Source organism: Streptomyces sp. NPDC012637, from assembly GCF_042954805.1.
GTDB lineage: Bacteria > Actinomycetota > Actinomycetes > Streptomycetales > Streptomycetaceae > Streptomyces.
Window position 1 is genome coordinate 615713 of sequence record NZ_JBIBDS010000002.1, and the last position, 112571, is coordinate 728283.

Below are 112571 nucleotides of genomic sequence, written 5' to 3' on the forward strand. Positions count from 1 at the left end.
GCTCGGCGCCGGCACCCGCGAAGGAGTCGAGGCCGGCCTCGTGGATGCGGGTGATGGCCTCCTCGACGGAGACGCCGGAGATGCGGGCCATGTGCTCGACCTCGGACGCGCCGAGGGAGTGGATGACCAGCTGCGGGAACTCCTGCTTGATGGCCGAGAAGTGCTTCTCGTAGTACTCGACCCCGTAGTCCGGGTGGTGGCCGCCCTGGAACATGATCTGGGTGCCGCCGAGCTCCACGGTCTCCGCGCAGCGGCGCAGGATGTCGTCGAGGTCGCGGGTCCAGCCCTTCTTGGTGTCCTTCGGGGCGGCGTAGAAGGCGCAGAACTTGCACGCCGTCACACAGACGTTCGTGTAGTTGATGTTGCGCTCGATGATGTACGTCGCGATGTGCTCGGTCCCCGCGTACCGCCGGCGGCGCACCGCGTCGGCGGCGGCGCCCAGCGCGTGCAGCGGCGCCGAGCGGTAGAGGTCGAGCGCCTCCTCGGGAGTGATCCGGCCACCCGCGGCGGCGCGGTCGAGAACAGACTGGAGTTCGGCCTTCTCGGTCACCGGGTGTGTCCCTTTCGGAGGCGTGCGTACGCGAACCGGTGCGTACTGAACGGACCGAACCAGCCTACGCCAGGGCCTTGGCGCGGATTGGTGCCGGTCCCGAGCCAACCGATCGGCCGCCCGGCCCCTCTCCTTCTCCGGAATCCTCCATAACCTCCGTATCGCCCGAATCGCACCCGGAGCACGTCATGAAACGTCGCCGCCGCCCGACCCGGATCCTCGCGGCCGCCCTCGCCCTCGGCACCACGCTCGGTCTGGTCACGGGCTGCTCCGACGAGGGCGATCCGGTCTCCTTCGACACGCCGCGGAGCGAGCGGTCGGCCCAGCAGCAGGCCGTGCAGCAGCACAAGCCGGGAACCAGGGCGCCGAAGACCGTCTTCCCCACCGGCCCCAAGGCGTCCTTCACCGTGCACCGCACCCTCGACGACGGCACCAAGATCGGCGTCACCGAGCTGCACGGGCAGAAGTCGGGATTCACCGGCCGGGTCTGGGTATGGGCGCCGAAACAGTATTTCGACCCGGCCTACGCCGACAGCGGCTTCCCCGTCCTCATCACCCTGCCGGGCGGAAAGGGCTTCCCCACGAATTACTGGACGGGCAAGGGCATCGACCTCCAGGGGAACATCAGCCGCTGGGCGGAGGAAGGGAAGAGCCAACCGTTCATCGTCGTGATGCCCGTTCTCAACCCGAGCGCCGAGTTCTACCACGACGGGAGTGATATACCCGGGCAGCCGAAAATGGGCACCTGGCTGACCGAGGACGTTCCGGATTTCGTACGGGCCAATTTCCGCACGTTCGGCTCCCGGGACGGCTGGGCCTTCATGGGCTCGTCCTCGGGCGGCTTCGCCGGACTGAAGTCCGTGCTGCAGAAGCCGGACAAGTTCAAGGCCGTCATCGCCTCCGGCCCGGACACCGTCCCGGACTCCCCGCTGTGGAAGGGGCACGAGGCCGAACGGCAGGCCAACAACCCGGAGAAGCTGGCCGCCGCCCTCGGCCGGAAGCCCGACACGCCGGCGTACGAGACCTACGTGGCCTTCCAGATCGGCACCAAGGAGTCGGGCCTGGCCAGGATCAGGGCCTTCATGCGCACGTACACGAAGGGCCCGCTCAAGACCCGTCTCCAGGTCATCCAGGACGGCGAGCACAACGCCCGCTCCTACATGCGGGGCATGAACGACGGGTCGATGGCCTGGATCAGCAGGCACATCCAGGGACCGGTCCCGTCCGAGCCCACCGCCGGGTAGGAGCGGGCCGCCCGGCGGGCCGACCGGCTAGCGGGAGCCCAGCAGCTCGACCCGTACGTCCGCGGGAAAACCGGTCGTCGGGCCGGTCCTGCGGGCGAACTCCCGCACGCCGGCGAGCTGCTCGGGCCCGAAGCGGAAGTCGAGCGTACGGAAGTACCGCTCGAGCAGCTCCGCGTCGAAGGACTCCCAGCGCGCCGCCTGCTCGGCCACCTTGGTGACCTCCTCCAGCGACAGGTCACGCGAGGCCAGGAAGGCCCGGTGAACGTCGTGGACCGTCTCCGGCTCGCGCGCCAGGAAGTCCTTGCGGACCGCCCACACGGCGAAGACGAACGGAAGACCCGTCCACTCCTTCCACATCAGCCCCAGGTCGTGGACCTGCAGCCCGAGCCGCGGCGCGTCGTGCAGCGAGGCCCGCAGCGCGGCGTCGCCGATCAGCACCGCCGCCTCGGCCTCCTGCATCATCAGACCGAGGTCGGGCGGACACGTGTAGTAGTCGGGCGTCACCCCGTACGACTCGGCGAGCAGCAGCTGCGCCAGGCGCACCGAGGTGCGGGAGGTGGAGCCGAGCGCCACCCGGGCACCGTCCAGCTCGCCCAGCGGCAGCTGGGAGACGATCACGCACGACATGACGGGCCCGTCGCAGCCGACGGCGATGTCCGGCAGCGCGACGAGCTCGTCGGCGTGGCGGAGGTATTCGACCAGCGTGATGGGGCCGATATCCAGGTCGCCGCGCACCAGCCGCTCGCTCAGCTTCTCCGGGGTGTCCTTCGTCAGCTCCAGGTCGAGGAGCGTTCCGGTCCGGGCGAGGCCCCAATAAAGGGGCAGGCAGTTCAGGAACTGGATGTGTCCCACGCGGGGCCGGCTGCGCCGCTGCTCATCGGCCGCGGCATCGGTTGCATTGTCCACATCGCGAGGCTAGACCCGTCTCGCCAGGCGGACATCGCCGGGGGCGTACGAGCGGCTCCCCGTCGTGGTCACGTCAGCGCGTCGGAGTCCCGCCAAACATTCGGGTGACGTGATCTTTCCCTCTACCGCTCCGCGCACGCTGCGTGCTACGCTCAACGCAAGTTGCAGTTTGGTTTCCCTTGCAGTACAGAGCCTGCGGAGCATGTGACCCGCAGGCTTTTGTAGTTTTCAGACTTGGTTGCAGGTTCTGGAGCAGGGCGACCCTTTGGCCCATAGGAGGGCTCATGGCTACCGGAACCGTGAAGTGGTTCAACGCTGAAAAGGGCTTCGGCTTCATTGCCCAGGAAGGCGGCGGCCCGGATGTCTTCGTCCACTACTCCGCGATCAACGCCTCTGGCTTCCGCTCCCTCGAGGAGAACCAGCAGGTGAACTTCGACGTCACGCAGGGCCCGAAGGGCCCGCAGGCGGAGAACGTCACCCCGGTCTAAGTGACCCCGGGGTCGACGATCGCGATCCTCTAGAGCTGTACCCAAGGAGCCCCGCTCCGTGCGCGAAGCGCACGAGCGGGGCTCCTGCCGTTTCCACCCCCGTGAGGAAAAGGCCCGGCCGCGGCCGTCTCCCCGGTCGTACGCTGAACACATGACCGAACGCAAACCGCCCGGCGTCAGCTTCGAGTCATTCGTGGACAAGCAGATCCGCGAGGCGACCGAGCGCGGCGAGTTCTCCCGGCTCGAGGGCTTCGGCAAGCCGCTCGACGACGACGCCGCGCCGTACGACGAGCTGTGGTGGGTCAAGCGGAAGATGCACCGCGAGGGCCTGTCGGCGCTCCCGCCGTCGCTGGCCCTGCGCAAGGACGCCGAGGACGCGGCGCGCGCCGCGCGGGAAGCGGTGTCGGAGGCCCAGCTCCGCCGCGTCCTCGGCGACATCAACACCAAGATCGCCGAAGCCCTCGCCCGCCCGCCGGCCGGTCCGCCGCTGCACCTGACCCTGTTCGACGTGGAGGCGGAAGCGGCGGAGTGGCGCAAGGCCCACCCCGGGCGGTAGGGCCCGTCCGGCGCGGGGTCGTCGGGGAACCGGCATGTCCCCCTCAGGAGTCCTCATCTACCCTGATGCGCGTTCGACTTGACCATGCATCAGGGGCGACCAGGGGGACCACACCGGCATGAGCGGCGAGAAGGACGAACGCCCGGGGAAGGGCAGCGGCACGGGCGGCGGCAGCGGCATGGAACCGCTCGGCGCCGGCGACCCGCGCGCGATCGGGCCGTACCGGCTGCTCGGCCGGCTCGGCTCCGGCGGCATGGGGCGCGTCTATCTGGCCCGCTCCGCCGGCGGACGGACGGTCGCGGTCAAGGTCGTGCACGAGGAGCACGCACGGGAGCCGCAGTTCCGGGCCCGCTTCCGCCGGGAGATCGACGCCGTACGGAAGGTCGGCGAGCACTACACCGCGCCCGTCCTGGACGCCGACGCCGAGGCCGACCGGCCCTGGGTGGCCACCGGCTTCGTGCCCGGGCCCTCGCTCGAACAGGTCGTACGGGAGCACGGGCCGCTGCCCGCCGACTCGATCCTGGCCCTCGCGCTCGGCCTGCTGCGGGCCCTCCAGGGCATCCACGGCGCCGGGATCCTGCACCGGGACCTCAAACCGTCCAACGTGATGCTCACCGTCGAGGGCCCCCGGGTGATCGACTTCGGCATCGCGCGGGCCCTGGAGCCCTCCGTCGAGTCGCTGCTCACCAGCACCGGCATGGTCGTCGGCTCCCCCGGCTTCATGGCCCCCGAGCAGGTCCGCGGCGAGTCCCTCGGCCCGGCCGCCGACGTCTTCGCGCTCGGCTGCGTCCTCATGTACGCGGCGACCGGGCGGCTGCCGTTCGGACACGGCGCCAGCAACCAGCACGCGATCATGTTCCGGATCGTGGAGGCCGAGCCCGAGCTCGACCGGGTCGAGTCCGAGGAGCTGCGCGGCTTCATCGCCCGCTGCCTCACCAAGGACCCCGAACAGCGGCCCACCATCGCCACGCTGCTCGCCGACCCGGCCCTCCCGGGCGAGGAGTCCGGCCGCGGCCCCGCCGCGGGCGGGGCATGGCTGCCGCCCGAGCTGGTGGCCCGCCTCGCCCGGCAGGCGGCCCGGCTGCTCGACGCGGAAGCCCTGTCGGAGGAGCTGGAACGGGAGGCGGCGGCCACGGAGGCCGCGAAGGCCGCACAGCCCTCCGACACGGGCACGGTCGGACCGCCGCCGAAGGAGCCCGGCACCGCCGGCACCGCCGACGCGGTCGCCGCCACACCCGCCGCCGTGCGCCCCGAGCCGCGCCGCGCCTCCCGCGTCTGGGCGGTCGTCGCCGCCGTCTTCGTGGTCCTCGGCATCAGCGGCACGGTCGTGAAGCTCATCGACGACGGCGCCCGGGAGCGGGACCTCGGCGGCGCGCCCGGTGCGTCCAGCACCCCGCCGCCCGCGACGACCACCACCGGCCCCTCCGCCGCTCCCCCGCCCGGCACGGCCACCACGCCGCCGGGCGGGAACCCGACGGCCGCCCCGCCGCCCGCGGACGCGGCGGCCGCGGGCGGCGGCGGTACGGTCGGCGGTCTGCCCGCCAGCGGCGGAGGCACGGCCTCGGGAGGCGCTTCCGGAGGTTCCGGATCCGGCTCCGGAGGCGGTTCCACGACGACCACCGGCGGCTCGTCGTCCGGCGGCGGTACGACGACCAGGCCGCCGGCGACCACCCAGGCCCCGCCCCCGGCCACGGACGGCCGGGTCCCGTCGGCCTTCGTCGGCACCTGGAAGTACACGGCCCAGTACAACATCGGGCAGCCGGAGACGGTCTACATCTACCGGGTGGCCCCCGGCCAGATCGCCGCCAGGATGATCACCGACGTCAACGGGGCCCACTGCGAGTACGTGGCCAAGCTGGTCTCGATCACCGACGGGGGCAAGCGCATCAACCTGGGCACCACCACCGTCGACCAGGCCAAGTCCGGCGGGTACCCCTACTGCACGAACGGCGACACGTCGGCGTTCAAGCTCGCCGTCCCGAGCGGCATCCTCCACGACGTGGGCCCCTCCCACGGCGAGGGCTACCACTACCACCGGGTCTGACCGCGTACCGTGACGCCATGAAGAGCGCGGAGCTTCTCCTTGACGCCTTCGGCCGGATCCAGGAGGCCGTGCACGAGGCCGTCGAAGGCCTGTCCGACGACGAGCTGACCGCACGGGTCGATCCCGACGCCAACTCGATCGCCTGGCTGGTCTGGCACCTGACCCGGATCCAGGACGACCACGTCGCCGACGCCTTCGGGACCGAGCAGGTGTGGACGGCCGAGGGCTGGTCCGGCCGCTTCGGCCTGCCGTTCCCCGAGGACGCCACCGGCTTCGGCCACAGCAGCAAGCAGGTCGCGGCCGTCCGCGCGCCCGCCGACCTCCTCCTCGGCTACTACGACGCCGTCCACGCCCGCACCCTCGACCACGTCGGCTCGGTCACCGACGCCGACCTGGACCGGGTCGTCGACACCCGCTGGACCCCGCACGTCACCCTGGGCGTCCGCCTGGTCAGCGTGGTCGCCGAGGACAACCAGCACGCGGGCCAGGCGGCGTACGTCCGGGGCGTGGTCGAGCGCCGCGGCTGAGCCCCGGCCGCACCACGGGGCCGCCGAGGTGACGTCGGGTCGGCCGAACGTCGCAGGCGGACGCGTGTCGGGGCCGTACCCCCGGGGCTTCGCGCGATGCTCGTGGCCGGGGGCCACGACACCACCGGAGGACACGCTCCATGCGATTCCCACGCCCTGGCAGGCCACAGCCCGGCAGCCCACGCCGGAGGACCCGCGGACGCGCCGCGGCCGTCTGCGCCGCCGTACTCATGGCGAGCAGCGGCCTCGCCGCACAGGCCGCGCCCGCTGACGGCGAACGGGCCGCCGCCATCCTCCCCGGCCGCGTGCTGGGCTGGGGCGCCAACAACACCGGCCAGCTCGGCAACGGCAACACGACCGACAGCACCACTCCCGTCCGCACCCTGCACAGCCGCCGGACCATCGGCATCGACGCCGGCGTCAACCACAGCGTGTCCCTCCGCACCGACGGCACGGTGTGGACCTGGGGCCTCAACACCGCGGGCCAGCTGGGCGACGGCACGAACACCGCCAGCAACCGGCCCGTCCAGGTGTGCGCACCGGGCGAGACCGCCCCCTGCGCCGAACCCCTCGGCAACGTGGTCGCCGTCGCCGCCGGCGCACACCACAGCCTGGCCCTGCGGTCCGACGGCAGCGTCGTCGCCTGGGGCGACAACGAGTACGGCCAGCTCGGCGACGGCACCACCGTCGACCGCAACACGCCCGTCCAGGTGTGCGCGCGGGCCCAGAGCGCGCCCTGCAGCGGCTTCCTCAGCGACGTCACCAGCCTCGACGCCGGCTCCTGGCACAGCCTGGCCGTGCATCTCGACGGCACCGTCAGCAGCTGGGGGCTGAACTCGTCCGGCCAGCTCGGCGACGGCAGCGACGTGTTCCAGCGGGCGACGCCCGTCCAGGTCGCCCTCACCGGCCAGGCCGGGAGCGTGGCGGGAGGAGGCTCGCACAGCCTCGCCCTCATGAGGGACAGCACGGTGCGCGGCTGGGGCCACAACTTCTTCGGCCAGGTCGGCGACGGCACGACCACCACCACGTACAACCAGCCCCGACAGGTGTGCGCGCCGGGCCAGACGGCGCCCTGCTCGGACTTCCTCGACGAGGTGAACGAGATCTCGGCGGGCGGCTCCCACAGCGTCGCGTGGCGCTTCGACCAGACGGCCGTCGGCTGGGGCGACAACCGCTTCGGGCAGCTCGGCGACGGCACCTTCGACCACCAGCAGAACCCGGTCCCCGTCCGGGTGTGCGCGCCGGGGCAGACCGCACCCTGCACCGGCTTCCTCGGCCCGGTGTACAAGATCACCGCGGGCGGGGACAGTACCCTCGCGGTGCTCGGGGACCTCACGGCGGTGGGCTGGGGATCCAACAGCGTCGGCCAGCTCGGCGACGGTACGACGGCCGACCGGAGCACACCGGTCCGGGTCTGTTCGGGCCGGCGACCCGCCCCCTGCGCGGACCCGCTGACCGACGTGATCACCGTCGCGGCGGGCACGGCACACACCCTGGCCACCCAGAGCTGACGGAGGGCGGCCGCCTGGGCAGGGGCTCGGGGCGGAGCACTGGGCCGGTCGGATCGCGTCGGGCAAGGAAACGGGATCAAACCGGTCCGGCCAACGGATCCGGCCAACGGGATCGGGGTGGGGCGGGCGCGGGAGGGCGCGTGGGGCGGTTCGTGCGCCTCTCCCTCTCCCGCGTCACACTGCGTGACCGGTGAGGGAGAGGAGTCGTTCCCCGGGCATGAACCTCACCACCGCCTCCCGTGCCCTCGTCACCGCCGTCGCCCTGGCCGGCGGCGTCCTCGGCTTCGCCGCCACCGCCCAGGCCGCTCCCGCCACCGCCACCGCCGTGGCCGCCCACGAGGACGGGCCGGAGCCCGTCGAGCTGAACGAGCTCGGCCAGCCGGACCTGCTGGAGGACTGACCGCGCGGGACGCGAAACGAGACGGCCGGACACCACGAGGGCGGTGTCCGGCCGTTCGGCGTTGGGTGTGGGGTGCTGGGGTTGGGGGTCGGAGCTAGAGGGTTGGGGCTAGGGGGTTGGCCGAGCCTTGTGCCTAGTCGTCGTCCGGCGCGTGTACGGCGCCGACCAGGGTCTGGAGCGCGTCGACCGCGCTGCCGTCGTGGTCGCTGCCGGCCGTGCCGCTGCTGCCGTACTGGACGTTGGCCGCCCGGTCGACCTCCAGGACCGAGTCCGCGTGCGAGTTGTCGATCACGGTGACCAGGCTCCCGCCGGCCGCCGCGGGCGCCGCCCCGGCGGCGGCCAGCAGGACCGCGCCGAGCACCGGCAGCGCGGCCCTGCCCACCCGGCCCGTCTGACCTGCCTGACCCGTCCGGCCGGTCTGGGCGGTCTGGCCGGTCTGGGCGGTCTGGCCGGTCTGGGCTCTGCGCGGCCGGGGAATCGACGCCCTCACGCGCCCACCCGCACTGCCCGCTTGCGCGACGTGGTGTCGTGGTGCCGGGCGATGTTCCGCTCCAGGAGCCGGGTCGAGGCGGCCACGCCGACCCCGCTCTCCGGGTCGAAGGACGGCAGCCGCCCGTCGGCGGCCTTCAGCTCGGCCAGCGCCGAGTCCATCGCCGCGTGCGCGGCGAAGAGGCACGGCGTGCTGTAGATCGCCACGTCCACGCCGAGCTCCGACAGTTCGGAGAGCGAGAGCCGCGGCGACTTGCCGCCCGCGATCTGGTTGAACAGCAACGGCTTCCCGTCCACGACCTCGCGGATCCGCCGGATCCACTCCACGCTCCGTACGCCGTCCACCAGGACCACGTCCGCCTCGGTCGCCGCCAGGCGCTGCGCGCGGTGCAGGATGTCGTCCTCGTCCGTCGCGTCCGTACGGGCCACGACGACCAGGTCCCGACGGGTCTGGAGCACCATCTCCAGCTTGGCCAGGTACTCGTCGAGCGGCAGCACCTGCTTCCCGTCCGCGTGCCCGCAGCGCCGCGGCCGCTTCTGGTCCTCCAGGATCACGCCGGAGGCCCCGATCCGCTCCAGGCCCTCGACGACGTGACAGGCCACCTCGGGGTCGACGTAGCCGTCGTCGATGTCGACGAGCAGGTGGTGCCGCGGGAAGGCGCCGCGCAGCCGCTGCACGAACGCCACCATGTCCGGCCACGCGATGAAGCCGATGTCCGGCAGCCCGTAGTGCGAGGCGGCGAAGCCGAAACCGGAGACGAACATGCCGTCGTAGTGCTCGGCGGCGACGGACGCCGAGTACATGTCGTAGACGCCGATCAGGGGCGTGGTGCCGGGTGCGGCGATCCGCGCCCGGAGGTCGTTGCCGTAGCTGAAGTGGTTCACAGACTGACTCCTCATCAACACGCTGGCACTTTGCCAAAACAAGATGATTTCTGGAGACAAGCGCGAATCTTGGCTTACGGGCGCTTTACTCACTCTCCAGGAGGACCGGTTTCACCACAGAAACGTCACTGGGCGTGACATCGGACGAGAAGCGGTGCCGCCGTGAGGCCGTCGGAGCCGCGGCGGCAGCCCGACGGCCATGAGCCCCACACCCGGGCCGCGCTCAGGAGCTAGCCTCTGGCGCGTGACCAGTAAGAACTTCGTACTCTTCGACGTCGACGGCACCCTCATGGACGCCGTCGAGAACCAGCGGCGCGTCTGGCACGCCTGGGCCGCCCACCACGGGCTCGACGGCGACGAGGTGTACGCCGTCGCGCTCCGGACGCGGCCCGTCGAGACGTTCGCCGCCGTCGTGCCCGGGGCGGATCCGGCCGCGTGCCTCGCGCTGCTGCACGAGCTGGAGGACGAGGACGTACGGACGGGCACGTACGCGGCCTTCGACGGCGCCGCCGAGCTGCTGGATGCGCTGCCCGCCGACCGCTGGGCGCTGGTCACGTCGAACTACGAGCACCGGGTGTGCGGACGATTCGAGCGGACCGGGCTGCCGGTGCCCGGGCTGATCGTGGACGCGGCTTCCGTGAGCGAGGGCAAGCCGTCGCCCGTGCCGTACCTCCTGGCCGCCGAGAAACTGGGCGCGGATCCCGCCGACTGTCTGGTGATCGAGGACGCGCCGTCGGGCGTACGGTCGGGCCGCGCGGCCGGCATGACGGTCTGGACCGTCAACACGCCGTCTCCGGCGGAGGGTTCGCACCGCCACTTCGCGACCTTGGCGGAGGCGGCGCCTGAGATCCTGGCGTGGGTGTGAGCTTCGGCCCCGGCCCCGGCCCCGGCTGCTAGAAGGTTTGTAGGGGTGGGCGTTGCGTGTGGGCTTCTGGTGCGGCCGCCCTCTTTCCGAGTGTGGCTCCCTCCGCCACCGCGTCAAGGGCGCTCCCTTCGGTCGCGTCGCTTCGCGATTCCGCTTCGCTCCACCCTTGACCCGGTGGCTCCGGGAGCCTTTTCACACTCGGAGGGCGGCCGGGGGGCCCGGCCACGCGGATCGGCCCGGGTAGTCCGCCGCGCCGTGGGCGGGAGGCGGGCCGGTGGTGGGTGGGGCCCGGGTATCGCTCCGGTGGGCTTGCGGTGGCGCGGGCCGGTGGGTGGGGGCTGGGTTTGTGGTCGGGCCGGGTGGGACTGCTTACCTCGGTTTGGGGTGCGCGGAAGTGGAATGGGGTGCCCAGTCCCGGCTCGGCGTCTGTCGGCCGTCGTTCGGTGGGGATTCATGCCCCGCTGGTGGCGGCCGGTGGGTGGAGGAGCCGGCCCGGTGGGTGGAGGTGCGAGCAAAGTGCGTGCTTCCGGGGTGGGGCAGCCGTGGGACCGCCTCTGGCGTCACACGAGTTCCCATCTGTCGCAGGCAGGGCTCGGGGGATCCGACTTTGCACGCCGGGGCGGACCCAGCCCGGCGGGGAAGGGATCGGTGGTGCCTCTGGAGTCACACAAGTCGCTCTTGGCCCCAGTGAAGGCCAATGGGCGGGCTGCATATGGCGGTTGGGGTCGTCGGTGCGAGCAAACCGGGACGGAGACGGGCCAAGGTCGTCTCCCTCGTCACATCCGTTCTCTTGCGTCACATATCGGTTCGGGATCTGCGAGTTCGCTCGCGCACCGACCCCCTCCACCCACCGGGCCGGCCCCCTCCACTCACCGGGAGTGACCAGCGGGGCATGAATCCCCATCGGAAGACGGGAGTTGGCCGCTGAGCCGGCCCGGGCCGCCCCATTCCACGTCCGCGCACCCCAAACCGAGACAAGCAATCCCACCCGCCCCGGCCACAAACCGAGCCCCCACCCACCGGGAAGCACATCGCCCACGGCGCGGAGCGATACCCGGCCCCACCCACCACCGGCCCGCCTCCCGCCCACGGCGCGGCGGACTACCCGGGCCGATCCGCGTGGCCGGGCCCCCGGCCGCCCTCCGAGTGTGAAAAGGCTCCCGGAGCCACCGGGTCAAGGGTGGCCGCAGGCCATCGCGAAGCGACGCGACCAAAGGGAGCGCCCTTGAGGCGGTGGCGGAGGGAGCCACACTCGGAAAGAGGGCGGCCGCACCAGAAGCCCACACGCCCCCAGCCCACCGCCACCTCAGAAACCCGCCACCCCAGCCACCTCGTCTACCTCAGCGACCTCGCCGCCCCTCGCACCCTCGCCGCTCCTCGCACCCTCCCCGCCCCTCGCAGCCGCGCCGTTCCCCGCCGCCTCGCCGCCCCCCGCAGCCTCCCCGACCCCTGCGACCCGCGCCCCTCGTGCCCCATTGGCCGCCTTCGCCGTCTCGATGAACTCGTCCAGCACCTCCCTGGAGCGGACCAGGTCCACGATCAGCCGGTCGATGCGCTCGCGTTCCGCCTCCAGGTCGGTGACCAGTTGGACGGTGGTACGTTCGGTCGGGCCGGCGTCCACGTCGCGCATGCAGGGCAGGAGCCGAGCGATCTTCTTGCTGTTGAGGCCCGCCGCGTACAGCGACTGGATGCGGACGACGCGGTCGACCGCCCAGTCCCCGTAGTCACGGTGACCGCCCGGGGTGCGCTCGGACTGCAGCAGGCCCTGCTTCTCGTAATAGCGCAGGGAACGCTCGCTCACGCCGCTCCGGGTCGCCAGTTCGCCGATCCGCATCTTCCCCCACCTCGCTGCTTGAACCTGACACTCGTGTCAACTTCTACGGTACCGACATGACGACGAAGACGCCGAAGACCGAGACACCGAAGACACCGAAGACGCCGAACCAGAAGCCGAACGCGACCCTCCGACTCCCCTCTCGCTCAACCCTCTTCGAGCCCACCCACCTCGGTCCCCTCCTCCTCCCCAACCGTCTCGTCATGGCCCCGCTGACCCGTAACCGCGCCGCCGCCGACGGCGTCCCCACGCCGATCATGGCCACCCACTACGCGGACCGTGCCACCGCCGGCCTGATCATCGCGGAGGCGACGACGCCGAACGCCGTCGGGCAGACGTACCCGAACATCCCCGGCCTCCACACCCCGGCCCAGGCCGACGGGTGGCGTACGGTCACCGACGCCGTCCGTGCCGCCGACGGGCGGATGTTCGTGCAGCTGCAGCACGGCGGGCGGGTCGGGCATCCCGACAACAGCGGGTTCACGCCCGTCGCGCCCTCCGCCGTCGCGCTGCCCGAGGAGATCCACACCCCCGCCGGGCGGGTGCCCTCCGTGGTCCCGCGCGAGATGACGCACGACGACATCCGCTCGACCGCCGCCGACTTCGCCGCCGCCGCGCGGCGGGCGGTCGAGGCGGGCTTCGAGGGCGTCGAGGTGCACTCGGCCAACGGGCACCTGCTGCACCAGTTCCTGGCGAAGAACACCAACCTGCGGACGGACGAGTACGGCGGCTCCGTCGAGAACCGGATCCGCTTCACGGTGGAGGTGGTCCGGGCCGTCGCCGAGGCGATCGGGCCCGAGCGGGTCGGCGTCCGCGTGTCGCCGGGAGTCACCGTCAACGGCATCGAGGAGGGCGACACCGAGGCCGTCTACCCGGCGCTCGTCGCCGCCCTGGCCGAGGTGACCGGCGTGGCCGGCGAGTCCCGCGAGACGAGCAAGGCCGGCACGCCCGGCGAGACCGGTGGGACCGATGCGGGCGGCGAAGCCCGCGAGCACCTCGCCTATCTCCACGTCATCTTCGCGGACCCGGACCAGCCCCTCTTCCACGAGATCCGCAAGGCCTGGCCCAGCACGCTGATCGCCAACCCGAACCTCGGCTGGGGCGTGCCCCTGCCCGCCGACGGCGGCCGGGCGGCCGGTGAGCGGCTGCTCGCCGCCGGGGCCGACCTGATCTCCTTCGGCCGCGGCTTCCTCGCCAACCCCGACCTGGTCGAGCGGCTGCGGACGGGAGCGCCGCTGAATCCCGTTCGGGACCGGTACCTGATGTACACGGGCGGGGAGACGGGCTACAACGACTATCCCGCCCTGGGTCCCCAGGACGTCGTCCCCGCCGCGTGAGCACCGGACGCACGGGACGCGCCGGACGTGCCCGACGCACCCGGCCTGTCCAGTCCGTCCACACCGTGCAGGCCGTCCAGCACGTCGTCGAGCGTCGTGGCCGCCATGATGAGCGACAGGTGCGTGAACGCCTGCGGGAAGTTGCCCAGTTGCTCGCCGCTCGGGCCGATCTCCTCGGCGAACAGGCCGACGTGGTTGGCGTACGTGAGCATCTTCTCGAACGTGAACCGGGCCTGCCGCACGCGCCCCGCCCGGGCCAGGGCGTCCACGTAGAGGAAGGTGCACAGGCTGAACGTGCCCTCGGCGCCGCGCAGTCCGTCCGGCGAGGCGCCGGGGTCGTAGCGGTGGACCAGGCTGTCGTGGACGAGGTGGCGTTCGATGGCGTCGAGGGTGGAGAGCCAGGCCGGGTCGGTGGGGCTGAGCAGGCCGGATCTGGGTACGAGGAGCAGCGCGGCGTCGAGGACCTCCCCGCCGTAGGACTGGACGAGGGCCCGGCGCCGCTCGCTCCAGCCCCGGTGCATGACCTGGGCGTAGATCTCGTCGCGGGCGGCCCGCCAGGTGTCGAGGGCGGCGGGCCGGCCGAACTCCTCGGCGAGGCGCAGTCCGCGGTCGAAGGCCACCCAGGACATCACCCGGCTGAAGGTGAAGTCCTGCCGGCCGCCGCGGGTTTCCCAGATGCCTTCGTCGGGGCCGTCCCAGGACTTCGCCAGCCAGTCGAGCATCGCGGACACGGCCTGCCAGCCCTCGTGGGTGGGCTGGGTGTCGAGACCGGGGCCGGGACCGCGGCCGCGGCCCTGGGCGAGGGCGTAGAGGGCCTCGCCGTAGATGTCGAGCTGGAGCTGGTCGGCGGCGGCGTTGCCGACGCGTACGGGCGCGGAGCCGCGGTAGCCCTCGAAGTCGGTGAGGATCTCCTCGGGCAGCCACGGGTCGCCGTCGACGCGGTACATGATCTGGAGCGGGCGGGCTCCGGTGACGGAGGAGCGTTCGGAGGCGCGGTCGGTGACGCGGTCGGTGAGCCAGCCGGTGAACGCGGCGGCCTCGTCGACGAATCCGAGGTCGAGGAGGGCGCGGACGGCGAGGGAGCCGTCGCGGATCCAGGTGTAGCGGTAGTCCCAGTTGCGCTCGCCGCCGACGAGTTCGGGCAGGCCGAGGGTGGCGGCGGCGATCGGGGCGCCGGTGGGCAGGTAGGTGAGCAGCTTCAGGGTGATGGCGGCGCGGTGCACCATGTCGGGCCAGCGGCCCCGGTAGTGGGCGGTGCGCACCCAGCCCTGCCAGAAGTCGACGGCGTCCCACAGGGCGGTCTCGGCCTCTCCGGTCCGCGGCAGCGGCGGCGGCTTCGCATCCGGCCCCTCGACGGTGAAGGAGGCGCCGGCGACGCCGCCTTCGTGGAGGGTGAGGCGGCCGTGGACGTCGTAGGGACCGTCCTGCTCCAGCGGGATGTTGGACTGGAGGAAGGCGCTGACGCCGGGGGCGCGGAAGGCGGCGGTGCGGCCGTCGACGTGCGTCTCGTGCGGGTTGCTGCCGAAGCCGAAGCGCGGCCGGCACTCCAGGGTGAAGGTGACGGTGCCGCGGGTGCAGCGCAGTACGCGCAGGATGGCGTGCCGGTCGGTGGCGCGGCCGGTGCGGTCGGGGGGCATCCAGTCGATGAGTTCGCCCACGCCGTCGGCCGACATGAAGCGGGTGACGAGGAGGGCGGTGTCGGGGTAGTAGAGCTGTTTCGTCGTCACCTCGGCGCCCGTCTCCGTGTCCGGCGCCTCCAGGGAGAGGCGGAAGTAGCCGCCTCGGTCGTGGTCGAGGAGCGCCGAGAAGATGCCGGGCGAGTCGAAGCGCGGCGCCGCGAACCAGTCGACGACGCCCTCGTCCGAGATGAGTGCGCAGGTCTGCAGGTCGCCCACGAGGCCGTGATCGGCGATGAGCGGATAGCGCTTCACGGTTCCACTATCCGGGAGGGCGGCCGATCCGGCCCGCCGACGGGTCGGGGGCGGCGGCTTCGAGATGACGAGTCCGCCCCGGACGCCAAGAATTGTCTTACGCAGTGACGCTCGGGGATTCCCTATCCGCACGCGGCGGCACCATGAACAAGCGCAGTACGGTGAAAACCCCCGTGAAGACCCCGGTGGGAAAGGGCCTGCTCTACCGCATCGGGCACTGGTGTGCCCGGCATTTCCTCGTCGTCATCGTGCTGTGGCTGGCGGCGGTGGCCGGTCTGCAGGTCACGGACCGGGCGGTGGGCGGCGCGTTCTCGGACAACTTCGCGTTGCCCGGTGTGCAGTCGGCGGAGGGCCTGGACGTCCTGCAGGCGCATGATCCCGCGGCCGGCGGATACGCCGCACAGATCGTCCTGAACCGGCCTTCCGGGCCGCTCACCCAGGACGCCTCGACGGTGAACTCGGCCGTCGCGGCGCTGGAGAAGCTGCCCGACGTGCTGAGCGTGCAGAATCCGCTGCCGCCGCCGGGTACTCCCCCGCCGACGACCTCGTCCACGGCGCCGAACACCGGGCCGCTGTCGACGGACGGCAAGACCGCGTACATCACGATGCGGTTCAGCGTGCCGCCGTCGACGCTCGGCGATGACTACCTGAACGGCGTCGACGCCGCCGTACAGCCGCTGCGGGCCGCGGACGTGACCGTCGAGTACGGCGGGCCGCTCGGCGAGCTGGCCCGGCCGGCGGCCGACGACCGCACGAGCGAGGGGATCGGCTTCGCCGTGGCGATCGTGGTGCTCCTGATCGGCTTCGGCAGTGTGATCGCGGCCGTGCTTCCGCTGGTCACGGCGCTGATCGGGGCGATCTGCGGGCTCGCGCTGCTGGGTCTGACGGCGGCGGCGTTCACCTTCGGCACGGTGTCGCCGACGCTGGCCACGATGATCGGTCTGGGCGTCGGCATCGACTACGCCCTGTTCCTGATCACACGGCACCGCCAGAACCTCATGAACGGCCACGATCCCGCCGACTCGGCGGCCCTCGCCACGACGACGAGCGGCCGGGCGGTCCTCGTGTCGGGCTGCACGGTGATCATCGCGCTGTCCGGGCTGTGGGTCTCGGGCGTCACGTTCATCGGCAAGCTGGGGCTGGCGGCGGCGTTCACGGTCGTGACCGCCGTGCTGGCGGCGCTGACGCTGGTCCCGGCGATGCTGGGGCTCGTGGGGCGTCGTATCGACCGCTACCACGTGCGCAAACCGGTCGCCGAGACGAACGTGGAGGCAGAGGCGGGAGCGGCTGGTGAGGCTCAGGGCACCGGCACCTGGCACCGCTACGCGCAGCGCGTGGAGCGGCGGCCGTGGTGGTTCCTGGTGGCCGGGGTCGTGACGCTGCTGATCCTGGCGTTCCCGCTGCTCTTCATCCAGCTCGGGCACATCGGCGACGGCGCGGATCCGAAGTCGTTCACGGACCGGAGGGCGTACGACCTGATCTCGACGGCGTTCGGGCCGGGTGCGAACGGGCCGCTGACGCTGGTCGTGGACCAGACGGCGGTGCCCTCCGGGGACCGGGCGGCGCTCGCGAGCAAGCTGCAGCAGTCGCTGACGAACGTGCCGGACGCGGCGTCGATCACCCCGCTGCAGGCGACGCCGGACGGTGACGTGCTGGTCGGCACCGCGTACTCGGTCGCCTCCCCGCAGGACGAGCGGACCACCGAGCTCACGAACCACCTGGTGGACGACGTGCTGCCGCAGGCGGTGGCCGGGACGGACGCGCAGACGTACGTGACGGGGACGACGGCCTCGCAGGTCGACTTCCTCGACATCGTGTCGAGCCGTCTGCCGCTGATCATCGCGGTGGTCGTCGCGCTGGCCTTCCTCGTCATCCTGATCGTGTTCCGCGGCCTGCTGGTGGCGGTGAAGGCGGCGGTCCTGAACGTGCTGTCGATCGCGGCGTCGTACGGGGTCGTCGTGGCCGTCTTCCAGTGGGGCTGGGGCGGTCCCGCGCTCGGGGTCTCCGGGAAGGTGCCAATCGAGAGCTACGTGCCGATGATGATGTTCGCGATCGTCTTCGGCCTGAGCATGGACTACGAGATCTTCCTGCTGTCGCGGGTGCGCGAGGCGTGGCTGCGCACCGGGGATCCGAAGGCGAGCGTGGCGCACGCGCTGGAGATCACGGCGCGGGTGATCACGTGTGCGGCGCTGATCATGGTGAGCGTGTTCGCGGCGTTCATCGTGTCGGACAACATCGTGGTGAAGATGCTGGGCCTGGGCCTGGCGGCGAGCGTCCTCATCGACGCGACGATCGTCCGCCTGCTCCTGGTCCCCGCGGTGATGACCCTGCTGGGCCGCCACGCCTGGTGGACCCCCCGCTGGCTCGACCGGATACTGCCCCACCTCGACACGGAGGGCGAGGGCGCTCTGGAGGAGAAACCGGTGGTGGGAGCGGGGCGGCGGTAGGCGCGGGCCGCACGTCAGGTGGTGCGCGTCCGGTCCGTGAGGCCGGGTTCGCGGGTCGGTCCGTGGGGCCGGGTTCGCGGGTCGGTCCGTGGGGCCGGGTTCGCGGGTCGGTCCGTGGGGCCGGGTTCGCGGGTCGGTCCGTGGGGCCGGGTTCGCGGGTCGGTCCGTGGGGTCGGGTTCGGGGGTCGGTCCGTGGGGTCCGCGGTCAAGGGTCTGCAGCCCCTCGACGGCGGGCCGGACGCCCTGTTCGGCGGTCGCCCGGTCCGGCGGATGCCCGGTCCGGCGGTCGCCCGTTCCGGCGGATGCCCGGTCCGGCGGGTTCCGGTACGGGCGAGTGCCGGTGGGCGCCGGGCGCGGGCTCAGCTCAGCCGGGTGTCCGCGTAGACAGCCATCGCAGCGCCCTGATACTCCGCAAGGCCGACAGCGATCCGGTCGAAGTTCTCCCGAAAGCGGGGGTCCTCGGCGTACGTCGCCGCCAGGCCCTTGTACGCCTCGGCCGTCGGGGTCCAGAAACGGCAGACGGTGCCGTAGTGGGCGTCCACCTCCTCCTGGACGGCCGGGGCGTCGACGGGCGTGCCGGCGGCCATGTGCTCCGCGAAGCGGATCATCTGGGCGGTGGCCTCGCGCTGCCACTGCTCGGTGGTCTCGGGCGTCATGCCCTCGGCCGCCTGCCGTGACTCCTCGTACGCCACCGGCCACCGCTCGCGGGCCTCGGCCTCCATCTCCGGGTCGGGCTGGAAGCCCTCGAAGAGGTTCTCCGGCCGGTTGATCCTCACCATGTCCTCGTCCTCGCCTTCCTGACGTTCCTCGAGGTCGGCGATGGTGCGGGCGACCGTCCTCGCCAGCGTCCCGAGCCTGTTCCGCTCCTCGACCAGCCGCGCGTGGTGTTCGCGCAGGACGGCCACGCGGTCGGCCCGGCTGTCCAGGACGGCCTGGATCTCGCGCAGACCCACGTCCAGCTCCCGCATGAGCAGGATCTGCTGGAGGCGCAGCAGCTGGGGCTCCTCGTAGTAGCGGTGCCCGCTGCCCGCGGTCCACGCGGGCGGCAGCAGGCCGATCTCGTCGTAGTGCCGAAGGGTCCGGGAGGTCACCCCGGACATCCGGGCCACGTCCGCGATCGACCAGGCCATGACGGTTCCTTCCATCGCCGGGGGCCGGTCGTTCCGGCCCCGTACGAAGACCGTAGGAGTTGACGCTGCGGAAACCGCAAGTCGACCCGTGGGACCGTCCCGGACCGCCTCCCGCCGTCCCGTACCGGTCTCCCGGACCCGACCGTTCCGGGCACGGATCGTCGGGTCCTGGGAGGGTGGTGGTTCCTACGGTGAAGGCACAGAGGAAAACACCAGGCAGGAAGGGTGGACGGGAGTGCTGGAAGGGCTGAACCGGGCGCTGGACCATGTGGAGCGCCATCTCGACCGCGAGGTGGACGTCGCCGAGGCCGCGCGGATCGCGACGACCTCGGAGTACCACTTCCGGCGGCTGTTCTCGGCGCTCGCCGGCATGCCGCTCTCCGTGTACGTGCGGCGCCGCCGCATGACGCTCGCCGGGGCCGAGGTCCTGGCCGGGGAGCAGACGCTGCTCGACATCGCCGTGCGCTACGGCTACGGCTCGGGCGAGGCGTTCGCCCGGGCGTTCCGGTCCGTGCACGGCATCGGCCCGGGCGAGGCCCGGCGCGCCGGTGCGGCGCTCGTCTCGCAGCCCCGGATGTCCTTCCGTGTCGTCATCGAAGGGAGTACGACCATGCGGTACCGGATCGTCGAGAAGGACGCCTTCCGGGTCGTCGGCAGCAAGGCCCGGGTCCCGCTCGTGCACGAGGGGGTCAACGCGGCCGCCGCGGCGCACGTGGAGAGCCTGGACGAGCAGGCGATCGTGCGGATGAAGGAGCTGGCCGAGGGGGAGCCGGAAGGCGTCCTGTCGGCGGTGGTGCATCTGACCGACAGCCGGGAGGAGGGCGCCGAGGTGGACTACTGGATCGGCGTGACGACCGGCCCGGGTGCGCCGGCCGAGGACCTGGGCGTCCTCGACGCCCTCGACGTGCCGGCCGGCACCTGGGCAGTCTTCGACAACCACGGGCCCTACCCGGCGGCGCTCCAGGAGCTGTGGCGCGACGTGTTCACCCAGTGGTTCCCGTCCAACCCGTACGTGAGCCGGCCGGGTCCCGAGCTGCTCCGGACCCAGCCGGTGGAGATCGGCGCGGAGACGGATTCCCAGCTGTGGATCCCGGTCGAGCGGGTCAGCGGGAGCGCCGGGGCCTGAACACCGGGACCTGGAACTCGCCCTGCTCGCCCTCCGGGCGGAAGGTGAGTTCCAGGTCCATCCCGATGCGCAGTGCGGACTCGGGGCAGTCCACGATCTCCGTCATCATCCGCGGGCCCTCCGCCAGGTCGACGACCGCCGCCACGTAGGGGACGCGGTCGCCGAAGGGCGGGAGGTCGTTGCGGTGGACGACGGACCACGTGTAGAGCACCGCCCGGCCTTCGGCCTGCCGCCACTCGACGTCCTCGCTCCAGCAGTGCGGGCAGAACTCGCGGGGGTAGTGGTGGGGCCGGTCGCAGGCGGTGCAGTGGCGCAGCAGGAGGCGGCCGTCTGCGGCGGCGTCCCAGTAGGCGCGGGTGAAGGCGTCGGCTTCCGGGAGGCTCGCGGGGGTGGCCTTCGGGGAGTCGGCCGTCGCGGGGGCCGCCTTCAGGGAATCGGCCGTCGCGGGGGTGGCCTTCGCGGGAGTGGCCGTCATCAGAAGAGTCCGATCGCGTGGTCGAGCGACCAGGTCTGCCAGGACATGGCGAAGAGGGCGACGAGCGAGATCAGCGCCATCATCGCGTTCTGCCCCTGCTCGGCCCAGTCGTGGATCATCAGGGTGAGGTAGAGGAGGTTGAGCAGGAGCCCGCCGACGAGGGCGACGGGGGTGAGGAAGCCGCTGATCAGGCCGAGGCCGAGGGCGAGTTCCGCGTAGACGACGACGTACGCCATGAGCCGGGGGCGGGGGGCGACGATCGTGTCGAAGCCGTTCTTCACCGCCGCCCACTTGTGCCTGCCGGCGACGTCGGCGGCCCAGGCGATGCCCGTGCCGCGTTCGAACCAGCCCTTCTTGTCCTTGTGGCGCCAGCTCTCCAGCCACCACAGGCCGAGGCCGATGCGGAGGACGGCGAGCCATTCGGCGCCGGTGAGCCAGATCGTCTGCATGTGCGGTGCCCGCCTCCCGTACGTGAAATCTGACGGGTCATCAGTTCATCGGATGCGCCCGCTTCTCCGCAAGACCCGTGCACCCGTGATCGATTCGCAACCCAACCCCCTCTTGACCGAGACCCACGGCGTGTACGCGTCATTACGCTCAGCATTCATGACCGTCACCCCCCAGCCCCACCCCGTCTACGTCATCGGCGGCGGCCCCGGCGGACTGGCCGTCGCCGCCGCGCTGCGCGCGCGGGGCGTACGGGCCGTCGTCGTGGAGAAGGCCGACGCCGTCGGCAACTCCTGGCGCCACCACTACGACCGGCTGCGGCTGCACACCACCCGCCGGCTCTCCGCGCTGCCCGGCCTGAAGATGCCGCGCTCCTTCGGGCGCTGGGTCGCCCGCGCGGACGTGGTGCGGTACCTGGAGACGTACGCCGAGTTCCACGACCTGGAGGTCGTGACGGGCGTCGAGGTCTTCCGCGTCGAACGGGACGGCGCGGACTGGACGCTGCACGCGACCGGCGGCCGCCGGCTGGTCGGCAGCGCCGTCGTGGTCGCGACCGGCTACAACCACACCCCGCGGCTGCCCGCGTGGCCCGGACTCGGCACGTACGAGCGCGAGCCCGGCCGCGAGCTCGTCCACGCGAGCGCGTACCGCAACCCGAAGCCGTACGAGGGCAAGGACGTGCTCGTCGTCGGCGTCGGCAACACCGGCGCCGAGATCGCCGCCGACCTGGCGGAGGGCGGCGCCGCGCGGGTCCGGCTCGCGGTGCGGACGCCTCCGTACATCGTCCGCCGCGCCACGCTCGGCTGGCCGAGCCAGCGCTCCGGCATCCTGGTGCGGCGGCTTCCGGTGGCGCTCGTGGACCGGCTGACCGGGCTGCTCGCGCGGTTCGTGACCGCCGACCTCTCGGCGCACGGGGTGCCCAGGGCGGAGGGCGGCCTGTACTCGCGGGTGCGGTCCGGGGCGATTCCGGTGCAGGACGTGGGCCTGGTCGCGGCCGTACGGGCCGGGAAGGTCGAGCCGGTGGCGGCGGTGGAGTCCTTCGACGGCGGCGAGGTGGTCCTCGCGGACGGCTCACGCATCGCCCCGGACGCGGTGATCGCGGCGACCGGCTACCAGCGCGCCCTGGAGCCGCTGCTCGGCCACCTCGGCGTCCTGGACGAACGCGGCCGCCCGGCGGTGACGGGCGCGCGCTGCCCGCGCGAGGCGCCGGGGCTGTACTTCACCGGCTTCACCAATCCGATCAGCGGCATGTTCCGGGAGATGGCGCTGGACGCGGAGCGGATCGCCCGCCGGATCGCGAAACACCGGCGGTAGCGGGCCGGTCGCGCCTCGGCCGGGGGCCGGCCGCCGTAGGTTGCGGTGCAACTGCCCGTACGGGAAGCGGCGTCACGTCTCACGACGACCGACGACTCACGTCACACCCGTATCAAGGAAGGCACCGATCATGCGCCCCACCCGTCGCACGATGCTCACCGCCGGCGCCGGGGCGGCCCTCGCGGCCGCCCTGCCCCTGACCTCCGCCCACGCCACACCCGCCCACGTCTCCTCCGGCCGTGCCCGGCAGCGGTTACGCGCGCTGGAGCGGGAGCACGACGCCCGGCTCGGCGCGTACGCGTACGACACCGGGAGCGGTCGCCTCGTGACGTACCGCGCCGACGAGCGCTTCCCGATGTGTTCCCTGTTCAAGACCCTCGGCGCGGCGGCGGTCCTGCGGGACCTGGACCGCGACGGCGAGTTCCTCGCGCGGCGCGTGCACTACACGCAGGAGTACGTGAAGCGCTCGGGCTGGTCGCCGATCACGAAGGACCACGTCGCCGACGGCATGACGATCGCCGAGCTGTGCGAGTACTCCATCACCCACAGCGACAACACGGCCGCCAACCTGCTGCTGCAGGAACTGGGCGGCCCGACGGCGATCACCCGCTTCGCCCGCTCCATCGGCGACGACGTGACCCGGCTGGACCGCTGGGAGCCGGAGCTCAACTCGGCCGAGCCGTGGCGCGAGACGGACACGACGACTCCGCGCGCGATCGCCCGTTCGTACGCCCGGCTCGTCCTGGGCGGGGCGCTCGCGCCCGACGACCGGAGCCGGCTGACCGGCTGGATGCTGGCCAACACGACCAGCAGCGAGCGCTTCCGCAAGGGCCTGCCGGCCGACTGGGTCCTGGCCGACAAGACCGGCGGCGGCCGGTACGGCGGCAACAACGACGCCGGCGTGGCCTGGCCCCCCGGCCGCCCGCCGGTCGTCCTGGCCGTCATGACGACCAGGCCGGAGGAGGACGCGACGGCGGACAACGCGCTGGTGGCGGGCGCGGCCGAGGTGCTCGCGGCCGAGGTGAGCACCCGGTAGTCGCCGGCGGCCCCGGTGGGGGCGCACCGCTCCCACCGGACGCTTCCGCACGCCCTATTCCTGACTGACCGTCAGTTGAGTAATCTGACTAAGCGTCAGATCAAGCCAAGCCAGGGACGGCAAGGGACGGCTCCGGTCTTCGGGATCGGGATGGGCGGTGCGGAACGATGCTGGGATCGACTCACGGGACCTTCACCACCGACCTCCGCGCCCGCGTGGACGCCTGCGGGGAACGCCACGCCGGCCGGGTGGTCGTGCACGACGTCGCCGCCGTCGAGGGCGACACCGACGTCAGCGGGCGCCCGCTGCACGCGCCCGTGCCCGAGCTCGACCGGTTCTTCCGGCCCGAGGTCGTCGCGGTCGTCGGGGCGTCCGACGCCGAAGGACGGCCCAACACCGGGATCACCCGGCAGCTGATCGACTGGGCCGGCCGGGTCGGCGCCCGGGTCGTGCCCGTGCATCCGACCCGTACCGCCGTCTTCGGGATCGACTGCGTGCCCTCGGTGGACGAGCTCGACGAGTCCGTCGACCTCGCGGTCCTCCTCGTCGCCGATCCGCTGCCCGTCATCGAGCAACTCGCCGCGTCCAAGGTGAAGTTCGCCGTCGCCTTCGCGTCCGGGTTCGCCGAGACCGGCGAGGAGGGCGCCCGCGCCCAGGAGCGGCTCGCCGCCGCCGTCGGCCGGTCCGGGCTGCGGCTGCTCGGGCCCAACACCAACCTCAACGCCTTCGAGCGCTTCCGGGACGACCTGGACGGTCCGGCCATCGCGCTCATCACCCAGTCCGGTCACCAGGGACGGCCGGTCTTCACCCTCCAGGAGCTGGGCGTCCGGCTCTCGCACTGGGCGCCCACCGGCAACGAGGCCGACCTGGAGACCGCCGACTTCATCTCGTACTTCGCGCACCGGCCCGAGGTCGGCGCCATCGCCTGCTACGTGGAGGGGCTGAAGGACGGCCGCTCCTTCCTGCTCGCCGCCGACCAGGCCGCCCGCCGCCAGGTGCCCGTCGTCGCCGTGAAGGTCGGCCGCACCGAGGCCGGAGCCCGGATGGCCGCCTCGCACACCGGCAAGCTCACCGGCGCCGACCAGGTCGTCGACGCGGCCATGCGGCAGTTCGGGGTGATCCGGGTCGACGGGCTCGACCAGCTCCAGGACACCGCGGCACTGCTCGCGCGCGCCCGCAGGCCGGTCGCCGACGGGGTCGTCGTCTACTCCATCTCCGGCGGCACCGGCGCCCACTTCTCGGACCTGGCCACCGCGGCGGGCCTCACCCTCCCCACCCTCTCGCAGGCCAGGCAGGACGAGCTGCACCAGTGGATACCGGAGTACCTGAGCGTGGCCAACCCCGTCGACAACGGCGGGCACCCGGTGGGCGACTGGCGCGGCCGGAAGATCATCGACGCGATCCTCGCCGACCCGGAGGTGGGGGTGCTGATCTGTCCCATCACCGGGCCCTTCCCGCCCATGAGCGACAAGCTCGCGCAGGACCTCGTCGAGGCCGCGGAGGAGACGGACAAGCTGATCTGCGTGGTGTGGGGGTCGCCCGTCGGGACCGAGGAGGCCTACCGTACGACCCTGCTCGGCTCCTCGCGCGTCGCCACCTTCCGCACCTTCGGCAACTGCATCGGCGCGGTCAAGTCCTACCTCGACCACCACCGCTTCACCACCGGCTACCGCTCGCCCTTCGACGGGGCCCCGCGCACCCCGTCCCCCTCCTTCCGCAAGGCGCAGGCCCTGATGCGGCCCGGCCACCGGCTGAGCGAGCACGCGGCGAAGCAGCTGCTGCGGGCGTACGGGATACGGGTGCCGCGCGAGCAGCTGGTGACGAGCGCGGCGGCTGCCGTGCGGGCGGCGGGCCTCGTCGGCTACCCGGTGGTGATGAAGGCCTCGGGCGCGCAGCTGGCGCACAAGACGGAACTGGGCCTCGTGAAGGTCGGCCTGACGTCGGCGAGCCAGATCCGCGACGCCTACCGCGAGTTGACCGACATCGCCCGCTACGAGGGCATCGACCTGGACGGCGTCCTGGTGTGCCAGATGGTCGGGCGCGGGGTCGAGATGGTGGTGGGCGTGACCCACGACTCGCTGTTCGGGCCGACGGTCACGGTCGGGCTCGGCGGCGTCCTGGTGGAGGTCCTGAACGACGCGGCCGTGCGCGTGCCGCCGTTCGGGGAGCGGGAGGCCCGCGACATGCTGGGCGAACTGCGCGGGCGGGCGCTGCTCGACGGGGTGCGGGGAGCGCCGCCGGCGGACGTGGACGCGCTGGTGGAGGTGGTGCTGCGGGTGCAGCGCATGGCTCTCGAACTGGACGGGGAGCTGGCCGAACTGGACATCAATCCGCTGATGGTGCTGCCGCGCGGGCAGGGCGCGGTGGCCCTGGACGCGCTCGCGGTGTGCCGATAGGGCCGACGAGGCCGATAGGGAGCCCCTCATGTCCGATGTGCTGCACGTCGTCGAGAACGGCGTCTCGTGGATCACGCTCAACCGGCCCGAGGCGATGAACGCGGTCACCTGGGACCAGCGGGAGCGGATCATCTCCCTGCTCGCGGGGGCCTCGGCGGATCCGGCGGTACGCGCGGTGGTCGTGACGGCGACGGGACGGGGCTTCTGCGCGGGCGCGGACCTGCGGGGCGGGCCGTCGGCGTCCGCCGGGGACCGGGTCGCCGGTGACGTGGCGCGGATGATCCGGCGGGGCGCGCAGCGCTTCGTCGGGGCCGTGCTGGACTGCGAGAAACCGGTGATCGCGGCGGTGAACGGGACGGCGGCCGGGATCGGGGCGCACCTGGCGTTCGCGTGCGACCTGGTGCTCGCGGCGGAGTCGGCGAAGTTCGTGGAGGTGTTCGTCCGGCGCGGGATCGTGCCGGACGGGGGCGGCGCGTACCTGCTGCCGCGGCTCGTCGGGCCGCAGCGGGCGAAGGAGCTGATGTTCTTCGGCGACGCGCTGCCGGCGGCGGAGGCGCGGGCGATGGGCCTGGTCAACCGGGTGGTCCCGGCGGAGGACCTGGAGAAGACGGCCCGCGAGTGGGCCGAACGCCTCGCCCAGGGCCCCACTCGCGCGCTCGCCCTCACCAAGCAACTGGTCAACGCGTCCCTGGACGCCGACCGCACGACCGCCTTCGCGGCGGAGGCCATGGCCCAGGAGCTGTGCATGACGACGCGGGACGCGCAGGAGGGCGTGACGGCGTTCGTGGAACGGCGGACGCCGTCGTACGAGGGCCGGTAGCGCGGGAGGCGGGTACGGGGCGAGCGGGGACCGCGGGTTCGGGCGGGGGCCGCGGCTGGGGCCGGGGGCCGCGGCTGGGGCCCGGGGCGGCGGCTCGGGCGGGGGCCGTGGCGGGCCGGGGGCCGCGGCTGGGGCCGGGTCCGGCTCAGAGCGGGTCCGGGAGGGCGCCGAGGTGGGTGGCCACGCGCTCGCGCAGGAGCAGGTACTCCGCCCAGCGGCGGGGCAGCGGGCCCGGCGGGCGCTCGACGACCCGTGCGGCGGTGACGGCCTGCCCGTCCTGGAACTGCTCGCGGGTCAGGTCGAGCTCGACGCCGCTCGGGAGCCGGTTCCACCAGTGGTACCCGCGCTGGGCACCGTCCAGATACACCTCGCCGACCACGAGGTCGCCGCCGAAGAGGTCGTTCACGACGAGCGCGGTGACGTCGCAGTGCCCCCAGGCGGGGTTGTCCGCCCGCCACTCGTCCTGGTCGTCGGGCGAGGAGGTGTCGGCGGCCCAGGAGGCCCGGAGGGCAGCGTCGACGTCGAGCAGGCTCCAGGTGGCGGGAGCCGCGTTCGAGGTCGCGGCCGTGTCGGTGTCGGCGTCCGCACCCGTGTCCGAGCCCCTGTCCGGGTCGGCGCCCGTGTCCGGGTCGACGCCCGTGCCCGGGCCGGCGCCCGCGTCGGTGGCTGTGCCCGCGTCGGCGCCCGCGTCGGTGGCTGTGCCCGCGTCCGTGGCCGCCGTGTTCGTGTCCGTGGTCATGGAGCCAGCCTCGCAGCCGGCACTGACAGCGCGAGGGTTCCCATCTGACGGGCCGTCAGCTTCAATGGCGCCATGATGGGACACGCGGGGATGGCGGCCACCGCCGTCCGATACCTGAGGTCGGCCGGGGCGCCCACGGCCGTGGAAGCACTGCCGCGGCCGGCGCTGCGCGCGGTGCGGGACGACGAGCGGATGCCCGTCGATCCGGGCGAGTTCCGGCGGGTGCTCGGGCACTTCGCGAGCGGCGTCACGATCGTCACGGCGCTGGACGAGGACGGGCCGACGGGCTTCGCCTGCCAGTCCTTCGCCTCGCTGTCGCTCGACCCGCCGCTGATCGCCTTCATGGTCGCCCGCACGTCGACGACCTGGCCCAGGATCGCCCGCGCGGGACGCTTCTGCGTGAACGTCCTGGGCGCGGAGCAGGGCGATCTGTGCCGGGCGTTCGCGGTGAGCGGCGCGGACAAGTTCGCGGGCGTGACCTGGACCCCGGCCCCTTCGACGGGCTCACCGCGCCTCCCGGACGCGCCCGCGTGGATCGACTGCGAGATCGCCGCGGTCCACACGGGCGGCGACCACCTGATCGTGGTGGGCCGGGTGGAGGCCCTGGGCGCGGCCGACTCCGGCGACCCCCTCCTCTTCCACCGGGGCCGGTTCGGACGCTTCGCGGGGTAGGCGGCACCCGCTCGACCCCCGCTCCCTGCTCCCCGGGCCCCGCCTCCGCGGCGTCAGCCGCCGAGCACGCCCGTGTACAGCCCGATGCCGCCGAGTCCGAACACGGCCAGCACCGTGAGGGTGCCCCACAGGAGCACCGAGACGAACAAGCCCCTCCGGGCGCGACGGGTGACCACGGCCGCCACGGCCAGGACGACCGCGCCCACGAGCCAGCCGCGCCATCCGGCGAGCGGCCACAGGAGGGCGCCTGCGACGGTCGTGAGGAGCAGCTGCCACGCGAGCGGCCGGCCCTCGATCCGGCGGGCCAGGTCCTCGCCGAGGAGCACCGCCGGCAGCACGAGGACCGCGGACACCACGGCAGCGGCCAGCACGGCGAGCACCGAGAGGAACGGGAGCGCCAGCAGCGTCAGTGCGCTGACCCACTCCTCACCCGGCTCCGGCTCCCTGGTCTCGCCGAAGACCAGCCCCAGGACCAGCGCGAGCGCCGCCTCCAGGAAGAGCACCAGCATCGAGACCCGCAGCATCCGGGCCGCCGACCGTTCCTCCGAGACCGCCATGCGTCCCACCCCCCGGACGTCATCATGCTCCTGCCGCCGCCCCCGCTCCCGCCCGGGGTCGCCTGATCACCAGCGCCATCAGGGCCGCCGCCGCGCACAGGGCACCCGAGGCGTACCAGACGACGTCGTAGGAGCCGAAGACGTCGCGGGCCACGCCGCCCGCGAAGGCGATGGCGGCGGCGCCCACCTGGTGGGAGGCGAGGACCCAGCCGAAGACGATCGCGCTGTCCTCGCCGTAGTGCTCGCGGCACAGCGCGATCGTCGGCGGGACCGTGGCGACCCAGTCGAGGCCGTAGAAGACGATGAAGAACAGCATCGGCGGGTGCACCGCCGGAGCCAGCAGCATCGGCAGGAAGAGCAGCGAGATCCCGCGCAGCGCGTAGTAGACGGCGAGGAGGCGGCGTGCCTCGAAGCGGTCGGTGAACCAGCCGGAGGCGATCGTGCCGACGACGTCGAAGACGCCGATCACCGCGAGGAGTCCGGCCGCCGCCTGGATCGGCATGCCGTGGTCGTGGGCGGCGGGCACGAAGTGGGTCTTGACCAGGCCGTTCGTCGAGGCGCCGCAGATCGCGAAGGTGCCGGCGAGCAGCCAGAACGGGCCTGTGCGGGCCGCCTTGAACAGCACGGTGACGGCGCGGCGCGCGGCGCCCGTGACGGGCGCGGGCTTCTCGGCGTAGTCGCCGCCGTACGGGGCGAGCCGCACGTCCGCCGGATGGTCGCGCAGCAGCAGCCACACGAAGGGGACGACAGCGAGCGCGGACAGCGCCACGGTGACGGCGGCCGGGCGCCAGCCGTGGTTCTCGACCAGCCAGGAGAGGAGGGGCAGGAAGACCAGCTGCCCGGACGCGCCGGCCGCGGTCAGGATGCCGGTCACCAGGCCGCGCCTCGCCACGAACCACCGGTTGGTGACGGTCGCGGCGAAGGCCAGCGCCATCGAGCCGCTGCCGAGGCCGACGAGGATGCCCCAGTAGAGGACCAGCTGCCAGGGCTCGGTCATCCACACGGTGAGCAGCGAGCCGAGCGCGATCACGCTCAGCGCCACCGCCACGACCCGGCGGATGCCGAAGCGGTCCATCAGCGCCGCCGCGAACGGCGCCGTCAGGCCGTAGAGCGCGAGGTTCACCGACACCGCGAACCCGATCGTGCCGCGCGACCAGTGGAACTCTCCGTGCAGCGGCTCGATGAGCAGCCCGGGCAGGGAGGCGAAGGCCGCCGCACCGATGATCGTGACGAAGGTGACGGCGGCGACGAACCACGCACGGTGGACCCGGGGCTCACGGACCGGAGCAGGGGTGGGGACGGGGACCGGGACCGGATCGGGCGTACGGGCGGAGGCGGGGGTCTCGCTTGTCTGGGTCACGTCACCCAGCATCCCGAGCGGCCCCCGGCGCCACCATTGGCCCGAATGCCAGCTTTCCAAAGGATCGAGCCATGCCCGCCCCCGTACGGCTACGCCCGCGGCAGCGTCCTGACCGGGCGTACCACCAGCAGCGCCGTCACCACGAGCACCGCGAGGCCCGAGCCCGCGAGCAGCACCTCCTCCGTGCCGACCACCGCCGCCACCGGGCCCGACAGCGCCCGGCCGACGCCCATCATCAGCAGCGATCCGGCCACGTCGTACGCGTGCAGCCGGTTCAGCGCGTCCTGTGGCACGTGCGTCTGCACCGAGGTCGACCACATCACCAGCCAGAAGGCGAAGGCCGCGCCCGCGAGGAACGCGCCCGCGTACAGCGCCGGCACCGGCGCGCCCGTCCCGAGCAGCAGCAGGTTCACCGGCAGGCCCAGCAGCGCGACCGCGCCCGCCGCCAGCGGGCGGACCGGCCGCAGGCGCATCGCGAGCAGGCCACCGACGGCGCTGCCCGCGCCGTTGACCGCCATCAGCACGCCGTAGGTGGCCGCCCCGTGCTCCTCGGTCACCAGACTCGCGGTGAGCGGCACCATCGGCCCGGCGACCGTCAGGCCGTACACCGTCCAGATCGCGATGACTCCCCAAAGCCAGCTCCGGGCCCGGAACTCCCGCCACCCCAGCGCCATCTCGGACAGCAGCGAGCCACGCCTGACGACGTCGGCCGGGGCCGGCGGGATCCGCATCAGGACGAAGCAGACGGCACTGACGGCGAATGTCGCGGCGTTGACGGTGAACGCCGCCGCCGTGCTCCACACGGCGACGAGCACACCGGCGAGCGCCGGCCCCGCCATCGTCGTCAGCGCCTCGACGACGCGCAGGACGGCGTTGGCGCGCTGCACGTCGGACGCGATGCGCGGGATGGTGGAGGCGACGCCGGGCTGGAAGAGCGCGGCACCGACGCCGCTCACGGCGGACAGCACGTACACGGCCCACAGCGGCGGGCTGCCGAGCGCGAACGTGACGGCGAGCAGCAGCGCGCCGGGCAGCCGCAGCACATCGGCGGTGATCATCATCCGGCGGGCGGTGAAACGGTCGGCGAGGACGCCGCCCACGAGGACGAAGAGCGCGAAGGCGGCAGTCCAGAGACCGAGCGCATAGCCGACGGAGGCACCGGAATGACCGGCGCCGAGGAGTCCGGCCGCGAAGGCGACCGGGATCATGCCCTCGCCCAGGACGGCGACGGCGCGGGCGACGAAGAAGAGCCGGAAGTTGCGGTTCCAGAGGCTGTCCGGCGCGAGCGGGGCGGCCGCCGCCGGTGCGGCTCCCCGCGCGAGCGGTGCGGCCGTGGATGCGACTCCCTGCGCGAGCGGCTCGGCCCCCGGCGCGAGCGGCTCGGCCGGAGCCGTCCCCGCCCGCGTCCCCGCCCGCGTCCCCGCCCGCGTCCCCGGTGCGGGCGCTCTCGCGGGCTGACCGTCCTCCGCGGGGTCCGGTGCGGGAATCCGGTCGGCGGGCTCAGACTTGTACGTGGTGTCCTTGTACGTGTTGTCCGTCACGAGCAGCACACGTACCAGCACGGTGGTCTGGACCACCACTCTTTTACGGAGGGAAACACTGTGCGGGCCCATCGCGTCGCCGTCCTCGCCCTGCCCGGCCTCCTCCCCTTCGAACTGGGCATCCCCCACCGGATCTTCGGCCGGGCCAAGGACCCCGGGGGCCGCCCGCTCTACGAGATCGTGACCTGCGCGACCGCTCCCGGTCCCGTCCGGACCGACGCCGACTTCGCCGTGCACGTCGAGCACGGGCCGGAGGTCCTGGCCACCGCCGACACGGTCGTCGTCCCCGCCTCGTACGAGCTGGGGCCGGTGTTCGAGGAGGGCCGGCTCACCGGCGAACTCGCCGCCGCCCTCGCGTACGTCCGGCCCGGTACCCGGCTCGTCTCCATCTGCACCGGCGGTTACGTGCTCGCCGCAGCCGGCTACCTCGACGGGCGCCCGGCGACCACCCACTGGGCCTCCGCCGAGCACTTCCAGCGGCTGTTCCCGAAGGTCAGGGTCGACGCGGACGTGCTCTTCGTGGACGACGGCGACGTGCTCACCTCCGCCGGCGTGGCCGCCGGGATCGACCTGTGCCTGCACATCGTCCGCCGCGACCACGGCACCGCCGTCGCCAACGAGGTGGCCCGGCGCACCGTCGTGCCGCCGCACCGGGACGGCGGGCAGGCCCAGTACATCGCGCGGCCGCTGCCCGATCCGGGCGCGTCGACCACGACCGCCGCGCGCGCCTGGGCGCTGGCCCACCTCCACGAGCCGATCCAGCTACGGGACCTGGCGGTGCGGGAGGCGATGAGCGTACGGACCTTCACGCGCCGCTTCCGGGAGGAGGTGGGCGTCAGCCCGGGGCAGTGGCTCACCCGGCAGCGCGTGGAGCGGGCCCGGCACCTGCTCGAGTCCACGGACCTGCCGGTCGACCAGATAGCCCACGACGCCGGCTTCGGCACCGCCCAGTCGCTGCGTACGCACCTGCAGGCGACGATCGGCGTGACGCCGACGGCCTACCGCCGCACCTTCCGCGCCGCGTCGGGGCCGGCGTCGGTCGCCGCGACCTGAGTCTCCCCGCCGCCCTCGCGCGGCGGGATCCGGCGCTCGCCCCACACGCCGAGCGCGGTCAGGAACACGGTCAGGCCCACCCCGCACAGGATCGCCGTCGACGGCGCGACGACGTTCAGCAGTCCGCCCGCGAGCGTGCCGCTCGCCGCGTAACCGGCGCCGACGGCCGCGTACATCACCGAGTACCCGGCGGCGAGGGCCCCGGGCGGCAGGACCTGCCGCAGGGCGAGGTTGCGGGTCAGACCGGCGGGCGCCTGGAGCAGCCCCGCCGCGGCCAGCGCGACGGCGATGCCGACGGTCGACGGCAGCACGGCCGTCAGGGCGACGCCGGCCGTGACGCCCGCGAGCAGCACGGCCGACTGGACCGGCAGCCGGCCGGGCCACGAGCCGCGGAGTCCGTACGCGAAGGCGCCCACGGCCGAACCGACGGAGAACCCGGCGAGCAGCGGCCCCGCCCAGCCGATGGCGATGGCCCGCTGTTCGAGCAGGGCCGGCAGGATGAGTTCGGCGAGCGCGAGCAGGGTGAGTCCGGCGGCGCCCGTGACGTACACGGGCCAGGCGCGGAGCAGCACCCGCCGCATGGACACCCCCTCCTCCGGCTTCTCCGCCGCCCAGCCGTACGGCAGCAGCCACAGCCCGGCCACGGAGAGCGCCATGAGCGCGGCCTGCAGCAGCAGCGGCACGACGGGGTCGACGCCGAGGGCCAGACCGGTCGTCAGCGCGGGCGCGGCTGCCCAGATCCCGAAGGTCAGGACGGACTCCATGCTCATCGCCTGGGTGACGGCCCGCTCCGGGACCAGGCTGGTCAGCAGGGCGCGCATGCCGCCGGGTGCGGCGGACGGGCCCGCGCCGGCGAGGAAGGCGAGGGCGCCGAGCAGGACGGGGTGGGCGGCGCCGCCGGCGGCCCCGAGCCCGGCGAACGCGGCAGCACCCGCCGCGAGGCCGACCGCGATCTGCGGCCGGGCCCGCTCGGCGTTCATCCGTACGCCGAGCACGGGCGCCGCGACGATCTCCCCGACGACGTACGCGGCGGCGAGCACCGCGCCGAGCGTGTAGCCGCCGGGCTGCTCCCGTACGAGGAAGACCAGCGCGAGCGGCGCCATCGCGACGGGCAGCCGGGCCGCCACGGCGACGGCCGACCAGGCGAGTACGGGGCGGGTGGCGAGCTCACGGTAGGACATGGTCAGGACCGTAACGGCGAAGGCTCCCCGTGCCCACCGCGTTTCCCGGCGGGGGCGTCGACTCCCTGCGTCGGCATCAACTCGGTCTGTGCGTGCGGCCGTTCAGACCCTTCCGCCCGATGCCCGGCTACCTGACGCGTCACCACCGGCCTCGCCACCGGACACCTCGCCACCGGACGCCTCGCCACCCGACGCCCCGCTACCGAACGCCTCGCCACCCGACGCCTCGCCACCGGACGCCCGGTCGCGGTCCCTCTCGATGCCGTCGAGGACCCGGTCCAGGCCCCACGCGTACTGCTCGTCCGAGACGAACGCCGCGATCACGTCCACGGCCTGCGCCGTGCGCGGGTAGTGGTCGGCGGGCACGGCCCGGAGCTGCTCGCGGCGCGCCGCGACGCGTTCGGCGGTGGGCGGGGCCGGTGCGGGTGAGGGGAGTTCGGCGGCCTCCAGGGCGATCGACCCGAGCACCTGGACGATCAGGAGGTAGGAGGCGCGGGCGGCCCTTGTCGGGTCGAGGCCGGCGTCCCCGAGGACGGCGAGGAGGGCCTCGCCCAGGGCGAGCGCGTTCGGGCCGTCCATCGGGCCGGACAGCAGCAGCTGGACCGCCCCGGGGTGGTCGAGCAGCCGTCGTCGCAGGTCGGCGGCGAGTGCGTGGATCCGGTCCCGCCAGGGCGTGTCGCGGGCTTCGAGGGCCGCGAGGTCGGTCCCGCCGAGCAGGTGCTCGACCACGGCGCCGACGACGGCGGCGCGGTCCGGGAAGTAGGTGTAGACGGCGTTCGGCGCGAGTCCGAGCTCGGCGGCGATGCCGCGGATGCTCACCGCGTCGGCGCCGCGGGCGCCGAGCAGCCGGATGGCCGCCGCGACCACCTCGTGCTCGCCGACCGCCCGCTTCCTGCCCCGCTTAACCGGCGGCTTGTCCTGCGCCATCCGTGTGCCTCCTCGCCCGCCCGTACGGCCCGTCCTCACGCGACCGCTTGACGGGTCATTTTTGCACGGCGTACATTAATTGGACAGCGTACAGAAATTGGAGGTGGTCCCATGCGCCCAGCACGGCGTGCCTGGATCCGGTGGACGGCCGGCTTCCTGGCGTTCCCGATCGCCGGCCTGGCCGGCCGCGCGGCCGCCGGTCCGGTCGACGACGCGACGAGTGCCCTGGTGGGCGGGGTCGTGACGGGGGCGGTCATCGGCGCCGGTCAGGCACTGGCCTCGTCCGGACGCCTGCGGTGGCCGCGCTGGTCCGCGGCGACCGCGGCGGGCGCCGGCCTCGGCCTCCTGCTCGGCTCCACCCTGGTCGGCCATCGCACCGACCTCGCGTCACTGGCCCTCATGGGAGCCGTCGAGGGCGTGCTGCTCGGCGCGGCCCAGGCCTGGGCCCTGCCCCGCGGCGCCGCCCGGCGTCCCTGGCTCTGGGCCGTGGCGATGCCGGCCCTGTGGGCGGCAGGCTGGACGGTGACCACCCTCGCCGGCGTCGGCGTGGACGCGCGGTTCACCGTCTTCGGCGCCACCGGCGCGCTCACCTTCTCGGCCCTCTCGGGCGTCCTGCTCGACGGGATCCTTCCCGCCACCGCCACCACTCCCGCCACCACCCCCAGCGAGGTCGACGCATGAACCGCACCACCACCGCCCGTCACGTGGTCTTCGGCTCCGGCGCCGTGGGCACGGCCGTCGCCGAGGCCCTCGTACGCCGAGGGGAGTCCGTCCGCGTCGTCAACCGGTCCGGCCGCGCGGACGTCCCGGACGGCGTCGAGGTGGTCGCGGGCGACGCCGCCGACCCCGCGTTCACCACCGCCGTCGCGGCCGGCGCGGCCGTCGTCTACCAGGCGCTCAACCCGCCGTACCACCGCTGGCAGCAGGAGTTCCCCGCGCTCCAGGCAGGCGTGCTCGCCGCCGCCGCGGCGGTCGGCGCCCGCATGGTCTCGATGGACAACGTGTACGGCTACGGTCCGCCCGGCGGCCGCCCGTTCACCGAGGAGAGCCCCGACGCCGCGACCACCCGCAAGGGCCGGCTCCGGGCCCGGATGGCGCAGGACCTGCTCGCCGCGCACCAGGCGGGCCGCGTGGAGGTGGCGATCGGCCGCGCCTCCGACTACTTCGGACCGCGCGGCGGCGCCCAGTCCAACCTCGGCGACCTGGTCTTCCCCGCCCTCCTCGCCGGCCGAACCGCCACCGTCCTCGGGGATCCGGACCAGCCCCACACGTACACCTTCATCCCCGACATCGGGGAGGCGCTCGCCCTCCTCGGCCTGCACCCCCAGGCCGCCGGCCGTATCTGGCACCTCCCCAACGACCCGCACACCCGCACCACCCGCGAGCTCGTCGACCTGGCCCACCGCGCCACCGGCCGCCCGGGCGCCGCCAGGCTGCGCCGGATGCCGACGTCCGTCCTGTACGCGATGGGAGCGGTGAACCGTACGGTGCGCGAACTCATCGAGATGCGGTACGAGTTCGCGGAGCCGTTCGTCGTCGACTCGACCCTCATCCGGGAACGGCTCGGCGCCGTGGCCACCCCGGTCGAGGAGGCGCTGGCCCGCACGGTCGACGCCTACCGCGCGCGAGGAAAGTGACCCCTCCGGGAGCCACGAAGCCCCGAAGGCCTCGAAGGCCTCGAAGGCCTCCGAGACCTCCAGGCCTCGAAAGCCTCGGGAGGCCTCGGAAGGCTTCAGCCTGCCTCGGGACTCCTCAGAAGGTGAGCACGCCCCGGGCCACCTTCCCCTGCTCCATGTCCTCGACCGCCCGCGCGAAGTCCTCCACCGGGTAGGTGGTGGTGACGAGTTCGTCGAGGAGGAGCCGGCCCGAGCGGTACAGCTCGGCGTAGAGGGCGATGTCCTTCTGGGGGCGGGAGGAGCCGTAACGGCAGCCCAGGATCGACTTGTCGAGGAACATCGCGGCGGGCAGGAAGCTCGCCTCGGCCTTCGGCGCCGTCATGCCCAGCAGGACCGCCTGGCCGTGCCGGTCGAGCAGGTCGACGGCGGCGCGGACGAGCGCGGTGTGCCCGACGCACTCGAAGACGTGGTCGGCGCCGGTGGGCAGGACGTCCCGCACGGCGTCGGTGGACGTCAGGAAGTGCGTGGCACCGAACCGCCGGGCGGGGTCCTCCTTGGCCGGGTTGGTGTCGACGGCGACGATCGTCGTCGCGCCGGCGATCCGGGCGCCCTGGAGGACGTTGAGGCCGATGCCGCCGGTGCCGATCACGACGACGGTCTCGCCGCGGTCCACCTTGGCGCGGTTGAGGACGGCGCCGACGCCGGTGAGGACGCCGCAGCCCATGAGGGCGGCGGACGTGAGCGGGATGTCGGCGGGGATCTTCACGGCCTGGACGGCCTTGACGACGGTCCGCTCGGCGAAGGAGGAGTTGGAGGCGAACTGGAAGAGCGGCGTGCCCGCGCGGGAGAAGGGCTGCCCGGGCATGCCGATCGCCTTGCGGCACATGGTGGGGCGGCCCCGGTCGCAGTCGGCGCAGGTGCCGCAGTTCGCGAGCGTGGACAGGGCCACGTGGTCGCCGGGGGCGACATGGGTGACGCCGGGCCCGACGGCCTCGACGACACCGGCGCCCTCGTGTCCGAGGACGACGGGCGGGGGGAAGGGGATCGTGCCCTCGACGACCGAGAGGTCGCTGTGGCACAGCCCGGCGGCGGCGATGGCGACGAGCACCTCGCCGGGGCCGGGCTCGCGCACCTCCAGGTCGTCGACGACCCGGACCTGCTTCCCGTCGAAGACGACGCCCCTCATGACGCGTTTCCCTTCCGGGAGTTCGGGCGGTCGCCGGCGGCCGCCGCGCGGGCCATCTCCTCGAGCTGCCGAAGCATCGGCATCGGGTCCGTCCCGACCGTCCCCGGCAGGAAGTCGGCGATGCGTTCCGGCGTCCACGCCCCGCCCTCCGCGTAGCCGGCCCGCAGCTCCCGCGGCTGGGCCCAGACGGCGATCTTGGGACCGGCGATCGTGTAGACCTGGCCGGTGATCCGTTCCGCCTTCGCGCGGTCGGAGAGCAGGTAGACGACGAGGGCGGCGACGTCCTCGGGTTCGCCGATCTCCTTGAGCTCCATGGGGACGTTGGCGGACATCCGGGTGCGGGCCACCGGGGCGACCGCGTTCGCCGTCACGCCGTACTTGTGGAGCCCGAGGGCCGCGCTGCGGACGAGGGAGATGATGCCGCCCTTGGCCGCCGAGTAGTTGGCCTGGGCCACGGAGCCCTGGTGGTTGCCGCTGGTGAAGCCGATGAGCGTGCCGGCGCCCTGGCGGCGCATCACGGCGGACGCGGCCCGGAAGACGGTGAAGGTGCCCTTGAGGTGGGTGGCGAGGACGGGGTCCCACTCCTCCTCGGACATGTTGAAGAGCATGCGCTCGCGCAGGATGCCGGCCACGCACACGACGCCGTCGATCCGCCCGTACTCGGCGAGCGCCACGTCCACCACGCGCTGCCCGCCCGCCATCGTCGAGATGTCGTCGGCGACGGCGACGGCCGCGCCGCCCGCCGCCTCGATCTCCTTCACCACCGACTCGGCGACCTCGCTCGTGGGCTCGCCGCCCTCGATGGAGACGCCGTAGTCGTTGACGACGACCCTGGCGCCCTCGGCCGCACAGGCGAGGGCGACCGCACGGCCGATCCCCCGGCCCGCCCCCGTCACGGCGACGACCTTCCCTGCCAAGAAGTTCCCCACGCCCGGCCCCTTCCCGCGGTTTCTGACGGTCCGTTAGATTCGTTCGTCGGCAGGATTCTACGGCCCGTCAGATACCGGAAAACAAGACCTCGGAGGCGCCCGATGTCACTTCCCGTCGAGTTCCACGACATCGCCAAGCGCGTCAACAACTGGGGGCGCTGGGGCCGGGACGACGAGATCGGCACCCTCAACCTGATCACCGACGAGGTGGTGCGGGAGGCCGCCGCGACCGTCCGCACCGGCCGGCGCGTCCCGCTCGCCCTCGATCTGAAGCAGGACGGCGTGCAGACCGGCATGATCCCCGGCCGGGTCAACCCGCTCCACGTCATGGTCCAGATCAACCAGGAGCTCTTCGGCGCCGGCACCGTCGCCACCAGCGACGACGCCGTGACCATGGGCCTCCAGGCCGGCACCCACTGGGACGCACTCACCCACGTCTCGCACTCGGGCCGGATCTACAACGGCCGCCCCGCCGCCACCGTCACCCCCCACGGCCGCTCCGAGTTCAGCGGCATCCACACCGCCCGGCACGTCGTCTCGCGCGGCGTCCTGCTCGACGTAGCGGCGGCCAGGGGCGTGGACCGGCTGCCCGGCGACCACGCCGTCACGCCGGAAGACCTGGACGAGGCGGCGGAGTTCGGCGGGGTCACCGTACGGTCCGGGGACGTCGTGCTCGTCCGCACCGGGCAGATCCAGTCGTACCTGGCCGGCGACCGGCACGGCTACGCCTTCCCGTCACCCGGGCTCTCCGTCCGCACGCCCGAGTGGTTCCACGCCCGTGACGTGGCAGCGGTCGCCAACGACACGCTCACCTTCGAGATCTTCCCGCCGGAGATCGAGAACCTGTGGCTGCCCGTGCACGCCCTCGACCTGGTCGAGATGGGGATGCTCCAGGGGCAGAACTGGAATCTGGAAGAGTTGTCCACAGCCTGTGCACAAGAACGGCGTTACGCGTTCCTGCTGTCCGCCATGCCCGAACCGTTCGTGGGCGGCACGGGGACACCGGTGGCGCCGGTGGCGGTGCTGTAGGGGAATTCCGCGGGTGGCGGCGCACTCGCGCGCGCCCCGAGCACGGCACGGCAGCCGCCACCCGTCACGACCCGCGCTCGTCGAGGGGCACGACCCCTCGACTCCCCTCGCAGAACGAATCGCTCACCCAAGGGTGATCAATTCACCACGAACCGTCAACAGGGCACCCAAGAGGGTGACACACCGGCACCCTGACCGGGCCCGGCACCCGGCCCGGCGACCGGAGCCCGGTCGACCTCGCACCAGATGCTCTTGCCCGTGCCCTCGCGCTGCCAGCCCCACCGGTCGGCGAGGCCGTCCACCAGCTCGAGGCCGCGGCCGTTGGTGTCGTCGCCCTCCGCGTGCCGTGGCCGCGGCGGGCGGTCGCTCGTGTCGGCGACCTCGACCCGCACCCCGGCCCCGCCGAACAGCATCCGCAGCACGGCCGGGCAGCCCGTGTGCACCACGGCGTTGGTCACGAGCTCGGAGATGAGCAGCACCAGCGTCTCCGCCAGCGGCTCGTCGTCCCCTATGCCGGACCCGGCCAGCCGCGAACGCGCCCACCGCCGGGCTCGCCCCACCTCCGCCGGGTCGGGCCCGACCTCCAACTGCACCTGAAGCACCTGCACCGTTCACACCATCCGAACCGGCGGACACACCTTTACGGAACGTGATTCCCTTGTGAGACAGCATGGTTGACGTACAGTCACCGCAACAAGCGCTTCGGGCATATTCCAGCGCGAAGGAGTACGCATGGTCCATACTGTGCGACGCATGCCGCGAGGAGTCGAACGCGGGGCGCGAGCGGCGGGCATTCCCGGGCCCGGCGCCGCCGCATCGGCGGCACCGGCGCGATCCGGGCCCACAAGCACTCGCATCCCACGGAGCGTACCGGAGCCGGGGGCCGACTCCGGCGCGTGACGACCCGCGCGAAGGACACAAGACGATATCGACGCTGCGTGACGTGGGCACTACACCTCTCTCCCGCTCCGGTACTACAGCCGGGCCGCCACAAGCTCCTCCGCCGCCGCGCCCGACAGGCCGCGCTCGGCCCGCACCCAGGCCCGTTTCAGATGCAGGTGGACGTCGGCCTCCCAGGTGAAACCCATGCCGCCGTGCACCTGGAGGCAGTCGCGCGCACCGTCGACGGCGGCCTCGTCGGCGAGCAGCCGGGCCCCGGCGATCTCGACGGGATCCGCGGTCACGGCGGCGGCGTAGACGGCGGCGCGGGCGAGCTCCGTCCGTACGAGCATCCGCGCGCACAGGTGCTTCACCGCCTGGAAGGCGCCGATCGGCTGCCCGAACTGCTCCCGGGTACGGGCGTACGAGACGGCGAGCTCGGTGGTGCGGCCCGCGCTGCCCAGCTGTTCGGCGGCGGTGAGCAGCGACGCCTCGGCGCCGACGGGAGGGGCGGCCGGCAGCCGGTGCAGGGGAGTCAGGGGGTCGACGGACCGGATCCGTACGGCGCCCTCGGCGGGGCCGAGGACCACGTCCGCCTCGTCCAGCCACTCCACGAGCTCCCCGTCGGCGCTGGTGACGACGGTCTCGCCCTCCGCCGCCCCGGGCACCTCGCCCGCGGCCAGGTGCGTGGCGATCAGCGGTCCGGGCAGGAGCGCCCGGCCGGCCTCCTCGAAGGCGAGCACGGCCTCGGGCAGGCCGAGCCCGACCCCGCCCGCCTCCTCGGGGAGCCGGAGCGCGAAGAACCCGGCCGCGCCGAGCTCGCGCCACAGGGCGCGGTCGAGGACCCCTCCCCCGTCCACGGCCGCCCGCAGCGCCTCGCGCCCGAAGCGCCGGTCGAGCAGTTCCCGCACGCCCCGCCTGAGCGCCTGCTGGTCCTCGGTCAGTCGGAAGTCCACGTCGGTCTCACCGGCCCTTCGGCAGGCCGAGGATGCGCTCGGCGACGATGTTCCGCTGGATCTGCGAGGTGCCCGCGGCGATCGTGTACGAGAGGGAGGACAGCCGGTCCGGGTTCCACTCGCGTCCGAGGTCGAGCGCGTCGGGGCCGAGGACGGCGGCGGCCGTGTCGTACAGCTCCTGGCGGGCGTGCGAGTAGCGCAGCTTGAAGACGGAGCCGCCGACGCCGGGCACCCCGCCGGTGGCCTGGGCCTCGCTGACGTTCCACTGGGTGAGCCGCCACAGGGCCTGGAACTCGGCGCCGAGGCGCCCGAGGCGACGGCGCAGCACGGGGTCGTCCCAGCGGCCGTTCTTCCGTGCCGTGCGGGCGAGTTCGCCGAGGACGCGGCGGCACGCGACGACCTCGCCGACGAAGGCGGTGCCGCGCTCGAAGGAGAGGGTCACCATGGTGACCCTCCAGCCGTCGTTCTCCTCGCCCACCCGGTTGGCCACCGGCACCCGCACCTCGTCGAGGAACACCTCGGCGAACTCGGTGGAACCGGCGAGGGTGCGCAGCGGCCGGACCGTGATGCCGGGCGCGTCCATGGGCATCGCGAGCCAGGTGATGCCGCGGTGCTTCGGGGCCTCCGGGTCGGTCCGTACGAGCAGTTCGCACCAGTCGGCCGCCTCGGCGTGCGAGGTCCAGATCTTCTGGCCGGTGACGACGTACGCGTCGCCGTCGCGCACCGCCCTGGTCCGCAGCGAGGCGAGGTCGGATCCGGCCTCGGGCTCGCTGAAGCCCTGGCACCACACCTCGTCGCCGCGGAGCACGGGCTCCAGCCAGCGCCCGCGCTGTTCGGGCGTGCCCTCGGCGGCGATCGTCGGGCCCGCGTGGAGGAGGCCGACGAAGTTGGCACCGACGTAGGGCGCCCCGGCGCGTTCGGTCTCCTCCAGGAAGATGAGCCGCTGGGTCGGTGAGGCGTCCCAGTGGACGTGCCCGTACCCGGCGTCGTAGAGGCGTCGCTGCCAGCCGCAGTCGTAGGCGCGCCGGCCCGGCCAGTCGAGCGGGTCCGGTTTCGCCGGCAGGGTGGGCAGCTCGGCGGCCAGCCATTCCCGCAGCCGGCCACGGAACTCCTCCTCTTCCTCCGTGTACGCCAGCTCCATCAGACGATTCCGAGGCCGAGCATGCGGATGGCGTTGCCGCGCATCAGCTTGTAGACCGTCTCGTCGTCGAGGCCCTTCACGTGGTCGAGGGCGACTTCCTTGGTGTGCGGGAAGGTGGAGTCGACGTGCGGGTAGTCGGTCTCGAAGGTGGCGTTGTCCCGCCCGACGACGTCCAGGGACGCGATGCCGTGCTTGTCGCGGAAGAAGCAGCAGAAGATCTGCCGGTAGTAGTACGTGGACGGGGGTTCGGGGATCAGGTCGCGGACGCCGCCCCAGGCGCGGTGCTCCTCCCACACGTCGTCGGCGCGCTCCAGGGCGTACGGGATCCAGCCCATCTGGCCCTCGCTGTACGCCAGCTTCAGCAGCGGGAACTTCACGAGCACCCCGCTGAAGAGGAAGTCCATCATCGAGGCCATCGCGTTGTTGAAGCTGAGCGAGGCCTGGACGGCGGGCGGGGCGTCGGGTGAGGCGGCGGGCATCTGGCTGCTGGAGCCGATGTGCATGTTGACCACCGTGCCGGTCTCCTGGCAGACGGCGAAGAAGGGGTCCCAGTAGCCGGAGTGGATGGACGGCAGGCCGAGGTGGGTGGGGATCTCGGAGAAGGTGACGGCCTTGACGCCGCGGGCGGCGTTGCGCCGGATCTCCGCCACGGCCAGGTCGATGTCCCAGAGCGGGATGATGCACAGCGGGATGAGCCGGCCGCCGCTGTCGCCGCACCACTCCTCGACCATCCAGTCGTTGTAGGCGCGGACGCAGGCGAGGGCGACCTCCTTGTCGTGGGCCTCGGCGAAGGTCTGGCCGCAGAAGCGCGGGAAGGTGGGGAAGCAGAGGGAGGCCTCGACGTGGTTGAGGTCCATGTCGGCGAGGCGCGCCGTGGGGTCCCAGCAGCCGCGGCGCATCTCCTCCCGCGTGATCCCCTCCAGGGTCATGTCGTCGCGGTCGAAGCCGACGGCGGCGATGTTCCGCTTGTACGGGAACCTGAGGTCCTCGTAGATCCACCAGTCGGTGGGCGGCCCGTCGGGATCCATCGTGATCTGGTACTTGCCGCCGACGTACGCGAGCTCGCCGATGCCCGCGGTGAGGGGCTTGGGTCCCCGGTCGCGGTACTTGGCCGGCAGCCAGGTCTCGAAGAGGTGCGCGGGCTCGATCACGTGGTCGTCGACGCTGATGATGCGGGGCAGTTCCGTCATGACCCCTCCATTTTCTGATGACCCGTCAGATACAGGCTCGGCATCAGGCTAGCCCCGCCCCCCTGGACCGACAAGGACCGGCCCTCTACGCTCTCCAGGCAATCTGACGGTTAGTCAGTTAAGGGAGTCGCCGTGACCGAAACCGCACAGGCCCTGGGCGCGTCCCGCACCCTCTGGGAGCTCGTCGAGCGCCGCGCCTCGCTCACCCCCGACCGGCCCGTCCTGCTCCAGGGCGACCGCACCCTCACCTTCGGCGAGCTCCGCGACCGGGCCGAACGCTGCGCCGCCGGCCTCTACGGCATGGGCGTGCGCCCCGGCACCGTCGTCGCCTGGCAGCTGCCCACCCGCATCGAGACCGCGGTGCTGTCCTTCGCGCTCGCCCGCATCGGCGCCGTACAGTCCCCCGTCATCCCGTTCTACCGGGACAAGGAGGTCGGCTTCGCGCTGCGCGAGTCCGGCGCGGAGTTCTTCGCCGTCCCCGGCGTCTGGCGCGGCTTCGACCACACGGAGATGGCCCGGCGGCTCGGCGCGCGCGGGATCTTCGAGGCGTACGACGGCCTCCCCGACGGCGACCCGGGCGTCCTCCCCGCCCCGCCCGCCTCCGGCACCGACGTCCGCTGGATCTACTGGACCTCGGGCACGACCTCCGACCCCAAGGGCGTGCTGCACACCGACCGCTCGCTCCTCGCCGGCGGTTCCTGCCTCGCGCACGCCCTGCACCTGAGCGCCGAGGACGTCGGCTCGATGGCCTTCCCGTACGCGCACATCGCCGGTCCCGACTACACGGTCATGCTGCTCCTGTACGGGTTCCCCGCCGTCATGTTCGAGCATTTCGCGCTGCCGGACGCGCTCGACGAGTACCGCAGGCACGGCGTCACGGTGGCCGGTGGGTCCACCGCCTTCTACTCGATGTTCCTCGCCGAGCAGCGCAAGCAGCCGGGCGAGCCGATCATCCCGACGCTGCGGCTCCTCGCGGGCGGCGGCGCCCCGAAGCCGCCGGAGATCTACCACGCGGTGGTACGGGAGCTGGGCTGTCAGCTGACCCACGGCTACGGCATGACCGAGGTCCCCATGATCACCATGGGCGATCCCGGCGACACCCCGGAGAACCTGGCCACGACCGAGGGACGGCCGCCCGCCGGGATGGAGATACGCATCGCGGAGGGCGGCGAGGTCCGGCTGCGCGGCGAGGCGGTCTGCCGCGGCTACCTCGACCCGGCGCAGACCGCCGCCGCCTTCGACGAGGAGGGCTTCCTGATCACGGGCGACGTCGGCCGGCTCACCGGGAGCGGTCATCTCGTCCTCACGGGCCGGCTCAAGGACGTCATCATCCGCAAGGGCGAGAACATCTCGGCCAAGGAGATCGAGGACCTCCTCCACGAGCACCCCGGCGTCGGCGACGCGGCGGTCGTCGGACTCCCGGACCCCGAGCGCGGCGAGCGCGTCTGCGCGGTGGTCGAACAGCCCCCGGGCGCCGAGCCGCTCACCCTGGAGACGGTCACGGCGTTCCTGCGCGAGGCCGGGCTCTCGGTCTTCAAGCTGCCGGAACAGCTGGAGGTGGTGGACGCGCTGCCGAGGAACGAGACGCTGCGGAAGGTGCTCAAGTACAAACTGCGCGAGCGGTACGCGTAGGTCGTCGTCGCGCGCCGAAGCCGCTGCGGGGCTGGAGGCCTTGGGCCTGAGGGCCTTGAGCCTGAGGCCCCGGGCCGCCTGTCGGCCGCGGGCTGCGGGGCTCAGGCCGACAGGGGTTCCGTCGTCTCGTCGAGCGCGGCGGGGACGTCCTCGTACACCTCGAAGAGGCGGCGGACACCGAGCGCGGCGAGCACCCGGTTGACGTGCGCGCCGTCCTCGGCGCCGCGGGCGGGCAGGATCAGCCGGAGCCGGCCGCCGCAGGACCGCATCAGCCGGCGCGCGGCGACGAGCACGCCGACACCGCTGGAGTCGCAGAAGCGGACCGCCGAGAGGTCGAGGACCACGTCGTGGCGGCCGCCCGCGACGGCCGCGTGGAGGCGCCTGCGGATCAGCGGGGAGGTGACCAGGTCCAGCTCCCCGCTGATCCGCAGCACGGTCCACGGTTCCTGCTCGTTCTCGTCGACCCGGATCGTCACGAGCGGCGCCTTTCAGACATCGGGACATGGGAACGAGCCAAACGGAGCCCGCCCTTCCTGTCCCCTCCCGCTGCCCGCTCGCGCCGCTCCGAAACCCCTGGACGGCGGCTTGGCGCTTTCCTTACCATCCGGCGAACCGTCAAGGGCTCACTTGCCGCAAAGAGGAGTGCGCCGGGTCCGGGCGCATTACTTTGGAGGGGAATTCGGGTCGGAGAGGTCATCGGGCAGGCCGTCGGGGAGTCGTCGGGAGGGTGTCGCATGGCGACGAAGGACACACCGCCACGCTGGGACCGCAGGATGCAGCAGCGGCTGGCGCGCGGTGAGGCCGCAGCGCTCGGCGAGCTCTACGACAGGTTCGCCTCGCTCGTGCACAGCCTGGCCCACCGGGTGCTCGACGACGACGAGGCCGCCGACCAGGTCACCCGCGAGGTCTTCGGCTACATCTGGGAGAACCCCGACGCCTACGACCCGAAGCAGGGCAACATGCGTTCCTGGGTCGCCCGGCTCACCCAGCGGCAGGCCGTGCACCGGCTGCGGCAGGCGGAGTCGGTGGCGTTCGCGGAGCGCGGCGAGGGCACGGCGGAGGAACTGGAGCAGAAGGTGCGCCGGGCCTCGGTCGCGGCCCGTGCCGACTACATCGTGACGTCCATGCCGACGCCGCTGCGGCAGGCCCTGGAACTGGCCTACTTCCAGCGCCGGGACTACCGGCAGACGGCCGCGGACCTCGGCGTGACCGAGGACGAGGCACGGCGCCGGCTGCGGCTCGGACTCCAGCTGCTGTCGACGGCCAACACCCGCCCGCTGGAGGGCTCCTCGCCGCCCGGTACCGGCGGCTACGGACGGTCGCTGTGACCGGGGCGAACGACGATCCCGAGGAGGTCGCACGCGCTCCGCGGATACCGGGCCCGCGCCCGGCTGCCGACGACCACGCGGACCTGACCTCGCCGCCGGACCCGTCGCCCTTCGCCGCGTCCTCCCCCTTCGCCGACGACGTGTACGGGGACGGCCCGCTCGCGGAGGCACCGGAGCCGGAGACCGCCCCTGACCTCCCGGCCGCCCCCGAAGCACGGGAGGCGCCGGAACTCCTCGACCTGCCCCACCGGACCCTGAAGTCGCTCCTCGGCGCGTGGGCCCTCTCCGCCTGCTCGCCGGCGGAGACGCGGACCGTCGAGGCCCACCTCACCGAGTGCGCCCCGTGCGCGGACGAGGCGCTGCGGCTGCGCGACGCGGTCGGGCTGCTGCACGCCGAGCGCGATCTGGACCTGGACCCGCTGCTGCGCTCCCGGGTCCTGGAGAACTGTCTGGGCCGCCGCCCGGCCCGTATCCCGGTGCCCGCGTGGGCCTCGCCGTACGACGCGGAGACCGCCCGGCTCGACGCGCTGCTGCGCGACATCGGCGAGGCGGAGTGGCACGCGCCGGTGCGGCTGCGGTGGTTCGAGGGCGAGCGTGCCGTGAACCGGAAGACCACGGTGGCCGGCGTGATCGGGCATCTGCTGGCCGTGGACGGCCTGGTGGCGGCTTCGCTCGGTCTGGACGACCCGCTCGGCGCGGGCACCGGGGAGCTGTCACCGGCCGAGCGGACGGAGGCGTACTGGAAAGCCTCCGCCCGGCCGCCGACCCGCACGATCCGCGAGCCGTGGCGGGACCAGAGCCACACGCTGATCCGTACGGTGTCCTTCGCCGGGCGCGGGGTGGCGGACCTGACCGTCACCTACGGGGACTTCGCGCTGCCGCTGCGGGACTCGCTCCTGGAGCGGGCCTTCGAGTGCTGGGTGCACGCGGACGACATCGCGAACGCGGTGGCCTATCCGTACGACCCGCCGAGCGGCAGCCATCTGCACGGCATGATCGACCTGGCCGCCCGGCTCCTCCCGGCGGCCCTCGCCGACCGCCGCCGGCTGGGCCTCGCGGCCCCGCCCCGGGAACTCGTCACGGCCGGCTCGCCCGGCCGCTCGCTCCACCTGGAGATCGAGGGTGCGGGCGGCGGCCACTGGTACACCGCCCTGGACTCGCCCGCCGCCCTCGGCTCCCCGGACCACGCGGTGGCGCAGGTCGCGATGGACGGCGTCGAGTTCTGCCAGCTCGTCGCGGGTCACGTGCCGCCGCAGGACGCGGCGGCGGGCCAGGACGGCGACCGCGAGGCGATCCGCGACGTGCTCTTCGCGGCGGCGTCGCTGAGCCGGCTCTAGGTCCGGTAGGGGCTCCGGCCGGCGGGAGGCCGCGGGCCGCTCGGGGCGGGGCTCCGGCCCGGTGTCACGCGAAGACGACCGTGCGGCGCCCGTTCAGGAGGATCCGGCGCTCCGCGTGCCACTTCACCGCGCGGGCCAGGGCCTGGCACTCGACGTCCCGGCCGATGGCGACGAGCTGGTCGGGAGTGACCTCGTGGCCGACGCGCTCGACCTCCTGCTCGATGATCGGGCCCTCGTCGAGGTCGGCCGTCACGTAGTGGGCCGTGGCGCCGATCAGCTTCACGCCGCGGGCGTGGGCCTGGTGGTAGGGCTTGGCGCCCTTGAAGCTCGGCAGGAAGGAGTGGTGGATGTTGATGATCCGGCCCGAGAGCTGCTTGCACAGGTCGTCGGAGAGCACCTGCATGTAGCGGGCGAGCACGACCAGCTCGACGTCCTGCTCGCGGACCAGGTCCAGCAGCTCCGCCTCCGCCTGGGGCTTGTTGTCCTTGGTGACCGGGATGTGCCGGAAGGGGATGTCGTACGAGGCGACCAGCTCGGCGAAGTCGGTGTGGTTGGAGACGACCGCGACGATCTCGACCGGCAGCGCGCCGATCCGCGAGCGGAACAGCAGGTCGTTCAGGCAGTGACCGAACTTCGACACCATCAGCACGACGCGCATCCGCTCGTCGGCCCGGTGGATCTGCCAGTCCATCGCGAAGGAGTCGCCCACCGCGGCGAAGCTCGCGCGCAGCTTGTCCACGGTGACGGGGGACTCGGCCGAGAAGTGGACCCGCATGAAGAAGAGACCCGTGTCACGGTCTCCGAACTGCTGACTGTCCTCGATGTTGCAACCCGTGATGAAGAGGTAGCTCGACACGGCGTGCACGATGCCCTGCTTGTCGGGGCAGGAGAGGGTGAGGACGTACTGGTCGGTCATTCGCCTAGCCTGCCACACCCGGGGGACGGGAAAGCCGCCTCGTCCGGCACGCGGACATCGGGTGGACACCACACGGACGTCGGCCTGGGTCAGGCGGACCGGGTCATGATCCGGAGGACCTCGAGCGAGCGCGGCGGGACGTCCGGGTCCTCGCCGTCCGCCGTCGCCATGCGGACGTGCGCCTCGCGGGCGGCCCGCACGGCCTCGGGCCAGCCGTGGTGCTCCAGGTACGCGGAGACCGGGGCGTCCGCGCCGACCTGGTGCATGATGCGCAGCACCCGCAGCACGGCCACGTCGACGAGGGCGGCCTCGCCGGAGTCGCGGAAGATCGTCCCCACGTACTTCTCGGCGGACCAGCTGTCCAGCCAGGTGTCCTCCACCAGGCGGTAGACGGCGTCGGTGACGTCGCCGAACCCCTCCTGGCCGGCCAGCCAGGTCGTCTCGTGGAACTCCGGGTCCGAGAGCATGTGCAGCGCGGAGCGCACGTTGGCGCGCCAGCGCCACCACGGCATGTCGTTGAGCGGCATGCCGCCCATGGTGGAGGAGCGGCGGGCGCGACGGGAAGAGTTCATCGAAGGGGAGGTGCTAGCGGACACCGTTCGATCGTACGTTCCGCCACCGACAGCGCCGGGTCCGGCCCCGTCCGACCCCCGTAATTCACCTCCACGTCACCCCGCGTTGATTCTCGCTCACTGTCGCGTTACCCGTGGGGCGGAATTGTGCATGCCCATGACCGGTAGGCGACTTTCCTCACTCCTCGCGTACGTCACGACAGCGGCGACCGGAGCGTCGCTGCTCACCGGCTGCGGCGTACTCCCTGGGGCCACGGGGGGCTCCAGGGAGCCCGTCACCGTCATGACCTGGGCGCCCGACCAGACCCGCGCCACCAACATGCCCGGAATGCCCGCGATGGCCCAGGCCTACGCCCGCTGGGTCAACGCCAACGGCGGCATCGACGGCCACGAACTCCGTGTCCTCACCTGCAACGAACAGAACACCAACGCCGGCGCCTCCGCCTGTGCCCGCCGCGCCGTCCACGAGGGCGCGGTCGCGGTGGTCGGCTCCTACAGCCAGTTCGGCCGCGCCTTCATGGCGCCGCTGGAGGCCGCCGGCATCCCGTACATCGGCGGCTACGGCATCTCCGAGGACGAGTTCACCAGCTCCCTCTCGTATCCCGTGAACGGCGGCCAGGCCTCCCTCATCGCCGGCCACGGCATGCAGCTCGCCGCGAACTGCCGCAAGGTCTCCCTCGTCCGTCCCGACACCATCGCCGGCGACAAGCTGCCGGACCTGCTCAACTCCGGCCTCCGCAAGGCCAGCCACAGCGGCGCGATCGACATCCCCGCGGTCGAGGACGCCGCCGAGTACACCGCCTCGGCGGACAAGGCCCGCACCAAGGCCGGGGCCGAGGAAGGCTGCGTCACGGCCGTGCTCGGCGAGCGCACCCAGACCTTCTTCGACTCCTTCCGCCGGCTGCCCGGCGAGCGGAACGGGTCCGACGGGAAGTCCGGCGACGGCGACACCGTCCGGATCTCGTCCGTCCTCGGCAGCGTCGGCCAGCCGCTCATCGACCGCTCGGGCGGCGCCCACAGCCCCTTCGAGGGCGCCTTCGTCACCGGCTGGTACCCGGACGCCGACAACAAGGCCTGGGAGCCGATGAAGCAGGTGATCAAGGAGCACGCCTTCGTGGACAACCGGGTCGACCCGGCGGACGCGGGCGTCCAGACCACGTGGATCGCGTACACCGTCCTCAAGCAGGTCATCGAGTCGCTCGACAGCGACTCGGTCTCCTCGCTGCGGATCAGCCACGCCCTCGACCAGGGCACGAAGATCGACACCGGCGGCCTCACGCCGCCGCTGCGCTGGCGCTACGACGACCTGCTGGGGGCGCGCGACTTCCCGCGGATCGTCAACCACGACGTGACGTTCCAGGTGGTGCGCCAGGGCAAGCTGGTGGCGCAGAAGCCGGGCTTCGTCGACGTGGGCGAGACGGTCCTGACCTCGCCGTGACGGCCAGGACCCCGGCCACGCGGCCGGCCGTCTACAGCTGGGTGTAGGTGCGCTTCGTCAGTCCGTACTTCCCGGCGGTCGGGTTCCACAGCCCGGCCGCCTGCTTCTTGGCGGTCGTCGCCTCCTGGCTCTTCTTGTCGCCCTCGTTGGTGTGGCTGGTGTTCCGGGCGCGGCCGTCCTTGCACACCTTCTTGTTGCTCTTCGCCTGGTCCGCCCAGGCCGCGTAGTGGTCGTCGGCGGCGGCCGAGGCCTGCCAGGCCTTGACCAGGGCGGCGGACAGGGCCGCGTTGTCCGGCACCTTGTCCACGCTCAGCGCCTGGAGGCGGGTGACCAGCTCGCGCCGCTGCTTGGCCGCGCCGCGCAGATCGCTCGCCGCCTGGTCGAGGTTGTCGCACTGCCGGATCGACGAGACGGCGCGGATCACCGCGTCCCGGCTGTCGTTGCTGTCCGCGAGGAGCTTGTCGAGCTCCTCGGCCTGCTCCTTGGCCGGGTCGGCCGTCTGCTCGGACGCCTGGGAGGACGGCGCGGCCGAACTGGCGGCCACGTTCTGCCCCTTGCCGCCGGACGTGTCCGTCTTGTCGTCATCGCCGCCGCTGAGCAGCGCGCCCGCGCCGAGACCGACCACGGCGCACCCGGCGACGACGGCCGCGATCAGCGCGACCGGCGACTTGCGGCGGGGCGGCTCGGGCTCCTCGTAGTACGCGTCCTGGTAGCCGTACTGCTGCTGGGGCGGCTGCGGCGGCTGGTAGTGCTGCTGCGGCCCGACAGCAGGTGCGTGCGGCGCCTGGTGCTGCGGCGTCTGGTGCTGCGGCGTCTCGCTGCGGAACAGGTTGTCGAAGTCCGCGAGCGGCGGCCGCTCCGGCTGCGCGTGCTGCGGCGGTACGGGCGCCATGTACTGGGTCGCCTGGGCGTCCGGACCACCCGCGACGGGCCCCGCGACCGGCGGGAGGTACTGCGTCTGCGCCTCGCCGGGCGGGGCCACGGGCGCGATGTACTGGGTCGCCTGGGAGTCCGGCCCCTGCGGCACGGGCGCCTGCGGCGGCACCGCCCCGAGGTACTGCGTCGCCTGCGCGTCCGGCTGCGGGTAGCCGTATCCCGGCTGCGGGGCGGCGGGCTGCGGGGCGGCGGGCGGCGGGTAGCCGTAGCCCGGCTGGGGGGCCGCGGGCTGCGGGGCGGCGGGCGGCGGGTAGCCGTATCCCGGCTGCGGACCCGCCGCCGCGGCCGGCGACTGCGGCGGGACCGGCGGCAGGTACTGCGTCGCCTGGGCGTCCGAGGAGCCACCAGGGGTCACCTCAGGGGGGAGGGGCTGAGCGGCCGGATACTGCTGCTCCGGCCCCTGTCCGCTGTGCGTCACCGGGACTCCTACTGATGGACCTACGGAATCGTCGGCTCACGCTACCGGGTGCGCCCTGCGGCCCGCACACACGTGTGACACAGGTGTGACGTTCACCGCTGCGCCGCGTTCCCCACGCCGCGCACGGCCTCTTCCCGGCGGGCGGCCTCACGCCGCGTGCAGGTCGAGACGCGCCCCGAACTCCCGTACCACCGGCTCCCCCGCGTACGGCTCCAGGCGCTCCTTCAGGTCGCCCAGGTACTCGGAGCCCCGCGAGGACCGCAGCGTCGAGAGCAGTTCGAGTGCGCGGGTGCCGGTCTGGCAGGCCTGCTCCACCTCGCGCTGCTGCACCTGCGCCGCGGCGAGCAGCGCGAGGCCGATCGCCCGCCGCCGGGCCCGGCCCTCCGGGTGCCCGGCGAGGGAGCGCTCGGCCGCCCGGGCCGCCTCCCGCGCCTGCCCGAGGTCCCGGTGGCAGTGGGCCAGCTCGTCCGACAGGTACGCCTCGTCGAAGTGGGCGATCCAGGTCGGGTCGTCGCCCGACTCGGGCTCGGCCGCGCCCAGGGCGTCCTCGGCGAGCCCCGCGACCCGGCCGAAGGTGTGGGCGTCGCCGAGCAGCGCGTGGCCGCGGGCCTCCGCCGCGAGGAACATCGCCTCCGCGCGCGGCGGCACCTGGCCGCGGGCGCCCTCCTGCGCGGCCCGAGCGAGCTGCGCGATCTCCCGCGGGTTGCCGAGCTGCGCGGCGAGGTGGCTCATGGACGCGGCGAGCACGTATCCGCCGTACGCCCGGTCGCCGGCGGCCTGCGCGAGCCGCAGCGCCTGGATGTAGTAGCGCTGGGCGAGCCCCGGCTGGCCGGTGTCGACGGCCATGTACCCGGCGAGCTCGGTGAGCCGCGCGGCCGCCGCGAACAGCTCGCGCCCGACCGCCTCCCGGTAGGAGCCGGAGAGCATGCCCGACACCACGCTGTTGAGGTAGTGGACGACGACCGGCCGGACGTGGCCGCTGCCGAACTGCCGGTCCAGGTCGACCAGGGCGCCCGTCATCGCCCGTACCGCCGCGACGTCCGAGGCGCCGACCCGCGCCCCGGCGGACCGGGCGACCAGCGGGTCCGCGCCGGTGATCAGCCAGTCCCTGCTCGGTTCGACGAGCGCGGACGCGGCGACCGTCGAGCCGGACAGGAAGTCCCGCCGCCCCACGTCGCTGCGCCACAGCTCGCAGACCTGCTCGATCGCGCCGAGCACGGTCGGCGCGAACTGGAGACCCACGCCAGAGGCGAGGTTGCGGCCGTTGGCCATGCCGACCTCGTCGATGGTGACCGTACGGCCGAGCTTGCGGCCCAGCGCCTCGGCGATGATGCCCGGCGCCCGGCCCCGCGGCTGCTGGCCGCGCAGCCAGCGGGCCACCGAGGTCTTGTCGTAGCGCAGGTCGAGGCCGCGCTCCGCGCCGACCATGTTGACCCTGCGGGCGAGGCCGGCGTTGGAGCACCCGGCCTCCTGGATGAGCGCCTGCAGCCGTTCGTTGGGCTGACGGGCGACGAGTGGCCTGGCTGCCATGATGACTACCCCCTGAGGCCGGTGCGGTGATCGACTGGCTGATCACTGCCCGGCGGATATCCGGTCAATGCAGATGTGAACACGCGAAACCGGACACGTCGGTCGCACGGCCGCGAGACGAACAGAGCGGCACAGAGCGAATCGGAGCGGCACAGCGCCGACGCCCCCCGTCCGTGTCTACCCGCCCGCCGCTTCCCGGCCCCACGCGCGCCCCCGCCCGTGCACCCGTGCGCCCCGCATGCAGGATCGATGCGTCACACCGCTCTCCGCGGCGCCCGTAACCCCAGGTGACGGCGGGAGTTGAGTTCGACGTGGAAGAGACCATCGGAGTCACGGAAGCCGCACAGATCCCCAAGCAGCGGGGCGAGCTGCTGCTGGACAACGCCGTGCGGTACGCGGAAGAGCGGCACTGGGACGTGTTCCCCGGGACCTGGCTGGAGGCGGTCGAGGGCAGGGAGCGCTGCTCCTGCGGCGCGGAGGCGTGTCCGTCGCCCGGCGCCCACGCGGCCCGGCCCGACTGGTCGACCCAGGCGACGGGCAGCGCCGTCGGGGCCCGGCGGATGTGGTCGAAGCAGCCGAAGTCGTCGATCCTGCTGCCGACCGGCCGCACCTTCGACGCGATCGAGGTCCCCGAGTCGGCCGGCTTCCTCGCGCTGGCCCGGATGGAGCGGATGGAGCTGACGCTCGGCCCGGTCACCTGCACCCCCGACCGCCGGATGTTCTTCTTCGTGCTGCCCGGTGCGGCGGCCAAGGTGCCGGACCTGGTGCGCAAGCTGGGCTGGGTGCCGTCCTCGATCGACCTCACGACCCGCGGCGAGGGCTTCTACGTGGCGGCGCCGCCCACCCGGGTCGGCGGCTCCGGGGCGGTGCAGTGGGCCCGCAAGCCCACGCCCGCCAACCGCTGGCTGCCGGACGCGGAGGAGCTGATCAGCCCGCTGGCGTACGCGTGCGGCCGGGAGGCGGCGGACGCGCGCTCGCGCCGGGGCTAGGTCCTGTCGTCGAACTCCTGTCGTCGCCCGGAGGGCGGCCCTGCGGCGTCAGGTGCGTGCTCTCGCCGTGACGGGCGCAAGGCCTCGTACGGGACGTGCCCGGGCTTGTGCCCGGTGCGGCGGGAGCGCGTGCACGGCGTCGCAGGGCAGGCAGGAGTTCGACGACGGGGCCTGGGCCGTCCCTCCCGGATCCTGGCCGGGTCCGCGGCCTGTCCGGCCCTGGTCCGGAGGAAACGGCCGGCCGAGGAGACTCCCCTTGGCCATATGGCGTGATCACGCTCAGCCGTAAGGTTGTCCCCGACTACACGGGGACAACCGAAGGGTTGACGCAACATGATGCCTGACCAGGCATTTGACGGAGAGTTCGCGACGGCGGGCGGTGCACCGGGATCCGGTGCGCCGCCCGCCGTGCATGTCGAGGGGCTGTGGAAGCGTTTCGGTCAGCAGATCGCGGTGAACGGGATCGACCTGGTACTGCCGGCGGGCCGGTTCATCGGCCTGGTCGGTCCCAACGGCGCCGGCAAGACCACCACGCTCTCGATGATCACCGGCCTGCTGCGGCCCGACGCCGGCCGCATCCGGGTCGCCGGGCACGACGTGTGGGCCGATCCCGAGTCCGTCGCCCAGGTCAAGGCGCGGATCGGCATCCTGCCCGAGGGACTGCGGCTCTTCGAGCGCCTCTCGGGCCGTGAACTCCTCGCCTACAGCGGCCGGCTGCGCGGGCTGCCCGGCGCCGAGGTCGACAAGCGCGCGGCCCAGCTGCTCGACGTGCTCGACCTGACCGGCTCGCAGAACAAGCTGGTCGTGGACTACTCGACCGGCATGCGCAAGAAGATCGGCCTGGCCGCCGCGCTCCTCCACAACCCCGAAGTGCTCTTCCTTGACGAGCCGTTCGAGGGCGTCGACCCGGTCTCGGCGCAGACCATCCGCGGCGTCCTGGAGCGCTACACCTCCTCCGGCGCCACCGTCGTCTTCTCCAGCCACGTGATGGAGCTCGTGGAGTCGCTGTGCGACTGGGTGGCCGTCATGGCGGCCGGGCAGATCCGCGCGCAGGGCCCGCTGGAGCAGGTGCGGGGCGACGCCCCGTCGCTCCAGGCTGCGTTCCTGGAGCTGGTCGGCGCGAACGGGCGGGACGCCGGGAAGTCCCTGGACTGGCTGGGCGGCGGTTCGGGCCGATGACCACCGCTCCCGCACCCGTGACGGTGGCGGCCGCCGCGCCCGCCCCCTCACTCACCTCCGTCTTCGTACGGCTCAAGCTGTCGCTCCTGAAGAACGGGCTGAAGCAGTCGGGCGGCCGGACCGCCGCCTACGTGGCGTCGATCGTCGTGTCGGTGCTCTTCGCCGTCGGCATGATGCTCGGCTTCCTGCTGCTGCGCGGCCACACCGACGCGGCCACCGTCACGGTGCTGCTCATAGGTGTCATCGCGCTCTCCTGGACGGTCATGCCGCTGTTCGTGCCGAGCGGCGACGAGACGCTCGACCCGTCGCGGCTCGTGATGCTGCCGCTGCGGCCGCGGCCGCTGGTCCGGGCGCTGCTCGTGGCCTCCCTCGTCGGCGTCGGACCGGTCCTCACGCTGTGCCTGGCGGTCGGCGCGGCCCTCGCGCTCGCGCGCGGCGCCGCCGGAGTGGTCGTCGCCGTGCTCGCCGTACCGCTCGTCGTCGTCGTCTGCGTGGCGCTGTCGCGGGCCGTGGCGGCGGCGAACGTACGGCTCCTCACCTCCCGCAAGGGCCGCGACCTGGCCGTGCTGTCCGGCCTGGTGATCGCGGTCGGCATGCAGCTGGTCAACTTCGGCGCCCAGCGGCTCAGCCAGGCCGGCGGGATGTCGTCACTGGGACCGGCCGCCGAGGTGGTGGGCTGGCTGCCGCCGGCGTCCGCGGTCTCCGCGATCGACGCGGCGGGCGACGGCGACCACCTGACCGCCGCGGCCAAGCTGCTGCTCAGCGCGGCAGCGGTGGCCGCCCTCGCCCACTGGTGGCAGCGGTCCCTGGTCCGGCTCATGGTCGAACCCGACGGCTCGACCATCGGCGCCGCCTCGGACGCCGGCGCCAAGGACTCGTCCTCGTCCGGACTGCTCGGCCGGCTGCTGCCGGGCGGGCGGACCGGCACCGTGATGGAGCGCAGCCTGCGCTACATCTGGCGTGACCCGAAGACGAAGGCGGCCTGGGTGACCTCGCTGGCGATCGGCGCGATCGTCCCGCTCTTCAACGCCCTCCAGGGCACGGGCACGATCTACTTCGCCTGCTTCGCCTCGGGCATGCTCGGCATGCTGATGTACAACCAGTTCGGCCAGGACACCTCGGCCTTCTGGATGGTGGCGCAGACCATCTCGACGAAGGCCGACGCCTACGCCGAACTCCGGGCGCGCGCACTGGCGCTGCTGACCGTCACCGTGCCGTACACGGCGCTCGTGACCGCGGTGACGGCCGCGATGCTCGGCCAGTGGGACAGGCTGCCGGAGGCGCTGGGCGTGGCGTACGCGCTGCTCGGCGCGATGATGGCGACGGGCGCGGTGGCCTCGGCCAGGTTCCCGTACTCGATCCCGCAGGACAGCGCCTACAAGAACGTGGCGCCGGGCCAGGGCGGCCTCGCCTGGATCTCCATCTTCGGCGGCATGCTCGCCGCGGCGCTCCTGAGCGCCCCGGTCCTCGGCCTGACCCTGTTCCTCCACCTCGCGGACCACGAGTCCCTGCTGTGGATCCTGCTCCCGTCCGGCATGCTCTACGGCGCGCTGATCACCTGGGCCGGTCTGAAGGCGGCGGCGCCGCGGGTGGCGAAGCGGCTGCCGGAGATCCTGGCAGCGGTGAGCAAGGGGTAATTCTTCTCGTACGCGAAGGGCTGGTTCTTCTCGTACGCGATACGAGGCCGAGGGCCGGGCTCCTGATGGGGCCCGGCCCTTCGGCGTGCGGGGCCCGGCCCTCGCTGCCTTCTGCTTGCCGCTTGCCGCTAGCGTTCGCGTACGGCGGAGACGGCGGCGACCGCCCAGGCGGTTGCCCAGACCGCGCCGACGAGCAGGGCGGCGACCGCGGTGAGCATGTGGGGAGGGGTGGGCCCCAGTCCGGGGGCCAGACCCGCCGCGCGGGCGCCGAAGCCGATCACTCCCGCCGCCACCATCGCGATGCCCGCCCAGGACACGACGAGCAGCGGCCACCGCACGAGCCGGGGCCGCGGCAGGCGGACGAGCAGCAGCGCGACGACGGCCATCAGCAGGCCGAGGCCGGCGTTGGCCAGTTGGGCCGTCTCGACGTCGGCGACGGCGGCGTAGGCGTCGGCGGGCGCGGGGAAGCCCGGCATGCCCAGCTCGCCCGCCCTAGCGAGGTCCACCTTGCTGACGGTGTAGGCGAGGGCGCCGAGGGAGGCGGCGAGGGCGGCGACGAGGCGGGTTCCACGGGTTCCTGACATGCCCTCATCCTGTGGCCGCCGGGCCCGCCCCGCCTCCTGCGCGAGGACGGAGTCCCTCCCCCGTACGGGGGAGGCTTCTGGTCGACCCGGGCCGGACGTGAGTCCTCCAAGTCACAACCAGTTTCGCGTTCGCGCAGGTCAGCCGGTCGTACGGCATTGAACCGCCGATGGTGGCGGCCGGGCCGGAGAGGCGGCGGGGACGCCGGGAGCCTTGTCCCAGCTGCCCGAACGACCAGTCGGTCGGGCCCTTTCGCGCGCACCGGCCGGAAAGCGACGGACGGATGTGCGATCACCCTCCGCGTCGACAAGACTCCGGTGCGCAGCCGATCGGCTCGCATCCCCGTCACCCCCCGAAGGGATTCCCCCGTGCGTTACTTCCGTGCACTCGGCGCCACCGCGTTCGCCACCGCGACCGGTCTCGCCCTCGTCGGCACCGCGTTCACCGGCACCGGCACCGCCGAGGCCGCACCCGCCTCGCCCGCCGGCCTGTACGCGCCGTCGGCGCTGGTCCTGACGATCGGCCAGGGCGCGCGACCCGCGACCGCCACCGTCGTCCGCGCGGTCACCCTGTCCTGTTCCCCCGCCCCGACGGGCACCCACCCCGCGCCGGAGGCGGCCTGTGCGGAACTCGACGCCGCCGACGGCGACTTCGGCCGCCTCACGGTCTTATCGGGCGACCGCCCCTGCACGCGCGAGTGGAACCCGGTCACGGTCACCGGCGACGGCGTGTGGGAGGGCAAGCGGGTGCGCTGGTCGGCGACCTACGGCAACACCTGCGAGCTCCAGGCGCGTACGGCGGAGGGTGCGGTCTTCGCGTTCTGACCGCGACGACCGACCCGCGACGGCTGATCCCGACGGCTGATCCCCCGACAGCCCTCAGGAGCAGAAGTAGCCGCCGACGGACTTGTCCGCCCCCGCGTGGAGGTCCACCGCCCGGACGAGCCACGCCGTGTGGCAGCCGTGGACCCGCGTGGGCGTGAAGGTGAACGAGAAGCCGTGCGCGTCGCCGTAGCCCGGCTGGGCCGAACCGACGTCCGTGCGGGTCCGGTCGGCCGGGTATGGCCCGTAGGTGTCGCCGTCGCTGTACTGGACGTACACCTGCGTGGAAGCGGCGGTGTCCGGATCCAGCGCCCATCCCCACATGCCGACCGAGCCGCCGTCGCCCCGGTGGCCGTCCAGGTGGCCGAAGGGGTCGTGGTTCACGGAGCCGGAGCATCCGAGGCCGGTGTCCGTGCCGTAGCCGGTGTCGACGGCGGGGCGCAGACCTGACCGGTGGCGGTGGGCACGCTGACGAAACCCGAGAACCGGTCCCCCGACCGGTCGGCGTCCAGGGTCGCGACCCATGTGCCGCCCACGGTGATCTTCACCCGGGTCGCCCCCGTCCCGTCCGGGTCGGAGGCCCACCCGGAGACGTTGACGCCTCCGGGGACGCCGGTCACCGAGGTCAGCGTGCCCTCCGGGTCGTAGTCCACCGGCGGGCCCTCGAGGCCGTCGCCGTCGCACCACTTGGGCGGCGTGGGTCCGTCACAGATGCTCTGCGCGTGCGCGGCCGGGGCGGCGGCGAGCACACCCGCCCCGAGCGCCGGCGCGGCGACCGTGGCCGCCGGTCTCTTACGTGTCGTCATCTCTGGTTTTCTCACCGGGAATTCGGCGCTTCGCGTGAGACCTCAGGCTGGCAGCCCGGCCGCCGGCCGCCCATCCCGGAAATCCGGGGTGTTCGCGTCCGGCCACGTCACCGCACGCGGACAGGGGCGGCTTTCCTCACCGATTGGCGAGGCGGTCCAGGTCGGCCTGCGTGCCGTTGAAGACGTCCGCGGTCACCGGGGCCTTCATGGCGTCGTGGAGCGCCGAGGCGGTGTACTGCCACATCAGCCAGGTCGTCGAGCCGTTCGGCAGCGGCGGCTCGGTGATCGACTGGCGGTAGTCCGCGAGCTGGAGCGCGTAACCGGAGAACGCGGTCGTCGAGCCCATGCAGTCGTCCAGGAACGACTTCTGGGTGTAGATGACCGGCTTCCGGCCGAAGGCCGCCTCGACCTTGTCGAGCCAGGCCCGCACGTCGGCGACCGTGCCGTACACCGGGCAGCGGCCGGTGCCGTCGTCCATGCGCTCCAGGTCGAGGACGGGCGGCAGGTCGCCGGCACGCTGTCCCGTGTAGCCGGTGGTGCGCACGGCTGCGATGAAGCGGTCAGCCTGTTCGGATCCGGTCGGGGCGGTCGCGGCGGTGTAGAAGTGGTAAGGCGCGACCGCGAGGCCCGCCGCCCGGGCCGCCGGCAGATCGGTTGCCAGGTGGGCATCGATGACGTTGAGGCCTCGGGTGGCCCTGATCGTCGCGAACTCGACCCCGGAGGTACGCAGGGCCTTCCAGTCGATCGGTGCGCCACCCGGGTGCTGGTACGCCGAGGTGTCGACACCGTCGACGGGGTAGCCCGCCGGGCGGGGCGGGGTGCAGTACGTGTTCCGGCTCGACCAGTCCACGAGCTTGGTCCAGGTGTTCCGCCCGACGATCCCGTCCGCGCCCAGGTTCGCGCAGAGCTGGAACTGGACGACCCGGTTCTCCGTACCGCCGCCGAAGTCACCGTCGATCACCAGCGGCGGGTAGTGGCCCGGCGACATCGCCAGGTTCAGCCGGCACTGGAGCTCCTTCACCTCGGCGCCGTTCGCGCCGCGCCGCAGGTCGGGCCGGGCGTCGGTGTGGCCGCAGACGGTGGCCTGGGCCGTGCCCGCGGTTCCCCGGGGCGCACAGGGCTTGGGCGCGGCGGACCAGGTGTTCAGGGCCTCCCAGGTCAGAGGGCCGAGCACGCCGTCGTCCGCCAGCCCCGCGCATCGCTGGAAGACGCGCACCCGCTCCTCGGTGGCGAGGCCGAAGGTGCCGTCCGCGGCGATGGGGGTGTACGCGCTCGCCTTCGTCGCCAGGTTGAGCCGGCACTGCGCTTCGCGCGTCGGCAGACCGGTGGCTCCGCGCCGGAGCTCCGGCTGGGCGGTGGTGTGGCCGCAGACCGCGGTCGCGGTCGCGGTCACCGTCTGGGTCAGCGCCTGCTGGGTCTGGGTCTCGGCTGCTGGGAGAGCCGCCGCAGTTCCTAAGGACAGCGTGATCAACACTCCGATGAGGGTCAGTCCTTGGTGGAGCCTGCTTCTTGACATCCGTTGCTCCTGAGACTTGTGATGCAGATGTTCCGGACATTCCGTCGCGACATGCAGAGGGTCGTCAAAGGCGCGACTGGCCCAAGCGGCTCTGGCACATTGAGGTTCCGAAACCGCTTTCCGTTTGAGGGGTCGTCATGAAGCGACAGGGGGAGGCCGAGCGGTTCGCGTCTCGGCTGCGCGCGTTACGGGAGAGGTCCGACTACAGCTACGAGGTCCTCGCACAGAAGACCGGCATCAGCCGTTCCAGCCTGCACCGCTACTGCACGGGCTCGTCCGTGCCGCAGGACTACGGCATCGCCCACCGCATCGCCACGGTCTGCGGCGCGTCGCCCGCCGAGCTGCGCGAGCTGCACCGCCTGTGGGCCCTGGCCGACACGGAACGCGCCGAGTCCGGCGCAGGGGAGGGTTCGAGAGAGACGGAGGAGGTGGAGAGGACACGAGAGACGGGAGAGGTCGGCAAGACGGAAGAGATCGGCGAGACCGGAGAGAAGGACGGGACGGGCAGGACGGACGGGACGGGCAGGACGGACGGGACGGCGCATGTGTCCGAGGCAGCCTCGGGCACCCTTGGGACTCCCGTCTCCGAGCCGTCGTTCCCAGCTGCGCCGACGCCGTCGCCGCGGCACCCCCGTGGCCGTCGACGCGTCGCCGTCACAACCTCGCTCGCCGCCCTCGCACTCGCCCTCTCGACCTGGGGAATCACCGCCCTCTCGTCGCCCGATGGCTCGCCCACCGGGCCGGCCGGGGCGACCCAGGACGGCCGGCTGCTGTTCTCGGAGGCCTGCGGGCCCGTGGTGAGCATGGGCCAGCAGGACGCGTGCGTACGCGAGGTGCAGAGCAGGCTCCGCAGCCGCGGCGCCCGTATCGGCGTGGACAGCTCCTTCGGTCCGGAGACCCTGCGCCGGGTGACGGCGTTCCAGGTGCTCTCGGGCATCACCCCGAACGGTGTCGTCGCCGAACCCACGAAGAAGGCCCTCTACGAGTCGACCACACGCATGGAGACCTGGTCGCAGGAGAAGGTCCGCCAACGCATCCGCGAGGTGTTCACGGAGGTGCCGGACGACGCCGTCTCCATCGCCGACTGCCAGTCCTTCCTGGACCCGCTGCACGTCCTGCCGAACACCAACGGCACCAGGAACTGGGGGCTGTTCCAGATCTCCGACGCCCGTCTGCGCGAACTGGGCGGCACGCCGCGCAAGGCACTGGATCCCGAGTGGAACATCCAGGCCGCCCACACCCTGTGGAGCCGGGACCGCGACTTCCACGACTGGCCGCACTGCGCGCGGGCGCTGAAGCGGAGCTGACGGCACCGGCGAGCGGAGTGCCTCACCGCCGCGTGGCGTCGGTGAGGCACTCCGGTCCGGTCAGTAGCCGCCGTTCACACAGGTGAGGCGGGGAGCCTTGTCGGCGAGCCGCTTGAGCGCGGCCTTCGTCCCGTCTCCGGCGATTCCGTCCACGGCGCCCGTGTAGCCCCAGTGCGCCTTCAGCATGCGCTGCAGCGCCTTGATGGTGTCGGTGCCGGGGATGCCGTCGATGCTGTCGGTGTACGACCAGTGCGCGGCCAGGCACTTCTGGAACGCCTTCCAGCTGTTGGTGCCCAGCTGACCGTCGAGGGCTCCGGTGTACCCCCAGGCCTGCAGCCAGTCCTGGACGCGGCCGGCCTGCGCCCCGCTCAGACCGAAGTTGTACGTCGCGAGGGTGCCGAACTCTCCCGCGCTCACCGCGGCCGGCTGCGAGGCCGGTGCGGACGCCGCGAAGCTGGTGCCCGCGGTCGCCAGCGTCCCCGCCGCCAGCCCGACGACAGCGGTGACGCTGACGATCGACCTCGTCAGAATGCTCGGTCGCATGCGCCTTCTCCTTCGTTCGGTGGTGCTGCTGATGTCGAACGAGGAGGACGCTGGCAGGGCCGGACGACGCCCCGCAAGGAAACCCGTCCCGACGGGACGACGGGATGCCGTCACGCCTCTGACCTGCGATTACCGCCGCCCGCTGGGACGGCGGAGGGACGGGCTCATCGCCTGCGCGCGGTCGTGACGTCGACGTAGTCGCGGAGCGCCGCACGGGAGCGGGCCAGGGTCGCCGCGCGTTCGTCGAGGACGCGCAAGCGGTCCTGGAGGAGGTCGACCGCCTCGGGACAGGAGGGCAGTTCGGGGTCGTCGCCCTTGACGCAGGGCAGCAGGTAGGCGATGTCGTCCGTGTTCAGCCCGGCGTCCAGGAGCTTGCGTATCTGGCGAACGGTCAGGACGGCGCCCTCCGGGTAGTCGCGGTAACCACCGGGGCTGCGGTCCGGGGCCAGGAGGCCCTGGGACTCGTAGTAGCGCAGCTGGTGCGGGCGGACGCCGGTCCGCCTGCTCAGTTCTCCGATCAGCAACTCACTGCCTCCCCGACTCGGCTCTTGACCTTCACAACGGTGTGAAGGCCGAGGCTTCTTCCGACAGCGACCGGTTGGAGGGAGCGGACCATGGACAAGCAGGACGGGCGGGACGGGCAGGACAGGCGCGTGACGGTCATCGGCCTGGGGCTGATGGGGCGGGCGCTGGCCGAGGCGTACCTGCGCGCGGGTTACGAAACGACGGTGTGGAACCGTACCGCCGAGAGGGCCGAGCCGCTGGTCGCCCAGGGCGCGCGGCTCGCCGGCTCGGTGCGGGAGGCGGTGGAGGCCGGACCGCTGGTGGTCGTGTGCGTCACGGACTACCCGGCCGCGCGCGGGCTGTTGGACCCGGCGGCGAAGGGGTTCGCCGGCCGGCTCGTGGTGAACCTGACCTCGGGCACGTCCGCCGACGGCCGCGCGACCGCCGCGTGGGTCTCGGAGCAGGGCGGCACCTATCTGGACGGGGCGATCCTGGACCTCCCGTCGGCCATCGGCACCGCGTCGGCCGTCGTGGTGCACAGCGGACCGGCGGACGCCTTCGCCTCCCACGAGGAGGCGCTGCGGGTCCTGGGCGGCGGCACGACGTACCTCGGCGAGGATCCCGGTCTCGCGGCGCTCTACGACACGGCCGTACTGGGTCTCATGTGGAACGTGCTGAACGGCTTCCTGCACGGCGCGGCGCTCCTCGGCGCGGCGGGGGTGGAGGCGCCGGTGTTCGCGGAGTTCGCGCGGGAGTCGGTCGGCACGATGGCCGGCTGGCTGCCCCGCTTCGGGCGGGACGTCGCCGAAGGCGCGTACCCGGCGGTCGACGCCACCCTGGCGACGCACGTCTCGGCGATGGAGCACCTGGTGCACGAGAGCGAGGCGCTCGGCGTCGGCTCCGAGCTGCCCCGCTTCGTCAAGGAACTCGCCGAGCGGGCGGTGGAGGAGGGACACGGGGGCGAGGGGTACGCGGTGCTGTTCGAGCAGTTCCGCGGGTCCGGCGGGGTGCGCGGGTCCGGCGGGCCCGTCAGGACGTGAGGACGCCGTTCAGGAACGGCGACACGGCCTCCCACCAGGCGTCCGCGTGTTCGTAGTGGAGGAGGTGGCCGGCGTCGGGGATCTCCGCGTAGGCGCCGTGCGGGAGGACACGGACCATCTCCTGGGCCTCGGCGCGGCCCAGTTCGCCGTCGAGGCCGCGGACGACGAGGGTGGGGCAGCGGACCTGGGCGAGGGAGTCCCAGTGGGCGTCGTGGACCCAGGTCTCGCGGGAGGTGAGCATCTGGGCCGGGTCGAAGACCGGGCGCCAGCCGTCGGGCTGTTCGGCCATCACCTCGGCGAAGAAGGCGCCGCGGGCGGGCCGGGGGCGCTCCACCCAGGGGTCGTCCTCGCCGAACCACTGGCGGACGGCGTCGAGCGAGGGGAAGGGGACGGGCCAGCGGCGGAACCAGTCCTGCCACTCGCGCTGGGAGGCCGCGCCGAGGGCGGAGGCGCGCATGTCGCAGATGACGAGGGCGCGGACGAGGTCGGGCCGCTCGGCGGCGAGCTGCCAGGCGGTGAGGGCGCCCATGGAGTGGCCGACGAGGGTGACCGGGCCGAGGCCGAGGCCCTCGACGGCGGCGATCGCGTCCGCCACGTACGCCTCGCGCGTGAAGGGGCCGGTCGTGGGCTTCTCGCTGTGGCCGTGGCCGCGCTGGTCGAGCGCGACGGTGCGGTGGCGCGGGGCGAGCCGGCGGGCGGCGGGCTCCCAGTGGGAGGCACGGCCCATCAGTCCGTGGAGCAGTAAGACGCCGGGGCCGGTCTGTGACGCCGTCCGTTCCGTGAAGTCCCAGGCCGCCAGGCGTACGCCGTCGGCTCCCGTGACGTCGAGTCGTCGCACCATGCTGCTCGGCACCCCCTCTTTCCCGTGGAACTGCGCCAGACTATCGAACCCGTATTCGAAAATGCGCTTCTGCCGCTCAACACCCCACGTTCGAGTGACAGCGCTCAAGGATTGACGGCTGCGGCCGAGGGGAGATCTTCATCGGGAGGCGGGCCGCTCGGGGAAAACGGTCCGAGGGGAATGACCCTGGGAGCTCGGGGCTCCGGGTCAGCACAGGGGAGGACGGACCCCGGCGCCGCAAGGCGCCGGGGTTCCTTGTCGTCCTTCTCGTCCCTGTCACAGGGAGGGCGGCCCTCATCCCACCAGCGTGGCACGGGAGGGGCCGCGGGCGTGGCGATTCCGCCGTAAAACGGGCCCGGAGCGGGTCGGAAGCGGATCCGCAGCGGGTCCCGGAACGGTCCGCTAGCGCTTGGCGACGAAGACGTGCGCCGCGACCTCGCTGTCCAGCTCGGCCGCCTCGCCGCTGCTGCCGACCAGGACACCGCCCGGGGACTCCGTCACGGAGACCACGGAACCGGGCTGCACGCCCGCGCGTCGCAGCGTGTACATCAGCTGGGCGTCCGTCTGGATCGGCTCGCCGATGCGGCGGACGATCACCGTCTTGCCCTCGCCGCCGGCCTCCAGGTCGGCGAGCGAGACCATCGAGTCGTCCAGGAACGACTCCGCCTCGGCCTTCTCACCGAGCTCCTCGAGGCCCGGGATCGGGTTGCCGTACGGCGACTCCGTCGGGTGCCGCAGCAGCTCGAGGACGCGGCGCTCCACGGCCTCGCTCATCACGTGCTCCCAGCGGCAGGCCTCGGCGTGGACCTGCTCCCACTCCAGACCGATCACGTCGACGAGCAGGCACTCGGCCAGCCGGTGCTTGCGCATCACCCGGGTGGCCAGGCGGCGGCCCTCCTCCGTGAGCTCCAGGTGGCGGTCGCTGGCGACGGCCACCAGACCGTCGCGCTCCATGCGGGCCACCGTCTGGCTCACGGTCGGACCGCTCTGGTCCAGCCGCTCGGCGATCCGGGCGCGCATGGGGACCACACCTTCCTCCTCGAGCTCAAGGATGGTGCGGAGATACATCTCCGTGGTGTCGATCAGTCCGGACATACGTGCCCCTCGATGAGTCGTGCGCTGGCCCTGCCCCAATTCTTGCGCATCGGGCCGACAACCGGGGCCCGCCGGGGCGAGGCGGTATTGACAGAGCAATGGTCCAGACCGCACCGTGATCCGCGACCACGAGGAGAAGGAGTCGCCGCCATGGGCGAGAGCAAGCTGGCCGGACAGTTCTTCGACGCCGCCATCGGCCTGCTCCAGAAGGTGCGGGACGAGGACGCGGCGGAGATCGCGGCCGCCGGTGCGGCGATCGCCGGGGCCGTCGCCGACGGCAACCGCCTCTTCGCGTTCGGCGCGGGGCACTCCTCGCTCGCCGCGCAGGACGTGGTCTACCGCGCGGGCGGCCTCGCCCTCATGAACCTGCTGGCCGTCCCCGGTGTCGTCGGCGTCGACGTCATGCCCGCCACCCTCGGCTCCGCCCTGGAGCGGGTCGACGGGCTGGCCGGCGCGGTCCTGGACTCGTCGCCCGCCAAGGCCGGCGACGTCCTGATCATCATTTCCCTCTCCGGGCGCAACGCCCTGCCGGTCGAGATGGCGATGAACGCGCGGGCGCTCGGCCTGACCGTGATCGGCGTGACCTCCGTGGCGTACGCGACGGAGACGAAGTCCCGCCACGTCTCGGGCACCTTCCTGAAGGACCACTGCGACGTCGTCCTCGACTCCCGGATCGCCGTCGGCGACGCCGAACTCACCCACGAGGGCATCGAGGCCCCCTTCGCCCCCGCGTCGACCGTCGTCACCAGCGCGCTGATGCAGGCCACGATGGCCGCGGCGGCCGAGGAGCTGGTCCGCCTGGGCATCGAGCCGCCGCTCCTGCGCTCCGGCAACGTGGACGGCGGCCACGAGTGGAACGGCCGGGTGATGACCGAGTACGGCGACCGGATCTTCTTCCGCCACTGAGTCCGGAAAACGACGTGGGGGCCGCGGCGAGAACTCGCCGCGGCCCCCACGTGATGTGTCAGGTCCTAGGAGACGTAGTAACCGGCGACGTCCGCCAGCAGGTCCACGTCCCCCGCGTGGTTGTAGAAACTCACCTTTCCGTTCACCACGGGCACCACGACCAGGTTGGGGATGGTGGTCCCGGCGGTGAAGTTGAGGTTCGACGCGGACGTGCGGACGGTCCCGTCCGGGTAGACGGAGACGAAGCCCGCGGCCGTCGGCGCGACCGCCGTCACGTTCAGGACGACGGCCGTCACCCCGGAGGCCGGAATGCCGGCCGCGCCCGCCACCTGAAGGGTGACGGTCTTCCCGCCCCCGACCTTCGCCTGGGCCACGCCGGTCCCGGAACGGGTGTCCATCAGGCGGCTGGGGGTCATCGGCCGGTACGCCGATCCCGTCGCGTCCATGGTGAAGTAACCGGCCACGTCGGCGATCAGGTCCACCGTGCCGGCGTGGTTGTAGAAGGTCACCTCGCCGTTCGCCCCGACGGGGACGACCACGAGGTTGGGGATCGTCTGCCCGGCGGTGAAGTTCAGGTTCGACGCGGACGTGCGCGGCCTGTCGGCCGGGTGGACCGAGACGAAGCTCGCGGCCGTGGGCGCCGTCGCCGTCACGTTGAGCACCACGGCCGTGACACCGGTGGCGGGAAGCCCGCCGCTGCCCGACACCTTCAGGGTCACCGACTGCTGGGCCCCGACCTTCGCCCTCGGCACGCCGAGCCCGGCCCGGGTGTCCATCACCCTGGACGGCGTCACGGGCTTGTACGTGGCTCCCGAGCCGTCGGTGACGTAGTAGCCGGCCGCGTCGGCGATCAGGTCGACGGAGCCGGCCCGGTTGTAGAAGTTCACCTTGCCGTTGACCACCGGCACGACCACCAGGTTCGGGATGGTCTGCCCCGCCTTGAAGTTGAGGTTCGAGGCGGAGGTGCGCGCGGTCCCGTCCGGGTACACGGAGACGAAGCCGGCGGCGGTGGGGGCGGTCGCGGTGACGTTGAGGACGACCGCGCTGACGCCGGTGGAGGGAATGCCCTTCCGGCCGGTCACCTGGAGGGTGACCGTGCCGCCCGGACCGACCTTCGCCGGTTCCACGCCGATCCCGGTGCGCGTGTCCATCAGGCGGGTGGGGGTGAGCGGTGCGTAACTACCGAGGCCCGAGACCGGCGGTGTCACGGTGAACGTGCCGATCACGTACTCCATGCCCCCCGAGTAGACGCCCCGCGAGTAGACCCGCACGGACCAGTCGCCCGGGGTGGCGACGCTCAGGCCCACCGTCACCGTCAGGGACCGGCCGTCGGGCGAGACCCCGACCGGTGTGGTGCTCAGCGTGGTCTCGCCCTGCTTCAGCACGACCTTGTCCTTCGTGCTCAGCGCGGTGCCGTGCACGGTGAGCGTCGCGAGCGAGCCGCGCGGGGCGGACGACGGGGAGACGGACGAGAAGGACACCGGATCGACGCCGCAGCGTCGCTTGACGCTCCTGCTGCAGTCGACGTCGGCGCGGTAGGACACCTGGGACGCGTCGGAGGGCAGTCCCAGGACCAGGACGGTCGGGGCGGGCACCGCCGGCGTGGTCCCGTCTCCGGGCTTGCAGTGGTAGCCGCCCGCCTCGCGGGTGCAGGTCTCGTTCAGGCCCGCGTTCCACAGCGTGGCGTCGGCCGTGGTCGCCGTCCCTGCGGGGTCCCGGACCCACAGCCAGAGGTCGTCGTCGGAGGCGGTGGCCAGCGAGACGCAGACGGCGGTGTGCTCCTCGTCCAGGGTCCCGCTGATCGGTCCGTAGCCGTCGCGGAGGTTCAGCGCCTTCGCGCACTCGGGAGCCGGGCCCGACGGGGTGGCGATGCGCAGCGCGTCGAGACGGTAGGAGGTCGCCGAGCTGTGCGGGGCGGTGACGACGGCCTTGTACCGCGTGCCGCCGGTGACGGTGCACCCTTCGGAGGTACAGACGGTCCTCCGGCCGGCCTCGTCGAACACGGCGAGGTCTCCCCCTCCATAGGACCGGTAGTCGAGGTACAGCACGTCCCCGGCGTCCTCGGTGGTCACCTGGTGGCAGGTGACCGTGCCCGAGATGCCCAGGGCGCCGCCCTTCGAAGGACCACCGACGGGTACCGCCGGCTGCTCCGCGCAGCCCGCGACCGTGCCGGTCAGGTCGCGGCGTACGACCGAGAACCCGTCCCTCGGCTCGGTGCGGACGAGCACGGTGTGGGCCGCCCCCGGCGCGAGCGCGCAGGTGGAGTCGCAGACCCGCACGCCCTTCGCGTCCAGGACCGAGTGCTCGGCCCAGGAGTATCTGGTGGGATGGCCCTGGTTCGGGCCCGTACTGACCCACTCGCCGTCGAGGGCCTCGGTCCGGACGAACTCGGTCCTCGGCCGGTCGTCGGCGGGAATCGTGAAGCAGTACGCGAAGACGTCCGCCGCGCCCGGGACCGAGGCCCTGGCACTCGACGGCGTGAAGTCACCGGCCGGGACGACCGGGCAGTCGTTGGGCACGTCCGTGCGATAGAGGGCCAGACGGTACTCGCCGACCGGCGCGTAGTCGGAGCCGGTGGAGACCAGCGCCCGATGCGGGGCGGGACCCGTCAGCTCGCACGTGCGGTCGGCCAGACCGCCCGCCGCACAGATCCTCGTGCCGGTTCCGTCCACGACCTCGACCATGTCGTCGGACCCGCGCGGCGTGAGGGCCTCCACGTGCGCCCCTTCGGGCAACGACAGCGTCAGGCAGTCGATGGCACCGGCCGCCTCGATCGCGCCGTTGAGGGCGCCGGGCGCCGCCGGGACACAGCCCTGCTGCGAGGACCGGTCGAGGATCAGTGCCGGGTCGCCGGTGGCCACCCGGTAGGTGTCGCCGGCCGTCAGCCGGCACACGCCCTCGGTGGCGGCGCAGACGGCCGCGCCTGCCGCGTCGTACACCGCGAGGCGGACGCGCCGGCCCTCCGGCTGCTCGACGCCGAACACGTCGTACGGGCCGGTGGTCGGCGCGGTGAACGCCTTGCAGTTCGCGGCCGACGCGGCGGCCGTCGGCGCGGAGCCGTAGTCGTTCACGGGCACGGTCACGCAGTCCGTGAGGTCCGGAACGTCCGCCGCCCGTGCCACTCCCGCCGTCCCGACCGGCAGGATCGGGAGCAGCAGGGACAGCACGAGCGTGAGCGTGGCGAGCAGGGCGGTGTACGGCGCGGATCTCGGCGCCGTAACCGGCGGTTGTTGCATTCCCGGTCCCCCCAGGAGCGGTGTCGTCGCGAGCGTCGTCGCGGAGTTCGCCGCATGATCGCACAGGCGTCCGACGCCGCTCGCGGCGGATGCGGTCCGCCGCGGTCCGCTTCCGCTCGCGGCGGTCCGCTTCCGTCCGCCGCGGTCCGCCTCCGCCCGTTTCAGTTCGCCAGGTCCAGCGCCGCCGCCACCCGGGCCGCGACCGTCTCCGCGTAGACCGCGTCGTCGCGCTCGAAGGCGGGGCGGGAGGGGCTGCGGAGGAAGGTGGTGATGCCGAGGGTGCGGGCGCGGGAGCGGAGCGGGACGCAGAGGGCGTGGGAGGTGTCGGAGGGCCAGAGGCGGTCGGTGGACCAGCGGGGCGCGTCCGGGGCCGCGCTGGCGCGGGTGGGACCCTGACGGCCGAGGGCCTGGAGGGCGGGGTGGGCGGCGGGGTAGCGCAGCGGGATGCCGCCGGTGGTGACGGGTGCGACCGGGCCGGGGGCGCCGGCCGGGGTGGCGAGGGCGCGGACGAGGCCGCCGTCGGCGGTGGCCCGGTCGACGAGGACGTGGTCGGCGAAGCCGGCCAGGGCGAAGTCGAGGAGGACCGCCGCGGCCCGCACCGGGTCCTCGCACTCGGCCGCGGCGGCGCTCGCCCGGTGCAGCTGGCTCCAGCGGAACCGCAGCCGGTCGGCGTCCTGTTCGGCGAGGCGGGCGTCGGTGACGTCCTGGAAGAGCCAGCCGACGCCGAGCGGCACGGGTTCGGGTCCCTCGGCGAACGGCGTGGCGAGGCGCACGAATCCGCACCGCAAGCAGCGCCGGCGTTCGCCGCGGGCGCCGCGCAGGGTCAGCCACACGTCGGCGGGTTCGGCCGGTGGGCCGACGGCGAGGACGTGCTGGAGGGCCGCTTCCAGCTCCTCGACGCCCGGGCCGACGACGTCGCCGAGCGGGCGGCCGAGGAGCGAGCCGCGGGCGACGCCGAGGGCGCGGGCCGCGTGGCCGTTGACGACCGCCGGGCGCAGGTCGACGTCGACGAGGACCACGCCCCACGCGGCGTCCGCGAACAGGGCCTCGCTCAGGGCGATCGAGCGCTCCAGGTCGATCTGGACGTGCACCTCTCCGAAGGCCAGGTAGACGCCCGCCGGCCGGCCGTCGGCGCCGCGCACGCCCGCCGTCTGCGTACGGACGAGGACCCGGCCGCCGTCCTTGCGCAGCAGCGCGAACTCGTGGACCTGGCGGCCCGGCGCGGTCATCGACCGCAGCAGCCCGGCCAGGATGTCCTCGGCGTCGGCGCTGCGGGCGGCCCAGCCGTCGAAGCCGCGCCGCCCGACGGCCTCGCGGGCGCTCCAGCCGAGGATCCGCTCGGCCTCCCTGTTCCAGTGGGTGACGGTCCCGGTGGCGTCGAGCGCGCACAGCGCCGCGTCCATCCCGTCGAGCAGTGCGGCGAGCAGATCGGCCCCGGGAACCCCGGGAACCCTCGCCGTGTCGGCCGTGTCACTCGCAGAGCCACTCATCCGGGCACCCCCCGGCATCATTCAACTCGAACGTGACCCAGGACACACCCCTTTCGCGGAAACCGATACACGGTGGAAACGAGGTGACGGGACGACGAGGCGGTGGGGTGGCGGAGGCTGTGGGGTGGCGGAGGCGGCGACGGCGGTCAGTCGTGGACCCGGACGATGCCGCGCTCCGCGAACGGCGCGTAGTACTCCGTGAAGAGCCTGCCGACCAGTTCGCCGCGGCTGGACACGCCGACCTTCTCGAAGATGCCTTTGATGTAGTCGCGCACGGTGTGCGGCGAGAGGTGGAGCTGCTCGGCGATCTTCCCGGTCGGCAGCCCGCGAGCGATGCACTGGGTCACCTCGGTCTCCCGCTCGGTCAGTTCGAAGGCGTCGACGATCAGCGGCACGATCTCGGAGGTCTTGGCCGGTTCGATCACCACCGCCGACGGGCCGAGCCGGCCGTCGGACTCGCGCAGGCAGGAGGCGTGGCACACCAGCCAGTGGCCGCCCCGGGTGCGCACCCGTACGCGCGCGTGGCCGCGGTCGCGGTCCTGGGAGATGGCGCGGGCCTTGAGGGCGGTGGCCTGGACCCAGGCGGGCACGCGCAGTCCGGCGCTGGAGACGGCCGGGCCCTCGGGCAGGTCGGCGAGGTGGGCGCGGGCGTCGTCGTTGGCGGAGAGCAGCGCGCCGGAGGCGTCGAAGAGGAGCAGGCCGGGGCCGTGGGGCGAGTCCGGCAGGGGCTGCGGCGCGGTGCCGGCGAAGGAGCGGAGCTTACGGGCGAGCGGCGTCACCAGGCTCTCCACCAGCCGGGTCTCGGCGGGGCCGAACGCCGGGCGGCCGTGGGCCCGGAACAGGCTGATGTGGCCGTGCGGGCGGCCGCCGACGCGCAGCACGGCCCGCAACTCGTCCTGGAAGCCACGGGGTTTCATGAAGGAGTGGTAGAGGCTGCTGCGGGCCGGCAGGTCGCCGGTGGCCTCGCGCAGGCCCGCCACCGGCACCTTGGCCTGGGCGAGGTCGCGGAACAGGTTGACGTTCTCCGTGAAGAGCTCGGTCTCCCAGTAGACGGCGCAGCCGTGCTCGTCGAGGTTCTCGGCGCGGATCGGGGCGGCCATCATGCCGGTCTCCGGGTCGGTGACGCGCCAGACGGCGGCGTCGTACGGGACGAGCCGGCGCACGTGGTGCGACGCCTCGGCGAACATGCCGAGGGCGTCGCCGCTCCTGGCCGCCCGCGCGAGGAGTTCCGCGCGGCCGATCTCGGTCCGCTCATTGGTCATCCATCGATCGTGACAGCCGGCGGGCGGAGCGCCAACCCCTCACTTGAGGGGTTCCGGCCAACGGATCGGTCACCGGATCGACAATGGCGGAATTCCGCCCGGATCCCGGATCATTTGACGGACAAATGACGGGCTCAGGACCCGCACCGCAACCCCCTCGAATAGGGGGATGAAACGGAGCGCGCACTCCCGGAGAATTCGCCGGAACACATTCCGGCGGCATCCGGCTTCAGAAGGAACGCGTATGAAGGTGGGCATCATCGGGGCCGGCGCGATGGGCAGGGCGATGGCCCGGCGTGCCGCGCTCGCCGGAGCGGACGTCCTCCTCGCCGACCCCAGCACCGTCCTGGCCCGGCGGGTCGCCCGCGAGGCGACGGCCGGATCGCCCGGGACCGTCGCCGCCGCCACGGCCCGGTCGGCCCTCCGGCCGGGCCTGGTGATCCTCGCCCTCGACCGGGCCGAGACCCTCGCCTTCCTGCGTTCCCAGCGGCGCCCGCTCACCGGGAAGGTGCTCGTGGAGGTGACCGCGCCCCGCCCCTGGCCGTACGGGACCGAGGGGCCGTGCGGCACCGAGGGGCCGTGCGGCACCGGGATGGGCGACCTGACCGCCGCCGCACCGGGTGCCTCGTGGGTGCGGGCGTGCGCCGCCGGGGACGCCGAGTCGATCTACCGGGGACTCATCGACGGACATCCCGTGGACGTCTTCGTCGCCGCCGACGACGAACCGGCCAAGATCCGGGTGATCGAACTCGCCAACCGGTCCGGCCTCCGCGCACTCGACGCCGGACGGCTCGACCGCGCGCGGATCCTCGACGAATTGACATCTCTGGGTAGAGAAATCAGCCATCGGCTGGCAGCCCCGGAAGGCTGGGGAATAAAGTTGCTGCCCAGTTGGTGAGCGGACGACCAGACCATCGCCCAATTCACCGGCATCCGATCTTGGGGGAAGATCCATGACCAGAGAACCGGCTACATTTCTCGCCCTCGGAGCCCTTGTCGTGCACGGCGCGCGCGGCGAGGTGAAGCTCAGCGGAAACCGTCAGCGCATTCTGCTGACGATGCTCTTACTGGAGTGCAACCGGGTGGTCGCCGTCGACCGCCTGATCCGGGCCATCTGGGGCGACTCGCCACCGGCGACCGCCCGCAGCCAGATCCGCATCTGCGTCTCCTCGCTGCGCCGCCAGTTCGACGCCGGGGACGTCGCCGCGACCATCGAGACCCACAAGACCGGCTACCGGCTGCGCACCCCGGACGCCGGCGTCGACCTGCACCGCTTCGGACAGCTGATATCCCGCGCCAGAGCGGGGGCGGCCGAACAGCCCGACCTCGACCTGGCGTTGCTCTACCGAGAGGCCCTCGCCCTGTGGCGGGGGCCTCTCGGCGAAGGGCTCGGCAGCCCGCTGCTCGACACGGTGGCGCTCAAGTACCACGAGGACTACCACTCCGCGCTGGAGGACTGCTACGAGCTGGAGCTGCGGCTCGGCTACCACCGCAGGGTCCTCGGCGAACTCACCCACCACGTCTCCGAGCACCCGTTCCGGGAGACCCTCATCGCCCAGCTGATGATCGCCCTCTACCGGTCGGGGCGCACCGCGGACGCCCTCGCGCTGTTCCGCGACACCCACCGCCGCTTCCGCGACGAGCTGGGCATCGTGCCCGGCGAACGGCTCCAGTCGATCGAGAGCCTGATCCTCGGCGCCACCGACAAGCACGTCGTGCAGCATCCCTGCCCCGACGAGGCCCTGCTCTTCGGGGCCGGGGCCGCCGCCCGGGCCGCGGCCCGGACCACCTCGCCGGCGACCCGCCGCTGACCGGTCCTCCCCCTCAGCTGAGGGGGGAGACCGGCGCGGAGTCCCTCCTCCGCAGGGGATGGAGCGGGCCCGCCGTGACGGCAAGACTCGGCTGCGTTCCCAGGCACCGGCACCGGCACCGGCACCGGCCCCCACACCGGCCGAGGCACGCCGAGGGCCGACCGCGCCGTACGCAGCAGAGAGGGGCCGTCCATGGCTCGCCAGCCGCAGCACTCCGTCATCCCGGACAGCGCCGTGGACCGGCTCGTCGCCGAGGTGAAGGGCGAGGTCTTCCTCCCGGACGACCCGGGTTACGAGGCCGAGCTCGACGGCTTCAACCGGATCGGCCGGCACCACCCGGCTCTCGTCGTCGGCGCCGTGACCGCCGAGGACGTCGCCGCCGCCGTCCGCCTCGGCACCGGACTCGGGCTGCCCGTCGGCGTCCAGGCCACCGGACACGGCATCGCGGCGCCCGCCGGCGACGCCGTCCTCGTCACCACCCACCGGATGAACGCCGTCGCCGTCGACCCGATCGCGCGGATCGCCCGCGCCGAGGCCGGCGCCCGCTGGCACCAGGTCATCGCCACGGCCGCCTACCACGGCCTCGCTCCGCTCAACGGCTCGTCGCACCTCGTCGGCGTCGTCGGCTACACCCTGGGCGGCGGACTCGGCCCGCTCGGCCGGCTGTACGGGTACGCCGCCGACCACGTCACCCGCGTCCACCTCGTCACCGCCGACGGACGGCACCGCACCGTCACCCGCGACTCGGACCCCGAACTGTTCTGGGCGCTGCGCGGCGGCAAGGGCAACTTCGGCATCGTCACCGCCCTCGAGTTCGGCCTCGTCCCCGTCGCCCGGCTGTACGGCGGCGGGCTCTACTTCCCCGGTACCGAGGCCGCCGCCGTGCTCGACACCTGGCGGACGTGGACCGCCGGGCTGCCCGAGACCCTGACGTCCTCCGTCGCGCTGCTCCGGCTGCCCGGGCTCCACCAGGTGCCCGGCCACCCGGCCGGCGAGCTCGCCGTACACGTCAGGATCGCGTTCACCGGCACCCGGGAAGACGGCGAGGAGCTGCTGCGGCCGCTGCGCGCGGCGGGGACGCTGCTCGCCGACACCGTCGCCGAGATGCCGTACAGCGCGGTCGCCGAGATCCACCAGGACCCGACCGAGCCGCTGCCGTACCACGAACGCAACATCGTGCTCCGCGAGTTCGACGAGGGCGCGCTCGCCGCGCTGCTCGCCGCCGCCGGACCGGACAGCGGCTGCACGGACCCCATGGTGGAGGTACGGCACCTGGGCGGGGCCCTGTCCCGGCCGCCCGCCGTCCCCAACGCGGTGGGCCGCGACGGGGCGTTCACCCTGTCCACGCTGTCCCTGCCCGGCTCGTCCGATGCCGTGCTCGGCCCGCTCTCCGGCTGGTCCACCGGGCGCCGCTACCTCAACTTCCTCGCCGGGGCCGACACGGCGCGGTCCGCCGAGGACTGCTTCGACCGGGCGACCTTCGCCCGGCTGCTCCAGGTCAAGAAGCGCCACGACCCGCACAACGTCTTCCGCCTCGGCCACGCCCTGCTGCCCGAACCCTCCTGACGCCCAAGGCCGCGACGACGCCCCCGCCTCGACCGGCCCCCGCCCACTCCCGCGCCACCTCCCCCGGCTCCGGGCGGGCCCGGCTCCTCCCCCGGCCGGGCCCGCCCGGGGGCTCCTTCCCCGCCCGGGGGCCCGGACCACTCCCCGCAGTGCTCTCCCTGTCGACCCGCCGTCTCCGTAGGAGGAGACCCATGACCACCGACCAGGCCGTGTCCACCGTCCCCGGGCAGCCGACCACCGTCCTCAGCGCCCGGTCCGCCGGGCTGCGCTACGGCGCCCTGTTCGGGCCCGCCGTCTTCGGCGTCACCGCCGCCGGAGTCGCCCTGCCCGACGTCGCCAGGGCCCTGAACGCCACGCCGGCCACCGCCGCCTGGGTGCTCACCGCCCACGCCCTCGCCCTCGGCGTCGGCACCGCGCTCTTCGGGCGGCTCGCCGACGCCAAGGGCGTGCGGACCTCGCTGCTCGTCGGCTCGCTCGTGCTCGCCGTCGGCACCGTCGTCTGCCTGCTCGCCCCGAACATCGGCGTCCTCGTCGGCGGCCGCTTCGTGCTCGCCGCCGGATCCGGCGCCATGACCTCCGGCGCCCTCGCCCTGTCCGCGTCCGCTCCCCCGGCCGACCGGCCCAAGGTGCTCGGCGGTTTCGGCGCCACCATGGCCGTGTTCTCCGCCAGCGCCACCCTCGCCGGCGGTGTCCTCACCCAGTGGGTGACCTGGCGGATCGCGCTCGTCCTGCCCGCGCTGTCGCTGCTCGCCGTGCCGCTGTGCCTGCGCGCCGCCGCGGCCCGGGCCGGCAGCGGCCGCCGCCTCGACCTGCCCGGCGCGGTGCTCCTGACCGTCGCCGCAATGTCCTTCCTGCTGCTCATCCAGTCGTACGCGCTCGGCCTCGCCGCCCCGCTCGTGATCGGGCTCGCCGTCGCGCTCGTGGTGTCCCTCGCCGGCCTGGTCGGGCGGGTGCGCACCGTGGAGGGCTCGTTCGTGCCGCGCCGGCTGGTCGCCGACCGCGTCTTCCTGCGCGCCTCGCTCACCGGCGTCGGCGCCTACGCGGGTCTCTTCGCCGCCATGTACCTGGTGCCGCAGATCCTCGTCGGCGGGCACGGCTGGAGCGTCCTCGCCGTCGGCACGTGGCTGCTGCCCGGCGCGGCCGTCGGCGCCGTCCTGTCCCGCTTCGCCGGCAAGTTCGCGGGCGGCAGGGCCGGTTCGGTGATGCTCGGCGTGATCGCGCTCGCCATGGCCGTCGTGCTGGCCCTGTCGGCCGCCGTCACCAACCCGACGCCGTTGCTCGTCGGCGCCTCGCTCGGCTTCGCCGCGTTCGCGGTCACCCAGGTCATCACCACCGCACTGATGTCCGCGCACGTCGAACCCGCCCTGCGCGGCGGTGCGATGGGCCTGCTCAACCTCACGTTCTTCGTCGGCGGCGGCGTCGGCAGCGCCACCGCCGGCGCGCTCGTGAAGTCCATGGAGCTGACCACCGTGCTCGCCGTCGTCGCGGTCTTCCCGCTGGTCGCGGCGGCGGCCGCGCTCACGCTCCGCGCCGGCAAGGACTGAAACGCCATCAATACACCCGCGATAGGCGCCGACCGAAGGATGGGTCCGTCGGCGCCTCTTCGCGTTGAAGGAGACCAGTACCCGCCATGACCGACTCCCCGACGACCCCGGGACACACCGCGCCCACCGCATTCGACCTTCACATACGGAAGTCGATGGCCTGGCACTTCGGTGCCGACACCGGCTCCCCCTTCTGGCTCGCCAAGCGCGACGTCCTCGGCTTCGACCCGCTCACCGACGTCCGCGGCCTTGCCGACCTCACCCGGTTCCCCGACGTCAGCGCCGAACTGCGCACCGTACCCGTGGGCGACCTGATCCCCCGGGGCCTGAAGGACCGCGTGTTCCGCGTGTACGACTCCGGCGGCACCACCGGCCCGCCCAAGCGGATCGTCGACAGCGCCGCCCGCGCCGAACTCCTCGTCTGGGCCCGCGACCGGCTCCTCGCGAGCGGCGTGCCCGCCGAGGGCGACTGGCTCCACCTCGGCCCCAGCGGCCCGCACGTCATCGGCTACGACGTGTCCCGCTACGCGGCCCTCTCCGGCGCCCTCTTCCACACCGTCGACCTCGACCCGCGCTGGGTGAAACGTCTCCTCGCCGACGGCCGCGAGGACGAGGCCGAGCGCTACGTCCAGCACCTGCTCGACCAGGCCGAGACCGTCCTCGCCAGCCAGAAGGTCGCCGTCCTCAGCTCCACCCCGCCGCTCCTGGAGGCCGTCTGCGCCCGGCCCCGCCTCTACGAGCTGGTGCGCGAGCAGGTCCGGGCCGTCATCTGGGCCGGCACCTCGATCAGCGCCGAGAGCCTGCGCATGCTCGACCGCGAGTTCTTCCCCGACGCGGCCGTCGTCGGTGTCTACGGCAACAGCCTCATGGGCGTCGCCCCGCAGCGCCCGGCCGTCGACGGCGACCGCCACCCGTGCGTCTTCGAGCCGTACCCGGCCACCACACGCCTGGAACTCGTCGACGACGAGGGCCGCCCCGTCGCCTACGGCGAGCGCGGCCGCGTCCGGCTGCACCTGGTCGCCGAGGAGATGTTCCTGCCCAACGTCCTGGAACGGGACAGCGCGGTCCGGGTCCCGGCCCGCCCCGGCTCCCCCGTGGACGGCCTCGCCGACGTCCAGACCTACCGCGCCGTCGGCGACGTGCGCGTCATCGAGGGGGTCTACTGATGAGGGACCCACGGGAGCCGGACGCCCCGCCGATCGGCGTCGACCCGCTCGTCTGCGGGCGGCACGTCACCAGCGCCGACCGCGTCCGGGTGCCCGACGTGCGCGGCGGCGACCTCGCCGACGTCGGCGCCGCCCCGCGGCTCATGGCGCTCGCCGCGCTGCGCGAGCTGCGCGAGCACGCCGACGGCGTCCCGCCCGGGCAGGAGCTCTTCGACGAGGCGGCCGGGCTCTTCGAGGAGGCCGAGCTCGAGGGCGAGTCGCCCGAGGAGTACGCGGCGCGCGTCTCGTACGCCACCGGGCTCACCGCGGCCGCCGTGGCCCAGTCCGTCCGCGACCTCGTCGACGAGCTGCGCGAACTGACCCGGACGACCGCCGCCGAGCTGCCCGGGACGGGCTTCGGCTCCGACTCCGGCATCGGCTTCGCCACCCGCTGGGTGCCCCGCGGCCGGGTCTTCGCCGCCGTCATGGCCAGCAACCACCCCACGCCCAACGTCACCTGGGCGCAGGCCCTCTTCCACGGCTACAGCGTCGCCGTGAAGCCGGGCAGCCGCGACCCGTTCACCCCGCTGCGGCTCACCCGGGCGCTGCTCGCCGCCGGACTGCCGCCGGGCAAGCTGGCGTACCTGCCCGCCTCCCACCAGACCGGCGAGTTCCTGCTCAAGGAGGCCGACCGCGGCATCGTCTACGGCGGCGACAGCGCCGTACGCCGCTGGCAGGGCGACGAGACCGTCGCCGTACGCGGCCCCGGCCGCACCAAGGCGCTCCTGGACCGCGACGCGGACGAGGCGATCACCGCGCACCTCGCCCTCTCGGCGTCCTTCGACGGCGGCACCCGCTGCACCAACCTGTCGGCGGTGCTCACCACCCGCCCGGTGGCCGAGGTCGCCGACGCGCTCGCCCGGCGGCTCGCCACGCTGCCGAGCGTGCCCGTCACCACCGCCACCGCCACCCTCCTGGCCGCCGACCGGGAGCGGGCCGAGCGGATCCGCCGCCAGGTCGACGAACTGCGCGGGGCTCCCGGAGTGACCGACCACAGCGCCCGGCACGATCCGGCCGGCACGGAGACCGCCGTCGCCCTCGCCGACGGCTCCCACCTGCTGCGGCCGCTGGTGCTGTCCGTCGACGAGGTCCACCATCCGGCCGTCGGCACCGAGCTGCCCTTCCCGTTCGTGGTCGTCGCCCCCTGGACGCCCGCCGACGGCGTGGCACCGCTGCGCGAGTCGCTCGTCCTCAACCTGCTCACGGACGACGAGGAACTGGTCGACGCCGCCGTGCGCGAGCCGAGCGTCCGCAAGATCACGCGCGGTGCCGTCCTGCCCTGGACGGCGGTGCCGGGCATCCCGCACGACGACAACTACACGCAGTTCCTGCTCGAACCCAAGGGCGTCGTGGCCGTGGCCTGACGCCCCGCCCCTCCCGAGGAAGGAATCCCCCGTGTCCATCAAGCGACGCGACATGGTCAAACTGACCGCGGGCGCGGCCCTCGCCGCCTCCGCGGCCGCGGTCCCGTTCGCCACCGGTGCCGTCGGATCGGACGACACCGCCCCCGCGGCGGCCGACGGCGACCACACCGAGACGTACCAGGGCCGCACCATCCGGGTCGCGTCCGCCGCGGCCGGCGGCGGCGTGTTCATCGACGGGCGCCCGCTGCACCTCATGAAGTTCGCCGACGACGCCTACCTCAGCTCGCTGTGCCACTACGAGATGGCCCCGAGCCCGCTGCACGCCGCCCGTCGCGCCGTCGAGGAGCTCCGCGGCGCCCAGCTGCTCCCGACCGCCCACGGCGCCCACGTCATGGACGCCACGACGCCCGCCTGAAAGGCAGCTCCGCCATGGTGCACGTACGCAAGAACCACCTCGACATGACGGCCGAGGAGAAGCGACGGTTCATCCACGCGGTCAAGGAGATCAAGCGCAGAGGGATCTACGACCGCTTCGTCGACCTGCACATACGCATCAACTCCCAGGACTACCTGGACAAGGTGACCGGCAAGCGGCTCGGCCACATCAACCCGGGCTTCCTGCCCTGGCACCGCCAGTACCTCCTGCGCTTCGAGCGGGAGCTGCAGAAGGTCGACCCGCGCGTCACGCTCCCGTACTGGGACTGGAGCACCGACCACGGCGAGGACTCCCCGCTGTGGGCCGAGAACTTCATGGGCGGCAACGGCCGTCCCGGCGACCGGCGCGTCATGACCGGCCCGTTCGCCCGCGACAACGGCTGGGTCCTCAACGTCAGCGTCATCCCCGTCGGCGACGAGAACCCGGCCCTCAACGGCAACTACACCCACGACGAACGCGACTTCCTGGTCCGCGACATGGGCACGCTCACCGACAAGCTCCCCACCCCGAAGCAGCTCGACGACACCCTCGCCCTGAAGGTGTACGACTCGGCGCCGTTCAACCACACCTCCGGCAGCGAGCCGCCGTACGCGAGCTTCCGCAACCACCTGGAGGGCTACACGAAGTTCGCGTGGGAGGAGGCCGCGGGCAAGCTCCACGCGGCCGGCCACGTGTGGGTCGGCGGCCACATGATGTACATCGGCTCGCCCAACGACCCGGTGTTCTTCCTCAACCACTGCATGATCGACCGCTGTTGGGCCCTCTGGCAGGCCCGCAACCCCGAGGTCCCCCACTACCTCCCCCTGAAGCCGACCACGGACGTCCCCGACATCAACACCCCGCTGGGTCCGTGGCACACGATGACGCCGAAGGACCTGATCGACCACACCAAGTGGTACCGCTACGACAACTAGCACCCGGCAGGCGCCGGACCGCGGTCTCCTCGGAGGCCGGGGTCCGGCGCCTTCGTGTCTTCCCACCCCGAGGAGGTAATCGTGCTCCGAAGACACTCCCCCGCGGCCGTCCTCGCCCTGTGCTGGGCGGCGGTCTTCTTCGACGGCTTCGACGTCATGGTGTACGGCGCGGGCCTGCCGTACATGCTCGACGACCCCGCGTTCGGGCTCGACGCGGCGACCGCCGGCACCATCGGCAGCTGGACCACCTTCGGCATGCTGATCGGCGCCCTCGGCTGCGGCAGCCTCACCGACGGCGTGGGCCGCCGCCCGGTGCTCGTCGGCTGCGTCCTGGCCTTCTCCGCCGGCTCCGGCGTCTGCGCGGCGGCCGGCTCGATCGGCGTGTTCGGCGCCGGACGCTTCCTCACCGGCCTCGGCCTGGGCGGACTCATCCCCGTCTGCCTCGCCGTCGTCGCCGAGTTCACGCCCGAGCGCCGGGTGCCGCTGGCCACCGGCGTCCTCATGTCGGCGTACCACGCGGGCGGCATGGCCGCGACGGGCGTCGGCCTCTCCCTCGCCCCTTCGTACGGCTGGCGCTGGGCCTTCGCCGCGGGCGTCGTGCCCGCGCTCGTCGCCGTACCGCTGCTGCTCCGCTTCCTGCCCGAGTCCCCGACCGTCCTCGCGAACCGGGCACGGTCCGGCCGGAGCGCGACCGGCGAGGGCACGGCCGCCCGGGGCGGGGCCGGCCGGGGCCGCTCCGGGGAGCGGGCGCGGGCCGTGGCCGCGCTCGTCGGCCGCGAGCACCGCGCGGCCACGCTGCTCCTGTGGCTGGCCTCCGGGTGCGGTCTGCTGCTCGTGTACGGCCTGAGCACCTGGCTGCCGCAGCTGATGCGGGTCTCGGGCTACGGGCTCGGTTCCTCGGTCGGCTTCCTGATGGCGGTCAACGCGGGCGGCATCGCCGGCATGCTGCTGGCCGGCTGGGTCGGCTCCCGGTTCGGCGCCGTACCGGTGGCCGGGACCTGGTTCGTGATCACGGCCGGCTCCCTGCTGCTGCTCTCGGTGCGGATGCCGGTGCCGCTGACGTACGTCGTCGTCACGGTGACCGGGATCTGGCTCTACAGCGCCTCGACGATGGTGTACGCGGTGGCCGGCGGCTTCTACCCGGCGGAGCTGCGGGCCCCGGGGCTCGGCTGGGTCGCCGGGGTCGGGCGGCTCGGCGCCGTCCTCAGCCCCTGGCTGGGCGGCTGTCTCTTCTCCCACGGCCACGGCCGGTGGGGCTTCTTCGTCTTCGCCGCGGCCGGCCTGACCGGCGCGGTCGCGGTGTTCCTCAGCCGGGCGGTGCGGCGCCGCCCGGCCGCGCCCGCGGCGGACGTCCGGGCCGGCACGGCCACCGTGTGAGACGCCCCCGGCCGTGCCACCCGCGAGGGGTGGCACGGCCGGGGGGCAACCGCTGGAGGTGGACCTACTTCTCCAGGCAGAACTCGTCGATCGGGTAGCCGACGTGCCGGTCCTCGCTCGGCAGGTAGCCGAGGACGACGTCGCCCGGCTTCAGCTCCGTGCTGTTGAGGACCACGCCGTCGGGGCCGAGGACCCGGACGTGCCAGTCGTCCTGGAGGATCAGGTTCACCCGCTGCCCGTTCGGGGCCTCGGCGTCGATGGAGATCAGCGGACGGGACTCGATCTTCACGCGGCCGACCGTGACGAGCCGCGTGTTGCCCTTCACGTCCACGGCCGTGACCTTGCTGCCGGCCTTGAGCTCGCTGAGGTAGTTGGTGCGCTCGTCCTTGCCCAGCGTGTACGAGTGGATGGCACCGGCGTTGACCCGGAACGGGCGGGTCGGCATGTACGGCAGCGGGTGGGTCTCGCTGACGCACAGGATCATGCCCTTGGAGTGCGAGCCGACCAGGATGCCCTCGTCCTCGCGGAAGTGGGTGCAGGTGTCGACGCAGGCCCGCTCGCCCATGCCGATGTGGGTGGTCTCGACGATCCGCAGCTCGGTGAGGTTGACGTTCGGCACGTCGGCCTCCGCGGCCCGCTTCAGGGCGGCGGTGTCGCCGACCTTCGCCGGCGCCATCATCACGCCGTCGGAGCCGTGCTCCAGGACGCCGAAGATGATCTCGGCCTCCTCGACGTCCTGCGCGACCGTGACGAGCGAGCCGGTGGCGCGGGCCGCGGCGGCGATCACGATCTCCAGCGGGATCTTCGTGGGGTCGCGGAACAGCAGCACGCTCCAGCGCTCGGTGCGCGCGGACTCGCAGGCGTCCTCCAGGGTGGGCGCGTCGACGATCTCCACGAACCGGCCGAACTCCAGGTCCGGGTGGCGCAGGGCGAGTTCGGCCGGGGTGACGCCGTGCCGGGCGGGGTCGACGATGACGACGGTCGCGTCGCCGAAGTCGTCCGGCAGCGGCTTGCCCTGCGGGAAGAGCACCTTGGTCACGGTCGGCGGCAGGTCCTTCAGGTCCGCGGTGTCGTCGGCGACGACCGCCTCCACACGGTGGTGCAGGGCCTCCTGGAGGATCGCCGCGCGGGCCTCGCCGAGGGAGCGGATGTCGAGCCAGCTGATCTTCACGGAACTCTCCTGATCTGTCGGTGTGCTCTGATCTGGTGTTCTTGCCGGTGCGCCGCGGTCGGTGCGCTCTACAGGGCGGCGGCGTGTCGGCCGTGCACGAGGTCGGAAAGCTTGTCGGTGAGGGCGCCCGGGTTCGGGGCCTGGAAGACGTTGCGGCCCATCGCGATGCCGGCGGCGCCGCCGGCGAGGGCCTCCTCGACGTAGGCGAGGGTGGCGGCCTCGTCGTCGTTGCGCGGGCCGCCGGTCACGATGACCGGCACGGCGGCGGTGGCGGTGACGTCGCGCATCGCGGCGACGGAGCCGACGTACGGGCTCTTGACGACGTCGGCGCCGAGGTCGGCGGCGAGCTGGACGGCGTGGGCGACGAGCGCCGGGTCCCGCGGGTCGTGGATCTTGGGGCCGCGCGGGTACATCATCGCGAGCAGCGGAACGTTCCAGCGGTCGCAGGCGTCGCCCACCGCCGCCAGGTCGGCGATCTGCCGCCGCTCCTCGTCGGAGCCCAGGTTGACGTGGACGCTGACCGCGTCGGCACCGAGCCGCAGCGCCTCCTCGACGCTCGCCACCAGGTACTTGGCATTCGGGTCGGGGGCGTGCACGGTGCTGGCGCTCAGGTGCAGGATCAGCGAGGTGTGGGCGAACCACTCGGGGTCGATCCGCCGCAGCGCGCCCTTGTGCAGCACGACGGCGTCGACGTGGTGGCGGGCCAGGTCGCCGACGAGCGCACCGACCCGGCTGCCGCCGGTCACGGGGCCGTCGGTGACGGAGTGGTCGAGCGGAACGACGAGCAGCCGGTCCGGGGCGTGGCGGTGCAGCCTGCGCAGCCGTAAGCGGCGTGCGAAGGACAACTGGTCGGTCGTCATCGGTACTCCCAGAAGGGTGGTCAGGGCGGCCGGGTGCCGGCGGTCAGGTCCGGGTGGCCAGGGTCAGCGGGGTGTCTCCCGGCGAGGCGTCGAGCTCGAACTCGGTGTGCAGGAGCCGGACCGCCCGGTGCGCGTCGGCGCGCGGCACGGTCACCGAGATCCGCAGCTGGGAGGCGGAGAAGGCGCCGGCGGCGATGCCGCGGCCGGACAGCGCGGACAGCATCCGGGCCGCGTACTGGGGGCGGCTGAGCAGGCCCTTGCCGACGATCGACACCTTGGCCACGGAGTCGTCGACGGTGAGCGCGTCGGCCCCGGCGGCGGCGTGCGCGGCGAGGAACTCGCGTACCGCCGCGACCCGGGTGTGCGGCACGGTCAGGCCGATCGTGTGGCCGCCGCCGCGCTCCTCGTGCACGGAGGTCATGTCGGCGGGGACGGCCCGCCGACCCAGCTCGCGGAAGACCGTGAGCGCCGGGTTCTCGGCGGCGCCCGCGGTGCGGACGGTGACCCGTGCCGCGTCCTGGTCGTGTACGACCGCCATGACGGCGGCCTGGGTCTCGAGCATGTCGTCTTCGTCCTTCGCGTGGATACGGGTGCCGGTACCGGAGGCCGCCGAGTGGCCGACGTGGATGTCGAGGCCGCACAGCGCGGCGAGTTCGACCGCGCGGGAGTGCATGACCTTCGCGCCGGCGAAGGCCATTTCGGCCATCACGTCCATGTCGAGCCGCGGCAGCAGCCGGGCCGCGGGCACCAGCCGGGGGTCGGCACTGAGGACGCCGGGCACGTCGGTGTAGATCTCGCAGTGCGTGGCGCCGAGTTCGGCCGCCGCGGCGACGGCCGTGGTGTCCGAGCCGCCGCGGCCGAGCGTGATGATGTCGCCGTGCGCGTCGACGCCCTGGAAGCCGGCGACGACCACGACCCGGCCCGCGTCGAGCAGCCGCTCGGCGCGCTCGGTGTCGATCGCGACGATCACTCCCGCGCCCGGCGGCCCGGAGGCGAGGATGCCGGTCTGGGCGCCGGACAGCGCGGTGGCGGGGGTGCCGAGGCGCTGCAGGGCCATCGCGGTGAGCGCGGCGGAGGCCGCCTCGCCGGTGGCGAGCAGCTGGTCGACCTCGCGGCCGTCGGCTTCGGGGTTGATCTCGCCGGCCGTGCGGATGAGCTGGTCGGTGGTCTTGCCCCGGGCGGAGACGACGACGGCGACGCGCCGGCCGGTGGCGGCGACGCGGGCGACCCGGCGGGCCACCCGGCGCAGGTGCTCGGTGGTGGCCAGCGAACTGCCGCCGAACTTCTGCACCACTGTGCCCATGACTCCTCCGCTCGTCGGTGAACTCGTGCCACCGAGCCAACCCGAGCGCCGTATCGGACCCCGTATCGCACGGGCTATCCGGAGCGCATCGGGGTCGCATCGGAGGGTGACGGCGGGGAGGGGGCGGAGAACAGGGGGCGGAGGGAGCGGAGAGGAGGGTCGTGGAGAGGGCGCGAAAAAAGGGGTTGAACGAGGAGCGGAGGCTTCTTAGTGTGTGGTCACACGCGAAAGGAGGTGATCCGAAAAAATGGTTTCTTTTCGGACTCGTGAGGTGACTGCGGGCTAAGGCCTGCCGTCGCACTCTGTGCACCTCGGCAGGCCTTCTGCCGAACACCAACGCAGTCACCCGACCCGTGGGCCGCCGGTCAGTCCGGCCGGCTCCCGTCCGAACCTAGGCGGACGGGACCAAGGCCCACGGGTCGTCTGCGTTCACCGCGGACATCGCCTCCCGCGGCCCGTCACGGCCCCTCACGGCGACAGGCGCTCGACCTTCCAGGTCTCCCCGTCCCGTACGTAGCGGAGCCGGTCGTGCAGCCGGTTCTCGTGGCCCTGCCAGAACTCCACCGCCTCCGGTACGACGCGGAAGCCGCCCCACTCCGGCGGCACCGGTACCTGCTCGCGCTCCGGGTAGCGGGCGGCCAGCTCCTCGTACCGGGCGAGCAGCTCGGCCCGCGACTCGATCACCGAGGACTGGTGGCTGGCCCACGCGCCCAGCTGCGAGCCGTGCGGCCGGGTGCGGAAGTACGCCACCGTCTCGTCCCGGCCCACGCGGGCGGCGCGGCCGGTGACGACGACCTGGCGGGCCAGCGGGTGCCAGGGGAAGAGCAGCGAGACGTACGGGTTGGCGGCCAGCTCGCGGCCCTTGCGGGAGCCGTAGTTGGTGAAGAAGACGAAACCGGCCTCGTCGTAGTGCTTGAGCAGCACCGTGCGGGAGGACGGGCGGCCGTCGGGGCTGGCGGTGGAGACGACCATCGCGTTCGGCTCGTGGATCGCCGGGCTAGCGGCGGTCTCCTTGAACCAGCGCGCGAACTGTTCGACCGGTTCGGGTGCGAGGTCGGCCACGGTGAGCTCCATGGTCCGGTACTGCTCGCGCATGTCGGCGGGATCGAGAGCGTCGGGATCGAGAGCGTCGGTCACGGGCTCCATCCTGCCGTAGTGGCGCAGTCTGCCCGGCACCGCGTGCCGCTAACCCTTCCTCCCCGGAACGGCGCAGTGTGCCGGATGTCACGCTTCCCCGCATCATCGGAACCGTACAGACTCATGCGCTGGATCCCTGTTGCGTCTTACCAAGACCACCGGTCGAATGATTGATCATCGATCAGCCGTTCCCCACGACTGATCCTCATGCTGGAGGAGCCGCCCCATGTCCGACTTCGTACCCGGGCTCGAAGGAGTCGTCGCGTTCGAGACGGAGATCGCCGAACCCGACAAGGAGGGCGGCGCCCTTCGCTACCGCGGGGTCGACATCGAGGACCTGGTCGGTCACGTCTCCTTCGGCAACGTGTGGGGCCTCCTGGTCGACGGCGCCTTCAACCCCGGCCTGCCGGCGGCCGAGCCGTTCCCGATCCCGGTGCACTCCGGTGACATCCGGGTCGACGTGCAGTCCGCGCTCGCCATGCTCGCGCCGGTCTGGGGCCTCAAACCGCTCCTGGACATCTCCGCCGAGCGGGCCCGCGACGACCTCGCCCGCGCCGCCGTCATGGCGCTGTCCTACGTCGCCCAGTCGGCGCGCGGCCAGGGCCTGCCGATGGTGCCGCAGCGCGAGATCGACAAGGCGCAGTCGGTCGTCGAGCGGTTCATGATCCGCTGGCGCGGCGAGCCGGACCCGAAGCACGTCAAGGCCGTCGACGCGTACTGGACCTCGGCCGCCGAGCACGGCATGAACGCCTCCACGTTCACCGCCCGCGTCATCGCCTCCACCGGCGCGGACGTGGCCGCGGCCCTGTCCGGCGCCGTCGGCGCCATGTCGGGCCCGCTGCACGGCGGCGCGCCGTCCCGGGTCCTCGGCATGATCGAGGAGATCGAGCGGACGGGCGACGCGACGGCGTACGTGAAGCAGGCGCTCGACAACGGCGAGCGGCTGATGGGCTTCGGCCACCGCGTGTACCGCGCCGAGGACCCGCGCGCCCGCGTCCTGCGCCGCACGGCCAAGGAACTCGCCGCGCCGCGCTTCGAGGTCGCCGAGGCGCTGGAGAAGGCGGCCCTGGAGGAGCTGCACAACCGCCGCCCCGACCGCGTCCTCGCCACGAACGTCGAGTTCTGGGCCGCGATCGTGCTCGACTTCGCCGAGGTCCCGGCGCACATGTTCACGTCGATGTTCACCTGCGCCCGTACGGCGGGCTGGTCGGCACACATCCTGGAGCAGAAGCGCACGGGCCGCCTGGTGCGCCCGTCGGCCCGCTACACGGGCCCCGGCCAGCGGGACCCGCGCGAGATCGAGGGTTACTCCGACATCACGGACATCGCCGGCTGACCGTCCTTGACCAGCAGGTCCGCGTGGTGGCGGGCCGCGGCGAGCGGGTGGGCGCGCAGCTTGCCCTTCAGCTCGTTGAAGCCGTACTCGGCGAACAGCGGGTTCGCCGGGTCGGCGGTCACGCCGGGCGCGGAGGCGGCGTGCGGGAACTCCAGCGGGGCGATCCGGGCGTCGAGCCGCGGGTTGTAGAAGAACGGGACGGAGAACCGTTCCGTCGCTCCGGGCGGTGACACCACGCGGTGGTTGGTGGCGACGAGGTAGCCGTTCGTCGCCACCTCCAGGAGCTCGCCCAGGTTCACGACGAACGCGCCCGGCAGCGGCGGCACGTCGTGGAAGACGCCGTCCTCCCGCTCCACCTGGAGCCCGCCCACGTGGTCCTGCAGGAGCAGGGTGAGGAAGCCGTAGTCCTTGTGCGCGCCGACGCCCTGGTCGTCGCCCTCGCCGCTGCTGCCGGGATAGCGGACCAGCTTGAGGTGCGGGTGGGCGCGGGCCCCGAAGACGTCGTCGTAGAAGTCCGGCGCGGCGCCGATGGACGTGAGCAGCTCGTGCAGCAGGCGCTCGGCGACGCCGGACAGCCGCTCGACCCAGTTGAGCGCCGCGAGGCGCAGCTCCGGCAGCACCTCGGGCCACTGGTTGGGCCCCTGCAGCCACCAGTACGGCGGCTCTCCCGGCGCCGGTACGTGCGCGGGACGCTCGGCCCCGATGTCCAGCTGGTCCCGCCAGTCCCGGGCCCCGGCGGTGCGCTCGTCGCCGATCCGGGTGTAGCCGCGGAAGTGCGGCGAGTTCGTGGTGTCGAGCGCGAGCCGGTCGCCCTCGGGCAACGCGAAGAACGCGTGCATCGCGTCGGTCAGCGCCCGCGTCTCGGCCTCGGTCACACCGTGCCCGACGAGCTGGAAGAAGCCCACGTCATGGGCGGCGGAGTGGAGCTGCGCGTGCAGCAGACGACGGGCCTGCGGCCCGCGGTCGGCGGCGGAGAGGTCGACGATGGGAAGCTGCGAGGGGTAACTCATGATGTGCGTCCGCGGTGGGTGTACGGCGCCCGGTGCGACGCGAGGGCGTGCGTCCGTGCCGGGCGGTGGGGTGGGTGTGTCGGGGTCAGCGCCGACCGGGACAGCCCATGCTCGCGACGCGGAGCAGATCCACGTGGCGGCGACGTACGAGCGAAAGCATGCGACCAGCCTACTGCGCCCCCGCCTCCCACGATGTGGCGCGGGTCACTCCGGCGGCAGGTCGGGGCGAGGGCCCCGTCCGGTTCAGCCCAGGGCCCTGTCCAGGAGCTCCGTCCACTGCGCGACGACCCGTTCGCGGCGGGCGCGGTCGTCGGTGAGGAGGGTGGCGAGGCCCAGGCCGCGGGCCATGTCGAGGAGGCCCTGGACGGACTCGCGGACGCCGGGGCGGGACTCGTCGGCGCCGAGGAGCTGGACGGCGATGCGGTGGGACTCGCGGCCCACCCGGGCCTCCAGCTCGGTGACGCGGGGGCGGAGCTGCTCCTCGTTGGAGGCGGCGACCCACAGGTGCAGGGCGGCGCGGAAGAGCGGGCCGGTGTAGAGGTCGACGAGGGCGGCGACGACCGTCTCGCGGTCCTGGGTCGGGATCGTCCGCAGCGCCTGGGAGCGTTCCTCCGCCACGTACTCGACCGCCGCCGTGAACAGGTCCTCCCGGGTCGGGAAGTGGTGCTGGGCGGCGCCCCGGGACACCCCGGCGCGTTCCGCGACCACCGCCACGGTGGAGCCCGCCCAGCCGTGCTCGGCCAGGCAGGCCACCGCCGCCTCCAGGAGCCGCTGCCGGGTGGCGCGGCTCCTGTCCTGCTTCGGGCCGGTCAGAGCCGCCACGTCGGGTCCCGTCGTTCGAGGAAGGCCGTCATCCCTTCGCGCGCCTCGGCCGAGGCGAACAGCGAGGCCGACAACTGCACCAGCTCCTCCGCCTCGCGTTCGAAGGTGTCCAGGACTCTAGCCGTGACCAGCCGCTTCGCCTCGCGCAGCCCCTGCGGGGAGCCCTGCCGCAGCCCGTCGAGGATCCGGTCCCGCTCGGCGAGCGGCGCCGTCACCAGGCCCATCCGCAGCGCCTCCGCCGTGCCGAAGCGCTCGCCCGTCAGGTAGTACCGCGCCGCCGCCCGCGGCTCCAGCCTCGGCAGCAGGGTCAGCGAGATCACCGCGGGCGCCACCCCGATCCGTACCTCGGTGAGCGCGAAGTCCGACTCCTCGGAGGCGAGGACGACGTCGCAGGCGCCGAGGAGTCCCAGGCCGCCGGCCCGGGCATGGCCGTCGACGACCCCGACGACCGGCTTCGGCAGCTCGACGATCTGCCGGAGCAGGTCCACGAAGGCGTACGGCCCGGGCGGGGCCTTCAGGTCGGCGCCGGCGCTGAAGGTCCCGCCCGCGTGGGTGAGGACCACCGCCCGGACCGCCGGGTCCTTTCCGCACGCGGCGAGCGCGTCGGCGAGCTCGGCCACCAGGGGCGCGGAAAGCGCGTTGCGGTTGGCCGGGGAGTCCAGGGTGAGCGTGGTGACGCCCCGGTCGTGCACGGTGCCGACAAGACTCATGTGCGGTCCCTCAGTTCCCGGCGCAGGATCTTGCCCGACGCCGCTCGGGGCACGGTGGCGACGAACTCCACCTGCCGGATCTTCTTGTACGGGGCGACCCGCTCGGCGACGTAGCCGAGGACGTCGTCGGCGGACAGCTCCGCCGCGTGCGGCTGGCGCACGACGAAGGCCTTCGGGACCTCCGCGCCGTCGCCGTCGACGACACCGATGACGGCCGCGTCCGCGATGCCCCGGTGGGTCAGCAGCAGCGCCTCCAGCTCGGCCGGCGGCACCTGGAAGCCCTTGTACTTGATGAGTTCCTTCACCCGGTCGACCACGTACAGCCAGCCGTCCTCGTCGACCCGGCCGACGTCCCCGGTGTGCAGCCAGCCGTCCTCGTCGATCATCGCGGCCGTCGCCTCGGGCCGGCCCAGATAGCCCTTCATGACCTGCGGCCCGCGGATCGCTATCTCGCCCTCCTCACCGGGCGGCACGTCCTTGGCCGGGTCGTCGAGGGAGACCAGCCGCATCTCGGTGCCCGGCAGCAGCTTGCCGACGGTCCCGGGCGGGGGGTTCTCCGTCGCCAGCGGGACCAGGTGGGTGGCCGGTGACAACTCGGTCATGCCGTACGCCTGGAGGACCGGCGGCAGCCCGAGCCGCGCCGAACACGCCTCGGCGAGCGCCGCGTCGAGCGGGGCCGCCGAGCAGACGACGTACCGCAGCGACGACAGGTCGTAGTCCGCGACCGCCGGGTGCTTGGCGAGCGCGAGGACGATCGGCGGCGCCACGTACAGGGCGTTGATGCGGTGCTTCTCGATCGCGGCGAGGAAGCCGTCGAGCTCGAAGCGAGGCAGGACGACGACGGTCGCGCCGCGCCGCAGCGGGGCGTTCATCAGTGCCGTCAGGCCGTACACGTGGAAGAACGGCAGCACGGCGAGGATCCGGTCACCGGGGCCCATCGGCATGAGCGGTTCGAGCTGCGCGAGGTTGGTGGCGATCGAGGTGTGGGTGAGCATCACGCCCTTGGGGATGCCGGTGGTGCCGGAGGAGTACGGCAGGGCGGCGACGTCCGTGTCCGGATCGACGTCCGGCGCCGGCTCGGGCGCGGTGGAGCCGAGGAAGTCCTGGAGGGAGCGGATCCGGGTCCCGTCGGCCTCGGGCTCCCCGGGCGCCTGGTCGCAGACGAGGATCTCCTCGACGCCGCCCGCGAGTTCGGCCGCCGCGCGGGCCACCGCGAGCAGCGGCGAGACGGTCACGATCCAGCGCGCGGCGCAGTCGCGGAGCTGCTTGGCGAACTCCTCGGCCGTGGCGAGCGGGTGCACGGTCGTGACGGACGCGCCGGCGCGGGTCGCCGCGTAGAAGGCGACCGGGAACAGCACGGTGTTGGGGCTGTGCAGGGCGAGCACGTCGCCCTTCCGCACCCCCGCCTCCGCCAGCCCCGCGGCGACCCGCCGGTGGAAGGCGTCCACCTGCCCGTACGTGAGCGTGAGCGCCCCGTCGCCGCCGGTGCCGTCGACCAGCGCGGGCTGCTCGCCGAACTCGGCGGCGCGGCCGAGGACGGCGTCGTGGATGGGGAGGGAGACGGCCGGGACGTCGGCGTACTCGCTGCGAAACACCATGCGTGCGTGCCCCCTGACTCTGGGTGGGTGGTGGCGACAGAATGGCTCGTGCGGGTACGGCTTGGGGAGACCCCGGAAGGTTCTGGCAGGACCTTGGCAGCAGTACGGGAAACAAGCAAGCGCGCATGCATGGTTCTGTGTGGCTGCCCGGCGGGGCGATATGCCTGGCGGGGCCGGGCGGGATGTGGTTACGATCGCCGCGATGACGACTCACTCTGTTCTCAGATTGGGGGTCCCGTCCGCGCAAGGTGAGTGCTGATGGCCACTCACGACGCGTACGGTGCGACCCGTTTCCCTTCCTCTCCCGCTTCGTCCTTCGCTTCTTCCTTCGCTTCTTCCTTCGCTGCGTCTCCCACCTCTTCCGCAGCCTTCTCGCCCTCCTTCTGGCCGCGCGTGCGCGAGTTCGCCGTGCCGGCCTCCGTGATCGGGACCGCGACCGCCCGCCGGCTCGTCGGCGACTGGGCCGGGGCGTGCGCCGCCGCGGGCTTCGACGTCGACCTGGACCTCGCGTCCCTCGCGCGTCGCCGCGGCCGGGACCTGGCGGCCCGGGTCCGGGCGGACCTCCGGCACCTGGCGCCCGACCTGCTGCGCTGGCACATGCCGCGGATCGCTCCCGACGGGCTCCTGCGCCCCGGCCTCACCGTCCGGCTGGCCCGGTACGGCCCGGTGCACCTCGTGGTGCGCACGGCGCCGGCCTGGGCGGACGGCGGTCAGCGGATCAGCCTGGCGCTGTGGGACGGGGACTCCCTGGGGGCCGAGGCCGCCGCCCTGCATCCGCATCCCCGGCCGAGCCGGCGCTTCCGGCTCGACCTGCACCGGCACCTGTGGGACGCCCGCCGGGCCGGTGAGCTTCGGGACCGGGCCGGGGCCTGCGGGCCGCCGCTGCCGGACGCCGAGCGGTGGGCGGCCGAGGCCCGGATCCTGCTCGGCGCCGAAGGGCGGGCCGCCGGCCGCGTCGCCGTACGCGCCGGGGACCGCCGCTTCGTCCTCGACGTCGGGCCGTCCACGGTCGCGGGCGTCGAACCGGGCGGCGCGGGCGGCACGTTGCCCCTGCTGCCCGACGCGGCGACCTGGCTGCCGCCGGACCTGGAGCTGTTGCGGGCCGGCGCGGTCGAGGCCGGCCGGCTGCACCCGCTGGTCGCCGCCGCGCTCGTACCGGAACGCGGCACCCCGGAGCCCGCACCGCCTCCCGACCCGCGCGCGCCCCGCATCGTGGAGTGCCGTGGCGCGCTGCACCGGATCGCCCTGGTCGACGGCGTCCTCGCGCCGCTGGACCACGATCCGGAGGAGCTGCGGCGGGAGGAGCTGCTCGTCGCCCTGTCCGGCACCCCGCTGCCCTGCCTGCGGGTCATCGACGAGGCGCACCGCAGGCCCGACACCCTCGACGACGTGCGGGAACGGCTACGGCACGGTGACACCGCCGGGGCACTGGCCGCCGTCGAGGGCCTGCTCGGCCCCGAGGCCGTGCTGCGCTCCGGCCCGCTCCAGGAGGCCCTGGAGGCCGCCGCCGAACGGCGGCTGGTGCACGGGCTCTACCGGGCGGGACTGGCCCGGCCCGAGAACCACCGGCCGCCCGACCGACCCGTCCATCCGCGGCTGCGCCGGTCCGCCCGCTCCCGCCCCCGGGACGCCGTCCGGCGCTGACCGGCGCCCGCCTGCCCGCCCGACCGCCTGCCCGCGCACCCGCCTGCCCGCCTGCCCGCCTGCCCGCCTGCCTGCCCGACCGCCTGCCCGCGCACCCGCGCACCCGGTCCCGATTCCCGCTGACCTCCGTGGCCTCCCTGGCCTCCCTGGCCGCTCCGGCCTCCCTGATCTTCCGGATCCCCCGGATCCCCCAGAACCCCGGATCCCCCAGAACCCCGGATCCGCCAGATCCCCCGGATCCCCCGGATCTCCCGGATCTCCCGGATCTCCCGGATCTCCTGGGCCTCCCGGCCCTCCTCACACCCTCACACCCTCAGGTGACCCACATGACTGCTTGCGCTCCCGCGTCCACTCCCCCGGCCCAGCTCGACGTCGCCGCCGACCTGCTCGCCCTGCTGCGTGACACCCGCACCGAGCCCCGTCCCGACACCCAGCTTGAGGCCCTGACCCTCGCCGTCGCCGCCGACCTCCCGGTGCTGCTGTGGGGCGAGCCCGGCATCGGCAAGACCGCCGCGCTCACCCGGCTCGCCGAGGAACTCGACCTGCCGCTCACCACGGTGATTGCCAGCGTCCACGAACCGTCCGACTTCTCCGGACTGCCGATCGTCGGCGACGACCCGGCCGAGCAGGGCGTGCCGCTGGCTCCGCCGGACTGGGCCGTGCGCCTGGTACGGGCCGGGCGCGGGCTGCTGTTCCTGGACGAGCTGTCCACCGCCACACCCGCCGTCCAGGCGGCGCTGCTGCGCCTGGTCCTGGAGCGGCGCATCGGCTCGCTCCAGCTGCCGCCCGGCGTACGGATCGTGGCCGCCGCCAACCCGCGTGCCTCGGCCGCCGACGGCTGGGAGCTGAGCCCGCCGCTCGCCAACCGCTTCGTGCACCTGCTGTGGGCCCACGACCACGAGGTGGTGGTGCGCGGGCTCGGTGGCACCTGGCCGCGGGCGACCCTGCCCAAGCTGGACGCCGCCCTGCTGCCGCAGGCCGTGGACCGGGCCCGCCGGGCGGTGTGCGGGCTGCTCGGCAGCCGGCCGGCGCTCGTCCACCGGCTGCCGGGCAACGAGACCCGCAGGGGCGGGGCCTGGCCGTCGCCGCGCAGCTGGGACATGGCGCTGTCCCTGATCGCCTTCGCCACCGCCGCGGGCTCCTCCCGGGACGTGCTCTCGCTGCTCGTGCGCGGCACCGTCGGCGACGGTCCCGGGCTCGAACTCCTCGCATGGCTGGACCGGATGGACCTCCCGGACCCCGAGGTGCTGCTCGCCGATCCCGGGGCGGCCGAGCTGCCGGAGCGCGGCGACCGCCGTCAGGCCACCCTCGAAGGAGTGGTGGAGGCGGTCAGGGCCCGCCCGGCGAAGGCGCGTTGGGACGCGGCCTGGGCCCTGCTCGTACGCGCCCTGGAGACCGGGGCGCCGGACCTGGTGGTGGTGCCGGCGACGACCCTGGCCTCGCTGCGGCAGGAGGACTGGGACGTTCCGGAGGCGATCGAGCGGCTCGCGGGCGTGGTGTCGGTGTCCCGGCGAGCGGACCGCTCGGTGGCGCGCGTGACCGCCGTGGGCGCGGGCCGATGAGCGCGGACACGCGCCCTGCCCCGGGCCTCGACCGGGAGAAGCTGTTCGCCGCGCGCCTGCACGCCGTGCGCGTGCGGCCGTACCTGGCGACCGCGCTCTTCGCCCTGCACGTCGTCGAGTCGCGGCGGGTGCGGACGATGGGTGTCGACCGGTGGTGGCGGTGCTACGCCTCGCCGGAGTTCGTGGCCGCCACCTCCGTCGAGGAGCTCGCCGGCGTGTGGGTGCACGAGGTGTCCCACCTGCTCCGCGACCACCACGGCCGCAGCGACCGGGTGGCCCGCGAGCGCGGGCTCACCGGCGCCTCGGAGCGGCTGCGGATGAACATCGCCGCCGACTTCGAGATCAACGACGACATCTACGGCGAAGGGCTCGTGCGCCCCGAGGGCGCGCTGCTGCCCTCCGACCTGCGGCTCCCGACGGACGGGCTGATGGAGGACTACCTGCGGCAGTTCCAGCTCGGGCCCTGGCTGCCCGACACGGCCGCCTGGCTGGACTGCGGCAGCGGCGCCGACGGCCTGGACCGGGAGTGGGAGCTCGGCCCCGGCGGCGCGGACGGGCTGAGCGAGCAGGAGCGGGACGCCGTCCGCTTCCGGGTGGCCGAGGGCATCACGGGCCGCCCGGGCGGCGTGCCGGCGGGCTGGCAGCGGTGGGCTGAGGAGGCGTTCCATCCGCCGCAGCCCTGGCGGCAGCTCCTCGGCGCCGCGGTGCGCTCGGCCGCCGCGGCGGCCGGCGCGGGCGACGACCACAGCTACGGCCGGCCGTCCCGCCGCTCGGTCTCCCTGCCCGGCATCGTGCTGCCGAGCCTGCGCCGCCGGCCGCCGCGGGTGTCGGTGGTCATCGACACCTCCCTGTCGGTCAGCGACGCCGAGCTGGGCAGCGCGCTCCTGGAGGTCACCGCGATCTCGCGGGCGGTGGGCGGCCGGCGCGAGCTGGTGAACGTCGTCCCGTGCGACGCGGCGGCCCGCGTAGTGCACCCGCTGTGCCGGGCGGAGGGCATCCCGCTGGTCGGGGGCGGCGGCACGGACCTGCGCACGGGCTTCGCCACCGCACTGCGCTCCCGCCCCCGTCCCGACGTCGTGGTCGTCCTCACCGACGGCCAGACGCCCTGGCCGTCGAGCCGCCCGCCGTGCCGCACGGTCGTCGGACTGTTCCCGCGGACCGGCGGCCCGGTGGACGAGGACGACCCCGACTACGTACCGGACTCGCCGCCGGACTGGGCGCACGTGGTCGAGATCGGCTGATCGGCCAGGCGGGACAGGCGAACGGCCCGCCCTCCGGAGAGAGGAAGCGGGCCACGCAAGGCGTGTGGGGAGATGGCTAGATGGAACCGTCCCGCACCGCGTCGACAAGCGCCCCCAGCGCCGTGCATACGAGGGGCCGAGGTTCGACCTCGCCTTCGTGGACTGCCGGCCGGGCAAATTCACCGGTCTGGAGCGCCTCGTGCGACTTCTGCGGCCCGGCGCCCTGTACGTGGGCGACGACCTCAACCCGCAGCCGACCTGGCCGGATGATCACCAAGACCGTGTCGACCGATTCGTCCGCGAACTGCCCCGGCACACGAAGATGCGCTGGACGCTCATGGACTGGGCGTCCGGCCTGGCCGTCGCGGCGCGCCTCGGCGACCCGCCGCACCTCGCGTAGCGCTACCGTTGCCCCATGTCACTCGACGTCATTCGCATCGGCACCCGTTCTTCCCCGATGGCGCTGGCTCAGGTCGAGCGCCTGCGGCGCGAACTTGCCGCTGCACACCCCGCGTTGAGGACCGAGGTCGTCGATTTCACCACCTCCGGAGACCGGTGGTCCGGCGCCCTCTCCGAGCTCGGCGGGAAGGGGGCGTTCACCCGGGAGCTGGACGAGGCGCTGGTGAGCGGGGCGATCGACCTTGCCGTGCACTGCGTGAAGGACGTGCCCGGTGACGTACCGGTCGCGCGGGGGACGGTGTTCGCCGCATACCTGCGGCGGGACAGTCTTCACGACGCCCTGGTGGAGCCGGGCGGGCGCTCGCTCGACCGGCTTCCGACGGGGGCGGTCATCGGGACGTCCTCAGTGCGACGGGTGGCTCAGCTCGCCCGTACGCATCCGCATCTCGTCACAAGGCCGATCCGGGGGAACGCCAACACGCGGCTGGCCAAGCTCGACGCCGGGGAGTACGACGCCCTGATCCTCGCGGTATCGGGGCTTGAGCGCATCGGAGAGGCCGGACGCATCACCGAGGTGCTGCCCCTGGAGACGATGATGCCCGCCGTGGGGTCGGGGACCCTGGTGTTGCAGTCGAGAGAGGACGACGGAGCCCTGCGCGATGTTCTCGCACCGCTCGGTCACCCGGACACTCATCGGGAGACCGAGGCGGAGCGCACACTCCTGCACTGTCTCCAGGGCCACTGCAACTCCCCGATCGCCGCCGTCGCCCGCACCGAACCCGACGGCCGGCTGAGCCTGCGGGCCCGGGTGTTCTCGCCGGACGGGAAGGACGTCGTGGACGCCCACGAGTGGGGGCGCCATGCCCAGGCCCTCGGGACGTCGGTTGCGGCCACGCTCATCAAGGACGGTGCTCTGGAGATCATCCGGGCGATCCCGCACTGACCCCCTGGCGGGGCGCACGTGGTCGAGATCGGCTGATGCCACGGGGTACCAGGAGCCCCCCTCCTTGCCTAGGCTGCCCGACATGGCCTATCTGCTGATTCGTCAGAAGTTCGCCGACTACACCCAGTGGCGGGAGGCGTTCGACTCCCTCGCCGAACAGCGCTCCAGTCTCGGTCTCGAGACCGTCGCCGTGACCCGGAACATGGCCGATCCGGCAGAGGCCGTCGTCCTGTTCCGGTTCGACGACATCGAACAGGTGCGGAAGCACTTCCCGTCACCCGCGCTCGAAGAGGCCTGGCGGCGCGGTGGCGTCATCGAGGGGACCAACCAGACGATCTTCCTCCAGGAGGACGTCACCCCCTGACGCCGCCCCGCCCCTACGGCAAGCCGGGAAGCCGGACCGTGACGACCAGGCCTCCGCCGGGGCGGGCGGCGAGGTCGAGGGTGCCGGCGTGGGCACGGGTGATGCTGTGGACGATCGCGAGGCCGAGGCCGACGCCGGCGTGCTCGTCGGTGCGCGCGCGTTCCGTTCCGCGCTGGAAGGGTTCGGTGAGGGTGGGCAGCAGTTCGGGCGGGAGCGGGGGGCCGGTGTTCTCGACCCGCAGCACGCTCGTGTTGCCCTGCTCCTCGGTGTGGACGGTGACGGTGCCGCCGCCGGGGAGGTTGTGGACGACGGCGTTCTGGACGAGGTTCGTCACCATCCGCAGCAGGAGCTCCGCGGAGCCGTGGGTGCGTGCCGCCGCGCCGGTGACGTCGAGCGTGGTCCCGCGCTGTTCGGCGAGCGGGAGCAGGGTCTCGGCGGCCTCTTCGGCGACGAGGGAGAGGTCGACGTCCTCGCGGGCGAAGGTCCCCCGGTCGCTGCGGCTGAGCAGCAGGAGGGCCTCGGTGAGGCCGATCGCGCGCGTGTTCACGGCCTGGAGGCGGGCGAGGAGTTCGTCCCGGTCCCGCGTGGGGTCCTCGCGGGCGACGTCGAGCAGCGTCTGGGAGACGGCCAGCGGGGTGCGCAGTTCGTGGGAGGCGTTCGCGGCGAACCGCTGCTGCTCGGCGACGTGCGAGTCGAGCCGTTCGAGCATGGTGTCGAACGTGTCGGCGAGTTCACGGAACTCGTCCTGGCGGCCCTCCATGCGGATCCGGTGGGACAGCGATCCGCTCCCGGCGGCCCGCGCCGCCGCCGTGATCCGGTCGAGCGGTGCGAGCATCCGGCCGGCGAGGAACCATCCTCCGACGAGGCCGAACACGAGCAGGAAGCCCATCGCCACGGCCGCGGCGCGACCGAAGATGCGCGAGAGGAGGTACCGGTTGGGTGAGATCCCGAGCAGCCCCTGATCACTGTCGGGTACGTAGCGCAGCAGGAACAGCCACACCACGGCCAGCAGGACGGTGCCTGTCACGAGGACGAGCCCGGCATAGCTGAGGGTGAGCTTCAGGCGGACGCTGAGTCCTGGGCGTCTATTCACGGCCGTCGCCGGTGCCGGGTGCGGTCTCGTGGCCGGTGCCGGGGGCGGTGTCGATGCGGTAGCCCACGCCCGGCACGGTGGCGATGGCCCACGGTTCGCCGAGCCTCTTGCGCAGTGCGGAGACGGTGATGCGGACGGCGTTGGTGAACGGGTCGGCGTTCCCGTCCCAGGCCCGTTCGAGCAGTTCCTCGGCGCTGACGACGCCGCCTTCGGCGGCGACGAGGATTTCGAGCACGGCGAACTGCTTGCGGGTGAGCGCCACGTACCGCCCGTCGCGGAAGACCTCCCGGCGGAACGGGTCGAGGCGCAGGCCCGCGATCTCGCGGACCGGGGGCCGGGCGTACGCGCGCCTGCGGTCGAGGGCCCGCAGCCGCAGGACGAGCTCCCGCAGCTCGAACGGCTTGGTGAGGTAGTCGTCGGCGCCGAGCGCGAACCCGGACGCCTTGTCGTCGATCCGGTCGGCGGCGGTGAGCATGAGGATCGGGATGCCGCTGCCGGAGGCGACGATGCGCCGGGCGACCTCGTCGCCGGAGGGGCCGGGGATGTCGCGGTCGAGGACCGCGAGGTCGTAGGAGTTGACGGCGAGCAGTTCCAGGGCGGAGTCGCCGTCGCCGGCGACGTCGGCGGCGATCGCTTCCAGCCGCAGGCCGTCCCGGACGGCTTCGGCCAGGTAGGGCTCGTCCTCCACGATCAGTACGCGCATGTGGGAAGCCTAGGCAGCCCGGCATATCGCCGACGTATGCGCGGCTTCCGCCGTGCCGCGCCACCAGCGGCGCGACGCCAGCGCGGCGAGACCGGCGCCGGTGGCGTTGACCAGGACGTCGTCCACGGACGACACCCGGTCGAGCTGCAGGACGTACTGGGCGGTCTCGATCAGGACCGAGCAGCCGGCCCCGAGGGCCAGGATCCGCGGCACGGACGCCAGCGCCGCCCATCGCATCGGGGCGAAGAACCCCAGCGCCGCGAGGACCAGCAGGTTGCCGCCGATCCCGAGCGGCCCCATCGTGACCAGGTCCCGCAGCGGCACCAGGCTCACCCGGCCGGGGACGACGCCGGCCCCGGCGCCCGGCATCATGGTCATCCACACCCACGGCACCGTCCCGTGGACCATGCCCACCTCTGCCAGCGACAGCCGCCACGCCGACCCGACGCCGGCGGCCCGCCGTCGCCAGGCCAGGGCCCACACCAGCAGCAGGCTCAACGGCACCGCGACGAGCGTCATGAGCACGACGCCGTTGAACGTGTCGAAGCACCCGTGCCAGCGCCCGGCCGCGCACCGCGGTGCGGCCATCAGGAGCGGCCCGCGCACGACGGACAAGGCGCCCGCCAGGCCGAGGACCGCCAGACCGGCGACCACGGCCCGCCGCGTGCGCGTACGTGTCCGTGTGCGGCCGGGCGGTGCCGGCAGGGTCGGGTCCAGGGTCACGTCGTGGTTCATGGACCCATTGGACACGGAGGACCGTTGCGTCGGCGTATGCGGTTCTCGATACGCCGGCGATACACGAAGAACCCTCCGGCGCCCCGGACGCCGTCAGTACGACTTCGGCAGCCCCAGCGTCTGGTGGGACACGAAGTTGAGGATCATCTCGCGGCTGACCGGGGCGATCCGGGCCACGCGGGCCGCCGTGACCAGCCGGGCGAGGCCGAACTCGCGGGTGAGGCCGTTGCCGCCCAGGGTGTGGACGGACTGGTCGACGGCCTTCACACAGGCCTCGGCGGCGGCGTACTTGGCCATGTTGGCGGCCTCGCCCGCCGCCAGATCGTCGCCCGCGTCGTACAGGGCGGCGGCCTTGCGCATCATCAGGCGGGCCAGTTCGAGCTCGATGTGGGACTGGGCCAGCGGGTGCGCGATGGCCTGGTGGGAGCCGATCGGGGCCTTCCAGACCTGGCGCTCCTTGGCGTACTTCACGGCCTGGGCGAGGGCATAGCGGCCCATGCCGATCGCGAAGGCGGCGGTCATGATCCGCTCGGGGTTGAGGCCGGCGAAGAGCTGGAGGAGGCCCGCGTCCTCGTCGCCGACCAGCGCGTCGGCGGGGAGGTGCACGTCGTCGAGGACGAGCTCGAACTGCTTCTCGTCCGCCGCGAGTTCCATGTCGATCCGGCGGCGCCCGAAGCCGGGCGTGTCGCGCGGGACGACGAAGAGGCAGGCCTTGAGGTTGCCGGTGCGGGCGTCGGAGGTGCGGCCGACGATCAGGGTCGCGTCGGCGATGTCGACGCCGGAGACGAAGACCTTGCGGCCGTTGAGGACCCAGCCGTCCTCGGTGCGGGTGGCCGTGGTCGTGATGCGGTGGGAGTTGGAGCCCGCGTCGGGCTCGGTGATGCCGAAGGCCATGGTGCGCGAGCCGTCGGCGAGGCCGGGCAGCCAGGCCGCCTTCTGCGCGTCCGTGCCGAAGCGGGCGATGACCGTGCCGCAGATCGCGGGCGACACGACCATCATGAGGAGCGGCGCGCCGGCCGCGCCCGCCTCCTCCAGGACGATGGACAGCTCGGCCATGCCACCGCCCCCGCCGCCGTACTCCTCGGGCAGGTTCACCCCGAGGTAGCCGAGCTTGCCGGCCTCCGCCCACAGGGACGCCCGGTCGAAGCCGGGGCCGTGGCGGTGGCCGAGCGCGGAGACGGCGGCGCGGAGGGCGATGTGTTCCGGGGACTCGATGAGGGTGCTCATGCGGAGGCTTCCTCCTGGGCTTCGGTCGGTACGCCGGCCCGGTCTTCGGGCTGTACGACGGCGAGCAGGGCGCCGACCTCGACCTGGCGGCCGGGTGCGGCGTGGAGCGCGGTGAGCGTGCCGGCGGCGGGAGCGGTGACCCGGTGCTCCATCTTCATGGCCTCCAGCCAGAGCAGCGGCTGTCCGGCCGCCACCCGGTCGCCGACGGTCAGCCCGTCGGCGACCCGGACGACGGTGCCGGGCATGGGCGCGAGCAGCGAACCGGGTTCCCGCTGCCCGGTGGGGTCGGTGAAGCGGGGCCGGGCGGTGAGCCGGTGCGGGCCGACGTGGACGGTCCCGTCGTCGTACGCCGTGACCTCGAAGTCCCTGACGACGCCGAGGACTTCGAGGCGGACGGCGCTCGGCGTGACGGAGACGGCACGGATGCCGTCGGGGGCGGTGACGGTGTACCCGGAGCGGCCGTGCCGGTAGCGCACCTCCTGCTCGCCGTACGTCTTCACCTGGTCCTGCGACGGCAGGTTCCGCCAGCCGCCGAACCGCCCGGCGTTGCGGGCCGCGTCGGCGAGGGCGGCGGCCACGGCCGCGGGCGCCGCGCCGTCGCCGGGCCGGGTCAGTGCGTCGAGGTGACGGCCGTAGAAGCCGGTGTCGAGCCGGTCGGGGTCCTGGAAGCCGGGGTGCCGGAGGGACGCGACGAGCAGGTCGCGGTTGGTGACCGGGCCGTGGACCCGGGCCCGCTCCAGGACGTGCGCCAGCCTGCGCACGGCGGCCTCCCGGGTCGGCGCGTGCACGACGACCTTGGCCAGCATGGCGTCGTAGTGCACGGGCACGGAGTCCCCCGAGGCGTATCCGGTGTCGATCCGCACCCCCGGCCCGGCCGGGAACTCCAGGGCGTGCAGCACGCCGGTCTGCGGGGTCCAGCCGGCCGCCGGGTCCTCCGCGTAGACGCGGGCCTCGACCGCGTGGCCCCGGGCGGCCGGGGGCTCCGGGTCCAGCGGCGTGCCCTCCGCGACCGCGATCTGGAGGGCGACCAGGTCGACGCCGTGGATCTCCTCCGTCACCGGGTGCTCGACCTGGAGGCGGGTGTTCATCTCCAGGAAGTGCGCCGTGGGGGTCCCTGCTCGAGCGCAGCCGGGAGCTCGGGCGACGTCCGCGACGAGGAACTCGACCGTGCCCGCGCCGACGTAGCCGACGGCCTTCGCGGCGGCGGCCGAGCGCGCGCACAGCTCGTCGACGAGCGCGGCCGGCAGGCCGGGCGCCGGCGCCTCCTCGATCACCTTCTGGTGGCGGCGCTGGAGCGAGCAGTCGCGGGTGCCGAGGGTCCACACCGTGCCGTGGGCGTCGGCGAGGATCTGCACCTCGACGTGGCGGCCGTTCTCCACGTACGGCTCGACGAACACCTCGCCGTCCCCGAAGGCGCTCAGCGCCTCGGCCGATGCCGCAGACAACTCGCCTTCCAGGGACGCGAGTTCCCGTACCACGCGCATGCCGCGACCGCCACCGCCCGCCGCCGCCTTCACCAGGACCGGCAGGTCCGCCTCGGTGACGTCCGTCAGCGGCGGGATGCCCATCAGCTCCTTGGCGCGCGTCTTCGACGCCATCGCCTCGATCGCCTCCGGCGGCGGTCCGATCCAGACCAGTCCCGCCGCGAGGACCGCCTCCGCGAACTCCTTGTTCTCGGACAGGAATCCGTAGCCGGGGTGGACGGCGTCGGCGCCGGCCGCGAGGGCGGCCTTCACCACCAGGTCGCCGCGCAGGTACGTGTCGGCGGGCGCCGCCCCCGGCAGCCGTACCGCCGCGTCGGCCTCCCGTACGTGCAGGGCGTCCGCGTCCGCGTCGGAGTACACCGCCACCGTCGCGATGCCGAGGTCACGGCAGGTGCGGAACACCCGGCAGGCGATCTCGCCCCGGTTCGCCACAAGAACTGAAGAGATCACCAGAGGCCTCACATTCGGAAGACGCCGAAGCCGCCGCGCGCGCCCTCGACCGGTGCCGTGTGGATCGCGGACAGGCAGAGCCCGAGGACCGTGCGCGTGTCGCGCGGGTCGATGACCCCGTCGTCGTACAGCCGCCCGGACAGGAACATCGGCAGCGACTCGCTCTCGATCTGCGCCTCGACGAACGCCCGCATGCCGGCGTCCTGCTCCTCGTCGTAAGGCTGTCCCTTCGCCTCCGCCGAGGCGCGCGCCACGATGGAGAGCACGCCCGCGAGCTGCTGCGGGCCCATGACGGCGGACTTGGCACTGGGCCAGGCGAAGAGGAACCGCGGGTCGTAGGCCCGGCCGCACATGCCGTAGTGCCCGGCGCCGTACGACGCGCCCATGAGGACGGACAGATGGGGCACGCGGGAGTTCGACACCGCGTTGATCATCATCGCGCCGTGCTTGATGATGCCGCCCTGCTCGTACTCCCTGCCCACCATGTAGCCGGTGGTGTTGTGGAGGAACAGCAGCGGGATGTCCCGCTGGTTGGCGAGCTGGATGAACTGCGCCGCCTTCTGCGACTCGGCGGAGAACAGCACGCCCTGCGCGTTGGCGAGGATGCCGACCGGGTAGCCGTGCAGCTCCGCCCAGCCGGTCACCAGGCTCGTCCCGTACAGCGGCTTGAACTCGTCGAAGTCGGAGCCGTCCACGATCCGGGCGATCACCTCGCGCGGGTCGAACGGCGTCTTGAGGTCGCCGGGGACGATCCCGAGCAGCTCCTCCTCGTCGTACTTCGGAGGCTCGGCGAACGGCGGATCGGCGTGTGCCTTGCGGTGGTTGAGGCGGGCGACGATCCGGCGGGCCTGGCGCAGCGCGTCGGCCTCGTCGACGGCGTAGTGGTCGGCGAGACCGCTGGTCCGCGCGTGCATCCCGGCGCCGCCGAGCGACTCGTCGTCGCTCTCCTCGCCCGTCGCCATCCTCACCAGCGGCGGCCCGCCCAGGAAGACCTTCGACCGCTCCTTGATCATCACGGTGTGGTCGGACATGCCGGGCACGTACGCGCCGCCGGCCGTCGAGTTGCCGAAGACGACCGCGATCGTGGGGATCCCGGCCGCGGAGAGCCGGGTGAGGTCGCGGAAGAGCGCCCCGCCGGGGATGAAGATCTCCTTCTGGGAGGACAGGTCGGCGCCGCCGGACTCGACGAGCGAGATGACCAGGAGCCGGTTGGCGAACGCGACCTCGTTCGCCCGCAGCGCCTTCTTCAGCGTCCACGGGTTGGACGCGCCGCCGCGCACGGTGGGGTCGTTGGCGGTGATCAGGCACTCGACGCCCTCGACCACCCCGATGCCGGTCACCAGCGACGCCCCGACGGGGTAGTCGCTGCCCCAGGCCGCGAGCGGCGACAGCTCGAGGAACGGGGTGTCCGGGTCGACGAGCAGTTCGATCCGCTCGCGTGCGAGGAGCTTGCCGCGCCCACGGTGCCGGGCGGTGTACTTCTCGCCGCCGCCGGCCAGCGCCTTGGCGTGCTCGGCGTCGAGCGCGGCGAGCTTGTCCAGCATGGCGGCGCGGTGGGCCGCGTAGTCGGGTCCGCCGGTGTCGAGGGCGGAGGCGAGGACGGTCATCGGGCTTCCTCCAGGAGGTCCACCGGTACGTCGGTGTGGCGGGAGCGGAGCCATTCGCCGAGGGCCTTGCCCTGCGGGTCGAAGCGGGCCCGGGAGGCCACGCCCTCGCCGAGGAGTCCGGTCACGGTGAAGTTGAGGGCCTTGAGGCCGGGCAGGACGTGCCGGGTTACGGCCAGGTCGCGGGTCTCCGGGAGGAGTTCGCGGAAGTGCTCGACGGTGAGGGCGTGCACGAGCCAGCGCCACGCGCGGTCGGTGCGGACCCAGACGCCGACGTTGGCGTCCCCGCCCTTGTCGCCGCTGCGGGCCCCGGCGACGAGGCCGAGCGGCACCCGGCGGGCCGGCCCGGCCGGGAGCGGCGCCGGAAGGTCCGGTTCGGGTACGGGTGCGAGCTCCCGGGTCACGGCCGGTGCGGGCACGGGGACGCGGGTCCCGTCGGGCAGCACGGCCGTGTGCGCGACCTCGCCCGCCGGCACGTACGCGCTGTCGAAGACGCCGTAGGGGGCGCCCTTGCCGGGAGGGGCCGTGACGTGGAAGCCGGGGTAGCTCGCGAGGGCAAGCTCGATCGCGGCGCCGGTCAGGGCCCGGCCGACCTTGTCCGGGTCCTGGTCGCGGACGACGAGCCGGAGCAGCGCGCTGGCGGTCTCCTCGGTGCCGGCGTCCTCGTGGTCGGTGCGGGCCAGCTCCCAACGGATCTCTGCGGGCGGGGACTTGGCGAGGACGTCGAGGACCTGTTCCTGCACGAGCCGCGCCTTGGCCTCGATGTCGAGGCCGGTGAGCACGAAGACGACCTCGTTGCGGAAGCCGCCGAGCCGGCAGATGCCGGCCTTGAGCGTGGGCGGCGGCGCCTCGCCCCGTACGCCGTCGATCCGCACCCGGCCCGGGCCCTCCTGGGTGAGGCGTACGGAGTCGAGGCGGGCGGTGACGTCGGGCCCCGCGTAGCGGGCTCCGGCCGTCTCGTACAAGAGCTGGGCGGTGACGGTGCCGAGGTCGACGACCCCGCCCGTGCCCGGGTGCTTGGTGACGACCGCGCTGCCGTCCTCGTGGAGCTCGGCGAGCGGGAAGCCGGGGCGGCGCACGTCGTGGCCGGTGAAGAAGGCGTAGTTGCCGCCGGTGGCCTGGGTGCCGCACTCCAGGACGTGTCCGGCGACGACCGCGCCCGCCAGCTCGTCGTACGCCTCCGGGCCCCAGCCGAAGAACCACTGCGCGGGCCCGGTGACGAGCGCGGCGTCCGTCACCCGGCCGGTGACGACGACGTCGGCGCCGGCGCTGAGGCAGGCGGCGATCCCGGCGCCGCCGAGGTAGGCGTTGGCCGCGAGGACGCCGGGCTCGGCGGGCAGCCGGTCGCCCTCGACGTGGGCGATCCGGGCGGGCACGCCGAGCCGCTCGGCGAGGGCCCGCAGGGCGTCGGCGAGACCGGCGGGGTTGAGGCCGCCGGCGTTGGCGACGATCCGCACGCCGCGGTCGTGGGCGAGGCCGAGCCCTTCCTCCATCTGCCGCAGGAAGGTCCTGGCGTATCCGGCGGCGGGGTCCTTGAGCAGGTCGCGGCCGAGGATGAGCATGGTCAGCTCGGCGAGGTAGTCGCCGGTGAGGACGTCGAGTTCACCGCCGGTCAGCATCTCCCGGACCGCGTCGAAGCGGTCGCCGTAGAAGCCGGAGGCGTTGCCGATCCGCAGGATCACGCGCCGTCCTCCCTGGGCGCCCGGCCCCCGCCCGCCGGGCCGGCGAAGGCCTGGGCGACGGTGAGCCAGTGCTCGGCGTCGGCGCCGTGGGCGACGAGCGCGGTGTCGGCCCGGTGGACCCGCTGGGTGACGAGCAGACAGAAGTCGAGCGCGGGCCCGGCGATCACCTGGGGCGCGTCGTCGGGCCCGTACGCCCACCGCTCGCCGTCGGGGCCGGTCAGCTCGACCCGGAACGGCTCGGCGGGCGGCGTGAGCCCGCGCACGAGGTACGCGTAGTCCCGGGCCCGCAGCCCGATCCAGGCCACGTGCCGCAGCCGCGCCGTCGGCCTCCGCACGACGCCGAGCGCGTCGGCCACGTCCTGGCCGTGCGCCCAGGTCTCCATCAGGCGTGCGGTGGCGAGGGACACGGCGCTCATGGCGGGCCCGTACCAGGGAAAACGCGTCCCGGGCGGGGCCTCGCGCAGCACCTGGTGCAGCCGCTCCCGGCCCGCGCACCAGCGTTCGAGCAGCTCGGCGGGCGGCAGGGCGGCGCCCTCCTCCGCGCCGTCGTCGACGAAGCGGTCGGGCGCGGCGAGCGCCTTCTCCGCCTCGGCGGCGAAGGCCTCGGGGTCGGTCGCCGCGAGCAGCGCGGCGGCGTCGGTCCAGGCGAGGTGGGCGATCTGGTGGGCGACCGTCCAGCGCGGCGCGGGCGTGGGCAGGGCCCACTGCTCGTCGGTCAACGCCCTGACCAGAGCCTCGACTTCCTCGCTCTCGGCACGCAGGTCGTCGAGGACGACGGCGGGGTCGGACACGGTGCGCTCCCCTCGGGGGACGGCTGGCCACGGACGTGCGTGAGGAGCATGGCAGCCGGGGGAGAAACAATCAAGCGTGCTTGCTTGAGATTTTGCGGGAGGCCGGCCCGGGCCGCCCGGCCCGGGACTCCGAGGGCGCGGGTTCAGGCCGCGCGGCGGGGCCTGGCGACCAGTTCGCCGCCGCAGTTGGGGCAGACGTCGTCCATGGCGTCCGAGCACGGCACGCAGAAGGTGCACTCGTACGTACAGATCCGGGCGGGTGCGTCGACGGGCAGGGCGGTCGTCTCGCAGCGTTCGCAGCGTTCGCGCATTTCAAGGGCCATGGCGAACATCCTGCGGTCGGACCCGTGACCGCGGAAACCGGCCACGGGTCAGAGATCAACGGGATCGGGCCACCTGGGTCCGTACGGCGCCCATGCTGGCCGCGATGACCAGGGCGATGGCGAGCGCGTCGGCCGGGCCGAGGGCCTGGTGGAGGACGAGGAAGCCGGCGGTGGCGGCGATGGCCGGCTCCAGACTCATGAGGATGGCGAAGGTGGGCGCGGGCAGACGGCGCAGCGCGAGGAGTTCGAGGGTGTAGGGCAGCACGGAGGACATCAGGGCGACACCGAGGCCGAGACCGATCGTCACCGGGTCGAGCAGCTTGTCGCCCGCGGACGCGAGGCCGAAGGGCAGGCTGATGACGGCGCCGACGGCCATCGCGAGGGCGAGGCCGTCGGCCTGCGGGAAGCGGCGGCCGGTACGGGCGCTGAAGACGATGTACGCGGCCCACATGGCGCCCGCGGCGAGGGCGAATCCGGCGCCGGCCGGGTCGAGCCGGTCGAAGCCGCCGCCGTGGGCGCCGCTGAGCAGGACGACGCCGGCGAGGGCGAGCCCGGCCCAGAGGAGGTTCACCAGGCGGCGGGAGGCGATGACGGAGAGGGCGAGCGGGCCGAGGACCTCGAGGGTGACGGCGGCGCCGAGCGGGATCCGGGCGACGGAGAGGTAGAAGAGGATGTTCATGCCGGACATGGCGGCGCCGAAGGCGAGCACGGTCCCCCAGTCGGCGCGGCCGTAGCCGCGGACCTTGGGCCGGCAGGCGATCAGCAGGACGGCGGCGGCGAGCACGAGCCGCAGGGTGACGACGCCGAGGGCGCCGGCGCGGGGCATGAGGAGGACGGCCACGGCCGAGCCGAACTGCACGGAGAGCCCGCCGGCGACGACGAGCGCGACGGGACCGAGGCGGCCGGCCGCACGCGCACCGGCCGCGGGCGCGGGCGCCCCGGCGGGCCGGGCGGCGGCTGGGCCGCCCGGTGCCGCCGGGTTCGTGGCGGTCCGGGCCGCCGGGGTGGCGGACATGTCCTTGACCGGGCTTTCCACCGGGCGCGCTCCTAGCCTTGCCGTCGTACGGAGGTCAGTCCACCACAGTGGACTACAAGGTCCAGCATAGTGGACTGGACCCCTGCGGGCTCGAACCCATTTCCGCACGAGCCCCGAACCGGCCGCCCGTCGAAGCGCCGCCGGACCCCTTGGGGACCGACCGCGACGACGCCGTCCGACCCCGCACGGGCCCCAGACCGGCCCGCCGAAGCGCCACCGGACCCTCCCGGACCGACCCGAGAGCGCCGTCCTGCCCCGCACGGGCCCCAGACCGGCCCGCCGAAGCGCCACCGGACCCTCCCGGACCGACCCGCCGGGCCGCCGGGTCCGGCCCTGGCCCGGAGCTCGCCCCGAACCGAACCTTCCGCTTCACGCTACGACCTCGGGCGCGGCACCGGAAATGCCGATCGCGCTGCGGTTATGCTCCGCACGCATGAGCCGCACCAGCATCGAGCTCCGCCACCTGCGCTGCTTCCTCGCCATCGCGGAGGAGGGCAACCTCACCCGGGCCGCCACCCGGCTGCACCTCACCCAGCCCGCCGTGTCCCGCACGCTCGCCTCCCTGGAGAAACAGCTCGGCGCCCGGCTCGTCGACCGCTCCACGCACCACCTCGCCCTCACTCCCGAAGGCCGCGCCTTCCGCGACCGGGCGGCCGCCGCGGTCGCCGCGTTCGACGCGGCCGTCGACCCCGGCCGGCTCCACCACCGCCCGCTCCGGCTCGGCCACGCGTGGTCGGCCTTCGGCCCGTACACCACGCCCCTCCTGCGCCGCTGGCAGCGGGAACACCCCGGGACCCCGCTCGAACTGCTCCGGATCGACGACCGCACCGCGGGCCTGCTGCGCGGCGAGGTGGACGCGGCGCTGCTGCGCGGCCCGGTGGAGATCCCGGGCCTGGTGACCGAGCAGCTGATCACCGAACACCGCGTGGCCGCCCTGCCGGCCGACAGCCCGCTCGCCGCACGCCCGGAGCTCACGCTGGCGGAGCTGGCGGCCGAGACGGCGGTCCTCAACGCGGTCTCCGGCACCACCACCCTCGACCTCTGGCCTCCCGACGCCCGCCCCCGCGCGACCCGCACCGTCGCCAACACCGACGACTGGCTCGCGGCGATCGCCGCGGGCCGCGGCATCGGCGTCTCCTCCGCCTCGACGGCCGCCCTCCACCCCCACCCCGGCGTCACCTACCGCCCCCTCCTCGACGCCCCGCCCCTCCCGGTCCTCCTGGCCTGGCGCGCCACCGCCCGGCACCCGGCGACGGGCGCGCTGGCGGAGCTGGCGCGGGAGATCGCCCGGGGAGAGTGACGTCACCCGGACGGGTGGTCATATGCCAAGGGCATTCCCGTGTCGCTGTCGCGCCCCTACGTTCGCGGCATGGTCACTTCCACGCACGAGACCTCGCACCGGATCTTCCAGGACCGCCCGGAGTTACTGCCCCCGGTCTTCGAGATCCTCGGCGTACCGCTGCCGATCAAGGCCACGGTCGAGGTCCTCAGCCCGGACGCCACCGAAATCCGCCCCTTGGAGCGCCGTGTCGACAGCGTCCTGCGCGTCAA

Annotated in this window: 103 protein-coding genes and 2 pseudogenes (2 of these 105 running past the window's edge); 49 read left to right on the plus strand and 56 right to left on the minus strand. The window is 73.3% G+C overall.

Translation table 11 applies throughout. The annotated features are described in order from the left end of the window. Positions 1 to 550: the 5' portion of a cyclic dehypoxanthinyl futalosine synthase gene (mqnC, locus tag ACFY8W_RS10930; protein ID WP_391102949.1), read on the minus strand. It extends 650 nt beyond the left edge of the window; 550 of the gene's 1200 nt are visible here — the first part of the coding sequence; its start codon is at positions 548 to 550; its stop codon lies beyond the left edge, outside the window. 188 nt (positions 551 to 738) lie between these two features. Here mqnC and ACFY8W_RS10935 point away from each other — a divergent pair, with 188 nt between their 5' ends. Then, positions 739 to 1794 carry an alpha/beta hydrolase-fold protein gene (locus ACFY8W_RS10935; RefSeq protein WP_391102952.1) on the plus strand — a complete coding sequence of 352 codons (1056 nt, stop codon included), beginning with the start codon at positions 739 to 741 and terminating at the stop codon, positions 1792 to 1794. 27 nt (positions 1795 to 1821) lie between these two features. Here the strand turns inward: ACFY8W_RS10935 and ACFY8W_RS10940 are convergent, their stop codons facing one another. After that, the gene (locus ACFY8W_RS10940; RefSeq protein WP_391102954.1) at positions 1822 to 2700 is read right to left on the minus strand and encodes an MqnA/MqnD/SBP family protein; all 879 of its coding nucleotides are present in this window, start codon (positions 2698 to 2700) and stop codon (positions 1822 to 1824) included. 284 nt (positions 2701 to 2984) lie between these two features. Here ACFY8W_RS10940 and ACFY8W_RS10945 point away from each other — a divergent pair, with 284 nt between their 5' ends. The 6 genes from ACFY8W_RS10945 to ACFY8W_RS10970 all read left to right on the plus strand — a co-directional run bounded on the left by ACFY8W_RS10945 (position 2985) and on the right by ACFY8W_RS10970 (position 8226). Next, the gene (locus ACFY8W_RS10945; RefSeq protein WP_046908818.1) at positions 2985 to 3188 is read left to right on the plus strand and encodes a cold-shock protein; all 204 of its coding nucleotides are present in this window, start codon (positions 2985 to 2987) and stop codon (positions 3186 to 3188) included. Between the two features lie 151 nt (positions 3189 to 3339). After that, entirely contained in the window at positions 3340 to 3744 is a 405-nt protein-coding gene (locus ACFY8W_RS10950; RefSeq protein WP_391102957.1) for a DnaJ family domain-containing protein, read from the plus strand. A gap of 118 nt (positions 3745 to 3862) precedes the next feature. Then, positions 3863 to 5788 carry a protein kinase gene (locus ACFY8W_RS10955; protein WP_391102959.1) on the plus strand — a complete coding sequence of 642 codons (1926 nt, stop codon included), beginning with the start codon at positions 3863 to 3865 and terminating at the stop codon, positions 5786 to 5788. 17 nt (positions 5789 to 5805) lie between these two features. Then, positions 5806 to 6315 carry a DUF664 domain-containing protein gene (locus ACFY8W_RS10960; protein ID WP_391102961.1) on the plus strand — a complete coding sequence of 170 codons (510 nt, stop codon included), beginning with the start codon at positions 5806 to 5808 and terminating at the stop codon, positions 6313 to 6315. 230 nt (positions 6316 to 6545) lie between these two features. After that, entirely contained in the window at positions 6546 to 7826 is a 1281-nt protein-coding gene (locus ACFY8W_RS10965; RefSeq protein WP_391102963.1) for an RCC1-like domain-containing protein, read from the plus strand. A gap of 217 nt (positions 7827 to 8043) precedes the next feature. Then, positions 8044 to 8226, plus strand: a complete 183-nt coding sequence (locus ACFY8W_RS10970) for a hypothetical protein (protein ID WP_391102966.1) — start codon at positions 8044 to 8046, stop codon at positions 8224 to 8226. Positions 8227 to 8359: 133 nt separating this feature from the next. Here ACFY8W_RS10970 and ACFY8W_RS10975 read toward each other — a convergent pair whose 3' ends face one another. Together ACFY8W_RS10975 and ACFY8W_RS10980 are read right to left on the minus strand one after the other, a co-directional pair. After that, on the minus strand, positions 8360 to 8716 hold the full coding sequence (locus tag ACFY8W_RS10975) for a hypothetical protein (protein ID WP_391102968.1): 357 nt from the start codon (positions 8714 to 8716) through the stop codon (positions 8360 to 8362). Next, positions 8713 to 9600: an isocitrate lyase/phosphoenolpyruvate mutase family protein gene (locus ACFY8W_RS10980; RefSeq protein WP_391102971.1), complete on the minus strand. Its 888-nt coding sequence runs from the start codon at positions 9598 to 9600 to the stop codon at positions 8713 to 8715. Before ACFY8W_RS10980 ends, ACFY8W_RS10975 begins: the two co-directional genes overlap by 4 nt. A gap of 244 nt (positions 9601 to 9844) precedes the next feature. Here ACFY8W_RS10980 and ACFY8W_RS10985 point away from each other — a divergent pair, with 244 nt between their 5' ends. Beyond that, positions 9845 to 10465 carry an HAD-IA family hydrolase gene (locus ACFY8W_RS10985; RefSeq protein WP_391102973.1) on the plus strand — a complete coding sequence of 207 codons (621 nt, stop codon included), beginning with the start codon at positions 9845 to 9847 and terminating at the stop codon, positions 10463 to 10465. Between the two features lie 1480 nt (positions 10466 to 11945). On the opposite strand, the pseudogene ACFY8W_RS10990 reads toward ACFY8W_RS10985, so the two are convergent. Continuing rightward, positions 11946 to 12299, minus strand: a pseudogene (locus ACFY8W_RS10990) (MerR family transcriptional regulator); the annotation flags it as partial. A 203-nt stretch (positions 12300 to 12502) separates the two neighbouring features. On the opposite strand from ACFY8W_RS10990, the gene ACFY8W_RS10995 reads away from it, so the two are divergent. Continuing rightward, positions 12503 to 13636 carry an alkene reductase gene (locus tag ACFY8W_RS10995; RefSeq protein ID WP_391103868.1) on the plus strand — a complete coding sequence of 378 codons (1134 nt, stop codon included), beginning with the start codon at positions 12503 to 12505 and terminating at the stop codon, positions 13634 to 13636. On the opposite strand, the gene ACFY8W_RS11000 is transcribed toward ACFY8W_RS10995, so the two are convergent. Further along, a complete protein-coding gene (locus ACFY8W_RS11000) occupies positions 13594 to 15567 on the minus strand; it encodes a glycoside hydrolase family 15 protein (protein WP_391102975.1) in 1974 nt (657 codons plus the stop codon). The genes ACFY8W_RS10995 and ACFY8W_RS11000 overlap by 43 nt on opposite strands. A 173-nt stretch (positions 15568 to 15740) precedes the next feature. Between ACFY8W_RS11000 and ACFY8W_RS11005 the strand changes: the two genes are divergently transcribed. Further along, entirely contained in the window at positions 15741 to 18014 is a 2274-nt protein-coding gene (locus ACFY8W_RS11005) for an MMPL family transporter (RefSeq protein ID WP_391102976.1), read from the plus strand. Positions 18015 to 18373: 359 nt separating this feature from the next. Here the strand turns inward: ACFY8W_RS11005 and ACFY8W_RS11010 are convergent, their stop codons facing one another. Next, the gene (locus tag ACFY8W_RS11010) at positions 18374 to 19144 is read right to left on the minus strand and encodes a TipAS antibiotic-recognition domain-containing protein (RefSeq protein WP_391102978.1); all 771 of its coding nucleotides are present in this window, start codon (positions 19142 to 19144) and stop codon (positions 18374 to 18376) included. Between the two features lie 235 nt (positions 19145 to 19379). Between ACFY8W_RS11010 and ACFY8W_RS11015 the strand changes: the two genes are divergently transcribed. Beyond that, positions 19380 to 20270, plus strand: coding sequence for a GyrI-like domain-containing protein (locus ACFY8W_RS11015; RefSeq protein ID WP_391102980.1), 891 nt, complete (start codon positions 19380 to 19382; stop codon positions 20268 to 20270). On the opposite strand, the gene ACFY8W_RS11020 is transcribed toward ACFY8W_RS11015, so the two are convergent. Together ACFY8W_RS11020 and ACFY8W_RS11025 are read right to left on the minus strand one after the other, a co-directional pair. Next, on the minus strand, positions 20248 to 20745 hold the full coding sequence (locus tag ACFY8W_RS11020; RefSeq protein WP_391102981.1) for an OB-fold domain-containing protein: 498 nt from the start codon (positions 20743 to 20745) through the stop codon (positions 20248 to 20250). The two genes, ACFY8W_RS11015 and ACFY8W_RS11020, sit on opposite strands and share 23 nt — an antisense overlap. Then, entirely contained in the window at positions 20745 to 21194 is a 450-nt protein-coding gene (locus ACFY8W_RS11025) for a DoxX family membrane protein (protein WP_391102984.1), read from the minus strand. Before ACFY8W_RS11025 ends, ACFY8W_RS11020 begins: the two co-directional genes overlap by 1 nt. Positions 21195 to 21351: 157 nt before the next feature. Between ACFY8W_RS11025 and ACFY8W_RS11030 the strand changes: the two genes are divergently transcribed. The 4 genes from ACFY8W_RS11030 (at position 21352) to ACFY8W_RS11045 (ending at position 26758) form a co-directional block, all read left to right on the plus strand. Next, positions 21352 to 22506 carry an NAD(P)-binding domain-containing protein gene (locus ACFY8W_RS11030; RefSeq protein ID WP_391102986.1) on the plus strand — a complete coding sequence of 385 codons (1155 nt, stop codon included), beginning with the start codon at positions 21352 to 21354 and terminating at the stop codon, positions 22504 to 22506. A gap of 130 nt (positions 22507 to 22636) precedes the next feature. Further along, complete coding sequence (gene bla, locus ACFY8W_RS11035) at positions 22637 to 23542, plus strand: class A beta-lactamase (protein ID WP_391102989.1); 906 nt, start codon at positions 22637 to 22639, stop codon at positions 23540 to 23542. A gap of 167 nt (positions 23543 to 23709) precedes the next feature. Next, entirely contained in the window at positions 23710 to 25938 is a 2229-nt protein-coding gene (locus ACFY8W_RS11040; RefSeq protein WP_391102991.1) for an acetate--CoA ligase family protein, read from the plus strand. A gap of 28 nt (positions 25939 to 25966) precedes the next feature. After that, the gene (locus ACFY8W_RS11045) at positions 25967 to 26758 is read left to right on the plus strand and encodes an enoyl-CoA hydratase-related protein (protein WP_391102993.1); all 792 of its coding nucleotides are present in this window, start codon (positions 25967 to 25969) and stop codon (positions 26756 to 26758) included. A 145-nt stretch (positions 26759 to 26903) separates the two neighbouring features. Here ACFY8W_RS11045 and ACFY8W_RS11050 read toward each other — a convergent pair whose 3' ends face one another. Next, positions 26904 to 27287, minus strand: a complete 384-nt coding sequence (locus tag ACFY8W_RS11050; RefSeq protein WP_391103870.1) for a hypothetical protein — start codon at positions 27285 to 27287, stop codon at positions 26904 to 26906. 300 nt (positions 27288 to 27587) lie between these two features. On the opposite strand from ACFY8W_RS11050, the gene ACFY8W_RS11055 reads away from it, so the two are divergent. Then, a complete protein-coding gene (locus ACFY8W_RS11055; protein WP_391103872.1) occupies positions 27588 to 28169 on the plus strand; it encodes a flavin reductase in 582 nt (193 codons plus the stop codon). A 53-nt stretch (positions 28170 to 28222) separates the two neighbouring features. On the opposite strand, the gene ACFY8W_RS11060 is transcribed toward ACFY8W_RS11055, so the two are convergent. From ACFY8W_RS11060 to ACFY8W_RS11070, 3 genes are all read right to left on the minus strand, one after another. Next, a complete protein-coding gene (locus ACFY8W_RS11060) occupies positions 28223 to 28726 on the minus strand; it encodes a hypothetical protein (RefSeq protein WP_391102995.1) in 504 nt (167 codons plus the stop codon). Between the two features lie 22 nt (positions 28727 to 28748). Next, positions 28749 to 30098: an MFS transporter gene (locus tag ACFY8W_RS11065; protein ID WP_391102997.1), complete on the minus strand. Its 1350-nt coding sequence runs from the start codon at positions 30096 to 30098 to the stop codon at positions 28749 to 28751. A gap of 77 nt (positions 30099 to 30175) precedes the next feature. Further along, the gene (locus ACFY8W_RS11070; protein ID WP_391103000.1) at positions 30176 to 31663 is read right to left on the minus strand and encodes an MFS transporter; all 1488 of its coding nucleotides are present in this window, start codon (positions 31661 to 31663) and stop codon (positions 30176 to 30178) included. A gap of 24 nt (positions 31664 to 31687) precedes the next feature. Between ACFY8W_RS11070 and ACFY8W_RS11075 the strand changes: the two genes are divergently transcribed. Beyond that, positions 31688 to 32680: a helix-turn-helix domain-containing protein gene (locus ACFY8W_RS11075; RefSeq protein WP_391103003.1), complete on the plus strand. Its 993-nt coding sequence runs from the start codon at positions 31688 to 31690 to the stop codon at positions 32678 to 32680. Here the strand turns inward: ACFY8W_RS11075 and ACFY8W_RS11080 are convergent. Both ACFY8W_RS11080 and ACFY8W_RS11085 read right to left on the minus strand, forming a co-directional pair. Beyond that, positions 32626 to 33861 (minus strand): MFS transporter, encoded by a 1236-nt coding sequence (locus tag ACFY8W_RS11080; protein ID WP_391103006.1) that lies wholly within the window; start codon positions 33859 to 33861, stop codon positions 32626 to 32628. The genes ACFY8W_RS11075 and ACFY8W_RS11080 overlap by 55 nt on opposite strands. Before the next feature lie 102 nt (positions 33862 to 33963). Beyond that, positions 33964 to 34788: a TetR/AcrR family transcriptional regulator C-terminal domain-containing protein gene (locus ACFY8W_RS11085; RefSeq protein ID WP_391103008.1), complete on the minus strand. Its 825-nt coding sequence runs from the start codon at positions 34786 to 34788 to the stop codon at positions 33964 to 33966. A 111-nt stretch (positions 34789 to 34899) separates the two neighbouring features. Between ACFY8W_RS11085 and ACFY8W_RS11090 the strand changes: the two genes are divergently transcribed. Both ACFY8W_RS11090 and ACFY8W_RS11095 read left to right on the plus strand, forming a co-directional pair. Continuing rightward, positions 34900 to 35469 (plus strand): hypothetical protein, encoded by a 570-nt coding sequence (locus ACFY8W_RS11090; protein ID WP_391103011.1) that lies wholly within the window; start codon positions 34900 to 34902, stop codon positions 35467 to 35469. After that, positions 35466 to 36425 carry an NAD-dependent epimerase/dehydratase family protein gene (locus ACFY8W_RS11095; protein ID WP_391103014.1) on the plus strand — a complete coding sequence of 320 codons (960 nt, stop codon included), beginning with the start codon at positions 35466 to 35468 and terminating at the stop codon, positions 36423 to 36425. Before ACFY8W_RS11090 ends, ACFY8W_RS11095 begins: the two co-directional genes overlap by 4 nt. A 115-nt stretch (positions 36426 to 36540) precedes the next feature. Here the strand turns inward: ACFY8W_RS11095 and ACFY8W_RS11100 are convergent, their stop codons facing one another. Both ACFY8W_RS11100 and ACFY8W_RS11105 read right to left on the minus strand, forming a co-directional pair. Then, positions 36541 to 37590, minus strand: coding sequence for an alcohol dehydrogenase catalytic domain-containing protein (locus tag ACFY8W_RS11100; protein ID WP_391103016.1), 1050 nt, complete (start codon positions 37588 to 37590; stop codon positions 36541 to 36543). Beyond that, positions 37587 to 38519, minus strand: a complete 933-nt coding sequence (locus ACFY8W_RS11105; protein ID WP_391103018.1) for an SDR family oxidoreductase — start codon at positions 38517 to 38519, stop codon at positions 37587 to 37589. Before ACFY8W_RS11105 ends, ACFY8W_RS11100 begins: the two co-directional genes overlap by 4 nt. Positions 38520 to 38621: 102 nt before the next feature. Here ACFY8W_RS11105 and ACFY8W_RS11110 point away from each other — a divergent pair, with 102 nt between their 5' ends. Next, positions 38622 to 39548: a cyclase family protein gene (locus ACFY8W_RS11110; RefSeq protein WP_391103021.1), complete on the plus strand. Its 927-nt coding sequence runs from the start codon at positions 38622 to 38624 to the stop codon at positions 39546 to 39548. A gap of 155 nt (positions 39549 to 39703) precedes the next feature. Here ACFY8W_RS11110 and ACFY8W_RS11115 read toward each other — a convergent pair whose 3' ends face one another. The 4 genes from ACFY8W_RS11115 to ACFY8W_RS11130 form a co-directional block, all read right to left on the minus strand. Continuing rightward, complete coding sequence (locus tag ACFY8W_RS11115; protein WP_391103023.1) at positions 39704 to 40156, minus strand: ATP-binding protein; 453 nt, start codon at positions 40154 to 40156, stop codon at positions 39704 to 39706. Between the two features lie 366 nt (positions 40157 to 40522). Next, positions 40523 to 41383: an acyl-CoA dehydrogenase family protein gene (locus ACFY8W_RS11120; protein ID WP_391103025.1), complete on the minus strand. Its 861-nt coding sequence runs from the start codon at positions 41381 to 41383 to the stop codon at positions 40523 to 40525. A gap of 7 nt (positions 41384 to 41390) precedes the next feature. Then, positions 41391 to 42524: an acyl-CoA dehydrogenase family protein gene (locus tag ACFY8W_RS11125; protein WP_391103027.1), complete on the minus strand. Its 1134-nt coding sequence runs from the start codon at positions 42522 to 42524 to the stop codon at positions 41391 to 41393. Beyond that, positions 42524 to 43714 carry an amidohydrolase family protein gene (locus tag ACFY8W_RS11130; protein ID WP_391103030.1) on the minus strand — a complete coding sequence of 397 codons (1191 nt, stop codon included), beginning with the start codon at positions 43712 to 43714 and terminating at the stop codon, positions 42524 to 42526. The genes ACFY8W_RS11125 and ACFY8W_RS11130 overlap by 1 nt, the downstream gene beginning before the upstream one ends. Positions 43715 to 43846: 132 nt before the next feature. On the opposite strand from ACFY8W_RS11130, the gene ACFY8W_RS11135 reads away from it, so the two are divergent. Beyond that, positions 43847 to 45346: an AMP-binding protein gene (locus ACFY8W_RS11135; RefSeq protein WP_391103032.1), complete on the plus strand. Its 1500-nt coding sequence runs from the start codon at positions 43847 to 43849 to the stop codon at positions 45344 to 45346. Between the two features lie 101 nt (positions 45347 to 45447). On the opposite strand, the gene ACFY8W_RS11140 is transcribed toward ACFY8W_RS11135, so the two are convergent. Beyond that, complete coding sequence (locus ACFY8W_RS11140) at positions 45448 to 45822, minus strand: anti-sigma factor antagonist (protein WP_391103035.1); 375 nt, start codon at positions 45820 to 45822, stop codon at positions 45448 to 45450. Between the two features lie 258 nt (positions 45823 to 46080). Between ACFY8W_RS11140 and ACFY8W_RS11145 the strand changes: the two genes are divergently transcribed. Next, the gene (locus tag ACFY8W_RS11145) at positions 46081 to 46674 is read left to right on the plus strand and encodes a sigma-70 family RNA polymerase sigma factor (protein WP_391103037.1); all 594 of its coding nucleotides are present in this window, start codon (positions 46081 to 46083) and stop codon (positions 46672 to 46674) included. Next, positions 46671 to 48011 (plus strand): maleylpyruvate isomerase N-terminal domain-containing protein, encoded by a 1341-nt coding sequence (locus ACFY8W_RS11150; protein WP_391103040.1) that lies wholly within the window; start codon positions 46671 to 46673, stop codon positions 48009 to 48011. Before ACFY8W_RS11145 ends, ACFY8W_RS11150 begins: the two co-directional genes overlap by 4 nt. 64 nt (positions 48012 to 48075) lie before the next feature. Here the strand turns inward: ACFY8W_RS11150 and purU are convergent, their stop codons facing one another. Both purU and ACFY8W_RS11160 read right to left on the minus strand, forming a co-directional pair. Next, a complete protein-coding gene (gene purU, locus ACFY8W_RS11155) occupies positions 48076 to 48927 on the minus strand; it encodes a formyltetrahydrofolate deformylase (RefSeq protein WP_391103042.1) in 852 nt (283 codons plus the stop codon). A gap of 89 nt (positions 48928 to 49016) precedes the next feature. After that, positions 49017 to 49463 (minus strand): hypothetical protein, encoded by a 447-nt coding sequence (locus tag ACFY8W_RS11160; RefSeq protein WP_384421003.1) that lies wholly within the window; start codon positions 49461 to 49463, stop codon positions 49017 to 49019. 193 nt (positions 49464 to 49656) lie between these two features. On the opposite strand from ACFY8W_RS11160, the gene ACFY8W_RS11165 reads away from it, so the two are divergent. Further along, complete coding sequence (locus tag ACFY8W_RS11165; RefSeq protein WP_391103874.1) at positions 49657 to 50937, plus strand: ABC transporter substrate-binding protein; 1281 nt, start codon at positions 49657 to 49659, stop codon at positions 50935 to 50937. 31 nt (positions 50938 to 50968) lie between these two features. Here ACFY8W_RS11165 and ACFY8W_RS11170 read toward each other — a convergent pair whose 3' ends face one another. Continuing rightward, positions 50969 to 52291, minus strand: coding sequence for a hypothetical protein (locus tag ACFY8W_RS11170; RefSeq protein WP_391103044.1), 1323 nt, complete (start codon positions 52289 to 52291; stop codon positions 50969 to 50971). Between the two features lie 147 nt (positions 52292 to 52438). Then, a complete protein-coding gene (locus tag ACFY8W_RS11175; RefSeq protein WP_391103046.1) occupies positions 52439 to 53821 on the minus strand; it encodes a transcriptional regulator in 1383 nt (460 codons plus the stop codon). Between the two features lie 311 nt (positions 53822 to 54132). On the opposite strand from ACFY8W_RS11175, the gene ACFY8W_RS11180 reads away from it, so the two are divergent. The 3 genes from ACFY8W_RS11180 to ACFY8W_RS11190 all read left to right on the plus strand — a co-directional run bounded on the left by ACFY8W_RS11180 (position 54133) and on the right by ACFY8W_RS11190 (position 57626). Further along, positions 54133 to 54810, plus strand: coding sequence for a bifunctional DNA primase/polymerase (locus ACFY8W_RS11180; RefSeq protein ID WP_391103048.1), 678 nt, complete (start codon positions 54133 to 54135; stop codon positions 54808 to 54810). Positions 54811 to 55146: 336 nt separating this feature from the next. Beyond that, positions 55147 to 55989, plus strand: coding sequence for an ATP-binding cassette domain-containing protein (locus tag ACFY8W_RS11185; RefSeq protein WP_391103876.1), 843 nt, complete (start codon positions 55147 to 55149; stop codon positions 55987 to 55989). Then, positions 55986 to 57626 (plus strand): transporter, encoded by a 1641-nt coding sequence (locus ACFY8W_RS11190; protein ID WP_391103051.1) that lies wholly within the window; start codon positions 55986 to 55988, stop codon positions 57624 to 57626. The genes ACFY8W_RS11185 and ACFY8W_RS11190 overlap by 4 nt, the downstream gene beginning before the upstream one ends. Before the next feature lie 128 nt (positions 57627 to 57754). Here the strand turns inward: ACFY8W_RS11190 and ACFY8W_RS11195 are convergent, their stop codons facing one another. Next, positions 57755 to 58210, minus strand: coding sequence for a hypothetical protein (locus tag ACFY8W_RS11195; protein WP_391103053.1), 456 nt, complete (start codon positions 58208 to 58210; stop codon positions 57755 to 57757). A 366-nt stretch (positions 58211 to 58576) separates the two neighbouring features. Here ACFY8W_RS11195 and ACFY8W_RS11200 point away from each other — a divergent pair, with 366 nt between their 5' ends. Beyond that, positions 58577 to 59032: an SSI family serine proteinase inhibitor gene (locus ACFY8W_RS11200; RefSeq protein ID WP_391103055.1), complete on the plus strand. Its 456-nt coding sequence runs from the start codon at positions 58577 to 58579 to the stop codon at positions 59030 to 59032. Positions 59033 to 59086: 54 nt separating this feature from the next. On the opposite strand, the gene ACFY8W_RS11205 is transcribed toward ACFY8W_RS11200, so the two are convergent. From ACFY8W_RS11205 to ACFY8W_RS11215, 3 genes are all read right to left on the minus strand, one after another. Then, complete coding sequence (locus tag ACFY8W_RS11205; protein WP_391103057.1) at positions 59087 to 59413, minus strand: hypothetical protein; 327 nt, start codon at positions 59411 to 59413, stop codon at positions 59087 to 59089. Beyond that, positions 59410 to 59835, minus strand: coding sequence for a hypothetical protein (locus tag ACFY8W_RS11210; RefSeq protein WP_391103059.1), 426 nt, complete (start codon positions 59833 to 59835; stop codon positions 59410 to 59412). Before ACFY8W_RS11210 ends, ACFY8W_RS11205 begins: the two co-directional genes overlap by 4 nt. Before the next feature lie 136 nt (positions 59836 to 59971). Next, a complete protein-coding gene (locus tag ACFY8W_RS11215; protein WP_391103061.1) occupies positions 59972 to 61351 on the minus strand; it encodes a GH25 family lysozyme in 1380 nt (459 codons plus the stop codon). A 137-nt stretch (positions 61352 to 61488) separates the two neighbouring features. Here ACFY8W_RS11215 and ACFY8W_RS11220 point away from each other — a divergent pair, with 137 nt between their 5' ends. Continuing rightward, positions 61489 to 62658, plus strand: a complete 1170-nt coding sequence (locus ACFY8W_RS11220) for a helix-turn-helix domain-containing protein (protein ID WP_391103064.1) — start codon at positions 61489 to 61491, stop codon at positions 62656 to 62658. A gap of 60 nt (positions 62659 to 62718) precedes the next feature. On the opposite strand, the gene ACFY8W_RS11225 is transcribed toward ACFY8W_RS11220, so the two are convergent. Then, positions 62719 to 63201 carry a peptidoglycan-binding protein gene (locus tag ACFY8W_RS11225; RefSeq protein ID WP_391103066.1) on the minus strand — a complete coding sequence of 161 codons (483 nt, stop codon included), beginning with the start codon at positions 63199 to 63201 and terminating at the stop codon, positions 62719 to 62721. Between the two features lie 164 nt (positions 63202 to 63365). Further along, complete coding sequence (locus tag ACFY8W_RS11230; RefSeq protein ID WP_391103068.1) at positions 63366 to 63725, minus strand: MerR family transcriptional regulator; 360 nt, start codon at positions 63723 to 63725, stop codon at positions 63366 to 63368. 87 nt (positions 63726 to 63812) lie between these two features. On the opposite strand from ACFY8W_RS11230, the pseudogene ACFY8W_RS11235 reads away from it, so the two are divergent. Next, positions 63813 to 64745: pseudogene (locus tag ACFY8W_RS11235) on the plus strand (NAD(P)-dependent oxidoreductase); the annotation flags it as partial. Here the strand turns inward: ACFY8W_RS11235 and ACFY8W_RS11240 are convergent. Both ACFY8W_RS11240 and ACFY8W_RS11245 read right to left on the minus strand, forming a co-directional pair. Continuing rightward, complete coding sequence (locus ACFY8W_RS11240) at positions 64735 to 65586, minus strand: alpha/beta fold hydrolase (protein WP_391103070.1); 852 nt, start codon at positions 65584 to 65586, stop codon at positions 64735 to 64737. The pseudogene ACFY8W_RS11235 and the gene ACFY8W_RS11240 sit on opposite strands and share 11 nt — an antisense overlap. A gap of 402 nt (positions 65587 to 65988) precedes the next feature. Continuing rightward, positions 65989 to 66681: a metal-dependent transcriptional regulator gene (locus ACFY8W_RS11245; protein ID WP_376633043.1), complete on the minus strand. Its 693-nt coding sequence runs from the start codon at positions 66679 to 66681 to the stop codon at positions 65989 to 65991. A 150-nt stretch (positions 66682 to 66831) separates the two neighbouring features. Between ACFY8W_RS11245 and ACFY8W_RS11250 the strand changes: the two genes are divergently transcribed. After that, on the plus strand, positions 66832 to 67587 hold the full coding sequence (locus ACFY8W_RS11250) for a sugar isomerase domain-containing protein (protein ID WP_391103076.1): 756 nt from the start codon (positions 66832 to 66834) through the stop codon (positions 67585 to 67587). Between the two features lie 65 nt (positions 67588 to 67652). Here ACFY8W_RS11250 and ACFY8W_RS11255 read toward each other — a convergent pair whose 3' ends face one another. The 3 genes from ACFY8W_RS11255 to ACFY8W_RS11265 all read right to left on the minus strand — a co-directional run bounded on the left by ACFY8W_RS11255 (position 67653) and on the right by ACFY8W_RS11265 (position 73575). Continuing rightward, positions 67653 to 70823, minus strand: coding sequence for a hypothetical protein (locus ACFY8W_RS11255; RefSeq protein WP_391103078.1), 3171 nt, complete (start codon positions 70821 to 70823; stop codon positions 67653 to 67655). A gap of 161 nt (positions 70824 to 70984) precedes the next feature. Further along, positions 70985 to 72313 (minus strand): PAS domain-containing protein, encoded by a 1329-nt coding sequence (locus tag ACFY8W_RS11260; protein ID WP_391103080.1) that lies wholly within the window; start codon positions 72311 to 72313, stop codon positions 70985 to 70987. Between the two features lie 146 nt (positions 72314 to 72459). Further along, a complete protein-coding gene (locus tag ACFY8W_RS11265; RefSeq protein WP_391103083.1) occupies positions 72460 to 73575 on the minus strand; it encodes a LuxR C-terminal-related transcriptional regulator in 1116 nt (371 codons plus the stop codon). Between the two features lie 169 nt (positions 73576 to 73744). Between ACFY8W_RS11265 and ACFY8W_RS11270 the strand changes: the two genes are divergently transcribed. From ACFY8W_RS11270 to ACFY8W_RS11310, 9 genes are all read left to right on the plus strand, one after another. Further along, a complete protein-coding gene (locus tag ACFY8W_RS11270; RefSeq protein WP_391103086.1) occupies positions 73745 to 74473 on the plus strand; it encodes an NAD(P)-binding domain-containing protein in 729 nt (242 codons plus the stop codon). Positions 74474 to 74528: 55 nt separating this feature from the next. Beyond that, on the plus strand, positions 74529 to 75386 hold the full coding sequence (locus ACFY8W_RS11275; protein ID WP_391103089.1) for a BTAD domain-containing putative transcriptional regulator: 858 nt from the start codon (positions 74529 to 74531) through the stop codon (positions 75384 to 75386). 192 nt (positions 75387 to 75578) lie between these two features. Next, positions 75579 to 76952, plus strand: coding sequence for an FAD-binding protein (locus ACFY8W_RS11280; protein ID WP_391103091.1), 1374 nt, complete (start codon positions 75579 to 75581; stop codon positions 76950 to 76952). A gap of 191 nt (positions 76953 to 77143) precedes the next feature. Then, positions 77144 to 78496 (plus strand): MFS transporter, encoded by a 1353-nt coding sequence (locus tag ACFY8W_RS11285; RefSeq protein WP_391103094.1) that lies wholly within the window; start codon positions 77144 to 77146, stop codon positions 78494 to 78496. Between the two features lie 86 nt (positions 78497 to 78582). Further along, positions 78583 to 79662 (plus strand): phenazine biosynthesis protein, encoded by a 1080-nt coding sequence (locus ACFY8W_RS11290; RefSeq protein WP_391103096.1) that lies wholly within the window; start codon positions 78583 to 78585, stop codon positions 79660 to 79662. Then, positions 79662 to 81065, plus strand: coding sequence for an aldehyde dehydrogenase family protein (locus tag ACFY8W_RS11295; RefSeq protein ID WP_391103099.1), 1404 nt, complete (start codon positions 79662 to 79664; stop codon positions 81063 to 81065). Before ACFY8W_RS11290 ends, ACFY8W_RS11295 begins: the two co-directional genes overlap by 1 nt. A 31-nt stretch (positions 81066 to 81096) precedes the next feature. Continuing rightward, positions 81097 to 81480: a tyrosinase family oxidase copper chaperone gene (locus ACFY8W_RS11300; protein ID WP_391103102.1), complete on the plus strand. Its 384-nt coding sequence runs from the start codon at positions 81097 to 81099 to the stop codon at positions 81478 to 81480. Positions 81481 to 81494: 14 nt separating this feature from the next. Continuing rightward, the gene (gene griF / locus ACFY8W_RS11305; protein ID WP_391103105.1) at positions 81495 to 82415 is read left to right on the plus strand and encodes a grixazone synthase; all 921 of its coding nucleotides are present in this window, start codon (positions 81495 to 81497) and stop codon (positions 82413 to 82415) included. Between the two features lie 81 nt (positions 82416 to 82496). Then, a complete protein-coding gene (locus ACFY8W_RS11310) occupies positions 82497 to 83792 on the plus strand; it encodes an MFS transporter (RefSeq protein ID WP_391103107.1) in 1296 nt (431 codons plus the stop codon). Positions 83793 to 83856: 64 nt separating this feature from the next. On the opposite strand, the gene griH is transcribed toward ACFY8W_RS11310, so the two are convergent. The 4 genes from griH to pdxH all read right to left on the minus strand — a co-directional run bounded on the left by griH (position 83857) and on the right by pdxH (position 88221). Next, positions 83857 to 84963, minus strand: a complete 1107-nt coding sequence (gene griH / locus ACFY8W_RS11315; RefSeq protein WP_391103110.1) for a 3-amino-4-hydroxybenzoic acid synthase — start codon at positions 84961 to 84963, stop codon at positions 83857 to 83859. 68 nt (positions 84964 to 85031) lie between these two features. Further along, positions 85032 to 85823 (minus strand): 2-amino-3,7-dideoxy-D-threo-hept-6-ulosonate synthase, encoded by a 792-nt coding sequence (locus tag ACFY8W_RS11320; protein ID WP_391103112.1) that lies wholly within the window; start codon positions 85821 to 85823, stop codon positions 85032 to 85034. A 43-nt stretch (positions 85824 to 85866) separates the two neighbouring features. Next, positions 85867 to 87126, minus strand: a complete 1260-nt coding sequence (locus ACFY8W_RS11325) for an aspartate kinase (RefSeq protein WP_391103114.1) — start codon at positions 87124 to 87126, stop codon at positions 85867 to 85869. Between the two features lie 468 nt (positions 87127 to 87594). Continuing rightward, on the minus strand, positions 87595 to 88221 hold the full coding sequence (gene pdxH, locus ACFY8W_RS11330) for a pyridoxamine 5'-phosphate oxidase (RefSeq protein WP_391103879.1): 627 nt from the start codon (positions 88219 to 88221) through the stop codon (positions 87595 to 87597). A gap of 268 nt (positions 88222 to 88489) precedes the next feature. On the opposite strand from pdxH, the gene ACFY8W_RS11335 reads away from it, so the two are divergent. Next, a complete protein-coding gene (locus tag ACFY8W_RS11335) occupies positions 88490 to 89599 on the plus strand; it encodes a citrate synthase (protein WP_391103117.1) in 1110 nt (369 codons plus the stop codon). Here the strand turns inward: ACFY8W_RS11335 and ACFY8W_RS11340 are convergent. The 5 genes from ACFY8W_RS11340 to ACFY8W_RS11360 all read right to left on the minus strand — a co-directional run bounded on the left by ACFY8W_RS11340 (position 89569) and on the right by ACFY8W_RS11360 (position 93739). After that, positions 89569 to 90609, minus strand: coding sequence for a 2-oxoglutarate and iron-dependent oxygenase domain-containing protein (locus tag ACFY8W_RS11340; RefSeq protein ID WP_391103119.1), 1041 nt, complete (start codon positions 90607 to 90609; stop codon positions 89569 to 89571). The two genes, ACFY8W_RS11335 and ACFY8W_RS11340, sit on opposite strands and share 31 nt — an antisense overlap. A gap of 85 nt (positions 90610 to 90694) precedes the next feature. Next, positions 90695 to 90769: a putative leader peptide gene (locus tag ACFY8W_RS11345; protein ID WP_391103882.1), complete on the minus strand. Its 75-nt coding sequence runs from the start codon at positions 90767 to 90769 to the stop codon at positions 90695 to 90697. Positions 90770 to 90852: 83 nt separating this feature from the next. After that, positions 90853 to 91431 carry a TetR family transcriptional regulator gene (locus ACFY8W_RS11350; protein ID WP_391103121.1) on the minus strand — a complete coding sequence of 193 codons (579 nt, stop codon included), beginning with the start codon at positions 91429 to 91431 and terminating at the stop codon, positions 90853 to 90855. Continuing rightward, on the minus strand, positions 91419 to 92141 hold the full coding sequence (locus tag ACFY8W_RS11355; protein WP_391103124.1) for an enoyl-CoA hydratase family protein: 723 nt from the start codon (positions 92139 to 92141) through the stop codon (positions 91419 to 91421). Before ACFY8W_RS11355 ends, ACFY8W_RS11350 begins: the two co-directional genes overlap by 13 nt. After that, entirely contained in the window at positions 92138 to 93739 is a 1602-nt protein-coding gene (locus ACFY8W_RS11360; protein WP_391103126.1) for an AMP-binding protein, read from the minus strand. The genes ACFY8W_RS11355 and ACFY8W_RS11360 overlap by 4 nt, the downstream gene beginning before the upstream one ends. A 393-nt stretch (positions 93740 to 94132) precedes the next feature. On the opposite strand from ACFY8W_RS11360, the gene ACFY8W_RS11365 reads away from it, so the two are divergent. The 6 genes from ACFY8W_RS11365 to ACFY8W_RS11390 all read left to right on the plus strand — a co-directional run bounded on the left by ACFY8W_RS11365 (position 94133) and on the right by ACFY8W_RS11390 (position 99892). Beyond that, positions 94133 to 95383: a hypothetical protein gene (locus tag ACFY8W_RS11365; RefSeq protein WP_391103129.1), complete on the plus strand. Its 1251-nt coding sequence runs from the start codon at positions 94133 to 94135 to the stop codon at positions 95381 to 95383. Positions 95384 to 95709: 326 nt separating this feature from the next. Continuing rightward, complete coding sequence (locus tag ACFY8W_RS11370; RefSeq protein WP_391103132.1) at positions 95710 to 96945, plus strand: AAA family ATPase; 1236 nt, start codon at positions 95710 to 95712, stop codon at positions 96943 to 96945. After that, positions 96942 to 98186, plus strand: coding sequence for a VWA-like domain-containing protein (locus tag ACFY8W_RS11375; RefSeq protein ID WP_391103134.1), 1245 nt, complete (start codon positions 96942 to 96944; stop codon positions 98184 to 98186). Before ACFY8W_RS11370 ends, ACFY8W_RS11375 begins: the two co-directional genes overlap by 4 nt. 199 nt (positions 98187 to 98385) lie before the next feature. After that, positions 98386 to 98586 carry a hypothetical protein gene (locus ACFY8W_RS11380; RefSeq protein ID WP_391103136.1) on the plus strand — a complete coding sequence of 67 codons (201 nt, stop codon included), beginning with the start codon at positions 98386 to 98388 and terminating at the stop codon, positions 98584 to 98586. A gap of 15 nt (positions 98587 to 98601) precedes the next feature. Continuing rightward, on the plus strand, positions 98602 to 99528 hold the full coding sequence (hemC, locus tag ACFY8W_RS11385; RefSeq protein ID WP_391103139.1) for a hydroxymethylbilane synthase: 927 nt from the start codon (positions 98602 to 98604) through the stop codon (positions 99526 to 99528). A gap of 82 nt (positions 99529 to 99610) precedes the next feature. Further along, positions 99611 to 99892: a hypothetical protein gene (locus ACFY8W_RS11390; RefSeq protein ID WP_391103141.1), complete on the plus strand. Its 282-nt coding sequence runs from the start codon at positions 99611 to 99613 to the stop codon at positions 99890 to 99892. 13 nt (positions 99893 to 99905) lie between these two features. Here ACFY8W_RS11390 and ACFY8W_RS11395 read toward each other — a convergent pair whose 3' ends face one another. From ACFY8W_RS11395 to ACFY8W_RS11440, 10 genes are all read right to left on the minus strand, one after another. After that, the gene (locus tag ACFY8W_RS11395) at positions 99906 to 100985 is read right to left on the minus strand and encodes an ATP-binding protein (protein WP_391103143.1); all 1080 of its coding nucleotides are present in this window, start codon (positions 100983 to 100985) and stop codon (positions 99906 to 99908) included. Next, on the minus strand, positions 100978 to 101688 hold the full coding sequence (locus ACFY8W_RS11400) for a response regulator (RefSeq protein ID WP_391103145.1): 711 nt from the start codon (positions 101686 to 101688) through the stop codon (positions 100978 to 100980). Before ACFY8W_RS11400 ends, ACFY8W_RS11395 begins: the two co-directional genes overlap by 8 nt. A 9-nt stretch (positions 101689 to 101697) precedes the next feature. Next, positions 101698 to 102423, minus strand: a complete 726-nt coding sequence (locus ACFY8W_RS11405; protein ID WP_391103148.1) for a VanZ family protein — start codon at positions 102421 to 102423, stop codon at positions 101698 to 101700. Positions 102424 to 102516: 93 nt separating this feature from the next. Next, the gene (locus ACFY8W_RS11410) at positions 102517 to 103650 is read right to left on the minus strand and encodes an acyl-CoA dehydrogenase family protein (protein WP_391103150.1); all 1134 of its coding nucleotides are present in this window, start codon (positions 103648 to 103650) and stop codon (positions 102517 to 102519) included. After that, entirely contained in the window at positions 103647 to 105584 is a 1938-nt protein-coding gene (locus tag ACFY8W_RS11415) for a biotin carboxylase N-terminal domain-containing protein (protein WP_391103153.1), read from the minus strand. The genes ACFY8W_RS11410 and ACFY8W_RS11415 overlap by 4 nt, the downstream gene beginning before the upstream one ends. Positions 105585 to 105592: 8 nt before the next feature. After that, a complete protein-coding gene (locus ACFY8W_RS11420) occupies positions 105593 to 107191 on the minus strand; it encodes a carboxyl transferase domain-containing protein (protein ID WP_391103155.1) in 1599 nt (532 codons plus the stop codon). Next, the gene (locus ACFY8W_RS11425; protein ID WP_391103157.1) at positions 107188 to 108870 is read right to left on the minus strand and encodes an acyclic terpene utilization AtuA family protein; all 1683 of its coding nucleotides are present in this window, start codon (positions 108868 to 108870) and stop codon (positions 107188 to 107190) included. The genes ACFY8W_RS11420 and ACFY8W_RS11425 overlap by 4 nt, the downstream gene beginning before the upstream one ends. Further along, entirely contained in the window at positions 108867 to 109661 is a 795-nt protein-coding gene (locus tag ACFY8W_RS11430; protein WP_391103160.1) for a TIGR03084 family metal-binding protein, read from the minus strand. The genes ACFY8W_RS11425 and ACFY8W_RS11430 overlap by 4 nt, the downstream gene beginning before the upstream one ends. 143 nt (positions 109662 to 109804) lie before the next feature. Beyond that, complete coding sequence (locus ACFY8W_RS11435; protein WP_391103162.1) at positions 109805 to 109984, minus strand: DUF1272 domain-containing protein; 180 nt, start codon at positions 109982 to 109984, stop codon at positions 109805 to 109807. Between the two features lie 55 nt (positions 109985 to 110039). Then, positions 110040 to 110999, minus strand: a complete 960-nt coding sequence (locus ACFY8W_RS11440; protein ID WP_391103885.1) for an EamA family transporter — start codon at positions 110997 to 110999, stop codon at positions 110040 to 110042. Positions 111000 to 111420: 421 nt separating this feature from the next. Between ACFY8W_RS11440 and ACFY8W_RS11445 the strand changes: the two genes are divergently transcribed. Next, positions 111421 to 112320 (plus strand): LysR substrate-binding domain-containing protein, encoded by a 900-nt coding sequence (locus ACFY8W_RS11445; protein ID WP_391103165.1) that lies wholly within the window; start codon positions 111421 to 111423, stop codon positions 112318 to 112320. Positions 112321 to 112389: 69 nt separating this feature from the next. Then, positions 112390 to 112571 carry the start of a hypothetical protein gene (locus ACFY8W_RS11450; RefSeq protein ID WP_391103168.1) on the plus strand. The gene runs 721 nt beyond the window's last position, so the window shows 182 of its 903 coding nt (coding positions 1-182); its start codon is at positions 112390 to 112392; the stop codon falls past the right edge of the window.

Bases quoted from the DNA above. Each gene is read 5' to 3' on its own strand.
- ACFY8W_RS10935 (WP_391102952.1), top strand. From the start codon at position 739: ATGAAACGTCGCCGCCGCCCGACCCGGATCCTCGCGGCCGCCCTCGCC.
- ACFY8W_RS10945 (WP_046908818.1), top strand. From the start codon at position 2,985: ATGGCTACCGGAACCGTGAAGTGGTTCAACGCTGAAAAGGGCTTCGGC.
- ACFY8W_RS10950 (WP_391102957.1), top strand. From the start codon at position 3,340: ATGACCGAACGCAAACCGCCCGGCGTCAGCTTCGAGTCATTCGTGGAC.
- ACFY8W_RS10955 (WP_391102959.1), top strand. From the start codon at position 3,863: ATGAGCGGCGAGAAGGACGAACGCCCGGGGAAGGGCAGCGGCACGGGC.
- ACFY8W_RS10960 (WP_391102961.1), top strand. From the start codon at position 5,806: ATGAAGAGCGCGGAGCTTCTCCTTGACGCCTTCGGCCGGATCCAGGAG.
- ACFY8W_RS10965 (WP_391102963.1), top strand. From the start codon at position 6,546: ATGGCGAGCAGCGGCCTCGCCGCACAGGCCGCGCCCGCTGACGGCGAA.
- ACFY8W_RS10970 (WP_391102966.1), top strand. From the start codon at position 8,044: ATGAACCTCACCACCGCCTCCCGTGCCCTCGTCACCGCCGTCGCCCTG.
- ACFY8W_RS10995 (WP_391103868.1), top strand. From the start codon at position 12,503: ATGGCCCCGCTGACCCGTAACCGCGCCGCCGCCGACGGCGTCCCCACG.
- ACFY8W_RS11010 (WP_391102978.1), bottom strand. From the start codon at position 19,144: ATGGCCTGGTCGATCGCGGACGTGGCCCGGATGTCCGGGGTGACCTCC.
- ACFY8W_RS11020 (WP_391102981.1), bottom strand. From the start codon at position 20,745: ATGACGGCCACTCCCGCGAAGGCCACCCCCGCGACGGCCGATTCCCTG.
- ACFY8W_RS11025 (WP_391102984.1), bottom strand. From the start codon at position 21,194: ATGCAGACGATCTGGCTCACCGGCGCCGAATGGCTCGCCGTCCTCCGC.
- ACFY8W_RS11030 (WP_391102986.1), top strand. From the start codon at position 21,352: ATGACCGTCACCCCCCAGCCCCACCCCGTCTACGTCATCGGCGGCGGC.
- bla (WP_391102989.1), top strand. From the start codon at position 22,637: ATGCGCCCCACCCGTCGCACGATGCTCACCGCCGGCGCCGGGGCGGCC.
- ACFY8W_RS11040 (WP_391102991.1), top strand. From the start codon at position 23,710: ATGCTGGGATCGACTCACGGGACCTTCACCACCGACCTCCGCGCCCGC.
- ACFY8W_RS11045 (WP_391102993.1), top strand. From the start codon at position 25,967: ATGTCCGATGTGCTGCACGTCGTCGAGAACGGCGTCTCGTGGATCACG.
- ACFY8W_RS11055 (WP_391103872.1), top strand. From the start codon at position 27,588: ATGGCGGCCACCGCCGTCCGATACCTGAGGTCGGCCGGGGCGCCCACG.
- ACFY8W_RS11060 (WP_391102995.1), bottom strand. From the start codon at position 28,726: ATGGCGGTCTCGGAGGAACGGTCGGCGGCCCGGATGCTGCGGGTCTCG.
- ACFY8W_RS11065 (WP_391102997.1), bottom strand. From the start codon at position 30,098: ATGCTGGGTGACGTGACCCAGACAAGCGAGACCCCCGCCTCCGCCCGT.
- ACFY8W_RS11080 (WP_391103006.1), bottom strand. From the start codon at position 33,861: ATGTCCTACCGTGAGCTCGCCACCCGCCCCGTACTCGCCTGGTCGGCC.
- ACFY8W_RS11085 (WP_391103008.1), bottom strand. From the start codon at position 34,788: ATGGCGCAGGACAAGCCGCCGGTTAAGCGGGGCAGGAAGCGGGCGGTC.
- ACFY8W_RS11090 (WP_391103011.1), top strand. From the start codon at position 34,900: ATGCGCCCAGCACGGCGTGCCTGGATCCGGTGGACGGCCGGCTTCCTG.
- ACFY8W_RS11095 (WP_391103014.1), top strand. From the start codon at position 35,466: ATGAACCGCACCACCACCGCCCGTCACGTGGTCTTCGGCTCCGGCGCC.
- ACFY8W_RS11100 (WP_391103016.1), bottom strand. From the start codon at position 37,590: ATGAGGGGCGTCGTCTTCGACGGGAAGCAGGTCCGGGTCGTCGACGAC.
- ACFY8W_RS11110 (WP_391103021.1), top strand. From the start codon at position 38,622: ATGTCACTTCCCGTCGAGTTCCACGACATCGCCAAGCGCGTCAACAAC.
- ACFY8W_RS11125 (WP_391103027.1), bottom strand. From the start codon at position 42,524: ATGGAGCTGGCGTACACGGAGGAAGAGGAGGAGTTCCGTGGCCGGCTG.
- ACFY8W_RS11130 (WP_391103030.1), bottom strand. From the start codon at position 43,714: ATGACGGAACTGCCCCGCATCATCAGCGTCGACGACCACGTGATCGAG.
- ACFY8W_RS11145 (WP_391103037.1), top strand. From the start codon at position 46,081: ATGGCGACGAAGGACACACCGCCACGCTGGGACCGCAGGATGCAGCAG.
- purU (WP_391103042.1), bottom strand. From the start codon at position 48,927: ATGACCGACCAGTACGTCCTCACCCTCTCCTGCCCCGACAAGCAGGGC.
- ACFY8W_RS11160 (WP_384421003.1), bottom strand. From the start codon at position 49,463: ATGGGCGGCATGCCGCTCAACGACATGCCGTGGTGGCGCTGGCGCGCC.
- ACFY8W_RS11165 (WP_391103874.1), top strand. From the start codon at position 49,657: ATGACCGGTAGGCGACTTTCCTCACTCCTCGCGTACGTCACGACAGCG.
- ACFY8W_RS11175 (WP_391103046.1), bottom strand. From the start codon at position 53,821: ATGGCAGCCAGGCCACTCGTCGCCCGTCAGCCCAACGAACGGCTGCAG.
- ACFY8W_RS11185 (WP_391103876.1), top strand. From the start codon at position 55,147: ATGCCTGACCAGGCATTTGACGGAGAGTTCGCGACGGCGGGCGGTGCA.
- ACFY8W_RS11190 (WP_391103051.1), top strand. From the start codon at position 55,986: ATGACCACCGCTCCCGCACCCGTGACGGTGGCGGCCGCCGCGCCCGCC.
- ACFY8W_RS11195 (WP_391103053.1), bottom strand. From the start codon at position 58,210: ATGTCAGGAACCCGTGGAACCCGCCTCGTCGCCGCCCTCGCCGCCTCC.
- ACFY8W_RS11210 (WP_391103059.1), bottom strand. From the start codon at position 59,835: ATGACGACACGTAAGAGACCGGCGGCCACGGTCGCCGCGCCGGCGCTC.
- ACFY8W_RS11215 (WP_391103061.1), bottom strand. From the start codon at position 61,351: ATGTCAAGAAGCAGGCTCCACCAAGGACTGACCCTCATCGGAGTGTTG.
- ACFY8W_RS11220 (WP_391103064.1), top strand. From the start codon at position 61,489: ATGAAGCGACAGGGGGAGGCCGAGCGGTTCGCGTCTCGGCTGCGCGCG.
- ACFY8W_RS11225 (WP_391103066.1), bottom strand. From the start codon at position 63,201: ATGCGACCGAGCATTCTGACGAGGTCGATCGTCAGCGTCACCGCTGTC.
- ACFY8W_RS11240 (WP_391103070.1), bottom strand. From the start codon at position 65,586: ATGGTGCGACGACTCGACGTCACGGGAGCCGACGGCGTACGCCTGGCG.
- ACFY8W_RS11245 (WP_376633043.1), bottom strand. From the start codon at position 66,681: ATGTCCGGACTGATCGACACCACGGAGATGTATCTCCGCACCATCCTT.
- ACFY8W_RS11250 (WP_391103076.1), top strand. From the start codon at position 66,832: ATGGGCGAGAGCAAGCTGGCCGGACAGTTCTTCGACGCCGCCATCGGC.
- ACFY8W_RS11255 (WP_391103078.1), bottom strand. From the start codon at position 70,823: ATGCAACAACCGCCGGTTACGGCGCCGAGATCCGCGCCGTACACCGCC.
- ACFY8W_RS11260 (WP_391103080.1), bottom strand. From the start codon at position 72,313: ATGAGTGGCTCTGCGAGTGACACGGCCGACACGGCGAGGGTTCCCGGG.
- ACFY8W_RS11265 (WP_391103083.1), bottom strand. From the start codon at position 73,575: ATGACCAATGAGCGGACCGAGATCGGCCGCGCGGAACTCCTCGCGCGG.
- ACFY8W_RS11270 (WP_391103086.1), top strand. From the start codon at position 73,745: ATGAAACGGAGCGCGCACTCCCGGAGAATTCGCCGGAACACATTCCGG.
- ACFY8W_RS11275 (WP_391103089.1), top strand. From the start codon at position 74,529: ATGACCAGAGAACCGGCTACATTTCTCGCCCTCGGAGCCCTTGTCGTG.
- ACFY8W_RS11280 (WP_391103091.1), top strand. From the start codon at position 75,579: ATGGCTCGCCAGCCGCAGCACTCCGTCATCCCGGACAGCGCCGTGGAC.
- ACFY8W_RS11285 (WP_391103094.1), top strand. From the start codon at position 77,144: ATGACCACCGACCAGGCCGTGTCCACCGTCCCCGGGCAGCCGACCACC.
- ACFY8W_RS11290 (WP_391103096.1), top strand. From the start codon at position 78,583: ATGACCGACTCCCCGACGACCCCGGGACACACCGCGCCCACCGCATTC.
- ACFY8W_RS11295 (WP_391103099.1), top strand. From the start codon at position 79,662: ATGAGGGACCCACGGGAGCCGGACGCCCCGCCGATCGGCGTCGACCCG.
- griF (WP_391103105.1), top strand. From the start codon at position 81,495: ATGGTGCACGTACGCAAGAACCACCTCGACATGACGGCCGAGGAGAAG.
- ACFY8W_RS11320 (WP_391103112.1), bottom strand. From the start codon at position 85,823: ATGACGACCGACCAGTTGTCCTTCGCACGCCGCTTACGGCTGCGCAGG.
- ACFY8W_RS11325 (WP_391103114.1), bottom strand. From the start codon at position 87,126: ATGGGCACAGTGGTGCAGAAGTTCGGCGGCAGTTCGCTGGCCACCACC.
- pdxH (WP_391103879.1), bottom strand. From the start codon at position 88,221: ATGCGCGAGCAGTACCGGACCATGGAGCTCACCGTGGCCGACCTCGCA.
- ACFY8W_RS11335 (WP_391103117.1), top strand. From the start codon at position 88,490: ATGTCCGACTTCGTACCCGGGCTCGAAGGAGTCGTCGCGTTCGAGACG.
- ACFY8W_RS11340 (WP_391103119.1), bottom strand. From the start codon at position 90,609: ATGAGTTACCCCTCGCAGCTTCCCATCGTCGACCTCTCCGCCGCCGAC.
- ACFY8W_RS11355 (WP_391103124.1), bottom strand. From the start codon at position 92,141: ATGAGTCTTGTCGGCACCGTGCACGACCGGGGCGTCACCACGCTCACC.
- ACFY8W_RS11360 (WP_391103126.1), bottom strand. From the start codon at position 93,739: ATGGTGTTTCGCAGCGAGTACGCCGACGTCCCGGCCGTCTCCCTCCCC.
- ACFY8W_RS11370 (WP_391103132.1), top strand. From the start codon at position 95,710: ATGACTGCTTGCGCTCCCGCGTCCACTCCCCCGGCCCAGCTCGACGTC.
- ACFY8W_RS11375 (WP_391103134.1), top strand. From the start codon at position 96,942: ATGAGCGCGGACACGCGCCCTGCCCCGGGCCTCGACCGGGAGAAGCTG.
- hemC (WP_391103139.1), top strand. From the start codon at position 98,602: ATGTCACTCGACGTCATTCGCATCGGCACCCGTTCTTCCCCGATGGCG.
- ACFY8W_RS11390 (WP_391103141.1), top strand. From the start codon at position 99,611: ATGGCCTATCTGCTGATTCGTCAGAAGTTCGCCGACTACACCCAGTGG.
- ACFY8W_RS11400 (WP_391103145.1), bottom strand. From the start codon at position 101,688: ATGCGCGTACTGATCGTGGAGGACGAGCCCTACCTGGCCGAAGCCGTC.
- ACFY8W_RS11405 (WP_391103148.1), bottom strand. From the start codon at position 102,423: ATGAACCACGACGTGACCCTGGACCCGACCCTGCCGGCACCGCCCGGC.
- ACFY8W_RS11410 (WP_391103150.1), bottom strand. From the start codon at position 103,650: ATGAGCACCCTCATCGAGTCCCCGGAACACATCGCCCTCCGCGCCGCC.
- ACFY8W_RS11420 (WP_391103155.1), bottom strand. From the start codon at position 107,191: ATGACCGTCCTCGCCTCCGCCCTCGACACCGGCGGACCCGACTACGCG.
- ACFY8W_RS11435 (WP_391103162.1), bottom strand. From the start codon at position 109,984: ATGGCCCTTGAAATGCGCGAACGCTGCGAACGCTGCGAGACGACCGCC.
- ACFY8W_RS11440 (WP_391103885.1), bottom strand. From the start codon at position 110,999: ATGTCCGCCACCCCGGCGGCCCGGACCGCCACGAACCCGGCGGCACCG.
- ACFY8W_RS11445 (WP_391103165.1), top strand. From the start codon at position 111,421: ATGCCGATCGCGCTGCGGTTATGCTCCGCACGCATGAGCCGCACCAGC.